Consider the following 112,773-nt stretch of genomic DNA (forward strand, 5'->3'; position numbering starts at 1 on the left):
GCGGACCGTCAGCTTTTAACGCTGCAGGAGCGACCTTGGGCGCGGACGCGTCATTCCTGGCGATACCGGCGCTGCGGCGGTACCGGCCCCTTCGCGAGCAAGCTCGCTCCTGCAGATGCCGCGGAACGTCAGCTTTTAACGCTGTAGGAGCGACCTTGGTCGCGAAGGCGTCATTCCTGCCGACACCTCCGCTGCGGCGGAACCGGCCCCTTCGCGAGCAAGCTCGGTCCTAAAGGTAAGCGTTGCGCAAACGCATGTGCTTGCAACCTTTGCTATCCTTCGCGCCCTGCGACCGCTGCCTGCGGCAACGCGCCTCTTGCCAAGCCAATATCCGGGTTCCTTATGACGGCCATCGTTCGACCACGACCCCAGCCTTTTTCCAGGGCGGACTACAAGACCCTGAGCCTTGCCGCTCTGGGCGGGGCGCTGGAAATCTATGACTTCATCATCTTCGTGTTTTTCGCGCTGACCTTGAGCCAGCTGTTCTTCCCGCCGGAAATGCCCGAGTGGCTGCGGCTGCTGCAAAGCTTCGGCATCTTCGTGACCGGCTACCTGGCGCGGCCGCTGGGCGGCATTCTCATGGCGCACTTTGCCGACCGTCTGGGACGCAAGCGGGTGTTCAGCCTGAGCATCCTGATGATGGCCCTGCCGTGCCTGCTGATCGGCGTGATGCCCACTTACGAGCAGATCGGCTACTGGGCACCGCTGGTGCTGCTGGCGCTGCGCATCCTGCAAGGCGCTGCAGTGGGCGGCGAAGTGCCCAGCGCCTGGGTGTTCGTCGCCGAGCACGCCCCGGCCGGCCATCGTGGCTATGCCCTGGGCGTGCTGCAGGCCGGCCTGACCTTTGGCTATCTGCTCGGTGCCCTGACCGCGACCTGGCTGGCCCGGGTGTTCAGCCCAGCGGAAATTCTCGATTACGCCTGGCGCATTCCGTTTCTGCTGGGCGGTGTGTTCGGCGTGGTCGGCGTCTGGCTGCGCCGCTGGCTGAGCGAAACGCCGGTGTTCATGGCCCTGCACGCACAGCGCGAAGGCATGCAGGGTCTGCCGCTGAGCCAGGTGCTGCGCGACCACCGTCAGTCGTTGCTGCCGGCCGCGTTACTGACCTTTGTCCTGACCTCGGCAGTGGTGGTGCTGGTGGTCATCACGCCGACGGTGATGCAACAGCGCTTCGGCATGTCCGCCAGCCACACCTTCGCCCTGAGTGCGCTGGGCATCGTGTTTCTCAACATCGGCTGTGTATTGGCCGGCATGCTGGTGGACCGCATCGGCGCCTGGCGCGGGGTGATGATCTACAGCCTGCTGTTGCCGCTGGGCATTGCGGTGCTCTACGCCAGCCTCATCGAACAATGGATGGCGCCGGGGATCGCCTACGCCGTCGCTGGCCTGGCCTGCGGCATCGTCGGCGTGGTGCCGTCGGTCATGGTCGGGCTGTTTCCCGCGACGATCCGCGTGTCCGGCATTTCGTTCACCTACAACATTGCCTACGCCGCCTGGGCCAGTTTCACGCCGCTGATGCTGATCGGCCTGATGCCGCTCAGCCCTTGGGTGTGCGTGATCTTCTGCGCCATCATGGGCACGGTCGGCATGCTGACGGCGATGGTGTTCGGCCTGCGGCGCGGTGTGGTAGTCGATGAGGCGGTGCTCAACAGCGCCGGCTGACCCACCGCAGGCTCATCGGGCGTCGAGAGACTAAGCTTGCTCGATCCCCCACGAGACGCGGGCATGAATGACCAGCCTGAAAGCCGTCCTCACTACGTGCCTTCGATCATTGCCGATATCGAAGGCATCTACCGCCAGCAGTCGCGCCGGGTGCTGGCTACCCTGATTCGCCTGCTGGGCAGCTTCGAGCTGGCCGAAGAGGCGCTGCAGGACGCGTTCATCGCCGCCGTCGAGCAGTGGCCGCAGGCCGGCATGCCGCACAACCCCCGCGCCTGGCTGATCTCCGCCGGTCGCTTCAAGGCCATCGACAGCCTGCGCCGGCGCGCACGCTTCGATGCCTCACTCAGCCGCCTGGCCGAGCAGTTGGAAGATCGTTTGCAGGCCGCCGAGCCGGACCCTGACAGCGTCGAGGATGACCGGCTGCGGCTGATCTTCACCTGCTGTCACCCGGCGCTGACCGACGATGCCCAGGTCGCACTGACCTTGCGCGAAGTCTGCGACCTGACCACCGAAGAGATCGCCCGCGCCTTTCTGATCAAGCCGTCCTCAGTGGCGCAACGCATCGTGCGCGCCAAGAGCAAGATCCGCGACGCGCACATTCCCTACGAAGTGCCGTCGCTGGCCGAACTGCCGCAGCGGCTGGAAAGCGTGTTGCGGGTGGTGTATCTGGTGTTCAACGAAGGCTACTTCGCTTCGTCGGGCGAGCATCTGACCCGCCAGGAGTTGTCCGGCGAAGCGATCCGGCTGGGTCGCCTGTTGCTCGACCTGCTGCCGGAACCGGAAGTGGCGGGCCTGCTGGCGCTGATGCTGCTTACCGAATCCCGGCGCCCGGCGCGATTGTCGGCCAGCGGCGAACCGATTCCTCTGGATTGTCAGGACCGCACGCTTTGGCAACCGGCGCTGATCCAGGAAGGTCAGCGGTTGGTGGAGTTCGCCCTGCGCTCCGGGCGATTCGCGGCGTACAGCGTGCAGGCGGCGATTGCCGCAGTGCACGCCGAGGCGACCAGCGCCGCGCAGACCGACTGGGCGCAGATCGTGGGCCTGTATGACGTGCTGCTGGAACTGGCCGATTCTGCCGTCGTCGAGCTCAATCGTGCGGTGGCGGTGGGCATGCACCAAGGCCCGGAAGCGGGGATTGCGCTGATCGACACGCTGCTGGAGGCCGGCGAGCTGACCGATTACCACCTGATCTGGACCGCCAGGGCCGACATGTGCCGCCGGGCAGGCCGGCTTGGCGATGCACGGCAAGCCTATTACCGCGCTATCGAGCGAACCAGTCAGGCTGCGGAACGGCGGTTTCTCCAGCGCTGCGTGGATGAACTGGACGCTCGGCTGTAGGAGCGCGGCCGTTCGTCGGCCCGTCCCAAGACTCATCGGACCCGGTCGATTTCCCGGCGCCCTGATCGACCAGTTCATGGGCAGGACTGCGCAAGGAGCATGACCATGAAGTATCTATGCCTGATCTATACCGACGAACAAACGCTGCATTCCCATCCGGACAGCCCCAGGGATGACGAGTGCTTCGACTACGCCCAATCGATCGAGACCAGCGGGCGCATGATGGCCGCCGAGCCGCTCGAATCGGTCCAGACAGCCACCACGGTACGCATGCGTAACGGCAAGGTGACCATCACCGATGGGCCTTTCGCCGAAACCAAGGAGCAACTGACGGGTTTTTACCTGATCAAGGCTCGCGACCTCAACGAAGCCCTACAGGTTGCCGCGCACATCCCGGTCGCGCGCATCGGCTGCGTGGAGGTGCGGCCGGTACGAACCCTCGATCTGCAAGACCAGGCTTGCCGATAACGCGAGCCGATCACGATCAGGAGAATGTTCATGAGCACCATTCGAAACGACGCCATCACCGCCAACCCTGACGCCGTGGCGCAGATTCACTCCGCGCTGGAGCGCTGGTCAGCCGCCGTACGCGACAAGGACCTGGCGGCGATCATGGCGTATTACCACCCTGATGTGGTGGCTTACGACGCTATCGTCCAGTTGCAGTTCAAGGGCCGCGATGCCTACCGCACGCATTGGGAATACTGCCTGAACATGTGCGAAGGGCCGATGCTGTTCCAGCAGCGCGAACTGGTGATTCACGCCGGTGACACGGTGGCGTTCGCCCACTGGCTCAACCACTGCGGTGCGGCGGATGAGTCCGGCGAAATGAAAGGATCGTGGATGCGCGGCAGCGCCGGTTATCTGCTGACCGCCGAAGGCTGGAAAGCCATCCACGAGCATTTTTCGGCGCCCTTTGACATGGAGAGCGGCAAGGCGCTGTTTGACCTCAACCCTTGAGCCGCGCAGGCTCGCTTCAGAGGAGAAAAATTCAATGACGGTTAAAGCCATTCCGGAGGGCTACCACAGCCTGACCGTCTACCTGGGCGTGGTCGGCGCCGCGCATGCCATCGACTTCTACCGCAAGGCTTTCGACGCCGTGGAGGAGTTCCGCCTCGATGCGCCCGACGGCAAGGTCGGGCATGCCGAGCTGCGTATCGGCGACACCCGGCTGATGATTTCCGAGCCCTGCCCGGACGGGCCGTTCAGCGGCCTGGATTCGTCCGGCAAGCCGCCGTTCGGGCTGCACCTGTACGTCGAAGATGTCGATGCCCGCTTCCAGCAAGCCATCGATGCCGGTGCCGAGGTCGTGCGGCCGGTGACTCACCAGTTCTACGGTGATCGTACCGGGACGCTGAAGGACCCTTTCGGGCATCTGTGGTTTGTTGCCACCCACGTCGAAGACCTGACTCCCGAACAGATCCGCAGCCGCGCGCAGGAAATGTTCCAGTCTCCCCAGGCCTGATTGCACGCCACCCGCCCGTTCCGGCGAGCGGGTGGCGTGCCGGTGCAGGCGGCGCGATGAATGTGTGGACGGCCCATTTGTAACAACTGATTGTAATTGTCAGATTGCAAGTTTATCTTTCGCCTGTCTAAACATATTGTCTAGCCTATATAAAATCGTTGCTGAAACGATGAAGTAACGGCTGTCTATGGATTAACAGCCAATCAACTTGGGAATGGTCTGTGGATGTTGTAGGAGTTTTCTTCAAAGCTGATTCCTGGCTATAGTTTTCTTTCTCCTTGTCGATGTTTAAAACAGGTCCGATGCTGACACTACGGCCGGTGACAAGAAATCGAATAACTTCGTGCCGGTGCCCTTGGCCACAAGGTTGGGTTGGCGGATGTAAGACGTGTCCTACACGTTCATTGGTGAGCAGAAGTGATGACGAGAGAAGACAATAAGTGGGCGACACTCAGGGAGCAGGAAGTGCTGGGTCTGTTGCTGCAGGGCTGTACAAACAAGGAAATCGCGCACCAGCTCCGCATCAGCGGCTATACGGTTCGGGACCACGTGTCTTCGCTGCTGCGCAAGCATCAGGTCAAGAATCGCGCCGAACTCATGGCGCGTTGCCTGACGCAGTTGATGGGGCGCAGATTGCTGTTACCCCCTACATCTGTCGGATTGTGTACGGATAACATTCGCACATAATGTGCTCCTGACGAAGTTCTTCGAGATCATTGAATGGCGTATATGTCACGCGCAACGGTGATGGCGCGTGCCTGTATAGCAGATTATAAAAATAAAGAGAGCGGTGAAGGGCGGGCGGGTGTCCTGATTTAACTTTCAGGTGGGCGCGAAAACATTAACGGTCGTTCGGTCCGGTAGTCGCCGTGCGGCATGCAACAGCGTGCCGGTTCGGCCGGCAAGTGCCTGGCTCGGTTGTTTATATCGTCGCCTTTCATTCCGCCCGGGTTGTCCGGATAACGAAAACCTTAACAACAACAAAGGAGCAACGCATGACTGCTTGTTTGAGTCGCAAGGATATGCAATGCGATCACCTCTTGTGCCATGTGCCGAGCCCGACCGAGGCCGACGTGCTGGCCAATTTCGGTCTGCTTTCGGCCCGTCAGGCAATGCTCACCATGGAGCAGCTTTGTGAAATGCAGTCGCGCTGGATGGGGCCGGTGGGAACATTTGCGAAGTTGACCCGTCAGGTTCGCGAGCAGGGGCGACAGGCGCCCATGCTGGCGGAAGTGACCGCCATCAAGGACAAACACCGCAAGGCCGTGGTGGAGCAGGCCGTGCAGTTTGTGCTGGGGATACTCTGGCGACGAGAACCTGCCAACAACCCGTTCAGCGGCAAGCAGCGCGAATACCTGTGCTGCGTGGTGTTCGACGAACTGGCGGACTACACCACCGTGGAACGCTATGCCGCAAGCGCCGCGTTGCGCCAGTGTGACGGGGATTATTTCAGCAAACTCATCGCCACCACGCGCAACACCGTGGAGCGGCGCATCGTCTTCCACGGCCTGCTCGAGCATTTCGACAGTCTGTTGCCTGTGGAGCGCAGCGTTTACCCGATCAACTACCGTGCCGCCCAACAACAGCACCTTGCCAACGAAGAATCCCTCTACGGCAAGTTGACGCTGGACCGCTCCGTGCGCGAACTGCTGGAGCATTTCGCGGCCGATCGGCTGCTGGCAAGGCTGGGCTGCGTGAAGGGACGAACCGTCTGAAGTCAGGGAGATACCGCCATGAGAGTACCCGGAAACAGCGTCATGCTTACCATCCGTGCTTTGCAGGCTGCCATGGATAAAACCGCCGCCCGCAAGGCGATGGCCTGCACCTCGCAGCAGAACGCGCCTGCGCAGCAGACCCGAGAGGTGCAGATCAGTGGTCAGGCGCTTCTGAAACAGCGACTGTTTGATTTCATCTGTCCCGAAACATCCGACGCTGCCGGCAACAAGCTACCTCCCGCGCTTCCCCTGACGCATCAGGACACGCAACTGCTGGGCGACATCTACGAGTGGGCGCGAGTGCAGGGCGCGGAACTGGGTTATGTGGATAGCCTGGGGCGCGAGCTGGCCGGTTACCGGAGCGGCGCAGCTGCCACGCCAACCGTTCAGTCCGGGGTCGCTGCCGGTGCGCCGGCTGATCCCAAGGCCACGTCACGCCTGACGTTCCGGGAAGACGCCGCAGTAAAAAGGATCCTGGCCGGCGAGGGACTGAAGAGCACCCGGCTGGACGCCGGATTCATCCGTCACGCGATCAAGCACCCCCCGGCCGGCCGCTCGCCGTACCAACTGGAGTTCATGGAGAGGGTCATCGACCGCTTCAGCGCCAAGGGCGACAAGGCGCCGCCGCTGGGCTCGATGTTTACCAGTGGCATGGGCAAGTCGCGTACGTCCTTGTCGCCGGGTGATGGCGGCGCGGCGTCACCCGTCGGCGAGACAGCCAGCCGGCCCAAGCCGCTGTCCCTGGAAAGCCTTCGGTTGGGGCGGCTTCAGGCCGCGATGAGGGCGTTGGGGGTGAGCGGCCTGTCGCAACTGTGGGACAACCCGCTGGGCGGCAGTCGCTTCAGGCGGTAGTCAGCTGGCTCGTCTGGTCCTGGGCCATGACCACCCGGTTGCGACCGTTGTGCTTGGCGATGTACAGCGCCTTGTCTGCTTCGTGCAGCCACATGTCGGCATCGGTAAGGTCGGCGGTGCGCGCGGCCAGGCCGATGCTGAGGCTGAGCTTCAAGCCCGGGTGATCGGGATGTTCAAGCCCGGCGACTGCGATGCGCAGGCGTTCGAGAATCTGCCCGGCCTGCACATGGCCGGTGTCGGGCAGGATCACGCAGAACTCGTCCCCGCCGTAACGCCCGGCCAGATCGCTGGAGCGCAGGTTGGCGACCAGGATCGTGCTGACTTCCCGGAGCACACCGTCGCCCACCATGTGCCCATAGGTGTCGTTGATGGTCTTGAAGTGGTCGATATCGATCAGCGCAATGGTGCTGGGGCGGCGCATGTTCTGGCTGATGATGAAGGTCATGGCGAGCTGGTCTTTCCAGGCGCCGTGGTTGGTCAGCCCGGTGAGGCTGTCGGTACGGCTCAGGGTGCTCAGGATATTGCGGTGTTCCCACAACTTGAGCGTGACCTGATGGCTCATCCAGCCGATGAAAATGGGGTAGATCACCAGCACCGGCAGGCAGGCGTAGGTCTGCGCCGCGCTGTTGTGGAAATCGATGACCGGCATCACCAGCAACGCCGCAATCGCCGCGCCCAGCGCCTGGGCGCCAAAGCCCTGGAACATCAGGCGCGGCCCGCCCGCTGCGATATTGTGCATGGCCATCATCGCCACCACCGTAATGCTCGGCATCGCACTGAAGCCCATTGCGCCAATCCAGAACCCGCCGGCCAGGGAGTCGACGAGCAGGTTGCGCCATTCGGCCTGGTAGGAATGCCGGGAACGCCTGGCCAGTTGATAGGCCAGATGCGGCCAGAAGAAGGCGTTGAATATCGCCACAGCCCACAGCCACATTGCCCCGTCGAGTTCATGCAGCGACACGGCGACCGTGATAAAACCCAGGCTTACGCCGACTGTGCGCGGCGCATAGATCCGCTTGGCGAATGACCGGCCTTTGCCGTGTGGTGAGTTCATAGCGATTACCGGGACTTGGGCTTTTACCGGTCACACATCCCCAGCTTGACCGAAAGGCGTGAGTTTTACGCTTCGGACACGATTATGGGAAGAGCATTTTGCCATGAACCCTCAATCGGGGCGCTTTACCACGCGGGTTCGCGCGTAAGACGCTCCCCCGCAGGAGCCGACTTGTCTGCGCAAATCCAAGGACAGACAAGGTAAAAATGGCGGCTGCGACGGCAAAGTGCCTGCCGCGCCGCGTGCCTCTGTGGGCGGCCGTTTGCTGGCGCCCACCTTCGACAAGTTTGCGTTTTACTCAGGGCGTGCCTTGCGGTTCTGAAGAATGGCCAGCCAGGCCACGGCAATCGACAGCACGGCGACGATGGCCGCGACATAACCTACGGCGCCGAGCCCCAGGTGTTCGATGGTCACGCCGCCGATGATCGAGCCCAGCCCGATCCCGGCGTTGGCAGCCGAGACGTTCAGCGTGCCGGCCAGCGCCTGGGCGTGCGGGGCGGCTTTCATCACGCGGATCTGACAGATCGGGAACAGCGCCGTATGGGCGATGCCCCAGACCGTCAGCACCGCCGCCAGCAGCGGCAACGAACCGGCCGCTGGGACACTGGCCGTCATACCCAAGGCCAGCAGCAACGCGAAGACGATGGTCGAGCCCAGCGGGCTGCGATCCACATAGCGGCCGCCGAGTGCATTACCGATCAGCCCGACCGCACCAAACCCCATCAGCCACCAGCCGACCTGGGCGGATTCGACTCCGGCGATGCGTTCCAAGGTATCGGCCAGGTAGGTGTAGGCGCCGAACATGGCGGTGAACAGCAATATCGACAGTAACAAATGGGTCAGGAAGAACGGATCGCGCAGGATTCGCGCCTGTTCGGCCAGGCCGACTTTGGCCGTAGGCTTCAAGTGCGGCATGAAGATCGCCAGCAGCAGCGCCATCAATGCACAGAGGGCGGTCAGCGCCCAGAATGCGCCGCGCCAGCCAACCGCATCGGCAAACACGGTGCCCAGCGGAATGCCGAACAGCATGGCCGCGGAAATCCCCAGGTAAACCTGGGCCACGGCCTTGCCGGACTGCTTGGGGCCGGCCAGCAGGCTGGCGGTTTCACTCGCGGTGCCCCAGAACACCGGCAGCGCCAGGGCCGGAATGAAGCGCGCGAACGCCAATACCCAGATATTGCTCGAGAGCGCAGCCAGGGCGTTGGAGGCCGCAAAAATCAGCAGAATGGCGATGAATGTGCGCTTGCGGTCCAGATGCGACAGCATGGCGGTCAACGGTGGCCCGAACAGCATGACGGTGAAGGCGAACAGGGTGACCAGCAAGCCGGCGGCAGAAATCGAGATGCCCAGGTCCCGCGCCATGCCCGGCAACAGGCCGATGATCAGAAACTCGGTGGTGACGATCACGAATCCGGCAATGGCCAGGATCGCAATCGCCAGGCTTGCGCCGGTCGAGCGTTCGCCGCCGACGGCGGTTGAAGCGGATGTTTCCAGAGACGACATGACACTGAACCCGATGAAAAAGAGTGCGCCACTTTATTGCAGAATTGATTTCTTATCCTTGGCGATTATTCCGGGCATTATGGAACTGAATTCACTTATCGAGTAACGCCAATGCAGTCGGCCGATCGCCTCAAAGGCATTGCCACGTTCGTGGCCGTGGCTAACGCAGGCAGCTTCACCGCCGCTGCTGAGCGCCTGAACCTGACCAACTCTGCCGTAAGCAAAAGCGTGGCCAGGCTGGAGAGCCGGTTGGGCATGCGCCTGTTCGAACGTACCACCCGCAGCCTGGCGCTGACCGAAGAGGGCAAGGCCTACCATTCGGTATGCCTGCGTATCCTCGCTGAACTGGAAGATGCCGAGACTGCGCTGGCCGCCCAGCGCGCCGAACCCGCCGGGCAGCTGCGCATCGATCTGCCGGCGACCTTCGGCCGTTTGCACGTACTGCCCTTGGTTCTGAAGTTCGCCGACCTGCATCCCAAGGTCCGGCCGCGCGTGACCTTCACCGACCGTTTCGTCGACATTCTGGAGGACGGCATCGACCTGGCTGTGCGGATCGGCGGCGCGCAGGTCTGGCCGGCTGGCGTGGCACATCGTTACCTGGGCACGGAACGGGTGGTGCTATGCGCCTCGCCCGGCTATCTGGCGCAGCATGGCACGCCGCAAAGTTTTGCCGATCTGGCCGGACACGCCTGCATTGTGTACGGGCGCGGCGATGGCAGCACCAGCCCTTGGCTGTTCGTCGATCAGCACGGCCAGCCGGAAACCCGCACCGTCGAGCCGCGCCTGGTGGTGGGCAGCGGCGAAGGCATGACCGCCGCCGCCACCCATGGCAGTGGGATTGCCCAACTCGCCACCTGGTTGATCAAGGACAAACTGGACAGCGGCGAGCTGGTCGAGATTCTGCCGCACCTCACCACTCAAGGCCTGGCGCTGCACCTGGCCTGGCCTCGCAGCCGGGAAGCGCTGCCCAAGGTGCACGGGCTTGTGGAATGGCTGTCCGCGGCGTTGCGCGTGGAATAGCCGGGCGTCGGCTACTGGCCGATGACCGTCTTGACCATGGCGGCGTGTTCGGCCGGGTTGGTTGCTCTGGACACCACATTGAGGATCGCCGAGCGCGTGCCGGAAGCAGCGACAATCGTGGTGCTCAGGACTTTGGTGCCGCTCATCTCCGCAGACGTGTCGAGCTGTCCGACGCCCAGGCCGTTTTTCTTGACGATCTTCTTCTCGCCCAGTTTTTTGAAGTTCTTGTAGCTGCCGCTCTGATGCGCCTGTTGCCCGACCAGCAAGCCGTCCAGCACCTGGGCATCGTTGTCTTTGGCCTCGACGCCCATCGGGATCGGCATTTCGGTGATGATCAGGACGCGCTTGTCGGCCTGATGGGTGTAGAGCGAGCCGGTCACGCCTTGGGCAGTGGCTTTTTCATCGATTTCAGGCATCTCGCCTTTTACGTAGCCGGCCGGCAGCGTGAACGCCAGCTTGCCGCCCAGCAATGAAGCCTTGGCCGGCGCCGCTGCCTGCCTGGCCGGCTGCGCTTTGGTCTGAGCTTGAGCCTCCACGGCCAGCACGCCCCCAAGCAGCACGACACACGCCAAGACGGCTTTGAGATTGAAGTTGGGCATTGGCTTTCCTCTGGCGGGGTAGTGAGTTAACGGGGGGTTTCACAAGAACCAGCGTACTGGCGAAGGGTGCAGCATCCAGGTCGCCTGACAACCGGTGTTCGCGAGCAAGCTCGCTCCTATGGTTTCTGCGCAGCGGACGGCCCTCGAAATATCGGCCGAATTCCGCGGCATTTCGGGTATTCGACGCAACCCCAGAAATCACCCGCGTTGCGGCCGGTGCGTGCGGTTTTGATCACCATGGGTGTGCGGCAATGCGGGCAATTCGGTGTTGCTGTTCCAGGCGGCAGCGGCGGTGGCGCCATCTTGGTTTTGCGCGCAGCGGCGTTGCGCTTGCGCACGTTCGCCGGCGTTTTCGCCTCGACCGCAGCGCTGGCTGCAGCGGGCGGCGGCAGGGCAGCCGGCTCGCGTTGGCGCAGCATGGTCTTGACGACGCCACGCAGCATGCGGGCCCAGCGGGCCACTGCGTTGGCGAATGAACGGGTGTTGCGAACCATGACCGAGCCTTTGGCAAAGAGTGCGCAATGGTGCCGAGGACCGCAGGGCAAAGTAAAGGCGATTAACACCTCATAGGCTCCCATCGGCCCACCCGGTTTCCCTCAGCCCGCAAGGCACGCGCATGACGACATTTAGTCGCACTGCATTCAAGGCTGGGACAACGGCGTCGATACAGCAGGCACCCGGGCAAGTGTTGTGTGTTGGCAATGGTGTGCTACACCTTCCGTGCGTGCCCGAGATATTTTGTGTTTATCAGGGAGAGGTCTTGTCAATGCGTGTGAATATGCCGGTAACCCAGACTGAAAGAACCTTCCCGGCTTCTGAACGTTTGATTTCCACCACCGACCTCAACAGTCACATCACCTACTGCAACGATGCCTTCGTCTCGCTCAGTGGTTTTACCCGCGAAGAGCTGATCGGCCAACCGCATAACCTCGTTCGCCACCCCGACATGCCGGCTTCGGTGTTCGCCCACATGTGGGAAACCATCAAGCAGGGCAAACCGTGGATGGGCGTGGTCAAGAACCGCTCCAAGCAGGGTGACTACTACTGGGTCAGCGCCTATGTGACCGCCGTGTACGAAAACGGCCGCATCATCGGCTATGAATCGGTCCGCTCGCTCCCGACCCGCGACCAGGTGCGCCGCGCCGAAGCGCTTTATGCCCGACTGCGCGCCGGCAAACCTGCGGTGTCGCCGGTCAGCACGGCTGCGTACCACTTGGTCCGCCAGTTGCCGATGATCCTCTGTGCGCTGATCCTGGCCGCCAGCAACTTCCTGCTCGATGACAACGCCTCGTTTGCCATCACCCTCGTGGTGTTGCTGGCGTTGGGTGCGTTTCTGGAAATGCGCCAGCGCAGCAACGTGCAGAAAACCCTCGACGAACACCCCAAAGCCTTCACCAGCGCGCTGGTTGCCCTGACCTACAGCGACAACCGCGGCCCGCAAGCGCAACTGGACCTGGCGATGCTCAGCGAAGAAGCGCGCCTGCAGACCGCGCTCACCCGTTTGGTCGACACCGGCGAAAGCGTTCGCCAGCACGCCGGGCAATCGGCGCAGCTGTCCCTTCGTCAGGCTCAGTCGCTTGATCAGCAACGTAGCGAAACCGACCAGTCGGCCACCGCCATCAACCAGATGGCCGCGACCATTCAGGAAGTGACCCACAACGTTCAGAGTACTGCCCACGCCGCTGAAGAAGCCGACAAGTTGGCGCAGCAAGGGCGTGGCCTGGCCGACGACAGCCTGTTGGCGATTCGGCACATGGCCAACTCGGTGACCGAAATCGGCCATGCCGTTGGCGAATTGGCGGGCGCCACCCAGTCCATCGGCAGCGTGGTGGACGTGATCACCTCCATCGCCCAGCAAACCAACCTGCTGGCTCTCAACGCCGCCATCGAAGCTGCCCGCGCAGGCGAGCAGGGCCGTGGGTTTGCGGTGGTGGCCGACGAAGTCCGCTCGCTGGCTTCACGCACCCAGGCTTCCACCGAGCAGATTCAGCAGATCATCACTTCGCTGCGTGACGGCGCCGACCGTGCCGTCGCCACGGCCAACAAGGGCGAAGAGATTTCCCAGGAAAGCGTGGCCAGCGTCGAAGCTGTACAAAAGGCCCTCGACGGCATCAGCCAGGCGGTGACCCGCATCACCGGCATGAGCCAGCAAATGGCCTCCGCATCGGAAGAGCAAACCCATGTGGCGGAAAACATCAGCCAGCAGATCACCCGCATCGCCCAACTCTGCGACCAGAGCGCCGATCAGGCGCAACAAGGCTCGACCATCAGCAAAGAGCTGGAAGAAATGGCCGAGTACCTGCATAGCCTGGCGGAACGGTTCAGCCGCTAGGCCTGCTAGCCCGGCAAACAAAAACACCACCGCGAAGGTGGTGTTTTTGTTGGTGAAGACAGGATGGACTCGCCCTGCACCAAGGCGTCAGAGCGCACACGTGGTATCAGAGATCCACAAAAGTGAGGGCGAGGCCAGGAACTAAAGGTAGCGCATCAATCTCGAGACGACGCACCGTTCATCGGCGGCGCAGGGCCGTAGGAGCGCGCTTGCCCGGGACGGTTTCGAATTGTCTGGAATATCCATGGGTGGACATGCAATTTAGAGCACTCCATCCTTCGAGACTCGTAGCTGTCTGACACTTTTATTTGTACTCACGAATTCTTGGGTCGAACTTGCGTCGGAGAAACCAGCGAGCGGGTTCCCAAGGTACAGAGAAGCAAAACGCGTGTGCATACATCATGGGTATCGAAAGCCATTTCAATGACGGACTTTCTACACTTCCGTAGAAGATTATCTCGTCCGTGACTAAGAAGTGCCGATAGAAAAAAACAAAACAAAGATTAAGGATGAAGGATGCCAGGGCCTTTAGCTCAGAATAATTTACGCCGGACGTTACGTAGCGGAACCAGCGTGCAAGCGAATAGACTGTTACTGCGAATATTATGAAAGCCAGGTACTCTAGAAAAGAAGTCATCTGAACCTCACTTAACGCACCCCCATTGGCCAGCCAAACTGACAGCGGTGAAAATGTCTGTCGGCCTATCCACAGTGTGAATCAGAGGATGCGTAGTCTTATAAGCCCTGACATAGTCATTAGGGAGGTATCTGAATAGCCGCCATGCATCAGGCTTTGTCACGAACTTCGTCAATCCATAAGCAGACATCCCCAAATCAACGCTGCCATACAGTATGTTGCCGACACACGTCTTTCTCCCGCTCAGTTCGGCCAAAGCTTGATACCCCCTTTCTTACGGGGCCTTCTACATCAGAACGGCCCTCATAAAGGTTCCGTCCGTTCTCATAAGCGTTATTGGCGCCGTGTCGATGATGCAATTGGCCAGCTTGATGCTGTATAGCTTTTCCTGAGTGCCCGTGTCAGATGTACGGTAATAAAAAATACTGCAGGTGAGGGGTTCCTGAACGTTCAACGCTTTAGCCAGCAATGGCGACGATTTATCCAGATATTTGGTAATGATGACCGGCCAGTGCGTGGCGCGTTTGCTGTTGCCGACATTGGCCATGTTATGGGTCAGGGAAAGCACCATAATTTCGTCGAGGTGATCTGTTGAGCATTTACCGCCAATCGAATCTTTTCCTGAACAAGCGGCAGAGATAAGCCCCATGGTATTACCGGTGATCGTCATGTAGCCGTATGTAGCCATCCGTTTTCATCCTGAAAAAAATCGATGACCAGTCTATTTTTAGAGTGATCAGGATGATGTAGGACAAGTCCGAAAATGCTCTAAGAACCGCCCATGCCCCCCCTACAAATTGATGTCAAAACGGCGGATACGCGCCGCTCTGCCTCAAAGAAGACGTCACTCAGGAAATGATCAGCGAATACCCCGCGCGATCGCCGGGCTGACAGCCGCGCTCCGAGGTCAAGCCGCGCTGGCTGTAGGGGTGCGCTTGCCCGCGAAAAGCCGGTACAGGCGCCTATCAGCATCGTGTCGCGCCCGCTTTCTGCCAGAAAATCCCTACAGGCGAGCCATAAATAGCCGACAGCAAAACGCGGCCGCCGGTGAATTCTTCACGCTACCCATCGTTCATATTGTTGCCCTGCACGCGCCACCGCGTTCCAACAATTCGAGAACTCTATGACCAACGAAGTCGAGACCTACCTGCAGATCACCGCCGATATCGAGCAGGCCTACAAAAGTGCGGTCGGAGCAAACCGCGCGCAGCGTCGAACAAGCAGAGCGTATCGAACTGACAAGCGCATTTTCTGGTTCGGTGTCGTCGGGCCTTCAATCCTGGCGGTTTTGCTGGCACCCGCCGGGATCATCGAATCCATGGAATGGGTGTTCACGATCTCTTGGGGATTGATCGCAATTTCCTACCTGACGTTATTGTTCTATCCGCTGGTAAGCCTTTGGTTGTACCGGCACGAAGTAAAAAGGCTTATGGCTGCGCCTTTCACTCGGCAAATGGAGGCCAACGTCAAAACGGTCATGCAGATCGACGCGCACTATTTGCCGCAACTTGTGGCGCTATCCACCGAGACATTGAAACTCGGCGTGCTTGAGTTAAAAAACGAACGCAGCGGCCTCGAAAAACGGACCCATCTGGTCACCGGTGCGCTGGAGAAGATCGGTGTTTTCCCAGGCATACTCGCGTTGTTTGCCGGGCTTACTGCCGTACACAAAACACTTACCGAAGCCGGTATAGCGACATCGCCTTGGCACTGGGCGTTCGCCGTAGCCGCCGCGAGCGTTTTCTACTTGATGTGCGGCTACGCGCAGATGCTGCTGGTGCGATACGACCGAATCGTCGCGCTTACTGAGCTGGCAATGGAGCGTAAAAAGGAACAACCCGAAACCGTCCCGACGCCCACTCCCTGAGCCCAATACCGGTGGCCGCCACCCAAGCGGCCACCCCAAACCATTCAACCCAACCGCAACCCTTCCCAAGCCGCCCGCCACCAAGGCCTGCCAACCCGCCGCGACCCCGACTCAACCTGCATCTGCGGATGCGGCAACATCATCGGCATATCCCGCAGCCGAATCCACGGCTCGCTCTGCCAATGCAACAGACTCACCGACAACCCCGGCCATTGCAGCAGGCTCAGGTTCGGCGCGTCGTCATTGAGCACCACACCATCACGCATGCAAGGCACTACCTCATTGGTGATCCAGCGCCGCAGATGGCGGTTCTCCGCGTGATAGTGATGAACCAGCATCTCATAGATACCCGACTCACTTACCATCAACGCCTCCTCAGGCCCGTCATGACTGCTGAGCCACACCACACGATGCTGATCCGCATCCAGCTTGCGCGTCGTGCGTTCGTTGAGCGGCCAGCCCATCAGACGACTGAAGTCACGGGCGCAGAACCAGACCTGGGATTCCAGAAGGAGGGTGCGGAGTTGGCGGTTGTGGCGGATGAAGGTGGTGGAATGGAGGGGTTGGGGTTGCCTTCGTGGGGCTTGCTCTTTGAATGACTGGTCAAAGTTACGCATTCGGATGTTCTCTGTTTAGCGCGCCTCTTGGAGCTAAGGCGCCGGGAGTTAAGAAACCTCAAACAGTAAAGGCCGGACGTATTTCCCTTGCGGGTCTTGTATTGGTCCACTCCCGACATAACAGAAATTTTTAGACGCACAGCCGAAGGCCGCAGGTACAAAAGCCGCATTTTATCGGGACGGTCAGGCCGCTGTTTGAGATGTTCTGGGTGCGTTTCTTAGGCGCGGCGCAAAGGGTAGAGATCGTTGCCAGGGTGAGCAAGGGGCATGTTTGTAGGGTATTTCTGAATTTTCTATAGGCCGGCCATTTGTGCGGCGCACAGATCCTTCAACGGGCTAACAGCGTGTCAAGGTGGGACTGAAGAGCTTTGGTGCTTGGTCTGTCGGATAGAGCGTTGGGCAGTAATAGAGGCCTTTGTTCCAGCGAACTGTATTCGCTTCGTTTGAGTGCTTCGGCCAGTTTTACGAGGAGACTGTTCGGATCAACCCACAGCAGGCCTAAGTCAAATAACGTATGAATGTCTGCGCGAAGCAGCAATCCGTTGGCGACCACGTTTGTATCTGCACCTAGATAAGGGACGATATGCGCAGCTTCTAGCAGAGCCTCAATATCGCATCCGGTGACTGCGCACTGCCCTGAGTACGCCTTAAGCAGTGTCTTACGAAAAGAGCCCTGGCCTTGGCGCCGGACGATACTTGCGAGAGTGCGTTTACGGGCGTCGGTTACGTCATCAGGATCAAACTCCCCCTGATTTTCAAGCTCGGCTTCAATGTCAGAAAGCTTTAGCGTGGTAGCGCGTTCTCGGAGCATTGTGAATTTGGTCGGCCCGGCTCCCTCATGATCTCGATAGAAAAATCTGCCCTCGTAGGTGAAGCCATAGCCAGCGTGCTGGTCTTTTTTCTTTCGGTAGAACAGCAGTAATTCCAGACCGTATTCGACATGTTTCTCAATTAAATGGTCGGTTCTGCCTTTGAGTTGGCCTTCCATGTAAAGGGCATCCTCAATGAGGATGTCCTTGTATTGGGTCCGGTCTGCGGTCTTGAGCTCGGTGACAAAAAGCCATACAGAATCGAGCGCAGCAGGTTTGAATATGCCGTTGTTCAGACTCGATGCATTGATATGGAAAAGCTTCCGCAGGTCATCGCGTGTGTAGACCTTGCCTACTTCCAATTGCTGTGAAGCCAAATATCCCGTAGATACAGGCTGTACGAAGTGCTTGACCACAAAGCAGTCCTTTTCCATCCGTCTTGTAGGAAATGGATATTGCAGCATAAGGCCCTCTTGTTACAAATGGAGTTCCATCAGAACGCCCAATTGCTTGAGCTGACTGAGTGCCTCAATGCCGATGCTTTAGTGCATGAGTTCTTCTCGCAGGATGCATTGGAATTGCGCCGCACTTCCAATCCCTATGACCCTGGCCGCATAGGTAGCTTCGGTTAACTGCGGGTACCTCCTCGTTCCGACATATGCACACGGCAAACACAGCTCTAGTCGATTGTCTTGGCTTGCTCAGCTCTATTTCCTAAAAAGCCTCTGGCTCAGTTCTCAGATGCTTCCTACTCAGTCCGTAGTCTCCATGGGCTTACCTTCACCATTCCTAAATGAAAACATTCACCCCGAATTTGACCCGCTAAGTCGCTGGACTATCGACAGGAATCGGATTTGAACAAGCGAAGTTTTCGTTATCAGGGGCATTTCGGCGTAGTTTCCAACGTCACTTCATTCACCGTGGCACCGTCGGATCGCCCCACGTTACGCCATATCTTCTTCTGCGAACTGGGGGCGCACTGCCACAAAGTCAGCGACCTCATCGTGGAAACCTACGAGCGGATGCTGGCTGATCAACGACCCTGCGAGATGGTAATCGCGATATCGAACCCGCTAACCCGAGAACAGGCTGATCTGTTTAATCAGCAGCGAATAACGATTGCCGCAGTTGCCGCTGGCGCCGTGGGCCTGGCCGCCAAGCCCCTTGGTTTGTATGGTGCTCCCGCTGGGCCTGCTGCTGCCTCGTTTGTTTATAACCATCTGGACACCCGCCATGCCGGCGATGTGATGGTGGCGGTCGATGCCAAGGTTCAGGGCGGCATTGGCCCCCAGCACACTTCAACGTCACTGCTGATCAAGGTTAAAGGCGGGAACCCATGAGTGGTTTGATCACTGTCGCTATCCCCGTGGCCGTAGGCCTGCTGATTTCGTACGGCGTACGACCTCGACGGTGGCGAACAGGGTTGGGTGCCTTGCTCATAGCGGCAAGTTTGGTCGCGACGTACTTGCTACCGCTGGGGCCTGAGGACTTTCAATTCATTTATGTCGCTGCGTGGGTTACCGGGCTTGATCTTGTTCTTAACCGCAATCGGTATGCAGCTGCTGACGGTTGAGCGGATGGTTGGAGCCGAGGATGTTCGCCGGTGTTTGGGCTGTGGATGGATGTTGGCTGATAGTCAGTCGTCGCGGACGAGCGCGCTCCTGCAAATACGGCGCGCACAAAAAAACCAGGCCGCTCTCGCGCCTGGCTTTCTTGTTACTGCCAGTTAACCGAGCCGATTAGTCCCAGCTCAACGCCCCGCCAGTCTGATACTCAATAACCCGCGTCTCGAAGAAGTTTTTCTCTTTCTTAAGGTCCATGATCTCGCTCATCCATGGGAACGGGTTGGTAGTACCTGGGTACTCTTCCTTCAAGCCGATCTGCGACAGGCGACGGTTGGCGATGAATTTGAGGTAGTCCTCCATCATCGCGGCGTTCATGCCCAGTACGCCGCGCGGCATGGTGTCGCGTGCGTATTCGATTTCCAGCTGGGTGCCTTGCAGGATCATCTGCGAGGCTTCTTCTTTCATTTCGGCATCCCACAGGTGTGGGTTTTCGATCTTGATCTGGTTGATCACGTCAATGCCGAAGTTCAGGTGCATGGATTCGTCGCGCAGGATGTACTGGAACTGCTCGGCAACGCCAGTCATCTTGTTGCGGCGACCCATGGACAGGATCTGGGTGAAGCCGCAGTAGAAGAAGATGCCTTCCAGCACGCAGTAGTAGGCGATCAGGTTGCGCAGCAGTTCCTTGTCGGTGTCGACCGTGCCGGTTTCGAACTTCGGATCGGAGATCGAACGGGTGTACTTCAGGCCCCAGGCTGCTTTTTTAGCGACCGATGGGATCTCGTGGTACATGTTGAAGATCTCGCCTTCATCCATGGCCAGCGATTCGATGCAGTACTGGTAGGCGTGGGTGTGGATCGCCTCTTCGAACGCCTGGCGCAGGATGTACTGGCGGCACTCGGGGTTGGTGATCAGGCGGTACACGGCCAGTACCAGGTTGTTGGCAACCAGGGAGTCGGCGGTGGAGAAGAAGCCCAGGTTGCGCATCACGATGCGGCGCTCGTCGTCGGTCAGGCCTTCCGGGTTTCTCCAGAGGGCGATGTCGGCGGTCATGTTGACTTCTTGCGGCATCCAGTGGTTTGCGCAGCCGTCCAGGTACTTCTGCCAGGCCCAATCGTATTTGAAAGGCACCAGCTGGTTGAGGTCGGCGCGGCAGTTGATCATGCGCTTTTCGTCGACCGCGACACGGGCCGAGGCGCCTTCCAGTTCAGCCAGACCTTCAGCGACGTCCAGAGCATCCAGCGCTTTCTTGGCGCGGATCAGGGCTGCGGAGTCGGCTGCGGTTACTGCGCGCGCTTCTTGAGCGGCGGCACCGCCAGCGCTGTCGAGGCGATCCATGGTCGCTTCGTGGGCTTGTGCTGCCTGATTGGGTTTGGCGGCGGTGACTTCGCCGTCTTCCTTCTCGAATTCGTCCCAGCTCAGCATGGTGTACGTCTCCTGCGTGAGGGTCAGTCATGTGGACTGACCTGTTGGATCTATGGGGTGTGTTGCTTGCGTAACGTTTGCTGCACGCAAAAAACATGAATGTGTGGGCTCTGTGGCCCTGTTGAATCTTGTCGGCGGGGCAGGGTGTTTAGGCCCTGCCTGCCTTGCGGACTTGTCCGCGAATCATGTTGTACAGACGCAGCATGTGTAGCGTTTGTACGTAAGTCTTCGCCAGCAAGCTGCTGCCTACAGTGAAGAGGGAACAGGCATAGCGTATGCATCGCCTGTTCCGGCCTCGTCGCCCCGCGTAGGCCTGCGTTGATGGCAGGCTTTGCGCAAGGCCTGTAGGAGCGGCTTTAGCCGCGAAGACATTCGTACAAACGCAGCATGTGCATTGTTTGTACGTAAGTCTTCGCGGTCAGCTTATTGGCAAGCCTCGCAATCCGGCTCGTCAATCGCGCAAGCCTTTGGCACTGGTGCCGGGCCGGCCGGGGCGGCTTCACTTGGGCGAGGGGTGGCGATGGCCGAGTCGTCCGGGCCGTGGCCGCCGCTCGATACAGCGTTGAGCTTGCCGGTGTTGACGGTCGACTTCTCGGTGCTGGTCGCGGCCAGGGCACGGAGGTAGTAAGTGGTTTTCAGGCCACGGAACCACGCCATGCGGTAGGTCACGTCCAGTTTCTTGCCCGATGCGCCGGCGATGTACAGGTTCAGCGACTGAGCCTGGTCGATCCACTTCTGACGGCGGCTGGCCGCGTCGACGATCCACTTGGTTTCCACTTCGAAGGCAGTCGCATACAGCTCTTTGAGCTCCTGCGGGATGCGTTCGATCTGCTGCACCGAACCGTCGTAGTACTTGAGGTCGTTGATCATGACCGAGTCCCACAGGTCGCGGGCCTTGAGGTCGCGAACCAGGTACGGGTTGATCACGGTGAATTCGCCCGAAAGGTTCGATTTCACGTACAGGTTCTGGTAGGTCGGTTCGATCGACTGCGACACGCCGGTGATGTTGGCGATGGTCGCGGTCGGTGCGATGGCCATGATGTTCGAGTTACGAATACCTTTCTGCACGCGGGCACGTACCGGCGCCCAGTCCAGGGTTTCGTTCAGGTCGACATCGATGTACTTCTGGCCGCGCTGCTCGATCAGGATCTGTTGCGAATCCAGCGGCAGGATGCCTTTGGACCACAGCGAACCCTGGAACGTCTCGTAGGCACCGCGCTCATCGGCCAGGTCGCAGGACGCCTGGATCGCGTAGTAGCTGACCGCTTCCATGGAAGCATCGGCGAACTGCACGGCAGCATCGGAACCGTAGGCGATGTGTTGCAGGTACAGCGCATCCTGGAAGCCCATGATGCCCAGGCCGACCGGACGGTGACGCAGGTTGGAATTCTTGGCCTGCGGCACGGAGTAGTAGTTGATGTCGATGACGTTATCGAGCATGCGAACGGCTACGTCGATGGTGCGCTTGAGCTTGGCGGTATCCAGCTTGCCGTTGACGATGTGGTTCGGCAGGTTGATCGAGCCCAGGTTGCAGACCGCGATCTCGTCCTTGTTGGTATTCAGGGTGATCTCGGTGCACAGGTTCGAGCTGTGGACCACGCCCACGTGCTGCTGCGGGCTGCGCAGGTTGCACGGGTCTTTGAAGGTCAGCCATGGGTGGCCGGTTTCGAACAGCATCGAGAGCATCTTGCGCCACAGATCCTTGGCCTGGATGGTCTTGAACAGCTTGATCTTGCCTGGGTATTCGGTCAGCGCTTCGTAATACTCGTAACGCTCTTCGAACGCCTTGCCGGTCAGGTCGTGCAGGTCCGGCACTTCGGATGGCGAGAACAGGGTCCACGGGCCGTCATCGAAGACGCGCTTCATGAACAGGTCAGGAATCCAGTTGGCGGTGTTCATGTCGTGGGTACGACGACGATCATCACCGGTGTTCTTGCGCAGCTCGATGAACTCTTCGATGTCCATGTGCCAGGTTTCCAGGTAGGCACACACAGCGCCTTTGCGCTTGCCGCCCTGGTTGACCGCAACGGCGGTGTCGTTGACCACTTTCAGGAACGGCACGACGCCTTGCGACTTGCCGTTGGTGCCCTTGATGTAAGAACCCAGTGCACGGACCGGCGTCCAGTCGTTGCCCAGGCCACCGGCGAATTTGGACAACATGGCGTTGTCGTGGATCGCGTGGTAGATGCCCGACAGGTCATCCGGGACGGTGGTCAGGTAGCAGCTCGACAGCTGTGGACGCAGGGTGCCGGCGTTGAACAGCGTAGGAGTCGACGCCATGTAGTCGAAGGACGACAACAGGTTGTAGAACTCGATGGCGCGGTCTTCACGGGCTTTCTCTTCGATTGCCAGGCCCATGGCCACACGCATGAAGAAGATCTGCGGCAGTTCGAAACGCACGCCGTCCTTGTGGATGAAGTAACGGTCGTACAGGGTTTGCAGGCCCAGGTAAGTGAACTGCTGGTCGCGCTCGTGGTTGATCGCCTTGCCGAGTTTTTCCAGGTCGAATTCAGCCAGAACCGGGTTCAGCAGCTCGTACTTGATACCGGTGGCGACGTAGGCAGGCAGGGCCTTGGCGTACAGATCGGCCATTTCGTGGTGAGTGGCGCTCTCGGCCACTTCCAGGAAACCCAGGCCTTCGGCACGCAGGGTGTCCATCAACAGGCGGGCAGTAACGAACGAGTAGTTCGGCTCACGCTCGACCAGGGTACGGGCGGTCATCACCAGGGCGGTGTTGACGTCCTTCATGGCTACGCCGTCGTACAGGTTCTTCAGGGTTTCGGTCTGGATCAGGTTGGCGTCGACTTCAGCCAGGCCTTCACACGCTTCGGTCACGATGGTGTTCAGACGACCCATGTCCAGCGGCGCGAAGCTGCCGTCAGCCAGGGTGATGCGGATCGAAGGGTGAGCCAGCACTTCCTGGCCTTCGGAGGCACGACCAGCGCGCTCACGGGCGCGGGAGTCACGGTAGATCACGTAGTCGCGAGCAACTTTCTGCTCGCCGGCACGCATCAGCGCCAGTTCGACCTGGTCCTGGATTTCTTCGATGTGGATGGTGCCGCCCGACGGCATGCGACGCTTGAACGTGGCAGTGACCTGCTCGGTCAGGCGCGCAACGGTGTCGTGGATGCGCGACGAAGCGGCAGCGGTGCCGCCTTCAACTGCGAGAAACGCCTTGGTGATAGCGACAGTGATCTTGTCATCGGTGTACGCCACGACGGTGCCGTTGCGTTTGATCACTCGCAATTGACCGGGTGCGGTCGCGGACAGGTCCTGTGAGGCCTGGCCCGCCTGTGGCGCAGCGGTCGGCGAATTCTCGCGAGTTGTGTCGGTTTGCATGGGTCTCTCCACGTCTATAAATGTGTTCGGGCATTGCTGCCCACCATTCCGTCTAAGGCAATCAGTCGCCAACGGAGCGACTGCAAAGGCCCCAAAACGGATTCAGGTCGTGGTGTTCATCACGGCCCGGCTTTGAAGCCAAAAAGGACCAGGTCATCGCCCGATCCTCTGAAAGCTGTCGAATTCTGTAGATTCAGCGCGTGCTGTTCACACGCCCTGGCCTGGAAGCCAGAAAACAGGTTTCGCTCGATCTGCGAAAACTGTCGAATTCTGTGTTACCGATGTTGCAAATCGTGTACCGCTCGGGTCGTTTCCGGATGTGAGCGGCTGGCCAGCAATCTGTCTGAATTTCAACCCCTTGCAAGCAAGAAAAAAGGCTTGAAATTGCCGATTGAGTTGTGCTGGCTTTCAGGTGGAAAACCCTACATGTAGGGTGTCCTCGCTGTCCGGGCTACAAGATAATGCGTTTTGGACACCAATTGCAACGCACTACCTGTGGATAACATTGTGTGTAGATTGTGTATGAAACGACCGTATCGCTTGTAGGCCGCATAACTACTGGACTGCGCCGTTTGTCATGGATTTTCGCAAGCGGGTTCGATCGCCCAGGTATTTTTGAGGGCGCGCACACTATCACAAAAAATGCCCCTCGCCAGCGCCGTCTGACGTGTCGTGCCCGACCGGGCCGTTGCTACAATCGTTCAGCGCCCGACACGTGTCTTTCGCCGCACAGCCCACCTTTTAATAAGAACAACGGAGGTCGCTATGGAACCGGACAACTGGCAGGTGCTGATCGTCGAAGACGACCAGCGGCTGGCCGAACTGACGGGCGAGTACCTGCAGGGCCACGGCCTGACGGTAGGCATCGAGGGCGACGGGGCGCGGGCGGCGGCGCGGATTATCGATGAGCAACCCGACCTGGTGATCCTCGACCTGATGCTGCCCGGCGAGGATGGCTTGAGCATTTGCCGCGCTGTGCGCAACCGCTATGACGGGCCGATCCTGATCCTCACCGCCCGCACCGATGACATCGACCAGATTCAGGGGCTGGACACCGGCGCCGACGATTTCGTCTGCAAACCCGTGCATCCGCGGGTGCTGTTGGCACGCATTCATGCGCTGTTACGTCGCAGTGAGGCGCCGCAGGAACAGGCCGCTCGCTTGCGACGCCTGGTGTTCGGGCCGCTGGTGGTGGACAGCGCGCTGCGCGAGGCGTGGCTGGGCGGGCAGGGCATCGAACTGACCGGTGCCGAATTCGACCTGCTGTGGCTGCTGGTCGCCAATGCCGGGCGTACCTTGTCGCGGGAAGAAATCTTTACCGCGCTGCGAGGCGTCGGCTACGACGGACAAGACCGCTCCATCGATGTGCGCATCTCGCGCATCCGCCCCAAGATCGGTGACGATCCCATCCACCCACGGCTGATCAAGACCGTGCGCAGCAAAGGCTATCTGTTCGTGCCCGAAGCCGCGCAGGCCATGACCGGCTCGGCTTTCGGCGGTTGAGCCATGAATTCCATCTTCCTGCGTATTTATGGCGGCATGCTCGGCGTACTGGTGGCGGTGGCGCTGCTCGGGGTACTGGCCCTGCACCTGCTCAATCAGGAGCGCGCCGAGCAATACCGCGAGCGCCTGGCCCACGGCACATTCACGGTGATGGCTGACAATCTGGTGCCGCTCAACGACATCGAGCGCAAGCGGGCGCTGGCGGTGTGGGAGCGGCTGCTGGGCATCCCGCTGACCCTGCAAAGCGTCGACCACGCGCAGCTCGACCATAGCGCCCGCAACCGCCTGCAACGCGGGCAAGTGGTGGTCGAACAGCTCGGCCCCCATGCGGCGCGGGTCTACCGGCAGCTCAGCGACACGGAGCCGCTGCTGTTGACCGGCGAGGTGCAGCAGATCACCGAGCAACTGGCGCGCGCCACCATTTATCTGTTGATTGACGAGCTGGTGCGCTTCCCGGTCGATGAGCAACCGGCGCGCTTGCAGGCACTGCGTGTCGACAAGGGCTTCGGCTTCGATCTGCAACTGCTCGCGCTGGCTCAGGCGGATCTGGACGACGACCAGCGCCGCCGTATCTATGAAGGCGATACGGTGATGGCGCTGGGCAAGGGCGGCGATTCGATCCGGGTGTTGTCCGGCATTGTCGATACCAACTGGGTGCTGGAAATCGGCCCGCTGTACCAGATGAATCCCTATCCGGTGCAGTGGCTGATTCTGATCGCGGTGCTGGGCTTGTCGCTGATCGGCCTGGTGGTCTATCTGCTGGTGCGCAGCCTGGAGCGGCGGCTTCAGGCACTGGAATCGGCCGCCACGCAAATTGCCCAGGGCAGCCTGCAAACCCGCGTGCCCACCGAAGGGCTGGATTCGGTGGGGCGCCTGGCGGCAACGTTCAACGGCATGGCCGAGCATTTACAGCGTTCGCTGATGATCCAGCGTGAACTGGTGCGCGCCGTGTCCCACGAGCTGCGCACCCCGGTGGCGCGCCTGCGCTTTGGGCTGGAGATGGTCAGCGATGCGGCCAGCTCTGATGCCCGGCGCAGATTTTTGTCGGGCATGGACCGCGACATCCAGGATCTCGACAAGCTGGTGGACGAAATGCTGACTTACGCACGCCTGGAGCAGGGCGCGCCGACCTTGAGTTTCCAGCGTGTGAATCTCGATACGCTCATCGATCAGGTGATCGCAGAACTGGCGCCGTTGCGTCCCCTGGTGCGGGTCGAGCGCGGCGAATGCCTCACGGCGGCCGAAGGCGAGGCGGCATGGGTAGAAGCCGAGCCGCGTTATCTGCATCGCGCGGTGCAGAACCTGGTCAGCAATGCGACGCGGCATGCCGAATCCCATGTGCGCATCAGTTATCGCATCGACGCCCAGCATTGCCGGTTATGGGTCGAAGACGACGGCCCCGGCGTACCGGAAAATGCCTGGGAGCAGATCTTCACGCCATTCATGCGCCTGGACGACAGCCGCACCCGTGCGTCTGGCGGGCATGGGTTGGGGCTGTCGATCGTGCGACGGATCATCAACTGGCATGAAGGCCGGGCGGTGATCGGCCGCAGTGACCTGCTGGGCGGTGCCAGTTTCAGCCTGACCTGGCCGCGCGTGCAGGTGCCGCGATGAACCTGTTGACTGAGGGTTTGCAGCGTTTCGGGCAAAGCGTGTTGGCGGACGATGACTTGCGGCCGGTGGTTGTCGTGGCTGAATTGCTGCAGCCCGGGTGCCTCGACGCGCTGTTGTTGCGCATCTATGGCCCGCAACTGATGCCGTCTCGACGGCCGGTGCTGGTGTCGCAATGGGCCAAGTATTACTTCATGCACGTCATCCCGCCGGTGCTGGTCGCCGCTCTTGCCAGCGGCTGGCATCGGCCGCTCAAGTTGCAGCAGGTGGCGCTGGCGCTGGACGAGCGCGGCGTGCCGGTGGCGGTGAAATGGCTGGGTGAAGGCGGTGCCTGTGATTCAGAGCCGTTCGCAGGGTTGCTGGATGACAACCTGTCGCCCTTTATTGACGCATTGAGCGAGTACGGCCATCTGCCGGCGGCGGTGTTGTGGAGCAGCGCGGGTGATGTGCTGGAAAGCTGTCTGACTCAATGCGCTGAAATGTCGGACTTGCCACTGGACGCGGGTTGGGCGTTGCTGAGCAGGCGCACGCGTTCTGATGGTCGGCGTAATCCGCTGTACCAGACCATCTCTTACAAAGCGCAGGAAGATGGCTCGCCGCCGCGTCGCCAGCGTCGCGCCTGTTGCCTGAGCCGTGAAGTGGAATGGGTCGGCCGCTGCGAGCATTGCCCTTTGCCTGCCTGATCAAGCCTTGATGGCGACCAGGCTCAGCAATTGCGAATCCTGCACGGCGAATTGCCCTTCCAGTTCCTGGCCGCGGTGCCATTCGCTGGACAGGTCGATCAGCAACCGCAACTGCACGCGGCCGTCTTCGCGCCATTCCAGTACCTGGGCGTCTTCGAAGTAGAAGCGTTTGTGCACGATGGGATAAAGCGCCTTGAACAGCGCCTCTTTGATCGAGAACGTCAGGGTAACGCGCAGTGCGATCTGATCTTCAGGACCGGCTGCCATGGCCGCCAGTTCGTCAGCGGTCAGAATCTCCCCGGCCAGCCGCGTGGCGCGCTCGTGGCTGAGCATGGTTTCAGTGTCCAGCCCCAGCCCGCGCCACTGCGCCGTGTGCCCGACGATAGCCGCTGCCCAGCCGGTGCTGTGGGTGATCGAACCGCAGATATCCGCAGGCCAGACCGGCGCACGGTCCTCGCCGATCACCGGCACGAACAACCGCCCGTCCAGCTGGCGCATGGCTTCCCGGGCACACAACCGCCCGGCCAGAAACTCGGTTTGCCGCTTGGCCACTGAACGGCCGATGCTGGCGGGTTGCTCGATGACACAGCGCTGGAAGTCGCCCTGGGCAAGCTTTTGCGAATCAAAATGCCCACTGACCAACACCGCGCCGTCTACCGGAAACGGCAAGGGCCAATGGCGGCGCAATACAGGGCAACAGGCGGGAAGAGGGATCGTCATCATGCGCGGCATTGTGCCTGGGGATGGGCGGGGAGGGAAGCAACCCCGCAATCCTGTAGGAGCGACCTTGGTCGCGATCTGGCGCGTAGAGGTCGCAGAATCGCACCACCTTCGCCAGCAAGCTGGCTCCTGCAAAGCCCCGAGGTACGCCGCGATTGTCGTAGGAGCGACCTTGGTCGCGATCTGGCGCGTAGCGGCAGCAAAATCGGCACGTTCACACAGATCTGTTGCCTGAAACGCCGCTTTCGCCACCAAGTCGGGTCACCGCCGCTGGCCCCTGCAGCGGCAGGGCCGTCTGTACAGCGGAAATATCCAGCCAACCATCAATGATTCTATTGGCATTCTCCAGGGGTACATTTGGTCGCTATCTACAACGATCCGAGGACAACGGAATGTCCAACCACAGCAATGCTCATCGGCTGCGCAAAGGTCGCTATTCCTGTGTAGGCCAGGCTTATCTGGTCACCGCTACCACTTTGGAGAGAGAGCCAATACTCGAAAACTGGATTCTGGGGCGCCTGCTGATTGGCGAAATGAGGCGCGCTCAAGAACAAGGCCTTATACATTCACTGGCCTTGGTGGTGATGCCGGACCATTTCCACTGGCTGTTCGAATTACGCGAAGGAACATTGTCAGCGCTGGTGCAGAGGGTCAAATCAAGAAGCGCTGTGGCGATCAACAAGGCAAGGGGCGGCGAAGGCCGGGTTTGGCAGCGCGGTTTTCACGACAGGGCTATCCGCAAAGAAGACGATTTGCTCGGCGTTGCTCGCTACATCGTTGCCAATCCATTGCGCGCGGGCCTGGCGAACAGCATCCGGCAATATTCGCTGTGGGACGCTATCTGGGTTTGAAGCGGCCCAGGGGTGCGCCTTCGCCAGCAAGCTGGCTCCTACAGGGGGCGTTTTGCAGGAGCCAGCGGCGGCGATTCGTCTTGCTGGCGAACAGCTCACCCAAATATCTTCTTGAAAAACGCCTGCATGTCCGCCCATGAACTCTGGTCGGCTGTCTTGCTGTAGCCAATGTCCGGCCCGCCGTGTTCGCCGTGGCTCAGGCGGTCGGCGTCGGGGTTGGTGAAGCCGTGTTTGGCGCCTTCCAGGCTGACGAATTTGTAATCGGCGCCGGCCTTGTCCATTTCGCTCTTGAAAGCAGTGACGTGTTCCGGGGTGACCATACTGTCCTGGGCGCCGTGTTCCACCAGCATCGGCACCTTGACGCCCGGTTGCGCCGGGGTGTTGGTGACCAGCGCGCCGTGGAAACTGACCACGCCGGCCAAAGGTTCGCCACGACGGGCGGCGTCGAGGACGATCTTGCCGCCGAAGCAGTAACCTACCGCGGCGATCTTGGCCGGGTTGGTCTGCGGTTGCTTCTTGAGTTGTTCCAGGCCGGCGTCAAAGCGCTTGTCAGCCGCGCCGCTGTCCTTGAGCGCAGCCTGCATGAACGCCATGGCGTCTTTCGGATGTTCGGTGTTCTTGCCTTGGCCGTACATGTCGATGGCCATGGCGCTATAGCCCAGTGCCGCCAGGTCGCGGGCGCGGCGTTTGGCGTAGTCGTTCAGCCCCCACCATTCATGAACCACCAGCACGCCGGGGCGCTGGCCTTTGATGGCGTCGTCGTAAGCGTAATAGCCCACCAGCTTCGTACCGTCGGCACTCTGGTAGTCGACTTGCTCGGTCTTGATCGCCGCCTGAGCGAGTCCAGTGAGGGCCATCATGATGACTGCGGTCCACAAACGCATGTTCGACTCCTTTCTATCGAATGACTGAGAAAGGCAGAGCCTAGCCGATTCCACCATGGGCTGCAGGTTCGGAGGATGTTCAGTCGCAGTTCAGCACGACGGGCTTACCGTTGAGCCGTACCTTCGTGATGTGCCGCGTGCGTAATCGAGCGCGCCGGACGTTATGATGTAAACCGGACTGGCAACGAACGCTGCATGGCTGACGACGCTGGTCCAAATCTGGAGACAAGGCTGATCGTGCCTGGGAGAGCTGCATGAAGTTGTTGGTGGTGGAGGACGAGGCGCTGTTGCGTCATCACTTGCGAACCCGTCTGACCGAGGCGGGCCACGTGGTGGAGTCCGTGGCCAACGCCGAAGAAGCGCTGTACCAGGTGGGCCAGTTCAATCACGATCTGGCGGTCATTGATCTCGGACTGCCCGGCATTGGCGGGCTGGACTTGATCCGCCAGCTGCGCGCGCAGGGCAAGGCGTTTCCGATTCTGATCCTCACCGCGCGCGGCAACTGGCAGGACAAGGTCGAAGGCCTGGCCGCCGGTGCCGACGATTATGTGGTCAAGCCTTTCCAGTTCGAAGAACTGGAAGCCCGGCTCAACGCCTTGCTGCGCCGTTCCAGCGGTTTCATCCAGTCGACCATCACCGCCGGCCCGCTGCTGCTGGACCTCAATCGCAAGCAGGCCACGCTCACCGAGCAGCCGCTGGCGCTGACCGCTTACGAATACCGCATTCTGGAATACCTGATGCTGCACCATCAGCAAGTGGTCCCCAAGGAGCGCCTGATGGAACAGCTGTACCCGGATGATGACGAGCGCGATCCGAACGTGATCGAAGTGCTGGTCGGTCGGCTGCGGCGCAAGCTTGAAGGCAGCGTGGCGTTCAAGCCCATCGACACCGTTCGTGGCATGGGCTACCTGTTCACCGAGCGCTGCACTTGATCCGTTCGCTGCGTCTGCGCCTGATGCTGGGCGCGGCGACCCTGGCGGTCATTTTCATGTTGCTGATGCTGCCGGCGCTGCAAGGCGCGTTCAGCCTGGCACTGCGCGGCGCCATCGAACAGCGCCTGGCTTCGGACGTGACCACCATGATTTCCGCCGCGCGGGTCGAGGATGGTCGGTTGCTGATGCCGTCGCTGTTGCCCGGTGAGCAGTTCAATCTGCCGGGCAGTCGTTTGCTGGGTTACGTCTATAACCGGCAAGGGCAATTGGTCTGGCGGTCCCTCGCCACTGAAGACCAGCATATTCAATACCACCCCCATTATGACGGCCAGGGCAGTCAGTTCGCCCGTGTCCGTGAAGCCAGCGGCGAGGAGTATTTCGTCTATGACGTGGAGGTCAAGCTGCTCGGCGGGCGCAACGCGGCGTTCAGTATCGTCGCCCTGCAACCCTTGCGCGGTTATCAGCAGACCATCGACGGCCTGCGGCAAAAGCTCTATCTGGGCTTTGGCGCCGCGTTGCTGGTGCTGCTTGGCTTGTTGTGGATGGGGCTGACCTGGGGCTTGCGTGCCTTGCGCGGTATCAGCCATGAGCTGGATCAGGTGGAGGCCGGCGCTCGAGACAGCCTCAGCGAGGAACATCCCAGTGAACTGCTGCGGCTCACCGACTCGCTCAACCGCCTGCTGCGCAGCGAGCGCGAGCAGCGTATTCGTTACCGCGATTCCCTGGACGATCTGGCCCACAGCCTCAAGACGCCGCTGGCGGTGTTGCAGGGCGTGAGTGAAAACATCGCCAAGCGTCCCGAAGACGTCGAACAGGCGCGGGTCCTGCAATCGCAGATCGAGCGCATGAGCCAGCAGATCGGCTACCAGTTGCAACGGGCCAGCCTGCGCAAGAGCGGTCTGGTGCGCCATTACGTCCCATTGCGTCCGGTGGTGCAGAGCCTGTGCAACACGCTGGACAAGGTCTACCGCGACAAGCAGGTCACGGTAACGCTGGATCTGCCTGAGCATTGCCAGGTGGCAATGGAAGAGGGCGCGTTACTGGAGATGCTCGGCAACCTGCTGGAAAACGCCTATCGGCTGTGCCTGGGTGAAGTGAAGGTCAGTTTCCTGGCGTCGCCGCTGGGCGATGAATTGTGCGTCGAAGATGACGGCCCCGGCGTGCCGCAGCACCAGCGGGCGCGGGTGCTGGAACGTGGCGAGCGGCTGGACCGGCAGAATCCGGGGCAGGGGATCGGCCTGGCGGTGGTCAAGGACATCATCGAAAGCTATTCGGCCCGCCTGACCCTCGACGACTCCCCGCTGGGCGGCGCGGCGTTCAGGATTCATTTTCCGGCGTATTGACCTGACGCATGCGATCGGTGGGAGCGAGCTTGCTCGCGGCTGAGGCATTCCAGATCACGCATATAGTGCTGATGTAGGGAAGTCGTCGCCAGCAAGCGGCCTTCCACAAATCGATCCACGCCCATTGGCAGGAGCGGCGGATACCCGCCAATGCATCCGGTTTTTTCTTTCTATTCGGCGGATTTCCGCCACCTTGGCCATCATCCGGTGTTTACTGTCGATACCCGCGTCCCGACAGGGCACGGCTTTGATGGTGCTGCGTAATGATGGCACGCCTATTGCTAAATGTCTGAGAGGCCTGCCTTGTGCAGCTCGACACAACAAATCCCTCCAGTGCAGGAGGGTTAGCGCTTTATAGGCTCGCGTGCATCAGGTGAGATGCCGACGAAGCCCTTGAGGATAACTGCAATGACGACTCGTCAGCCCTTCTACAAAACACTGTATTTCCAGGTCATCGTAGCGATTGTTATCGGTGTGCTGATCGGCCACTTCTATCCGGACACCGGCAAGGCCCTCAAGCCGCTGGGCGACGGGTTCATCAAGCTGATCAAAATGGTCATCGCTCCGATCATCTTCTGTACGGTGGTCAGCGGTATCGCCGGCATGCAGAACATGAAGTCGGTCGGCAAGACCGGCGGCTACGCGCTGCTCTACTTCGAGATCGTTTCGACCATCGCACTGCTGATCGGTCTGATCGTGGTCAACGTCGTTCAGCCGGGCGCCGGCATGAACATCGACGTCAGCACCCTCGATGCTTCCAAGATCGCAGCCTACGTGACGGCCAGTAAGGACCAGAGCATCGTCGGCTTTATCCTCAACGTGATTCCGAACACCATCGTCGGCGCCTTCGCCAACGGCGACATCCTGCAAGTGCTGATGTTCTCGGTGATTTTCGGCTTCGCCCTGCATCGCCTGGGTGCCTACGGTCGCCCGGTACTGGACTTCATCGATCGCTTCGCCCACGTGATGTTCAACATCATCAACATGATCATGAAGCTGGCGCCCATCGGTGCGTTCGGTGCCATGGCCTTCACCATCGGTGCCTACGGCGTAAGCTCGCTGGTGCAGTTGGGCCAGTTGATGATCTGCTTCTACATCACCTGCTTCCTGTTCGTGGTCCTGGTACTGGGCGCCATCTGCCGCGCGCACGGTTTCAGCGTCTTCAAACTGGTTCGCTACATCCGTGAAGAGCTGCTGATCGTGCTGGGTACTTCCTCGTCGGAGTCGGCACTGCCACGCATGCTGATCAAGATGGAACGCCTGGGTGCACAGAAGTCTGTGGTAGGCCTGGTTATTCCGACCGGTTACTCGTTCAACCTGGACGGTACCTCGATCTACCTGACCATGGCGGCCGTGTTCATCGCTCAGGCGACCAACACCCACATGGACATCACCCACCAGATTACGCTGCTGCTGGTACTGCTGCTGTCCTCCAAGGGCGCTGCGGGTGTGACCGGTTCGGGCTTCATCGTTCTGGCTGCAACCCTGTCGGCCGTAGGCCACCTGCCGGTTGCCGGTCTGGCGCTGATCCTGGGTATCGACCGCTTCATGTCCGAAGCCCGCGCACTGACCAACCTGGTGGGCAACGCTGTTGCAACCGTAGTGGTGGCCAAGTGGGTCGGCGAGCTGGATACCGACAAGCTGCAGTCGGAGCTGGCTTCCGGCGGTTCGGCCATCGTTGAAACCCGTCACGAAGACGACCTCGGCGTTGCCGAAGGCCCGGCGCCAGTGAGCACCGGCAAGTCCGTCTGACAGGCGACAGGTCATAAAAAACCCATCTTCGGATGGGTTTTTTTATGCCTGCCGGTTATTCCACCCGGGTCTCGCCGCTGAACACCAGGGTCTGGCGACAGCGCCGGCACAGATATCGACGGCCCTTGCCGACCATGCCGTGGCGCTGGGGCGAGAACGGAAAATCGCTGTCCGGGCACGGGCAGCGGTAGATGTAGCGCATTACGCTACGACGCTGCACAGCGTAGGTGTGGCAGCGGTTGGGCGGCAATTCGTACACGCCGCGCATGATCAACTGCCACTCTTCGCCATGGGGCTGGATGCCGCCGCCGAACAGTTGGTGGGCGATCAGGTGGGCGACTTCGTGGGGCACGGTCTGGCGCAGGAAGTCTTCGGAATTTTCCCGGTACAGCTGAGGGTTGAAGCGCAGCAGGTTTTCATGCAGATGCGCGACGCCGGCCTTCTGACCGCGCAGCTTGAGGCTGATGACCGGACGTTTGAAGGTGCGTTTGAAAAAGGCTTCGGCTTGTTGATAACAGGTTTCGACGCGGGTATTGAGTTGCTCGGGCATGCTTCGTGGCTCTCCAGATACGCCAAGTATGCCGTAATGCGCAGGCAGGCTGAAAACTTCAGCCGCCCGATGGTCATCCGCCAACGGGGCCGCGGCCTTCCGCGACCCCGTCCGCGCCTGCTCAGTTGGTGTATTCCGGACCGACACCGATACCCCACAGCACCACGGTGAACGCCATGATCGCGACCAGCACCACCAGGCCCACGGCGAGCACTGAGCTGGAGAACATGAACCCTTCTTCCGACGGGATATTCATGAAGGTCGGCAGCCCGACATACAGCAGGTAAACGGTGTAGCAAACGGCCGCGGTCCCCACCAGCATTCCCAGCCACAAGTGCGGATACAGCGCCGCCAGTCCGCCGATGAACAGCGGCGTGGCCGTGTAGGTGGCAAAGGCAATGCATTGCGCCAGGGTCGGATTGGCATCGTAGGTGCGGGCCATCCAGTGGATGAAGCTGCCCATTACCGCAACGCCTGCCAGCATCGATATGTACGACATGATCGTCATCCACAGCGCGCTGCCATGGGTGAGCATCACCGGCGCTCGGTCACCGATCACCCAGCCCACCTGCGTGGTGCCGATGTACGCCGATATCGCCGGTATGGCGGCCAGGATCAGGGTGTGGGTGAAGTACATGTGGCGGATGGTCTCTTCCTCGCCACGTATCTGCTTCCACTCCCGGTCGGGGTGGGTGAACAGTCCCCATACGTGATGGATCATGCCCGTTACTCCTTCAACTCATGGATGGCGGTGCGCCCGGAAACAACCGGGGCCAAAGGCCACAAGCCTGAATGCGTCTGACGGGTGCGACCTCAATGAAGCAGTATAGAAACCACGGCCCGGTGCAGAACCTGCGGCTTAGAGTGTTTGGCGATTTACCGCTGTCTGTTAATAGCCAGTGATGGAAGCGTCGGCGAGCGGGATGTTCAACCAGCGGCCGGTTATGGGTAAAATGGCCGCCTTTTTCATACAGTCACCGGATACCACCAGCATCATGGGCACCCTCTCAGTCAATCAGAACAAACTGCAAAAACGCCTGCGCCGCATGGCTGGCGAAGCAGTGGCCGACTTCAACATGATTGAAGACGGCGACAAGGTCATGGTGTGCCTCTCCGGTGGCAAGGACAGCTACACCCTGCTCGATGTGCTGATGCACTTGCAGAAGGTCGCACCGATCAAGTTCAGCATCGTGGCTGTGAACATGGATCAGAAGCAGCCCGGCTTCCCCGAGCACGTGCTGCCCGCGTACCTGGAAACCCTGGGCGTCGAGTACCACATCGTCGAGAAAGACACCTATTCGGTGGTCAAGGAGCTGGTTCCGGAAGGCAAGACCACCTGTTCGCTGTGCTCGCGCCTGCGCCGCGGCACCTTGTACACTTTTGCCGATGAGATCGGTGCCACCAAAATGGCCCTCGGTCACCACCGTGACGACATCGTCGAGACGTTCTTCCTCAACATGTTCTTCAACGGTTCGCTCAAGGCCATGCCACCCAAGCTGCGTGCCGACGACGGCCGCAACGTGGTAATCCGCCCGCTGGCGTACTGCCATGAGAAAGACATCCAGGCTTATTCGGATTTCAAGGGCTTCCCGATCATCCCGTGCAACCTGTGCGGCTCGCAGGAAAACCTGCAACGTCAGGTGGTCAAGGAGATGCTTCAGGACTGGGAGCGCAAGACGCCGGGCCGTACCGAAAGCATCTTCCGCGCCTTGCAGAACGTGCAGCCGTCACAACTGGCCGATCGCAACCTGTTCGACTTCACCAGCCTGCGCATCGACGAAACCGCCGCCTCGCGGTTCGTCAATGTGGTGAATATCTGATTCAGCTTTGCACGAAATGTATTCCAGCGATGGCCGGCCCGTTTTCAACACAGCCTGGGCGAGCTGGAATGCATTGGCTCAATGGTTGACCGTGAACGCCAGCATCGCTGACAGCTGACACATCGGCCGGCCACTTTCAGCCTGCCACTGATTGAATACGCTTTGCACGATGGCCTGATCGCGCTTGCTGGACGGCACTTTGTCGACGATGTTCTGGGCATTGAGCGCGGCCACCACGTCCCAGGTCGGAATAAAGGTGTCTTTGCCCACCATGCGCAGGAAGCGCGGCGCGGACAGGCCACCCATCTGGTTGCCGTGCTTGGCCAGGTACTGCCACAGCCCGGTGATGTCTTCCACCGGCCAGCTGGCGATGAAGTCACCAAAACTGCCATGCGTGTGCTCGATGTCCAGAATCAGCTGGGCATTGCGCGGCACGCTCTTGAGCTTGCCCAGATGGCGAATGATGCGTGCGTCCTGCATCAGGCGCTCCAGATGATCGGCGCCCATCAGCGTCACTTTTTCCGGATCGAAACGAAAGAACACCTCCTCGAACGCTGGCCACTTCGCATCCACGAGGCTGTGCTTCAAGCCTGCGCGAAACACCCGCAATGCCAGGGTCGACAGGTAGCGGTCGGCACTGATGGCGCGCAGCTGGTCAGGGGTTTTCGGCGTCGGAAGATGGGCTTCAAGGGCTTTGGCAGAGCCGAAACGATTCAGGCAGTACTCGTTCAGCCATTTGTAGTCGTGCATCGGGTCTCCACAGGTTGGGACGGTCTGAGTGCTTCAGACCTCGGCGGGCGCTTGTGGTTTATAAAGGCTGCGATCCAGTTGCGAACGCCAGCGCACGTACAGCAACGCGCTGATGAACACCGCGACGCTGGCGAGCATTTCCAGCACGCCGAACAGCCAGCGGTTCGGGTCGAAGGCCGCCAGTGCGCCCTTGATGAAATACAGGTTGATGACGAAACACAGCCAGGAATGACCGCGCGGGTTGCCACGAATCACGCCCGGTGCCAGCAACAGCAGCGGCAGCAGTTCGATGGCGAGGATCACGCCCGGGCGGGCGCCGTGCAGATTGGCGATGCCCAGGTAATACACCGACAGCAGCCCGATCATGCCAAAAAAGCAGATCAGGCTTGCGGCCCGGCTGATGCGCACCCGAGGTTCCAGCCATTCCCTTGGCGGCAACACTTTCGGCTGCTTAGCCACGACCGGACTCCAGTTGCAGCGCGGTCTTGGCCAGCCGTTGGCCCAGTGCCCGGCACAACTCGGTCTCATGGCGGTCCAGCGGACGCTTGCCATCGGCACCGGCGTGGTGGCTGGCGCCATAGGGGGTGCCGCCGCCGGCGGTTTCCAGCAGCGCGCCCTCGCTGTAGGGCAGGCCCATGATCAGCATGCCGTGGTGCAGCAGCGGCAGCAGCATCGACATCAGCGTGGTTTCCTGGCCGCCGTGCAGGCTGGCAGTGGACGTGAACACGCTGGCGGGTTTGCCCACCAGATCGCCGGTCAGCCACAGGTTGCTGGTCCCATCAAGGAAATACTTGAGCGGCGCGGCCATGTTACCGAAGCGGGTGGGGCTGCCCAATGCCAGGCCGGCGCAGTTTTTCAGGTCATCGAGGCTGGCGTACAGCGCGCCGTTTTCCGGAATGCTCGGCGCGGTGGCTTCGCAGTCGGCGGAGATCGCCGGCACGGTGCGCAACCGCGCTTCCATGCCACCCAGTTCGATGCCACGGGCGATCTGCCGGGCCATTTCGCTGGTGGACCCGTTACGGCTGTAATACAGAACCAGAATGTAAGGCGTGCTCATGGCAACAGCTCCAGGACGTTTTCCGGTGGGCGACCGATCACGGCCTTGTCGCCCGCGACAAGAATAGGGCGCTCGATGAGTTTGGGGTGGGCGGCCATGGCGGCGATCAGCTCGTCCTCGCCGAGGCTGGCGTCGGCCAGATTTAACTGTTTGTAGGCGTCTTCGCCGGTGCGCAGCAGTTGTCGGGCGTTGATGCCCAGCTTGTCCAGCAGTGCGCGCAGTTGCGCGGCATCGGGTGGGGTCTCCAGATACAGCACGACATCCGGGGTCAGGCCGCGAGCCTGGAGCAGTTCCAGCGCGCCGCGTGATTTGCTGCAGCGCGGGTTGTGATAAAGGGTCAGATCGGTCATTTGCTGGTCGCTCTTGCCTGGGGTGGCGCGTATTCTACCCGCCAGACGGCACCATTCGACATATAGGGTGGTCATTAGTCGCAGCACGGGTCATAAGTGGCCGCAACGACAAGGTTGAGGAAGCAAATACATGGTGAGGCGAATGGCAGCGGCAGCGGCGCTTATCGGCAGTCTGTTGCTCAGCGGATGTGGCGTGGACCTGGGCGTGGACCAGAACGGTCAGAAGGTCGCCAGCGAACGCGTCGATGGCCACTGGCTGGTGGTCAACTATTGGGCGGAATGGTGCGGCCCGTGCCGGGTCGAGATCCCGCAGTTCAACACCCTGGCCGAACAGCTCAAGGACAAGAAGGTCACCGTGCTGGGGGTCAATTTCGACAACCTGCAGGGCGATGAGCTGAAAAACGCCGCCAATGCCCTGGGTATCAAGTTCACCGTCCTGGCCCAGGACCCCGCCGAACACTACAACCTGCCACCGGCCGACGCCTTGCCGGTGACCTACATCATCGACGACAAAGGCAAGGTGCGTGAGCAATTGCTGGGTGAGCAGACTCTGGAAACCGTGACCGCCAAGCTTGAGGCGCTACGCGGGAAGGGTTGATCACCGCGATGCCTACAGGAGCACCGCGATCTTTTTGCTATCAGCTCTCTTCCGGCCAGAACCGCAGCGGCTTGCCTTCGGCCGGCCACAGGCGCAACTGTTCGATGGGGGAGATGTCCCAGCGTTGTACGCTCGGCAACGCCTGCAGGAAACGCTGTTCCTGCTCCATCAGCGCGGGGGCACACATTTTGCGCGTCTTGCCGACCGGACCGAAGCTGATGCTCTGATCTTGCAGGGTGTACGAAGCGAACCAGTGGTTGCAACCCGCATTGCCATAGGCGCGGCCGTCGGCACCCAGGGTCATGGTCAGATGGCTGCTGTCGATCAACGGACGTTCGCCGATCCATTCCAGCACATAGCTCTGATCCTTACGGATTGCCAGGGGTTCTGCTGCACAGCCGGCCAGCAGCGTGACTGCCAGCAGGCCGGGTAAAGCCAGGTATCTCATGCCGCTTGCCCCTGACATTTCTTGCACACGTGCTTCTCGCCTTCTGTTTTCCAGCCCAGCTCGGCGATGCGCGCGGTGGCAGCCGGTTTCTGTGCCTTCACGCCCAGCTTGCTCTCGACCATGAACTCGAAGTTCAGCTCGGCGCCGCAGCTGTCGCAGTTGACCTGCCACTGATGAATCGCCAGTTCGTCGAACACCGGGCCCTTGGCCACGGCAACCCATTGGCCCGGCGGGTTGATCAGGTGGCGGACCTTCTCGACGTGCAGGCGCATGTACAGGCTTTTGCTGCCCTTGATGGTGACCAGCAGTTGGTCATCGTTGTGGATCGAGCCGCCATTGCCGGTGACCTGGTAACGGCCAGGCCCCAGGGTGCGGCACTCGGTCAGGGTGTGCTGCGGGTTGAGCATGCTGTAGCGAAAATCGTGTTCCATGGGTCCTCCAGAATTGCGCGCATCCTATCACGCACCACTGGGGTCGTTGCAGCGTCCGTGACTCAACCGTCCACACGGTTCTGCGGCGTGCCTGCCGCCCAGGCGACGATATTGTCCAGCGTGGTCTGGGCAATCGCGCCCAGCGCCTCGCGGGTCAGGAAGGCCTGGTGCGCGGTGATCACCACGTTGGGGAACGTGAGCAGGCGCGCCAGCACGTCGTCCTGCAAGGGCAGGTCGGAACGGTCGGCGAAAAACAGTTCGGCTTCTTCTTCGTAGACATCGAGCCCCAGATAGCCCAGTTGCCCGCTTTTCAGCGCCTCGATCAGGGCCGGCGTTTCCACCAGCGCCCCGCGACCGGTGTTGATCAGCATGGCGCCGGGTTGCAGTGTCGCCAGCGATTGTCGGTTGATCATATGTCGGGTCTGCTCGGTGAGCGGGCAATGCAGGCTGATGATCTGCGCCTGGGCCAGCACGTCGGGCAGGCTCAGGTACTGGGCGCCCAGCGCCTGGACGTCGGGGTTGGGGAAGGGATCGTAGGCCAGCAGTTGGCAGCCGAAACCGGCCATGATTCTGGCGAAGGTCGCGCCGATCTGCCCGGTGCCGATAACCCCGACCGTCTTGCCCACCAGATCGAAACCGGTCAGGCCCTGCAAGCTGAAATTGCCGTCGCGGGTGCGGTTGTAGGCGCGGTGCAGATGCCGATTGAGGGACAGGATCAACGCCACGGCATGTTCGGCCACCGCATGGGGCGAGTACGCGGGGACGCGCACCACGCTCAGGCCCAGGCGCAGGGCGACCGGCAGGTCCACATGGTTGAAGCCTGCCGAACGCAGCGCGATCAGCTGGGTGCCGCTCGCAGCCAGCCGCTCCAGCACCGGCGCGCTGAGGTCATCGTTGATGAACGCGCAGATCACCGGAAAGCCCTCGGCCAGCGCCACCGTGTCCAGCCCCAGGCGAGCAGGCTGGAAATGCAGCTCAACGTCGTCCGGAATCCGCGCGGCGAGGAAGCTGTCGCGGTCATAGTTTTGACTGCTGAAGATAAGGATTCGCATGGTGGCTCCTATGGTGAGAGACCTGTGGAAGCCAGCTCTGCTGGCGATGGGGCCCCAACAGGCACAGCATCTGTATGCTCTGAAAAGCCGTCTTCGCCAGCAAGGCGGATTGCCGCCCGCTGGCTCCTACAGAACGCCTGCGTCAATCAGGCTGTCACCCGCGCCTCTGTCGCGAGGCGGTTGATGGCTTTTTCCAGGTCTTCCAGAGCGTCGTCGGTTTGTGGCGCATCTTGTTTGAGCAGGGTTTCGGCGCGCTGGCAGGCGGCTCGCAGCTGGGGAACGCCGCAATAGCGCGTGGCGCCGTGCAGGCGATGGACGCGTTCGATCAACCCTTGAATGTCCTGAGCGGCGCGGGCCGTGCGGATGGCTTCGCGATCGGCATCCAGCGACGCGAGCAGCATGGCCAGCATGTCGGTCGCCAGGTCCGCTTTGCCCGCGGCCAGACGCAGCCCTTCTTCATGGTCCAGGACCAGCGGGCCGACATGGCTGCCGTTGCCATCGCTGCTCCGTTCAGGCGCCGGGGCGCGCAGGGCCAGTCCGGTCCACTTGAGCACCACCTGGGCCAGTTGCCGTTCGCTGATGGGTTTGGTCAGGTAGTCATCCATGCCGCTTTGCAGCAGTGAGCGTTTTTCATTGGCCATGGCGTGGGCAGTGAGCGCGACGATGGGCAGCGGCGTGCTGTGGCGTTTGTCTTCCCAGATACGAATGGCTTCGGTGGCCTGGCGGCCGTCCATGTCCGGCATCTGCACGTCCATCAGCACCAGGTCGAAGACTTCCTGCTGCACGGCGCGCAGTGCCGCATGGCCGCCGTCCACCGCCACCACCTCGGCGCCCATGTCTTCGAGCAGGGTCTGGACCAGCAGCAGGTTGGCCGGGTTGTCGTCCACGCACAGCACCCGGGGTGGACGGCTCGACAGCGGCAGGCTGACGTCGTTGCGCACCGAGCGGGGAGCGATCAGTTCGGTGAGCGCGCGTTGCAGCTTGCGGGTGCAGGCCGGTTTGGACTGCAACTGGCTGTACACGTCGGGCACCGACAGCTGGAATAACGCCTGTTCGGTGGTCGGGCACAGCACCAATACCTTGCAGCCGAGGTTTTCCAGATCCCAGATGTGCTGGCGCAAGCGCTCCGGCGGAATTTCCACGGCGGTGACGCCCAGCACCGCCAGGTCGATGGCCGTCGGCGTCTGGTGCGCAGCGGTCACGCCGTTGAGCAGGTTTTCCAGGTTATTGAACACCAGGGTTTCCAGGCCGCAGTCTTCCAACTGGTGCTCCAGCGCCTGGCGCGCCAGGTCGTGGTGTTCCAGGACCGCTGCACGCAAGCCTTCGAGCGGCAGGCTCGGAGCGTCCTCGCTTTCGTCGTGGGCCTTGGGCAGGTTCAGGCTGATCCAGAATTCCGACCCCTGGCCCGGCGTGCTGTCCACGCCGATTTCGCCGCCCATCTGCTCGATGAGCCGCTTGGAAATCACCAGCCCCAGACCGGTGCCGCCGGGCTGGCGCGACAGGGAGTTGTCGGCCTGGCTGAAGGCCTGGAACAGCGCGCGCACGTCCTGGCTGGACAGGCCGATGCCGGTGTCCTGCACGCTGATGCGCAATTGGGCGTAGTCCTTGGTTTCGTCCTCCAGCATCGCCCGGGCCACGATGGTGCCTTCGCGGGTGAACTTGATGGCATTGCTGACCAGATTGGTCAGGATCTGCTTGAGGCGCAGCGGATCGCCGGTCAGCGCCAGCGGCGTGTCGCGGTACACCAGGCTGACCAGTTCCAGCTGCTTGGCGTGGGCGGCAGGCGCGAGGATGGTCAGGGTGTCCTGCAACAGATCCCGCAGGTTGAACGGGATGTTGTCGAGCACCAGCTTGCCGGCTTCGATCTTGGAGAAGTCGAGAATCTCGTTGATGATGCTCAGCAGGCTGTCGGCGGATTTCTCGATGGTGCCCAGGTAATCGAGCTGGCGCGGGGTAAGCTCGCTTTTCTGCAATAGGTGGGTGAAACCCAGGATGCCGTTCAACGGGGTGCGGATTTCATGGCTCATGTTGGCGAGAAATTCAGACTTGATGCGGCTGGCTTCCAGGGCTTCCTTGCGGGCCATGTCCAGCTCGATGTTCTGGATCTCAATGGTTTCCAGATTCTGCCGAACATCCTCAGTGGCCTGTTCGATGTTGTGCTGCAATTCCTCCTGGGCATTTTGCAGGCTGGCAGCCATGCGGTTGATGCCCGAGGCCAGCTCATCCAGCTCGCGGCTGCCCAACGGCGGCAATCGGGTCTCCAGATTGCCGTCCTTGAGTTGCGAGACCGCCTGCCGGATGCGGCTCAAGGGTTCGTTGATCGTCCGGCTCATGCGCACCGCCAGCACGGCGGTGAACGCCAGGCCCGCGGCGATCAGCAACAGGCTGGCAAACAGGCTTCGATAGCCGCGCAGCAAAGTGCCGTTGTGGGAGATTTCCAGATCCACCCAGCCCAACAGCGTGTTGGCCTCGTCGGCCATGATCGGGCCGGTCAGGTGCCGCTGATGCCCGAACACCGGCATCAGGTAGCGAGTCGCATCGTTGCCGGTACTGCTGAGCAGCTGCGAGCCGCTGCCAATCGGCGAAGGGCTGATCATGCTGGGGCCGGCGTGGGCCAGCAGGCTGCGGTCGATATCCAGGAACGACACGGCGCGCACATCGCCTTGTTCAAGGGTTTGCGAGGCGATGCGGCTGAGCAGGATCTTGTCCTTCTTGCCCAGAGCAGTGGCCGAAAGAGGCGCCAGCTCGGTGGCGATCATTTCGCCGCGCTGCAACAACTGGCCTTGCAGCTCGAACAACTGCATCCAGGTGAAATAGCTGCCCAGCACCAACGCCATGAGGCTGGCCGGAAGAATGGTCAGCAGCAGCACGCGGCCTTTGATACCCAGCTTGTTCAGCACGCTCTTTCTCCTGCGACGCGAAGCCCATCGGTCCGGCTCGGGCCGGGCTGCCCGACCGTTGGTGGGGGCAGCCCGCAGTTTAGCCATTCCTGACCGACAAATGGCGAATCGGCTGCTTATGCCATTTGGGAATAGAGAGCGCACTTTGCGTGATATGGCCTTGCGACGTTTGCCGGTATGATAGGCGCCCCCGCAGACTGGATCGCGAACACGCCATGACCCTGCAGTATCCGACTATTGCCGATTGCATCGGCAACACCCCGCTCGTGCGCCTGCAGCGCATGGGGGGAGACACCAGCAATACTCTCCTGCTCAAGCTCGAAGGTAACAACCCGGCCGGCTCGGTCAAAGACCGCCCGGCGCTGTCGATGATCGTGCGCGCCGAGCTGCGTGGCCAGATCCGCCCCGGCGATACCCTGATCGAGGCCACTTCCGGCAATACCGGCATCGCCCTGGCGATGGTCGCGGCGATCAAGGGCTACCGGATGATCCTGATCATGCCGGACAACTCCAGCGCCGAACGCAAAGCGGCGATGACCGCCTATGGTGCCGAGCTGATCCTGGTCAGCAAGGAAGAGGGCATGGAAGGCGCCCGTGACCTGGCCGAGCGCATGCAGGCCGAAGGCCGTGGCAAGGTGCTCGACCAGTTCGCCAACGGCGACAACCCCGAAGCGCACTACACCGCCACCGGCCCGGAAATCTGGCAGCAGACCGGCGGCAGCGTCACGCACTTCGTCAGTTCGATGGGCACCACCGGCACCATCATGGGCACCTCGCGCTACCTCAAGGAACAGAACCCGAACGTGCAGATCGTCGGCCTGCAACCGATGGAAGGCGCGTCGATCCCCGGTATCCGCCGCTGGCCCCACGAATACCTGCCGCGCATCTATCAGGAAGACCGCGTCGACCGCATTCTCGACATGGGCCAGACCGAAGCCGAAGACACCATGCGTCGCCTGGCCCGTGAAGAAGGCATTTTCTGCGGCGTGTCCTCCGGCGGATCGGTGGCCGGCATGCTGCGCCTGTCCCGTGAAGTGGAGAACGCCGTGATCGTCGCCATCATTTGTGACCGAGGCGACCGCTACCTGTCGACCGGCGTCTACGACGCGCCCAACTGATGGCCAAGCATGAAAGAGGGCTGCGCTTCCAGCCGACCGGTGGCGTCAAGGCCACTCAGATCCCGACCGGCAAGAAGCAGCGGCTGAGCATCGAGCGGCTGTCCAACGACGGTCGCGGCATCGCCTTCTTCGAGGGCAAGACCTGGTTCGTGACCGGCGCGCTGGCCGGCGAAGAGGTCGAGGCCCGCGTGCTCAACGCCCGTGGCAAGGTGGTCGAAGCGCGCACTGAGCGGGTGCTGACTACCAGCGCCATGCGTCGTCCCGCGGCCTGCATGCATTTCGGCCGCTGCGGCGGTTGCAGCGTGCAGCACATGCCCCACGACGAACAGCTTGCCCTGAAACAGCGCATGCTCGCGGAACAATTGTTGCGCGTGGCGAACGTCGAACCCGAGCAGTGGGCCGCGCCGTTGACCGGCCCGGAACTGGGCTATCGCCGACGCGCGCGGGTCGCGGTGCGCTGGGACGTCAAGGCCAAACGCCTGGACGTGGGTTTCCGCGCCATCGCCAGCCAGGACATCGTCGGCATCGAGCAATGCCCGGTGCTGGTACAGCCCTTGCAACCGGTCATGGCCGAGTTGCCCGCCCTGCTGAAAAAATTCAGCAAGCCTCAGGTGCTGGGGCATGTCGAGCTGTTCCGCGGCACGTCCACCGCTGTGCTGGTTCGCCATGTGGCACCCTTGGCCGACGCGGACCGGGCGCTGTTGCAGGCGTTCTGCGCCACCCATGACGCGCAATTGTGGCTGCATGGCGAAGGCGAGCCGCAACCGGCTGACCCGACTCAGACCCTGGGCTACCGGCTGGAACCCTGGAATCTGGAACTGGCCTGGCGGCCGGGCGATTTCATTCAGGTCAATGCGGCGGTGAACGACGCGATGATCGCCCAGGCGCTCGACTGGCTGGCACCTGCGGCCGGGGAGCGGGTCATGGACCTGTTCTGCGGGCTTGGCAATTTTGCCTTGCCGCTGGCACGCAAGGCCCGGGAGGTGGTGGCGGTCGAAGGGGTTGCGACCATGGTCGAGCGTGCAGCGGCCAACGCAATCGGCAATGATCTGCACAATGTGCAGTTCTTCCAGGCGGATCTTTCCCAACCGTTGATGCACGCGGATTGGGCAGTTGAAGGATTTTCTGCGGTACTCTTGGACCCGCCGCGTGACGGGGCGCTGGAGGTGGTGCGCCAGATCGGGAAATCAGGCGCCGGACGGCTGCTTTATGTTTCATGCAATCCGGCAACTTTGGCTCGTGACACGGTCGAATTGGTCAATCAGGGCTACCGATTAAAACGCGCCGGAATCCTCGACATGTTTCCTCAGACGGCGCATGTCGAGGCGATGGCTTTATTTGAAATGAGTAAGTGAGCAGCGGTTCATTGGATCGAATCTGCGGCTGACAGGGAGTCTCATTTAATCCGACTGGCCCGCGAATGCCGGTCCTTGCTGGCCCGGCAAGTGGCATTCGCAGAGAAGGCCGGCGACTGAAGGCGCTATTCATCGCGCCGTAGGGAAGGTAAGCAACATGGTACAGGTGAGAGCACACCAGCCGATAAATACAGACGGCAGTATCAATCTCGATGCCTGGCTTGATCATATCGTCAGCGTCGACCTGGTCCTGGACCGGGAAATAATGAAACAAGCCTGTGAATTCGCCCGGCAAGCCGAGCAGAAGGATCAGGACGGCAAGACCCCCGGCAAGAGCCATTGGATCGAGGGCTATTCCAGCTTCCAGGCGGGGCTGGAAATTGCCGAGATCCTTGCGGACCTCAAGCTGGATCAGGATTCCCTCGTCGCAGCGGTGATCTACCGTGGCGTGCGGGAAGGGCGCATTGCGCTGGCTGACGTCGAGCAGCGTTTCGGTGCCACCGTGGCCAAGCTGATCGATGGCGTGCTGCGCATGGCCGCGATCAGCGCCAGTCTCAGCCCGCGCCAGTCGCTGGTGCTGGGCAGTCAGGTGCAGGTCGAGAACCTGCGCAAGATGCTGGTGGCGATGGTCGACGACGTGCGCGTCGCGCTGATCAAGCTGGCCGAGCGGACCTGCGCGATTCGCGCGGTGAAGAACGCCGGCGACGAGAAGCGCAACCGCGTGGCACGGGAAGTCTTCGACATCTACGCGCCCCTGGCTCACCGCCTGGGCATCGGGCATATCAAATGGGAGCTGGAGGACCTGTCCTTTCGCTACCTGGAGCCCGATCAGTACAAGCAGATCGCCAAGCTGCTGCATGAGCGTCGCCTCGATCGCGAGCGCTTCATCACCGATGTCATGACCCAGCTCGACAACGAACTGCAGGCCACCGGCGTGAAAGCCGACATCAGCGGCCGTGCCAAACATATCTACTCCATCTGGCGCAAAATGCAGCGCAAGGGCCTGGCCTTCAGCCAGATCTACGACGTGCGTGCGGTGCGCGTGCTGGTCCCGGAAATGCGCGATTGCTACACCGCGCTGGGCATCGTGCACACCTTGTGGCGGCACATTCCCAAGGAATTCGACGACTACATCGCCAACCCCAAGGAAAACGGCTATCGCTCGCTGCACACCGCGGTGATCGGCCCGGAAGGCAAGGTGCTGGAAGTGCAGATCCGCACCCACGCCATGCACGAAGAAGCCGAATTGGGGGTGTGCGCGCACTGGCGCTACAAGGGCACCGACGTCAAATCCAGCTCCAACCACTACGAAGAGAAAATCTCGTGGCTGCGTCAGGTACTGGAATGGCACGAAGAACTGGGCGATATCGGCGGGCTGGCGGAACAGCTGCGCGTCGATATCGAACCGGATCGGGTCTACGTCTTCACGCCCGACGGCCATGCCATCGACTTGCCCAAGGGCGCTACGCCGCTGGACTTCGCCTATCGGGTGCACACCGAAATCGGCCACAACTGCCGGGGCGCGAAGATCAACGGGCGGATCGTACCGCTCAACTACAGCCTGCAGACCGGTGAACAGGTCGAGATCATCACCAGCAAGCAGGGCACGCCCAGCCGCGACTGGCTGAACTCCAACCTGGGTTACATCACCACGTCCAGGGCGCGGGCCAAGATCGTCCACTGGTTCAAGTTGCAGGCGCGCGACCAGAACGTCGCCGCAGGCAAGAGCCTGCTGGAGCGCGAGCTGGCGCGGGTGGCCCTGCCGCAGGTCGATTTCGACAAGCTGGCCGACAAGGCCAACTACAAGACCGCCGAAGACCTGTTCGCCGCACTGGGCGCCGGGGATTTGCGCCTGACCCAACTGGTCAACCTCGCCCAGCAGCAGGTCGAGCCGGATCGCCTCAACGAAGTCGAGCTGATCCCGCGCAAGGCCACCGGCTACAAGCCAGGCAAGCGGGGCGACATCCAGATCCAGGGCGTGGGCAACCTCATGACCCAGATCGCCGGTTGCTGCCAGCCGCTGCCGGGTGATGCGATCGTCGGTTACATCACCCAGGGGCGTGGCGTGACCATTCACCGCCAGGACTGCGCCTCGGTGCTGCAACTGGGCGGGCGCGAGCCGGAGCGGATCATTCAGGTCAGCTGGGGGCCGGTGCCGGTGCTCACCTATCCGGTGGACATCATCATTCGCGCCTACGACCGTTCCGGGCTGCTGCGTGACGTTACCCAGGTCCTGCTCAACGAGCGGATCAACGTGCTGGCGGTCAATACCCGTTCGAACAAGGAAGACAACACTGCGCTCATGTCGCTGACCATCGAGATCCCGGGCCTCGAAGCCCTGGGTCGGTTGCTGGGGCGTATTTCCCAGCTGCCGAACATCATCGAGACGCGGCGTAATAGAACGCCTTGAGCACTCACGCGCTCCTACAGCGAATCTGTAGGAGCGAGCTTGCTCGCGAAGAGGCCGGAACAGACACATAAATGTGTTGTTCGTGGCGAGCAAGCTCCCTCCCACAGAGCAAGAGGCATCAATGTATACACTCGACGACCTGCTGCATCTCATGGCCCGGCTGCGTGATCCGCAATTCGGTTGCCCTTGGGATTTGAAGCAGACCTACGCGAGCATCGTGCCGCACACGCTGGAAGAAGCCTATGAAGTGGCTGATGCCATCGAGCGCGGTGATTTCGATCATCTTCAGGGCGAGCTGGGCGATCTGCTGTTTCAGGTGGTGTTCTACGCCCAGTTGGCCAAGGAAGAAGGACGCTTCGAGTTTGACGGCGTGATCGACGGCATCACCCGCAAGCTGCTGCGTCGTCATCCGCATGTGTTTCCCACCGGTGAGCTGCACGCGCCGAAAGAAATCCCGCGCCTGACCGACAACGAGGTCAACCGGCGCTGGGACGAAATCAAGGCTCAAGAGCGTGCCGAGAAAACCAATGCGCCGCAGCAGCTGTCATTGCTCGATGATGTGCCCGTTGCACTGCCGGCGTTGAGCCGCGCGGCCAAGTTGCAAAAGCGAGCGGCGCAGGTCGGTTTCGACTGGCCCGAGGCGTTGCCGGTGGTCGACAAGGTGCGCGAAGAGCTTGATGAAGTGCTTGAAGCCATGGCCGAGAACGATGCTGCGGCGGTGGCCGACGAGATCGGTGATCTGCTGTTTGTGGTGGTGAATCTGGCGCGGCATCTTAAAGTCGACCCGGAAACTGCGTTACGCTCGGCCAACAGCAAGTTCGACAGACGCTTCCGATATATTGAACAGGCATTGCGCCACACCCAGCGTCCCATCGAAGATTGCACCCTCGAGGAAATGGACGCTCTGTGGGGCGAGGCCAAACGTCAGGAAAAGAACGCGCCCGGCTGTGGCTGAGCGCGCGGCAACTGCATAAGTGAGTAGACAGATGAGCATTTCTCTTCGTGACCAGTTGCTCAAGGCAGGACTGGTCAACCAGAAGCAGGCCAAACAGGTCAGCAAAGAAAAGCAGAAAGAACAGCGTCTGGTGCACAAGGGCCAGGCCCAGGCCGACGATTCACAAAAGCGCGCCGCCCAGGAAGCCATGGCGGAAAAGGCCAGGCGTGACCAGGAGCTGAATCGCCAGCAGCAGGAGAAGGTCGAGCAGAAAGCCCGCGCCGCGCAGATCAAGCAATTGATCGAAGTATCGCGCCTGCCCAAGCTGACCACCGAGGATTACTACAACTTCGTTGACGACAAAAAGGTCAAGCGCATCTCGGTCAACGCTCTGGTGCGCAACAAGCTGAGCAGTGGCTCGCTGGCCATCGTGCATCACGGCGGCGGTTACGAGATCATTCCTCGCGAGGCTGCACTGAAGATCCAGGAACGCGATCCACGTCGCATCGTGCTGCTCAACACTCCGACCGAAGCGCCGGATGCGGATGACCCGTATGCCGCGTATCAGGTGCCTGACGACCTGATGTGGTAAGACGCCCAAGCCCGCCCCTACGAAGCCTGGACATTTCGTAGGAGCGAGCTGGCTCGCGGTGGGCTGCAAAAGCAGCCCCCATTCCAACTACAAGCCTCCAATTACTGATCCCGCCGACTCTCCAAAGCTTCGAGTTCTTCCTTGTACCGATTCGCATCGGACTCGTCATGGAACATCCCTACCAACTGGTCCTGCTGATGCACATCCCAGATATGAATACCGTGGCCAACGGTTTCGTGGGAAAGATGAGCGTCGTCTCGTTCAGTCACTTTTACAGTCATATCGATAGGCTCCTGACTCTGGAAACTGCGGCGATGTGTCGCAGGCCTCTTTTATAGGTTTTGTTAGCTTCCTAAGTAAATAGTCTGAAGGTCCGGTTGGGGCGTCAGGAATCGTTAATTCGTTCGCAGGCCTTATGTTCTGTGGCTTGTAGCGGGGGTGGTCGAAGATGAAGGTTTGTTCATGTGCGCCGCGGTCCCATGGGAGGGAGCTTGCTCGCGATCTGGTGCGCAGCGGCAGCAAATGGATCTTCGACCAGTCCGGGTATCTGCGCCATCGTTCGTCGCCAGCAAGCTGCCTCCCACATGAGGCGATTCGCCATTGGACACCCAACAAAAAGCCCCGCTAAAAAGCGGGGCTCGGCGATGCAGGACGTTGGGATCAGCTGCCTTTGACAGCCTTGCCGTTGACCGTGCCGTCCAGCAGCATGATGTTGTATTCCTTGCCGTCGGTTTCGACCTGTTGCAGGCGCACCAGCAGGTAGTCCCAGTCCTTGGCGAACCACAGCACGGTGATGCGCTTGCTTTGCGTCGGGTCGCGGACGCGTTCCACCTTGATGGCGTCAACCTGGCCGGCCTTGGTGTCAACCTTCTCCGAACCCAGCACGCGGAAGTCATAGGTGTCTACTTCGTCGCCGTCGACGACCTGGTAGCTCATGCTCTTCTTGCCGGCGGCCACGTCATGCTGCAACGCCAGCTGGTAGGTGGATTTGTCGAGGATGCCACGGTTGAGCGGCAGCTTCACCGCGTCGCCACGGTCGGTGCCGGTGACGAACTTGTTGGCCCAGTCGAAGGACAGGTCGATTTTCTTGGACTTGCCCAGGCCGCTGCGCTCAAAGCTGTAGGTCTGCGGCAGCATGGTGTCCTTGTCGACCTTCAGCGTGCTGACTTCGGTCAGGCTGGCGATCATCATGGAGGCCTTGAAGTTGAGCGTCCAGGTGCCGTCGGCGCCCGCTTCGAGGCTGCGCTCGGCGGTGCCGCTCATGGGCAGCTGTTTCCAGTCGGCGGTGTAGCTGGCGGAGAAGGGTTGAAGGTCTGCCGCTTGTACAGCCGGCAAAGCGAACAGAGCGAAAGCGAAGAGCAAGGCGCGTCGCATGGTATCTCCTAGTTTCGAATCAAGTGGCCGCTGGCCGGAAGTAACTGGCCGTCGAGCAAGGCGCCTTGTTCGCCAAGGCTTAACCGGCCTTCGGCGAACCAGCGGATCGCCAGCGGATAAATGCGGTGCTCCTGAGTATGAACCCGCTGCGCGAGTGTCGCGGGCGAGTCCTGCAACTGTACCGAAATAACTGCCTGTACGACCAGAGGGCCGCCATCGAGTTCCTCGGTGACAAAATGCACGCTGCATCCGTGTTGCGCATCGCCGGCGTCCAGCACGCGCTGATGCGTATGCAGGCCTTTATAGAGCGGCAGCAGGGAAGGGTGGATGTTGAGCAGGCGGCCGTGATAGTGGCGCACGAAGTTCGCGCTGAGGATTCGCATGAACCCCGCCAGTACCACCAGCTGCGGATTGAAGGTATCGATCAGTTCGATCAGCGCGGCATCGAAGGCTTCGCGACCTTCGTATGCCTTGTGATCCAGAACGCAGGCTTCGATGCCTGCGTCCCTGGCCCGCTGCAGGCCGAACGCGTCTTCCTTGTTGGAAATGACCGCGCGGATCCGGACGGGGGTGGCCCCGTCCTTGAAGCTGTCGATCATTGCCTGAAGGTTGCCACCGGTGCCGGAGAGCAGCACCACGACGTTGCAGGTGGCTGACATCAATGGGCCTTGACGTTCTTCAGCTCGACTTGTGCGGCACCTTGCGGCGCGGTGGCGATCTGGCCGATCACCCAAGGCTGTTCGCCGGTTTCACGCAGAACGTTCAGGGCTGCCTCGACATGCTCCTGCGCCACGCAGATGACCATGCCGACGCCGCAGTTCAATACGCGGTGCATCTCGTGCTCGTCGACGTTGCCCTGCTGCTGCAACCAGTCGAACACGGCCGGACGCTGCCAGCTGGCGACGTCGACCACGGCCTGTGCGCCTTCCGGCAGAACGCGCGGGATATTGTCCAGCAGGCCGCCGCCGGTGATGTGCGCCATGGCCTTGACCGCGCCGGTGTCCTTGATCAGCTTGAGCAGCTGCTTGACGTAGATGCGGGTCGGCGCCATCAGCAGTTCGGTCAGCGGCTTGCCGTCGAGCTGGATGTTTTCGATATCGGCACCTGCCACTTCGATGATCTTGCGGATCAGCGAGTAGCCGTTGGAATGCGGGCCGGAAGACGGCAGGGCGATCAGTGCATCGCCAGCGGCAACCTTGGAACCGTCGATGATTTCAGCCTTTTCCACGACGCCTACGCAGAAGCCGGCCAGGTCGTAGTCTTCGCCTTCGTACATGCCGGGCATTTCAGCGGTTTCGCCGCCGACCAGCGAGCAGCCGGCCAGTTCGCAGCCCGCGCCGATGCCGGTGACGACCTGAGCGGCGGTGTCGACATTGAGCTTGCCGGTGGCGTAGTAGTCGAGGAAGAACAGCGGCTCGGCACCGCATACCACCAGGTCGTTGACGCACATGGCCACCAGATCGATGCCGATGCTGTCGTGCTTGTTCAGGTTCAAGGCCAGACGCAGCTTGGTGCCGACGCCGTCGGTACCCGAGACCAGCACCGGCTGCTTGTAACCGGCCGGGATTTCGCAGAGGGCGCCGAAACCTCCCAGGCCGCCCATGACTTCCGGACGCTTGGTGCGCTTGGCGACGCTCTTGATGCGTTCGACCAATGCTTCACCGGCGTCGATGTCTACACCGGCGTCTTTGTAGCTCAGGGAGGGTTGCTTGCTCATAAAAATCCAGGCCTTTAGGGGGGATTCGGGGGTATCGACCGCAGCGGCGGGGCCGGAGGCAGCGCTTGCGCGCAATGCCTTGTTGGGCCGCCACCATCGCCAGTCTGCGAAGGCGCGCGATTTTATCAGGCTTGCACCGCAGGGGCCATCCTTGGGCCGACAGTAGGGGAGGTGTCAGGCAAAATAAACCGCTGTCGTGCGCCTCGCGACGTTCGACTGTGGCCTTTTAAGGTGTACTTTAAGGTGAATGAATCGAGCCTGCCTGCTGTCCTAGGCTCGTTACTCCTCCTGAAGCCGCACTTTCACGGCGTTTTTCTTTCCGTTCGGGATCTGTCCATGCGTTTTTCCAACATTCTTTTCGCCGGCTGCCTGTCGCTGTTCAGCCTGCCCGGCCTTGCCGAAACCGTCAGCAATCTTTATCAGGTGCGCGAGCCGGTCAGCGGTCAGTCTCCCGATGAGCGCAATCGCGCCACTCAGGCGGCGCTCGAAACCCTGGTGCTGCGCCTGACCGGCGACGCCAAGGCGGCGCAAGGCTCGGCGCTGGCCGAGCTGCGTAAAGACCCGCAACAAGTGATCAGCCAGTACGGCTACGAAGCCGGTCCGCCGGAAACCTTGCTGGTGGATTTCGATCCGGCGACCACCGACCGCGCCTTGCGCCAGGCCGGCCTGCCGATCTGGGGCAGCAATCGCCCGTCGATCCTGGGCTGGTGGCTCAACGACTCGGTCGAAGGCTCCAACCTGGTCGGCGATGGTCAGGGTTCCGCCGAGCCGCTGCGCCGCGCTGCCCAGCACCGTGGCTTGCCGTTGCGCCTGCCACTGGCCGATCTCAGCGAACAGAGCATGGGCACTGCGCAGGCGCTGGAAAGCAAAGACGCCGCCGCGCTCAAGGAAGCCTCCGAGCGTTACGGTGCCGACGCGATTCTTGCCGTACATGCCAAGGAAGACGCAGGCCAGTGGCAGGGCAAATGGCAGCTGTGGCTGGGTGATCAGCGCGAACAAGGCACCGCGACCGCTGCCGACTCCAGGGCGCTGGCCGATGCCGTGCTGCTGGCGGTGAGTCAGCGCCTGGCGCCGCGCTTCGTCGCCCGGCCCGGCGCCTCCAGCGGCGTGGTCCTGCAAGTACAGGGCATGACGCTGGAGCGCTATGCCGAAATGTTGCGTCTGCTGGAGCCTTTCGGCGGGCGTCTCAAGGCGGTCGAGGGTGACCGGCTGGACTTTGAAGTTGCCGGCAATCCGGAGCAGGTCCGCGCGCAATTGGCCTTGGGCAAGTTGCAGGAGATCCCTGCCGCCGAAGCCGCCGCAGCGCAAACCGCGCCTGTTCAGGTTCCGGTCGATGCCGCCGCGCAGCCTTCGGCGCCAGTCGCTGCACCGGCGCCGACCATCGTTCCGGCTGCGGCGCCGCAACTGTATTTCCGCTGGTGACCCGCGACGGGTCGCAAGCGAGCTGTTCCATCTGGATTGAGAGACATTGATGACTGATACACGGCGCTGGTTCTGGCTTGGCGGGATTGTCCTGCTGGTGGCCTTCATATTCCTGCTGCACCCGATCCTGATGCCGTTTCTGGTCGCGTTGCTGCTGGCCTACATGGGCGACCCGCTGGTGGACCGCCTGGAAAAACTCGGCCTGTCCCGGACCCTGAGCGTGGTCGCGGTGTTCGGCCTGTTCACCTTGATCCTGATGGCTTTGCTGTTGGTGCTGGTGCCGATGCTCGCCAAGCAGTTGATGCGCCTCTATGAGCTGGCGCCGCAGATCCTCGATTGGCTGCAGCACACGGCAATGCCGTGGGTGCAGGCCAAGTTCGGGCTGTCGGACGGCTTCTGGCGTTTCGATCGGGTCAAGGCCGCCATCTCCGAACACATGGGCCAGGCGGGCGATATCGTCGGCATCGTGCTGTCCCGTGCCACGGCATCGAGCCTGGCGCTGATCGGCTGGCTGACCAATCTGGTGCTGATCCCGGTGGTGTGCTTCTACCTGCTGCGCGACTGGGACCTGATGATGGGCAAGATTCGCAGCCTGCTGCCGCGTCAGCGCGAGGCGCAGGTGGTCAAGCTGGCCGGGGAATGCCATGAAGTGCTGGGCGCGTTCATTCGCGGCCAGTTGCTGGTGATGGTCGGCCTGGGCGTGATCTACGCCGCCGGCCTGATGCTGGTGGGCCTGGAGCTGGGGCTGTTGATCGGCGTGATCGCAGGCCTGGCGGCCATCGTGCCTTATATGGGCTTTGTGATCGGCATTGGTGCGGCGTTGGTGGCCGGACTGTTCCAGTTTGGCGGCGACCTGTATCCGATGCTGGGCATCGTGGCGGTATTCATGATCGGTCAGGCGCTGGAAGGCATGGTGCTGACGCCGTTGCTGGTCGGCGACCGCATCGGCCTGCACCCGGTGGCGGTGATCTTCGCGATCCTGGCCGGCGGCGAGCTGTTCGGTTTCACCGGTATCCTGCTGGCGCTGCCGGTGGCGGCGGTGATCATGGTGCTGGTGCGCCACGCCCACGACCTGTACAAAGACTCGGAGATCTACGGCGGCGCCGAAGACCCGGACCTCTGAGCCTGCTTGACCTTATGTAAATGACCCGGTCGGCCGCGCACGCGTGTGTCGGTCGACCGGTTTGTCCATTTGAAGTACGCAAACCTTTGATTTTGCAGGCGCATTGTGCGACCTGCCCCCGCGGGTATAAACTTTGCGCACTTTACACAGAGGCCCTTGGCGGTTCGCTTGAACCGTTCAGTCAGCATGAAACCGATTCAGCTGCCCTTGAGTGTGCGTCTGCGTGATGACGCTACATTCGTCAATTACTATCCAGGCGCCAATGCCGCTGCACTCGGCTATGTCGAGCGGCTGTGCGAAGCCGACGCCGGATGGACCGAAAGCCTCATCTATCTGTGGGGCAAGGACGGAGTAGGGCGCACCCACCTGTTGCAGGCCGCGTGTCTGCGCTTCGAGCAGATGGGCGAACCGGCGGTGTACCTGCCGCTGGCCGAGGTCATCGATGAAGGTATCGAGCTGTTCGACCACCTGGAGCAGTACGAGCTGGTCTGCCTGGATGATCTACAGGCGGTAGTTGGCAAGCCGGAGTGGGAAGAAGCCCTGTTTCATCTGTTCAATCGGCTGCGCGACAGCGGCCGTCGCCTGCTGATCGCCGCATCCAAGTCGCCTCGGGAGCTGCCGGTCAAGCTGCCTGACCTCAAGTCCCGCCTGACCATGGCGCTGGTATTCCAGATGCGCGGTCTGTCCGACGAAGACAAACTGCGCGCCTTGCAGCTGCGTGCCTCGCGACGCGGCCTGCACCTGACCGATGACGTCGGGCATTTCATCCTCACCCGTGGCACCCGCAGCATGAGCGCGCTGTTCGAGCTGCTGGAACGTCTGGACCAGGCCTCGTTGCAGGAAAAGCGCAAGCTGACCATTCCATTCCTCAAAGAAACCCTCGGATGGTAGATCAGGCCTTGCTGATGCAAACGGCGGCTGCACTGCGCCATGCACAGCGAATCCTGATCATTACCGGCGCCGGGCTGTCGGCCGATTCCGGTCTGCCGACCTATCGCGGCGTGGGTGGCCTGTACAACGGCATGACCGATGACGGCCTGCCCATCGAAATGGCGCTATCCGGCCCGATGCTGCGCCGCGACCCGGCGCTGTGCTGGAAGTACGTCGCACAACTGGCCACGGCGTGCCTGGGTGGTCAACCCAATGAAGCGCATTACGCCATCGCGCAACTGCAACGCTTGAAACCCGAATGCTGGGTGCTGACCCAGAACGTCGACGGCTATCACCGCGCCGCCGGCAGCCCGCCGGAACGGCTGATCGAGATCCATGGCCGGATCGCACCGTTGTTCTGCCAGTCGTGCGCTGCGCAAGATCCGGAGTTGAGCGTGCATCTCCAGCGCCCATTACCGCCGTTATGTCGGACGTGTGGTGGCATATTGCGACCGTCCGTCGTGCTGTTCGAGGAAATGCTGCCGGAACTCGCCTTGCAAACGCTGCATGACGAGATGGCAAAAGGCTTTGATGCGGTGCTGAGTATCGGCACCACCGCCAGCTTCCCATACATCCATGAACCGGTGCTGCGCACCCGTATTTGCGGGGGATTCACCGCCGAGATCAATCCTGTGGCAACCGATCACAGTGCGCAGATGGACGCCTTTTTCAGGGCGCGAGCGGTACATGTCATGTCTCAACTCGTAAGTCACATTTAGTTCGATTGAATTTGCAAATCGACCTGAGAGAAGGCATAGTCTCGCCTTCTTTACAGTTCAGCCACGGTCGTGCCCATGCAAGTTGTTCGCTTCGCACCCCTCGTGCCTCTCGCACTTGTCACTTTGCTGTTCGGTTGCTCGGCCAATATGCCGGTTTCTCAACAAGAGCCCGTACCGCATAAAGCGCAATATCAGACTTCGAATACCGCTCCGTCCGCCGCCAGCCGTGCCGACGTCGCAGACCTTCAGGAAGAGCTGGCCACTGAAGCTGAGCTGGCCCGTTTTGCCGACAACAAGCCTTATCAGCTGCCGGTCCTGGCCGACAGCATCCTGGAACGCGGCAAGTCGCTGATCGGCACTCGCTACCGTTTCGGGGGTTCCTCGACCACGTCCGGGTTCGATTGCAGCGGCTTCATCGGTTACCTGTTTCGCGAAGAAGCGGGCATGACCTTGCCCCGCTCGACCCGTGACATGATCAATGTGGACGCTCCTCTGGTGGCCCGCAGCAACCTCAAGCCCGGCGACCTGCTGTTCTTCAGCACCCGTGGCCGCGGTCGCGTCAGTCACGCCGCGATCTACCTGGGCGACGATCAGTTCATCCACTCCAGCAGCCGCCGCAGCGGTGGCGTGCGCATCGACAGCCTCGATGACGCGTACTGGAGCAAGACGTTCATCGAAGCCAAGCGCGCTCTGGCCATGGCGCCCGGCACCGGCGTGGCGAAAGCCAAGCCTGCCGCGCAGACGACTGCCATGACATCGACTAAAGTCAAGACCGCAGTAAAACGCCGTAAATAATGCGATGCGCAGGCAGCCCGAAGGGTTGTCTGCGTTTTCGGGCTTCTCGGCAGCGTAAGCCGCATCCGGATCAGGACGTTGTGGGTTATGTCGATTAAGTTGCGCCTGACTGTTATCTCCCTCGCTGCACTGCTGGGCGCCTGCGCCAGCGCTCCTGCTCCCAAGGCTCCGGTGGTGTACCGGCCGGTGGTTACCGCTCCCCCGCAAATCATGCCTCAGGCTGCCGAAGACGTGCTGTTTCGCGCGCTCGGACTGGTCGGCACGCCGTATCGCTGGGGCGGCAACACGCCGGACTCGGGTTTCGATTGCAGTGGTTTGATTGGCTACGTCTATCGTGATGCGGCCGGTATCTCCTTGCCGCGCTCGACCCGCGACATGATCGTGATCCGCGCGCCGGATGTGAAAATCGACCAGTTGCAATCGGGTGACCTGGTGTTCTTCGCCACATCGGGCGGTTCGCAGGTATCCCATGCCGGGATCTACGTCGGGGAAGGGCGCTTCGTCCATGCACCGGCCAGCGGCGGGACGGTCAAGCTGGACAGCCTGAACAAGCCGTATTGGCAGAAAGCCTACCTCAACGCCAAGCGCGTGATCCAGGCGTCAAACCTGGCCCAGAACGCGCACTGATCGTGTGAGCGGACCGGTCCGCTCTCACCGTTTTGATGCGGTCCATGTGGGAGCGGACCGGGCGGCGCTCCCACAGGCTTACTGCCGGGCCGACGTCACCCGCCAGATCGTGTTCCCCACGTCATCCGCCACCAGCAATCCGCCGCGCTGATCGTTGACCACGCCGACCGGCCGGCCCATGGCCTTTTCGTCCTTGTTCAGAAACCCGCTCAACACATCGATCGGCGCGCCGACGGGTTTGCCGCCGCTGAACGGGATGAAGACTACCTTGTATCCGCTAAACGGCTTGCGGTTCCACGAGCCGTGCTGGCCGATGAACAGGCCTTCGTTGAACGGCGCCTTCAGGGTCTTGCCATCGGCAAACACCAGGCCCAGCGAGGCGGTGTGCGGGCCGACCGCATAGTCGGGCACGATGGCCTTGGCCACCAGATCCGGATTCTGCGGTTTCACGCGCTCATCCACATGCTGACCGTAATAGCTGTAAGGCCAGCCATAGAAACCGCCGTCCTGTACCGAGGTCACGTAATCGGGCACCAGATCGCTGCCGATTTCGTCACGCTCGTTGACCGCCGTCCACAATTTTCCGGTGGCCGGTTCCCAGTCCATGCCGTTGGGGTTGCGCAGGCCGGAGGCGAAGATGCGGTGCTGGCCGCTGGCGGCGTCGACTTCCCAGATCGCGGCTCGGCCTTGCTCCTGATCCATGCCGTTCTCGGCCACGTTGCTGTTGGAGCCGACCGTCACGTACAACTTGCTGCCGTCCTTGCTGGCAATCACATTCTTGGTCCAATGGTGATTGAGCGTGCCACCGGGAAGGTCGACGACCTTGGTCGGCTGCGCGCTGATCGAGGTCTGACCGACTTCATACGGGAAGCTGATCAGGCGGTCGGTATCGGCGACATACAGTTTGTTGCCCACCAGCGTCATGCCGAACGGTGAGTTGAGGTCTTTGAGCAAGACGGTGCGGGTTTCCGCCACGCCGTCCTGGTTGGTGTCGCGCAGCAGCGTGATGCGGTTGGCGCTCGGCACGCCGGCTCCCGCACGGCCCATGACTTTCTTCATGACCCAGCCACGGATTCCCTTTTCGTCGTCCGGCTTGGGCGGCGCATTGGTTTCGGCCACCAGCACATCGCCGTTGGGCAGCACGTACAGCCAACGCGGATGATCCAGCCCTTCGGCGAACGCGGCGACCTGGGTGCCGGGTGCGGCCACCGGCTTGGCGTCTTTCTCCCAGCCGATCGCCGGCGCGATGTTGACGGTGGGGATCAGCGTCTTGTTCGGCGGCGGCAGTGTGGGCGCGGGGCCGGTGCCGTCCGAGACTTGCAGTGTCGAGGACTCGCCGCAGCCGGCAAGGCCGCCTGCGATCAGAAGCAGAACCGCCAGTTGGGGTCTGAGCTTGAACATGTGCACTCTCCATAAGGGCCTGATCCGGTAGACGGCCCGTCAAGCAGATAGAGAAGGTCCGGCCCGCGAGGTTCCATCGGCCTTCCATATAGGCGCCATGTCGATTGACGCTCCCAGTCCAACCCTCTACCCTTCGCGGTTTGTTTCAGGTGCTCCGCAATCGCCGATTGGCGGAGTGAAACAGGGAAGCCGGTAAGTATCGACAGATCCGATCCCGGCGCTGCCCCCGCAACGGTGGATGAGTCAAGGCTGCGCAACAGGCCACTGTGCTTAGGTACGGGAAGGCGCGTAGTCGGGGAAACCCGCTCATGAGCCCGGAGACCGGCCTGATTCACTCAATGGCATCACGGAGGGTGATGCTCTGCGCAGGGCGTTGCCGTGCTGTCCAGTGCTGTCCTTCCGTCTGCCTTTCGCGTGCCCTCGAGCGGAGAGCTGAGATGAACGAATCCCCCGAACGTGACGAACGCCATCTGGCGCGCATGCAGCGCAAGAAAGCCGTGATGGACGAACGTATCGCCAATGCCCCCGACGAATGCGGCCTGTTGCTGATCCTGACCGGTAACGGCAAGGGCAAGAGCAGCTCGGCGTTCGGCATGCTCGCCCGCGCCATGGGCCACGATATGCAGTGCGGCGTGGTGCAGTTCATCAAGGGCCGCAACAGCACCGGTGAAGAACTCTTTTTCCGGCGTTTTCCCGAGCAGGTGCGTTACCACGTGATGGGCGAAGGTTTCACCTGGGAAACCCAGGACCGCCAGCGTGACATCGCCGCAGCCGAAGCCGCCTGGGCGGTGTCCTGCGAGATGCTGCGCGATCCGACTATCGGCCTGGTCATTCTCGATGAGCTGAACATCGCCCTCAAGCACGGCTACCTCGACCTCGATCAGGTCATGAGCGACCTGCAGGCGCGTCCGCCCATGCAACACGTGGTGGTCACCGGCCGTGGCGCCAAACCCGAATTGATCGAGCTGGCCGACACGGTTTCCGAGATCGGCGTGGTCAAGCATGCATTCCAGTCCGGCATTCGTGCCCAGAAGGGCATCGAGCTGTGAGTAACCGTTCATGAGAGCACCGCGTCAATGTCCGGCGGTCTTGATCGCTGCGCCCGCATCCGGGCAGGGCAAGACCACCGTCACCGCGGCGCTGGCCCGGCTGCATCGCAACCAGGGCCGCAAGGTCCGGGTGTTCAAGTGCGGGCCGGATTTTCTCGACCCCATGATTCTCGAACGGGCCAGCGGTGCGGCGGTTTATCAGCTGGATCTGTGGATGGTCGGTGCCGACGAATCCCGCCGCCTGCTCTGGGAAGCGGCCGAAGAGGCTGACCTGATCCTGATCGAAGGCGTGATGGGGCTGTTCGACGGCACGCCGTCCAGCGCCGATCTGGCGCGGCATTTCGGCGTGCCGGTGCTGGGCGTGATCGACGGCACCGCCATGGCCCAGACGTTCGGGGCGCTGGCGCTGGGGCTGGCGCGTTATCAGCCGGATCTGCCGTTTGCCGGGGTGCTCGCCAATCGCGTGGGCACCGTGCGCCATGCGCAATTGCTCGAAGGCAGCCTGACCGAGGGCCTGCGCTGGTACGGCGCGTTGTCCCGCGAGACCGGTATCGAGCTGCCGAGCCGTCATCTGGGGCTGGTGCAGGCCAGCGAGTTGAACGACCTCGACCTGCGCCTGGATGCCGCCGCCGAAGCGCTGGCCAGCACCTGCGAAGTCGCGTTGCCGCCTGCCGTCACGTTTACCGCCCCCGATCCGCTGCCGGCCGAGCCATTGCTGCGCGGCGTGCGGATTGCCGTGGCCCGCGACGAAGCGTTCGCTTTCACCTACGGCGCCAGCCTCGACCTGTTACGGGCGATGGGCGCCGAGCTGGCGTTCTTCTCGCCGATCCGCGACAGCGCGTTGCCGGACGCCGACAGCCTGTACCTGCCCGGTGGTTACCCTGAGCTGCACCACTGCGCGCTGGCGGACAACGTCGCGATGCTGACCGCGATTCGCGCACACCATAGCGCCGGCAAACCGATCCTCGCCGAGTGCGGCGGCATGCTTTATCTGCTCGATGCCTTGACCGACGTCGAGGGCCAGCGCGCCGAACTGGTCGGCCTGTTGAGCGGCGAAGCGGTGATGCAGAAACGTCTGGCGGCCTTGGCCCTGCAATCGGTGGAATTGCCCGAAGGCGTGCTGCGTGGCCACACCTATCACCACTCGCTGACCAGCACTGAATGGCAGCCGATTGCCCGTGGCGTGAGCCCCAATGGCGGGCGCGGCGCGGAAGCGGTCTATCGCGACGGACGCCTGACCGCGTCCTACGTGCATTTCTACTTTCCCTCCAACCCTCAGGCGATGGCGGCGCTGTTGCGACCATGAGCGATCAAGCGTTCAGCCCCGACGAGCGGGCTGCGGTGTACCGCGCGATTGCCGAGCGGCGCGACATGCGCCACTTCAGCGGCGGCAGCGTTGCGCCCGAGCTGCTGGCGCGGCTGCTGGAAGCTGCGCATCAGGCGCCGAGCGTCGGCCTGATGCAGCCCTGGCGTTTCGTGCGGGTCAGCGACCCGACGCTGCGTGTGCAGATTCAGGCGCAGGTCGAGCAGGAGCGGGTGCGCACCGCCGAGGCGCTGGGCGAGCGCTCCGATCAGTTCATGAAACTCAAGGTCGAAGGCATCAGCGACTGCGCCGAAGTGCTGGTCGCCGCGCTGATGGAAGACCGCGAGCAACACATCTTCGGCCGTCGCACGTTGCCGGAGATGGACATGGCCTCGGTGTCCTGTGCCATCCAGAACCTGTGGCTGGCCGCACGTGCAGAAGGGTTGGGCATGGGCTGGGTGTCGCTGTTCGAACCGCAGGCCCTGGCCGGCTTGCTGGGCATGCCGGACGGTGCCAAGCCGGTGGCGATCCTGTGCCTGGGACCGGTGAAGGATTTCTACCCGGCACCGATGCTGGTGCTGGAAGGCTGGGCGCAGGCGCGTCCGCTTCATGAATTATTGTACGAGAATCAATGGGGAGTGAGTCAATGAGTGTGGCGCTGCTGAGCGTTGCCGGGGTTGCGCTGGATGCGCTGCTCGGCGAGCCGAAACGTCGTCATCCGCTGGTGGCATTCGGGCGGCTGGCGAATCGGATCGAGCAGCGCTTCAATTCCGAAGGCCGAGGCTGGCGAAGCCACGGCGTCACCGCCTGGGTGCTGGCAGTGGTGCCGCTGACCCTGCTGGCGACGGCCCTGAGCTGGTTGCCCTACATCGGCTGGGTGGTGGAAATCCTCGCGCTGTACTGTGCGCTGGGTTTGCGCAGTCTGGGCGAGCACGTCGAACCGGTGGCCCAGGCCTTGCGCAGCGACGATCTGGACGAGGCGCGGCGGCGGGTGGGTTATCTGGTCAGCCGGCAGACGTCCGAACTGGACGCCACCGAAGTCGCGCGTGCCGCCACCGAGTCGGTGCTGGAGAATGGCAGCGATGCGGTGTTCGCCGCGCTGTTCTGGTTTATCGTGGCCGGTGCGCCGGGCGTGGTGCTGTATCGCCTGAGCAATACGCTGGACGCCATGTGGGGTTATCGCAACCCGCGTTTCGAGCGGTTCGGCTGGGCAGCGGCGAAAATCGACGATCTGCTCAACTATATTCCTGCGCGTCTGGTGGCGTTGACCTACGCGCTACTTGGCAAAACCCGATTGGCGCTGCGTTGCTGGCGCACCCAGGGCCCAACCTGGGACAGCCCCAACGCCGGCCCGGTGATGGCGGCTGGTGCCGGTGCGCTGGGGGTCGAACTGGGCGGCGCGGCGATCTACCATGGCGAGCTGCACCAGCGACCGCCGCTGGGCGAGGGTCTGCCGGCCGATGCCGGGTCCATCGACCGAGGCTGGCAATTGGTGCAGCGTGGCGTCTGGCTGTGGCTGCTGGTGGTCTGTGCGGGAGCTGAATTCTATGCTTGAGCACGGCGGACGCCTGCGCGCAGCGGCGCAGCATTACGGTATCGAGCGGGCCGAATGGCTCGACCTGTCTACCGGTATCGCACCCTGGTCTTGGCCGATCCCGGACATTCCCACGCAGGCCTGGGCGCGCTTGCCGGAAACCGAAGACGGCCTGGAGGCCGCAGCCCGCGCTTACTACAACGCGCCGCAATTGTTGCCGGTGCCCGGTTCCCAGGCCGCCATCCAGGCGCTGCCTCGTGTGCGCCGAGGCGGGAAGGTCGGCGTGCTGTCGCCATGCTATGCCGAACACGCCCATGCCTGGCGCAAGAGCGGCTTTCGGGTGCGGGAAGTGCAGGAACATGAGGTCGAGTATTTTCTCGACAGCCTCGACGTGCTGGTGGTGGTCAACCCGAACAACCCCACCGGGCTGCATCTGTCCCGCGAACGGTTGCTGGAGTGGCATGCCCGGCTGGCCGAGCGCGGGGGCTGGCTGGTGGTCGACGAAGCCTTCATGGACGACACGCCCGAACTGAGTCTGGCGGCGGAAACCTCGCGCACCGGGCTGGTGGTCCTGCGTTCGTTCGGCAAGTTCTTCGGCCTGGCCGGCGTGCGCCTGGGCTTTGTGCTGGCCGAGCCCGCGTTGCTCAAATCCCTGGCCCGGGATATCGGGCCTTGGGCGGTCAGCGGCCCGACGCGGATCATTGGTCAGGCGTGTCTGGCCGATACGGCGGGCCATGCGCAGCAACGCCAGCGCAGCGCGCAGGCCCGGGATCGGCTGGTGGCTTTGCTGACCGAATACGGCTTCAAGCCACAAGGCGGCTGCGCGCTGTTTCAATGGCTGGTAACCCCGCACGCCGAGCCGCTGTATGAATTCTGCGCCCGGCGCGGTGTGCTGTTGCGGCTGTTTGTGGGCGACAGCCCGCAGACCGGCAGCCTGCGATTTGGTTTGCCTAGTGACGAGGCCGACTGGGTGCGGCTTGAGCACGTGTTGGCCGATTATGCGAAGGAGCGTTCATGACGACCTTGATGGTGCAAGGCACCACGTCCGATGCCGGTAAAAGCACGCTGGTGACCGCGCTGTGCCGCTGGCTGACCCGCCAGGGCGTCGGTGTGGTGCCGTTCAAGCCGCAGAACATGGCGCTCAACAGCGCGGTAACCGCCGACGGTGGCGAGATTGGCCGCGCCCAGGCGGTTCAGGCCCAGGCTTGCGGCCTGGAACCGCACACCGACATGAACCCGGTGCTGCTCAAGCCCAACAGCGACACCGGCGCTCAGGTCATCATCCATGGCCGCGCCGTCACCACCATGAATGCCGTGGCGTATCACGGCTACAAGGAAATCGCGATGCAGGCGGTGCTGGCCTCGCACAAGCGGCTTGGTGAGCAGTATCCGGTGATCGTGGTCGAGGGCGCGGGTTCGCCTGCCGAGATCAACCTGCGCGCCAACGATATCGCCAACATGGGCTTTGCCGAAGCGGTGGATTGCCCGGTACTGCTGATTGCCGATATCAACCGCGGTGGGGTGTTCGCCCATCTGGTAGGCACCCTGGAATTGCTGGCACCCACCGAACAGGCGCGGGTCAAAGGCTTCATCATCAACCGTTTTCGCGGTGATATCGCCTTGCTGCAACCGGGGCTGGACTGGCTCGAAGCACGCACCGGCAAGCCGGTGGTGGGCGTGCTGCCGTATGTGATGGACCTGCATCTGGAAGCCGAAGATGGCCTGGATCAGCGCCAGACCGACAAGGTCGAGCAGGTGCTCAACGTGGTGGTGCCGATCCTGCCGCGCATCAGCAACCACACCGACTTCGACCCGCTGCGCTTGCATCCGCAGGTCAATCTGCAATTCATCGGGCCGGGCCAGGCGATTCCTGCGGCCGACCTGATCATCCTGCCGGGCTCCAAGAGCGTGCGCGGTGACCTGGCGCATCTGCGCGCCAACGGCTGGGACAAGGCCATCGAACGGCATCTGCGCTACGGCGGCAAGGTGCTCGGCATTTGCGGCGGCTTGCAGATGCTCGGCGAGCAGTTGCACGATCCGCTGGGCCTGGAGGGCGCGGCCGGTTCCAGTCCAGGACTGGGCTGGCTGGAAATGAGCACCGTACTGGAAAACGAAAAACAGCTGCGTAACGTGCGTGGACGCCTGACGCTGGAAGATGCGCCAGTGGCCGGCTATGAAATCCACGCCGGCGTTACCACTGGCGCAGCCCTGGAGCGCGCTGCAGTGCGCCTGGACGACGGTCGCTGCGACGGCGCGCAAAGTGCCGACGGGAAGATTCTCGGTACGTACCTGCACGGCCTGTTCGAATCGCCCCAGGCCTGTAGCGCGTTGTTGCGTTGGGCAGGCCTGGAGAATGTCGAGCAGGTCGATTACCACGCCCTGCGCGAGCGGGATATCGAACGCCTGGCCGATCTGGTGGAAAACCACCTGGATGGCAAACTGTTGCGCGAACTGTGCGGCCTGGAGGCCGGTTGACATGCTGCAATTGATCCTCGGCGGTGCGCGCTCCGGCAAGAGTCGTCTAGCTGAAAAGCTGGCGGCGGATTCGGGGCTGCACGTCATCTATATCGCCACCAGCCAGCCGCTGGACGGAGAAATGAACCAGCGTGTTGCCAGCCATCGCCAGCGGCGCCCGGACAGTTGGGGGCTGGTGGAAGAACCGGTCGAGCTGGCCCGCGTGCTGCGCGAACACGCCGCCCCCGACCGCTGCCTGCTGGTGGACTGCCTGACCCTGTGGCTGACCAATTTATTGATGCTCGACGACCCTGAACGCTTGGCGCGGGAACGAGACGCGCTGCTGGATGCCATCACCGACCTGCCCGGCGAACTTCTGTTCGTCAGCAACGAAACCGGCCTGGGCGTGATTCCCATGGGCGAACTGACACGTCGTTACGTTGACGAGGCCGGCCTGGTGCATCAGGCCGTGGCCGAACGGTGCGAGCGGGTGGTGCTCACCGTCGCCGGCTTGCCCTTGACCTTGAAAGGAACTGCACTATGAACGACTCCTGGTGGCTCAAGCCCGCGCAGGCGATGAATGTCCCGATGCGCGAAGCGGCTCTGGCCCGCCAGCAGCAGTTGACCAAGCCGGCCGGTTCGCTGGCTCAGCTGGAGCGCCTGGCGGTTCAGCTTGCCGGCCTGCAAGGTCGTGACAAACCCAGCGCCGATCAACTGTGGATCGCCATCTTTGCCGGCGATCACGGGGTGGTGGCGGAAGGGGTGTCGGCCTATCCCCAGGAAGTGACCGGGCAGATGCTGCACAACTTCGTCAACGGCGGCGCGGCGATCAGCGTGCTGGCCCGGCAGTTGAACGCGAAGCTGGATGTGGTGGATCTGGGCACGGTGTCGCCGGTGGATTTCCCCGGCGTGCGCCATTTGCGTATCGGCGCGGGCACCGCCAACTTTGTGCAAGGCCCGGCGATGAGTGTCGAGGAGGGCATGGCCGCTTTGCAGGCCGGGCGCGACAGCGTGTTGCGCGCCAGGGCGGCGGGCGCCGAACTGTTCATTGGTGGTGAAATGGGCATCGGCAATACCACGGCCGCCAGCGCGGTGGCGTGTTCGCTGCTGGAGTGTGCAGCGCAGTTGCTGGTCGGGCCGGGTACTGGCCTGAACGCGGCCGGTATTGCCCACAAGACTCACGTGATCAAGCGCGGTCTGGCGCTGCACGCCGAACATACCGGCGATCCGCTGCACAGCCTGTTCTGCCTGGGTGGATTCGAGATTGCTGCGTTGGTGGGTGCTTACCTGGCTTGTGCCCAGGAAGGCATCGCAGTGCTGGTCGATGGCTTCATCTGTAGCGTGGCGGCGTTGGTTGCGGTTCGACTGAATCCGTCGTGTCGTGAATGGCTGCTGTTCGGCCATCGCGGTGCCGAGCCTGGTCATCGCCATCTTCTGGAAACCCTGCACGCCGAACCTCTGCTGGATCTGGGTCTGCGCCTGGGCGAAGGCAGTGGCGCGGCGTTGGCGGTGCCGCTGGTGCGTCTGGCCTGTGAACTGCACAACGGCATGGCGACCTTTGCCGAAGCTGCCGTGGCGGATCGGCCGGCATGACCCTGCACCTGGACCTGCTGCGCCACGGCGAAACCGAGCAAGGCGGCGGCCTGCGCGGCAGCCTCGACGACGCGTTGACGGCCCAAGGCTGGGAACAGATGCGTGCGGCGGTGGCCGAAACCGGGCCCTGGCAGCGGATCGTCAGTTCGCCATTGCAACGTTGCGCGCGCTTCTCCGAAGCGCTGGCGGCGCAGCTTGACCTGCCGATGCAGCTTGAGCCGGACCTGCAGGAACTGCATTTCGGCGACTGGGAAGGGCGCAGCGCCGCGCAGGTCATGGAAACCGATGCCCAAGGGCTCGGCGCTTTCTGGAACGATCCGTATACTTTTACGCCACCCAATGGCGAAGCGGTGGCTGACTTTTCTAAGCGGGTGCTGAGTGCCGTGCACAGACTTCGGCAGTCCTTCGCCGGGCAGCGTGTTCTGTTGGTCAGCCACGGCGGCGTGATGCGCCTGCTGCTGGCCCAGGCCCGCGGTCTGCCACGCGAGCAATTGTTGCAGGTGGTGGTCGGGCATGGCGCGCTGCTGTCCATTCAGGTCGCCGCCGATGGCGTACTGACGGAGACTTGACGTGCTGCCATTCTGGATTGCCCTGCAGTTTCTCAGCAGCTTGCCCATACGCCTGCCCGGCATGCCGCAGCCGCAGGAGCTGGGTCGTTCATTGCTGTTCTATCCGTTGGTAGGTGCGTTGTTCGGCCTGTTGCTGCTGGCATTGAACAGCCTGCTCGATGGCGCGCCGCTCTTGCTGCATGCAGCACTGTTGCTGGCGGCGTGGGTGTTGCTCAGCGGCGGGCTGCATCTGGATGGCCTGGCCGACAGCGCCGACGCCTGGCTGGGCGGTTTTGGCGACCGCGAGCGCACTCTGCTGATCATGAAAGACCCGCGCAGTGGCCCTATTGCGGTGGTCACGCTGGTACTGGTGCTGTTGCTCAAGTTCGCGGCGATTCTGGCCGTGCTGGAAAACCATGCGCTGATCGGTCTGTTGCTGGCGCCGGTCCTGGCGCGAGCGGCGATGCTTGGGTTGTTTCTCGGCACGCCTTACGTGCGCGCCGGCGGGCTGGGCCAGGCGTTGGCTGACCATTTGCCGCGGCGGCGCGCCTGGCAGGTTTTGCTGTTCAGTGCCGGTGCCTGCGCGCTGTTGGCTGGCGCGGCTGGAGTCTGGGCTGTATTGATTAGCGTGGGCTGCTTCTTCTGGCTGCGTCAGCTGATGCTGCGCCGGCTGGGCGGCACCACCGGCGATACCGCAGGCGCCCTGCTTGAACTGCTTGAACTCGCGGTACTGCTGACCCTGGCATTGCGCTGAACGCCCAATTGACACTCGCGCCTGGCCGCGAGTAGTTTCGCGCAAATAACCGGCAACTGTGGGACTGGACCGGGCGGCGTCCCACTGGTCCTTCGCCGGCAAGCAAATTCGATTCCCACATACCGGAGCACAACAACAATGACATCGGTCTGGCGTACCAGCGGCTGGATACTTTTGGGCAGCGCTTTGATTCTGGCGTTGTCGCTGGGCACTCGGCATGGCTTTGGCTTGTTCCTGGCGCCGATGAGCGCCGAGTTCGGCTGGGGTCGCGAGGTGTTTGCCTTCGCCATCGCTTTGCAGAACCTGATGTGGGGTCTGGCGCAGCCGTTTGCCGGTGCGCTGGCCGACCGTTTTGGCGCCGCGAAAGTGGTGTTCGTGGGCGGCGTGCTCTACGCCGTCGGACTCGCCTTCATGAGCCTGGCCGATTCTCCCGTGAGCCTGTCGCTCAGCGCTGGCCTGCTGATCGGTATCGGCCTGTCCGGTACTTCGTTTTCAGTGATTCTCGGCGTGGTCGGCAGAGCGTTGCCCGCCGAGAAACGCAGCATGGGCATGGGGATCGCCAGCGCCGCCGGTTCCTTCGGCCAGTTCGCCATGCTGCCCGGCACGTTGGGCCTGATCAGCTGGCTGGGCTGGTCGGGGGCCTTGCTGGTTCTGGGCGTGCTGGTGGCGCTGATCCTGCCGCTGGTCGGCATGCTCAAGGATGCACCCGCGCCCAGTACCGGGCCGGAACTGACCCTGCGCGAGGCCTTGCATGAAGCCTGTACCCATTCAGGTTTCTGGCTACTGGCGCTGGGATTTTTCGTCTGCGGCTTTCAGGTGGTGTTCATCGGCGTGCATCTGCCGGCCTATCTGGTGGATCAGCACCTGCCTGCCAAGGTAGGCACGACGGTGCTGGCGCTGATCGGCCTGTTCAATATCTTCGGCACCTACACCGCCGGCTGGCTGGGCGGCCGCATGTCCAAGCCGCGCCTGCTCAGCGCGCTGTATTTGCTGCGAGCGCTGGCGATCGTGTTGTTCCTGTGGGCGCCCTTGAGCCAGACCACGGCTTATCTGTTTGGCGTGGCGATGGGCTTGCTCTGGCTGTCCACCGTGCCGCTGACCAACGGTACCGTGGCGACGCTGTTCGGCGTGCGTAACCTGTCGATGCTCGGTGGTATCGTGTTTCTGTTTCACCAGTTGGGCGCCTTTCTTGGCGGCTGGCTGGGCGGTCTTGTGTATGACCACACCGGGAGCTACGACCTGATATGGCAAGTGTCCGTTCTGCTGAGCCTGCTGGCGGCCGCGCTGAACTGGCCGGTTCGCGAGCGCCCGGTGGCCAGGCTGCAAGCGCAGGCCGGTGTCGCGTGACCAGGGTCTGGCCTTGGCTGGCGGCGCTCTCTGTCGGGGCTTTGGTGTTGGCGCTGGTCTGGATGGCATGGCAGCACGTTGGCCTGGCCGCGCTGCAGTTGGGCATGGGAGCCTGCTAGGAATAATTCGCCGGGTAGGCTAGCGTGTGTTCAATCAACAATCGCCGGGTATGCCTCGATGAAAATCCGCTTGATCCTGACTTCGCTCCTGCTGCTGGGCATTGGCAACGCTGCGCTGGCCGCCGACTGCCCAGCGCTGCTGGAAGGTGAATTGCCCAAATTGCGCAGCAAGGAAACCATTGACCTGTGCAAGCGCTACGCCGGCAAGCCGCTGGTGGTGGTCAATACTGCGAGCTTCTGTGGCTTTGCACCGCAGTTCAAAGGTCTTGAAGCGCTGAACAAGCGCTATAAGGATGAAGGGCTGGAAGTGCTCGGCGTGCCGTCCAACGATTTCAAGCAGGAGTCTGCAGACGGCGAGGAGACCGCCAAGGTCTGCTACGTCAATTACGGCGTTACCTTCACCATGACCGAGCCGCAAGCCGTTCGTGGCGACTATGCCACCCACCTGTTCAAAGAGCTGGCCGAGCAGAGCAGCCCGCCGCGCTGGAATTTCTACAAGTATGTCGTCGACCGCAAGGGCAAGGTCATCGCCAACTTCTCCAGCATGACCAAACCAGACGATCCCGAGTTTATTGCCGCCGTCGAAAGAGCGATCGCCTCGCAGACGCCGGAAGAGGAAGCTGAAACGCAAAAAGCCCGCTTCCATTGACGGTCGCGGGCTTTCGGATGCCAGACGGGCCTTGCGGCCAGTCTGGTTTCAGGCGTCAGAAGCGATAGGTAACCGAGGTGCCCAGGCCGTGCGCCGTGTTGCGGTAATCGGCGCTGTAGGAGCCTTTGCGCGGGTTGGAGTTGCGGATCTTGGCTTCGTCTTCACGCAGGTACGAATACGCCACGTCGATGGTCAGGTCGTCGCTCGGGCTCCAGCCGGCACCGAAGCTGATGATCTTGCGGTCGCCGGTCGGAATGCGCGGTGAACGGTCGACGTTGTTGGCTGGCGACTGGTCGACGGTAAAACCGGTACGCAGCGTCCATTCCTTGTTGACCTTGTACGATGCGCCGATGGCATGTGCCCAGGTGTCGTGCCAGTTCTGTTCTTCGGCAACGGTACCGATCGGGCCGGTAGAGCCACCCAGTGCAGGTGGAACGCCGTCGTTGTGAACGGTGATGTCTTCCAGGCGGCTCCAGCGAGTCCAGGTGCTGCCGGCGTAGACGGTCCAGTTCTCATCGATCTGCTGGGTGATGGAGAAGTCCACCGACTCAGGCGTGGAAATATCCAGGGAGGCGTCGTACTTGCTCCCGCTGGCAGCGCCGAAACCCACGCCTTCGATCTTGGTCTTGCCCTCGAGTTTGTAGTCGACCTTGGAGTGGTAGGTCAGGCCCAGACGGGTGGTATCGGTCGCCTGTACCAGAATGCCCGCATTGAAGCCTATGGCGGTGTCGTCGCCTTCGATCTTCACCTTGCCGTCGTTGCGGCCCGGCGTTGCCGCCAGCGGCGTGGCGGAAGTCAGTTCGCCCTCGATGCGGTTGATCGTCGGGCCGAAACCGATGGAAACCTTGTCGTTGAATGCGTAGCTGATGGTCGGCTGGAAGGTGATGACCTGAACGTGGCTCTTGTCGGCAAAGTAACGGCCGGCAAAGCCTTTTTCATAGTCGGTGCTCAGACCGAAAGGAACGTAGACACCCAGGCCGAAAGCCCAGTGGTCGTCGATAGGCTTGACGTAGTAGCCCATCGGTACGCCGACGGCCGGTACCATGTCGCCATCATTGCTGCCGCCGAAAGTGCCGCGACCGTTGTCGATGTCGGTCTTGGCGATCACCGCTGCGGCGCCGAGACTGACTTCTTCACGCTTGATGCGGGACATGCCGGCGGGGTTGCCGAATACTGTGCTGGCATCATCGGCAGAAGAAGAGCGACCGGCAAAACCGAGGCCCATGCCGCTGATGCTCTGTTCATTGAGTGCGAAGCCGGAAGCCATGAGTTGGGTGGAAGCCAATCCAATCGCCAGGCCAAGGGTCGTCCTGTTCATTACTTTTGTCATTATTCTCATAATTGGAACTCCTTTTGGTCACGGGCGGAAATTACCAACATTTTCGACCGCGCGCTATAGGCTGAATGGCCCGAGCTAGAGCTATTCTTGTAGGACAATCCGGTTATTTTTGCAGGAAGTTTCTGGCCCGGAAGCGAGGCGTGCTGTTAAACGGGCGAATAATGCGGTGCAACGCTGGCGTTCCAGGCGTTGATGAAGTCCTTGAGGCGGCCGTGGGGGTGGAAAACGTTCTTCCAGATTCGTGCCATGGCCAGCGGGTCGTCCTCGGTCGGCAGGCACGGATGGTGAGCTTCGATCATCAGCCAGGCGATGGCGGTGGAGTACCGCAGGTTGACGGTGAGTTCCAGGTGCGGAGAACTGAGGAACGCATGCTGGCTGGCCAGGCCCCGTACCAGGCTGGCCAGGTCAGGGTCCAGCGCCAGGTAGTGATCCCAGATGAAGCGGTGGCTCGGCTCTGCAATGCTATAAAGGCCGTGGCCGCGCCTGCTGTCCAGTTCGGCGCCCAGTGACGACTGGCTGGCGGCGATGCCCAGCAGCAGCCATTCGGCGCAGGAACTCTGGCGGTCCAGGTAGACCAGGGTGGGGCGGATGACATGACGGCACAGTTCGATGGCGGCGATGCCCATGATGACGGCCTGCTCGTAAAGAGTGACCAGCGAGCCCCTGGCGTGCGGCAGCGGTAAGTCGGGAAGGGCTCGCCGGAAGCGACTGCGGGTCGCTCGAGTTGAAGTGTAGTCTCATATATAGAGTGTAAAGGGCTGTTATTACATCGATTTCGGTTATGCAGTCTTTTGCATAGATCGGTTGGTGCTTAGCTTGGGTCGGCGACCTGTAAAAGGCGCGCACAAAAAAGCCCCGCTCGGCGGCGGGGCTTTGGACCTGCTTACAATCGACTCAGGCGGTCAGCGCCTGGCGAGTACGCTCGATCACGGCCTGCAGCGGTTCGGCGCTGGCGTACTGATCGGGGTACAGGCGTTCGCTGTGGCGGGCGATGCCGTGCTCGTTGACGATGGTAAAGCTGAAACAGCCTTTGCGTGCTGCCATGATCAGGCAGTTCATTGGGGCAAAAGCGTTCGTGAGGGTGCGGATGGCATCCTGGGTCTGGATAGGTGCGTTCATAATGGTGTTTCCTGAAACGACACGGAACAATACCGTGCATCAATAGTGGTTCCAGTAAACGCGGGCCGACATCGAATCTCGAGGCCTGGCGGGGCGAAGAACCTGACTGGAACAAGGCAGTCAGCAGTAGCGCGCTTTATCGTATGGCGCCGGACTGACAGGTAGGTACTTAGGAGGGCAGGCAACACAACAGGAGCAAAGGTTCGACGCTCGGGGTGCAGATCCTGATCAATTGCAGGCTGGTTGAAGCAGATCATGAGAGCCGTCCTGCACCATCGCCAAGTGTGGCGCATCAATGCGAGGGGGTCATGCCTGGGAACCATCGAGGTGGTCGATCCCTTGTTGCCAACATCGCTCACTCATGGAAAGCGTTTGCCGGGGGACTTTACGACCGGAATTGATTTTCAGCTTGGTACTAACGCCGAAGATCCTATAGGGGTTCGCAAAAGATTGCAATAGCCTGGGTAAAAGAAATTACAGCTCACTGACCGCACGGTAGATCAGCACGGTCGTGCAGGCCGCCATCGACCAGCCCAGAACATACGCCGCCAGGGTCAGGCGTAAAGGGTGCCGGGCCCCGATGCAGTGCATCACATCCCGCGCCGAGTTGATCCGGCCTTCGCTCAGGCCGCTGCAGATGAACAGCGCAAGCGCAATGGCCGATAGCAAGATGGTGTAGGCAAAGATACCGCCGTCAGGGGGCGGCAGCATGATGCTGGCCACGACCGCCACGCAACCGATTCCGATCAGCAGTGCCAGAAACTTCAAAATGTCGTTCATTTACCGCCTGGTCGATGGGGTGGCAAGAAAGGGCGCCTGCAAAGGGAGGGTATGATCGCACAAGTGGCGAGAATTGATGAGATCCAGGCCCGCCGTTGCCATTCCTGGATTCCCTGGCGCCCCCTCGTTGCCAGCAGGGTGTAACAGCGTTGATACAGGGCTTCGGAGGCGCGAAATGGGGTTTTGCACATTAGCGACACAAGCTGCCACATCACTGTCATATACCCACGTAAGGGTTTGATTTACTGCGCTGAATTATTAAGTCAATGAAAAACATCATCTTTTTTGGCTGGTGAAAAAATCGTCAGTTTGAACGCAGGCCCCATTCTGTCTACGTTTGCGGAGGTAAAAGGGGGGTTGTCCACTGAGTTATCCACAGCTTCTGTGGATTGTCCCGATAAATTTCAGAGGCGTTTTTGAGATGATCCTGACGGTGAAAGGGAGTAAAGTGATGACCCCCCGATTTTTCCTCCCCTCATTCGTCATGCCTTGCCAGAGTCACGCTTGTGGTACTGACGTTTTTGATCATGCTGTCGCGCACGATGTCGCCGGCATTCAACCGGTTCGCATGGAGTCGTTATGGCATTTGAGCTGAACAGCCTGCTGATGGGGCTTGCGATCGCGGCGTTGCCGTTGCTGGGCCTGGCCTGGCACCTGCAGCGTCGGCTTGCGAAGGTCCGGGCCGATGCAGCGCTGCTCGACGAGCGCTTGAGCATGGCGCAAATGGCCCAGGACGGCCTCAACGCACAGCTCGACGCGAGCCGGGACGAGATCAGCGACTTGAGCCAGGCCAACTCGGCGCGCCTGGCCGAATTGGCGGCCGTGCGCCGCGAGGTCGAGCTGTTGCGCCAGGAATGCGACAACGGTCGTGATGCGGCATTGGGCTGGAGCCATGAACGGGCTGCCAAGGAAGCGGAACTGCGACGCCTCGACGCCCAGTGCGCTTCCCTGGGCGCCGAGCTGCGAGAACAGCAGGAAAGTCATCAACAGCGCCTGGCCGATCTGCAGGGTTCGCGGGACGAGCTACGAGCGCAGTTCGCCGAGTTGGCGGGCAAGATCTTCGACGAACGTGAGCAGCGGTTTGCCGAAACCAGTCAGCAGCAGTTGGGACAGTTGCTCAACCCGCTCAAGGAACGCATCCAGTCGTTCGAAAAGCGCGTGGAAGAAAGCTATCAGAATGAAGCCCGGGAGCGGTTCTCCCTCGCCAAGGAACTGGAGCGTTTGCAGGCGCTGAACCTGCGTTTGAGCGACGAAGCGACCAACCTGACTCGCGCACTCAAGGGCCAGAAAACCCAAGGCAACTGGGGCGAGCTGATTCTTGAGCGAGTGCTGGAGCACGCCGGGCTGGAGAAAGGCCGCGAGTACCAGACGCAAGTGAGCCTCAAGGGGCCGGACGGTGAGCGCTTTCAGCCTGACGTGCTGATCATGTTGCCGGGCGACAAACAGGTGGTGGTCGATGCCAAGGTCAGCCTGACGGCCTATCAGCAATATGTGTCGGCTGAGGACGACATGATCGGTCAGGTAGCGCTCAAACAGCATGTGCTGTCGCTGCGCAACCATGTCAAAGGGCTCTCGGGCAAGGATTACAAGCGCCTGGAGGGTTTGCACAGCCTGGACTTCGTGCTGCTTTTCGTGCCGATCGAAGCCGCGTTTTCCGCCGCATTGCAGGCGGAGCCGAACCTGTTCCAGGAAGCGTTCGACCGCAATATCGTGATCGTCAGCCCCACCACGTTACTGGCGACCCTGCGCGTGATCGACAGCCTGTGGAAGCAGGAACGGCAGAGCCAGAACGCCCGGGAAATCGCCGAGCGCGCAGGCTGGCTGTACGACAAGTTCGTGCTGTTCATTCAGGATCTGGACGAAGTGGGCAGCCGTTTGCAGCAACTGGATAAAGCCTACGCCGCTGCGCGCAACAAGCTGACCGATGGCCGCGGCAACCTGGTCAGCCGTAGCGAACAGCTCAAGCTGTTGGGCGCGCGTGCCAGCAAGCAGCTGCCTGCCGATCTGCTGGAGCGGGCCATGACCGACGAAGACGGCCTCATGCGATTACCGGAATAGCCGATATCCTGACTGAACGGCCAGTAATCCGGCCGTTTGTCGTAAAGACTAGTAGGATGTTTCGCGAGCTGTCACATTGCCCGCAGCAGGAAAATGTTTTCCGTGACACTCGGCTAACCTGCAACTTGGTTCTATGATTCTCTATGAGTGATCAGCACCAGTTGGTCGCCGTGTTTTTCCCTCAAGGGGGCTTTTATGAACAGCAAACTGCAAGAATGGCTCCACGATGTCGGCGTTGCTCTGGGTCTGATCGAACCACCCAAACCGCTGCCGATTCCTGTGCGCACCAATGACGATCGTCGTCGCCCGCGTCGGTAAAGCCGGATCGAAGGTTAACTCGGCCACCCTGCAGTCGTTGGGTGCACCACTCCCGGGACGCACGCCAGCGTCCCGTTTCATGCGTCAGGCAATCACATCCTGTGCTTGCCTTGTGGATGTGATGTCCGTGAATCGTCCTCGTCATGACCCATTTCCTGCTGCATCAACAGCACCAGGTCCACGACCATGGGCAAGGAAAGATGCTCGGGCTTGTGAATGGCGCGCTGCCTGATGGACTCGGGGAACTCGAAACCGAATTCGTTTCCCAGTGAATTGAAGAGTTCGTCCACGTCCTCATCGTCCAGGACCAGATCCTGAAACGTGGCATCTTCCCGAATGGCGTCCTTGTCTACAAGAATGATGCCTAGAACATCGAGTACCCTCTGTTTGATCCCTTCGCGATTCATGGTGAACCCCTGATGTAGATCCGTGAAGATTCAGCAGGGGGTCTAGATGGCGCCAGCCCTGTCCATTGAGGCTAGCTCAAAATGGCCGCTTACTCGGGAAAGCAGCTCGGCGGAGCCGCGCGACTGCTCGTGGGCATTGCGTCCACCAGGCAGGTTCAGTCCACGACAGCAGTCGGCTAGAATGCGCGACCCTGTTCAAGCCGAGAATGAACGATGTCCCGCCCAAGCTGCGAACGCTGTCTGCGCCCGACCGCGCATTGTCTGTGCGCGTTGATCCCGCGGCTGGGCAGCCGCACCCGCGTGTTGCTGCTCCAGCACCCGAGCGAGGTCAGCCATGCATTGAATACGGCGCGTCTGGCGGCATTGGGGTTGGTAAATGCGCAGTTGCGGGTCGGCGAAGTATTCGAGCATCTGCACGAGTGGCTCGATCAGCCTGGGTATCAGGCGCGCTTGCTGTTTCCGGGGGAAGATGCGCAGCCTCTGGTGGCGCAAGGCGTCGATACGCTGCCGACGCTGCTGGTCGTTCCGGATGGAACCTGGCGCAAGGCGCGCAAGTTGCTGCATCTCAATCCGCTGCTGGCGGCGCTGCCTCGGGTGACCTTGGGGGAAACGCCGCCTTCGCGCTATCGATTGCGCAAGGCGCCGGCCGCCCAGGCGTTGTCGACCCTGGAAGCGGTGGTTCATGCTCTGGAAGCGCTGGAAACCCCGACTTCCTTCGCCCAATTGCTACGGCCATTCGACGCGTTGATCGAAGGTCAGATCCAGGCGATGGGCAACGAGACATATCAGCGTAACCACGGCACCGCCCGTTCATAGGATCGACCCAGGCAGAGGTTAGCCATGCGTCGGTCGCAACACCGCCTGCGCGCTTAAGAGCCAGACTGCTGGCGAACGGATAGGTGCCGGCGATATCCATGTGGCGAGCAGGCTCGTTCCTGCGGTCAGCGGCTGCCGAGCTTCTGAGCCTGATGCAGCCATTGCTGGCGCTGTTCTTCGGTAGATGTCTGTACCGGGGTGAATTCGGTCAGGCGTTTGACCTTGATGCCGCAGAACCCCAACACCGTGCGGATCATCTGCCGATGCGCAGGCGCGCCGTAGACCCAGCGAAAATACAGGCGTGGGGTGTCCAGCGTGGCGATCAGCTCGGCGGTTCGGCCGCGCAGCAGTTCGTTGGCGCGCTGTCGGCGCCCGTGACTCTTGAACGCAAAACCGGGCATCAGCACCCGGTCGAAGAACCCGCTCAACAGCGCCGGAACGCCACCCCACCACACCGGATAGACCAGCACCAGGTGCTCGGCCCAGTGAATCTGGCGCTGAGCTTCAAGCAGGTCGTGCTCCAGCACCTGACTTTGCTGGTAGCCATGATGCAGCACCGGATCGAACGTCAGTTCGCCCAGTTTCAGGGTGCGCACCACATGACCTTCGCTGCGTGCGCCCAAGGCGTAGGCGTCAGCCAGGGCGTGGCAGAAACTGATGGTTTTGGGCGTGCCGTAGATCATCAGAATCCGTTTGCCGCTGCCTTCCAGTGGCGTGGCGCCACTTTTGCCGTCAGCCATTGCTGCCTGCCTCGAGCATTTTTTCCGGGCGTACCCAGGCATCGAACTGTTCGTCGGTCAGGTAGCCCAGCTCCAGTGCCGCTTCGCGTAGCGTCTTGCCTTCGGTGTAGGCTTTCTTGGCGATGTGTGCAGCCTTGTCGTAACCGATGTGCGGGTTGAGCGCGGTGACCAGCATCAGACCGCGCTCCAGGTGTTCGGCCATCTTCCCGGCGTCCGGCTCCATGCCGGCGATGCAGTGCTCGTTGAAGTTGCGGCACCCGTCGCCCAGCAGCCGAATCGATTCCAGCAGGTTGTGGATGATCACCGGCTTGTACACATTGAGCTGCAAATGACCCTGGCTGGCCGCAAAGCCGATTGTTACGTCGTTGCCCATTACCTGGCAGGCGAGCATCGACAGTGCCTCGCATTGGGTCGGGTTGACCTTGCCCGGCATGATCGAGCTGCCCGGTTCGTTGGCCGGCAGCCGCACTTCGGCAAGCCCGGCACGCGGACCGGAACCCAGCAGGCGCAGATCGTTGGCGATCTTCATCAAGGCGACGGCCAGCGTCTTCAGGGCACCGGACAGCACGGTCAAGGGTTCATGGCCGGCCAGCGCAGCGAATTTGTTGGGTGCGGTGACGAACGGCAGGCCGGAAAGTGCCGCCAACTCGGCGGCGACCGCTTCGGCAAAACCGTTCGGCGAATTGAGGCCGGTGCCGACCGCCGTGCCACCTTGCGCCAGCTCATAGACGGCCGGTAGCGCTGAGCGAATCGCCTTGTCGGCGTATTCAAGTTGCGCGACGAAGCCCGACAGCTCCTGGCCGAAGGTGATCGGCGTGGCGTCCATCATGTGGGTGCGGCCGGTCTTGACCAGCTTCATGTGCCGCGCGGATTGCTCCGCCAGCCCGTTGGACAGCTCGGCAATGGCCGGTAACAGCTGTTCCTTGACCGCCTGGGCGGTGGCGATGTGCATGGCCGTCGGGAAGCAGTCATTGGAGCTCTGCGAGCGGTTGACGTGATCGTTGGGATGCACCGGCGACTTGCCGCCGCGACCCTGGCCGGCCAGTTCGTTGGCGCGACCGGCGATCACTTCATTGACGTTCATGTTGCTCTGCGTGCCACTGCCGGTCTGCCACACCACCAGCGGGAATTGGGTATCGAGCTGGCCGTCCAGCACTTCGTCGGCGGCCTGTTCGATCAGTCGGGCGATGTCTGCCGGCAGGTCGCCGTTGCGGTTATTGACGCGGGCTGCGGCTTTCTTGATCAGGGTCAGGGCGTGCAGGACCGGCAGCGGCATGTGCTGGTCGCCGATTGCAAAATTGATCAGTGAGCGTTGGGTCTGAGCGCCCCAATAGGCGTCTTCCGGGACTTCGATCGGGCCAATGCTGTCGGTTTCTGTGCGGCTCACTGTACTTACTCCTTCAAGGACGTTACTTGCGGGCAGAGCAAGTTTAGGTGTCCTTATCGGGGCAGGGTTCCCGGTGATTGGTTTTTAACCGCTCGGCGAACCGGGGGTTGAGCCAGAAGCGATCATGAGCGCAGAATGGTCGGCCCAGAGGTAATGCCTCGCCAGCTAGATAAGGAAACTCGATGACCCGTCTTCGTGCCATCTGTACAGCGGTAGCACTGGTTTGCGCCAGTGGTCAGGTTCTTGCCGACACCGCCAGTCACAACGCGAGTGCCGAAACCTTCCTCAAGCTTGCCAACGCCGACCGCTTGGGCGCGCCCGTCTACGCGCAGGTTCAGCAGATGTTTGCCCAGCGTTTCGCCGAAACCAAGGCGCCGGCTTCCAAGAAAGCCCTGCTGGAAACCTACCAGGCCAAGGCCAACACTGCTCTGGACCAGGCCATCGGCTGGAACAAGCTCAAGCCGGACATGGTCAAGCTCTACACCACCAATTTCACCGAAGGCGAGCTCAAGGAGCTGGTCGTGTTCTACCAGTCGCCGCTGGGCAAGAAAGTCATGACCAAGATGCCGGAGCTGGCCCAACAGTCCGCTCAGCTGACTCAGGGCAAGCTGGAAAGCGCGGTGCCTGTGGTCAACAAGCTGCTGGCCGACATGACCGCCGAGCTGGAACCTGGCAAGCCGGCCGCTGCTGCGCCGGCCAAAAAGCCCTGATCGGCATCGCTTTTCAGACAGGCGTATTCAGTCATGAGCATGCAACAACGTATCGAGTCGGCGCTTGCGCTGCTTCAGCCAGAACACTTGCAGGTGCTCGACGAGAGCCACATGCACAGCCGCGGCGAGCAGACGCACTACAAGGCCATTCTCGTCAGTGAGCAGTTCCAGGGTTTGAACTCGGTCAAGCGGCACCAGAAGGTCTACGGCATTCTCGGTGGCCTGATGGGCGAGTTCCACGCGCTGGCGCTGCACACCTACACCCCCGAAGAGTGGGCCAGGACCGGCGCGGCGCCTGCTTCGCCGACCTGCGCGGGCGGTCACTGACAGCAGGCCCCAGGCCCGGCGCCCGCTTTCGAGCGAGTGCGCGCCGGGTTGCATCGCCTCGCCCATTGACCCGGATCAGTATCCCGCTATCCCTGCACGACCCAGGTTTTTGCTAGAATCCGCACCGCGCCGCTGGCCGGTGCGTTTTTTCGTTCGGATTTTTAGTCCGGTAGGCCCTTTGCGAGGGTCGCCACCTGGAGAGCTACATGACTCAAACGTCGATGACCCAGCCGATCGTCGTGGCTGCGCTATACAAATTCGTCACCCTCAGCGACTACGTCGAGCTGCGTGAACCCCTGTTGCAAGCCATGATCGCCAATGGCATCAAAGGCACCTTGCTGATTGCCGACGAAGGCATCAACGGCACCGTTTCCGGCAGCCGCGAAGGCATCGACGGCCTGCTGGCCTGGCTGCGCAACGATCCGCGCATGGTCGATATCGATCACAAGGAATCGTACTGCGACGAGCAGCCGTTCTACCGCACCAAGGTCAAGCTCAAGAAAGAGATCGTGACCCTGGGCGTCGAAGGCGTGGACCCGAACAAGCGCGTCGGCACCTACGTCGAGCCCAAGGACTGGAACGACCTGATCGCCGATCCGGAAGTGCTGCTGATCGACACGCGCAACGACTACGAGGTGTCCATCGGCACCTTCCAGGGCGCAATCGATCCGAAAACCACCAGCTTTCGCGAGTTTCCCGATTACATCAAAGAACACTTTGACCCTGCCGTGCATAAGAAAGTCGCGATGTTCTGCACCGGTGGCATTCGTTGTGAAAAGGCGTCGAGCTATATGCTGGGCGAAGGCTTCGATGAGGTCTATCACCTCAAGGGCGGCATTCTCAAGTACCTCGAAGAAGTGCCTCAGCAGGAAAGCCGCTGGGAAGGCGAGTGCTTCGTGTTCGACAATCGCGTCACGGTGCGCCACGACCTGACCGAAGGCGACTACGATCAATGCCATGCCTGCCGCACTCCGATCAGTGCCGAGGACCGCGCGAGCGAGCATTACTCGGCCGGGATCAGCTGTCCGCATTGCTGGGATTCGTTGAGCGAGAAGACTCGCCGCAGCGCCATCGACCGGCAGAAGCAGATCGAACTGGCCAAGGCACGCAATCAGCCGCATCCCATTGGTCGCAACTATCGCCTGCCATCCGAGGCCTGAGCCATGTCCTCCCGCCTGATCTATGTCATGGACCCGATGTGCTCATGGTGCTGGGGCTTTGCACCGGTCGCCGACGCGCTGGTTCAACAGGCTCGGGCGTACGACGTACCGCTGCATCTGGTGGTAGGCGGGCTGCGTTCCGGCAGTGCCGCACTTGAACCGGCCACGCGCAGCTACATCATCGAGCACTGGCAGGCGGTCGAGGCGGCAACCGGCCAGCCGTTCCGCTTTGACGGCGCGCTGCCGGACGGATTCATCTACGACACCACGCCGGCCTGCCTGGCGGTGGCCTGCGCTCGCAGCCTGGACCCGGACCGGGCCTGGGCGCTGGTCAAGCTGATTCAACGGGCCTTCTATTGCGAGGGCGCGGATGTCACCCGTCCCTCACTGCTGGCTGAACTGGCCGAGCAGGCCGGTCTGAGCCGCGCCAGATTTGCCAAGGCGTTCGACAGCGCCGAGCAACAGGCGGCAACCGCAGCCGATTTCGCCTGGGCACAGGGCCTGGGCATTGCCGGGTTCCCGACCCTGCTGGCCGAACGTAATGGTCAGCTGGCGTTACTCACCAACGGCTATCAGCCCCTGAGCGTGCTGTCGCCGTTGCTGGGTCGCTGGCTGGAGCGTGCGGCCAGTGCGTGACGAGGTGACCGATGTTGCGCCACAACTCCCGCAAGCGCGTGCCGACACCCTGAGCTGGGCGGCGATTCGCCGCCTGGCGCTGCGCCACAGAAAGGCGCTGTGGATTGCCAACGCGGTGGCCGTGCTGGCCACGCTGTGCAGCGTGCCGATTCCGCTGCTGTTGCCGTTGCTGGTCGACGAAGTGCTGTTGGGGCATGGCGATGCCGCGCTGAAGGTCATGAATCACCTGCTGCCCGCCGGGCTGCAACAGGCTGCGGGCTATATCGGCCTGATGCTGTTCCTGACCTTGCTGCTGCGGGCCGGCGCGTTGCTGTTCAATGTGCTGCAGGCGCGCCTGTTCGCCCGTTTGGCCAAGGACATCGTCTATCGCATCCGCCTGCGCCTGATCGAACGCCTCAAGCGTATTTCCCTGGGCGAGTATGAAAGCCTGGGCAGCGGCATGGTCACCACGCATCTGGTGACCGATCTGGAAACACTGGACAAGTTCGTCGGCGAAACCCTCAGCCGCTTCCTGGTCGCCAGCCTGACCCTGGCCGGCACCGCCGGTGTGCTGATGTGGATGCACTGGAAGCTGGCGCTGCTGATCATGCTGTTCAACCCTTTGGTGATCTTCGCCACGGTGAAGCTGGGCAAACGGGTCAAACACCTCAAGAAACTCGAAAACGACAGCACCTCGCGCTTTACCCAGGCGTTGAGCGAAACCCTGGATGCGATCCAGGAAATTCGCGCCGGCAATCGCCAGGGCTTTTTCCTTGGGCGCCTTGGCACGCGAGCCAAAGAAGTGCGCGATTATTCGGTTACTTCGCAGTGGAAAAGCGATGCATCGGGGCGGGCCAGCGGCCTGCTGTTTCAGTTCGGCATCGATATCTTTCGTGCGGCGGCGATGCTCACCGTGCTGTTTTCGGATCTGAGTATCGGCCAGATGCTGGCGGTGTTCAGCTACCTGTGGTTCATGATGGCGCCGGTGGAAACCCTGCTCAATCTGCAATACGCCTACTATGCCGCGGGCGGGGCGCTGACCCGTATCAACGAGTTGCTGGCCCGGAAAGACGAACCGCAGTATCCGGGCACCGTCGATCCGTTCCACGGCCGCGACACCGTGGGCATCGAGGTGCGCGGGCTGACGTTCGGCTATGGCGAGGACCCGGTGCTGGATCAGCTCAATCTGTCCATCGCGCCGGGCGAGAAGGTCGCCATCGTCGGAGCCAGCGGCGGCGGCAAGAGCACTCTGGTGCAGCTGCTGCTGGGCTTGTACACCGCACGCACTGGCGTCATTCGCTATGGCGGCGCAAGCCTGCAGGACATCGGGCTTGAGCGGGTGCGCGAGCACGTGGCGGTGGTGTTGCAGCATCCGGCGCTGTTCAATGACAGCGTGCGCGCCAATCTGACCATGGGCCGCGAATGCAGCGATGAGGCCTGTTGGCGGGCACTGGAAGTGGCCCAGCTGGATTCGGCCATTCGCGAATTGCCCGACGGCCTGGACAGCATCGTCGGCCGCTCCGGCGTGCGCCTGTCCGGCGGTCAGCGCCAGCGAGTAGCCATTGCGCGCATGGTCCTGGCCGACCCTCGGGTCGTGATCCTCGACGAGGCGACTTCGGCCCTGGACGCGGCCACCGAATACAACCTGCATCAGGCGCTGGCCGGTTTTCTGCAAAGCCGGACCACGCTGATCATCGCCCATCGGCTCTCGGCCGTGAAACAGGCAGATCGGGTGCTGGTCTTCGACGGTGGACGCATTGCCGAGGATGGCGACCATCATCAATTGATCGCCGAAGGCGGTCTCTACGCCAAACTGTACGGGCACTTGCAGCAAATCTGAACGCCGCGCAGCGGCCTTATCGCAGGGGTTTGTATCAGATTGGAGAAAATCACCCGTCCTTTTCGATGGATATAGCCTAGTCTCTGCTCAGGACGATCTGTAAGGCTGTGTGATTGGAATCCATGAAACAACCCCGGACTCTCCCCAAGCGCCGCCTTTTGGGCATCGTGTGGCCTTTCATTGCCGTCGCACTGTTCCAGGCCTTGCTGGGATGTATCAGTTTGTACACGCTGTCGGTCGTGCGCAGTTACGTGGCCGGCGAAAGTCTGTGGTCGAAAGGGCAGAAGGATGCGCTGCATTACCTGAATCGCTATGCGAGCAGCCACGACCAGCTCGACTACCTGAAGTACCAGCAGGCCATTGCGGTTCCCCAGGCCGGACGTGCCCTGCGCGAAGCACTGGATCGACCCGAGCCGGCGCTGGATGAGGCGCGCCGGGCAATCCTCCAGGGCGGCAATCACCCGGACGATGTGTCCGGGATCATCTGGATGTATCGCAATTTCCGCGAATTCGGTTACATGCAGGACACCGTTCACTGGTGGTCGGTGGGCGACCATTATCTGGATCAGCTGGACCGCCTCGCCCAGGACATTCATACGCAGATCACCGACGGCAAACCCAGCCCGGCCCAGGTCGAGCGATGGCGCGGCCAGATCAATATCATCAACGAGGAAGTGACACCGGCGGCCCGTGCGTTCAGCGAAGCGTTGGGTGAAGGCTCCCGGTTGATCCTGCGCCTGTTGATCATCATCAATTTGCTGACGGTATTCGTGCTGATCCTGCTGGCCCTGCTGCGGGTGCATATGCTGCTGGCCCAGCGTCGCGCCTATGCCCATGCCTTGCAGGTGGAGCGCAAGCGCGCGCAGATTACCCTGGAATCGATCGGCGACGGGGTGATCACCACCGACGTGGAAGGCACCATCGTCTATATGAACCCGGCAGCCGAAGGGCTGACCCACTGGAAATCCGGGCAGGCCAGTGGTTTGCCACTGGCTGCTCTGTTCAATCTGCTCGACGAGGATGACCGGCGCGACAGTTCGGCCCTGATCGAGCACATTCTCAGCGGCAGGCTTCGCGGCGGCGCTGCCAGCAGCAAACTGATCCAGCGCCTGGACGGCAGCACGGTGTCGGTCAATCTGGTAGGCACGCCGATCCATTCCGACGGCGCGATCAGCGGGGCGGTCCTGGTGCTTCACGACATGACCCAGGAACGCCAGTACCTGGCCAATCTGTCCTGGCAGGCTGCCCATGATCCGCTGACCGGGCTGGTCAATCGCAGCGAGTTCGAGTTGCGCCTGGGCCAGGTGCTCAACAGCGCCGCCGCCGATGCCGGCCACCATTGCCTGATGTTTCTCGATATCGACCAGTTCAAGCTGGTCAACGACACCAGCGGGCATTCCGCCGGCGACGATCTGCTGCGCCACCTCTGCCAGGTTCTGCCCCACGGGCTGCGCGAAGGTGACACCCTGGCCCGGCTTGGGGGTGATGAGTTCGGTGTGCTATTGGTCGATTGCCCGGCCACTGAGGCGCACGAAGTGGCCGAGCAATTGCGGCAGCTGGTCCAGGACCTGCATTTCGTGTGGAAAGGCCGGCCGTTCGTGACTACCGTGAGTATTGGTCTGGTCCACCTCGGCGCGGCGCCACTCACATTGGAGGCATCGCTGAGGGCGGCGGACATGGCTTGCTACATGGCCAAGGAGAAGGGGCGCAACCGGATTCAGGTGTACCACCCCGACGACTCCGAGTTGTCCACGCGCTCGGGGGAAATGGCCTGGATCCAGCGCCTGCATGTGGCGCTGGATGAAAACCGCTTCTGTCTGTACGCACAGGAAATTGCAGCACTGAATCAGGACGAAGACGACGGAATGCGCCATATCGAGATTCTTCTGCGCTTGCGCGATGAGTCCGGACGAATGATTTCGCCCGACAGCTTTATCCCGGCAGCGGAACGCTATGGGCTGATGACGACGCTGGACCGCTGGGTGGTCAGGAACGTTTTCAAGCTCATCGGCCAATGCGCGATCGACGGTCACCCTGAACGGCCCCAGGCGCTTTGTGCCATTAACCTGTCCGGTTCCAGTATCGGCGACGATGCGTTTCTCGAATACCTGAAGCTGCAGTTCAGGACGTTCGACGTTGCCCCTTCCATGATCTGTTTCGAGATCACCGAAACCAGCGCCATCGCCGATCTGGGCAGCGCGATCCGCTTCATCAATGAACTCAAGGCGCTGGGGTGCTGGTTTTCGCTGGACGACTTCTGCTCGGGCATGTCCTCGTTCGCCTACCTCAAGCATCTGCCGGTCGACTATCTGAAAATCGATGGCAGTTTTGTCAAGGACATGCTCGATAACCCCGTCAATCGCGCCATGGTCCAGGTCATCCACAACATCGGGCATGTCATGGGCAAGCGCACCATCGCCGAGTTCGTGGAAACCGAGGAGATCGAGGCCGAGCTGCGGGACATGGGTGTGGATTACGCGCAGGGCTATCTGATCGGGCGTCCCCAGTTACTGACCTGCGAAACACTGCACACGGCGCCGGCCCGTAAATACGCACTCTTGGGCAGTGCGCCAGGGACGCTGATGTAAATACCGAAACCCGTTACAACTCACGCAAGGAGCCGCACAGTGATCGACACTTTCCAGAGGACCGGTCCGCTCATGGAGGCCAACAGTTACCCGGCCTGGGCACAACAATTGATCAAGGATTGCAGCGCCGCCAAGGCAAGGGTCGTCGAGCACGAACTCTATCGCACTATGCGGGATGGGTGCCTGAGTCCGCGAATCATGCGCCAGTACCTGATCGGCGGCTGGCCGGTCGTGGAGCAGTTTGCCGTGTACATGGCCAGGAACCTGACCAAGACGCGCTTTGGTCGCCATCCGGGGGAAGACATGGCCCGGCGCTGGCTGATGCGCAATATCCGCGTTGAACTCAACCACGCCGATTACTGGCTCAACTGGTGTGAAGCCCACGGAGTGACGCTTGAGGATCTGCAGGCCCAGCGCGTGGCGTCGGAGCTGCACGCCTTGAGCCACTGGTGCTGGCAGACCAGCTCCTGCGATTCGCTGGCAGTGGCGATGGCGGCGACCAACTACGCCATCGAGGGGGCGACAGGGGAGTGGGCAGCCGTGGTCTGTTCAACGGACGTGTATGCCCAGGGATTCCCGGAGCAGGGGCGCAAGCGGGCGATGAAGTGGTTGAAGATGCACGCCCAGTACGATGATGCCCATCCCTGGGAAGCGCTGGAAATCATTTGTACCTTGGTCGGCAATGATCCTGCTCCTGCGGTGCAGGCCGAACTGCGCCAGGCTGTCATCAAGAGCTATGACTACATGTACCTGTTCCTGGAGCGCTGCATGCAGCAGGAAAAGACCAGGCCGGTTCGTGAACGCGCCGTCGAGGCTCAGGCCGTTTCGTAACCCGCCTAGACGGCCATGGCCAGCCGGTTGCGGCCGTCACGTTTGGCCACGTACAGCGCGCTGTCCGCGCGCCGCACCAGGCTGTCGGCGTTCTCCGCCGGCAGCAGGGTCGAACAGCCCAGGCTGATGGATACCGTCAGCATCGGCGCCAAAAGGGGAAAGGATAACTCGGTGACCGCGGCACGCAGGCGCTCGCCGATCTGCATGGCCGCGTCGCCATCGGTATCGGCCAGCAGCACCACGAATTCCTCGCCGCCGTAACGAAACACCCGATCGATGTTGCGCAACTGACCCTTCACGGCCTGGGCAATGGCCTGGAGTACTTCGTCTCCGGTGTAATGGCCGTACTCGTCGTTGACGCGCTTGAAGTGGTCGGCATCGAGCATCAGTACCGACAGCGCTCGCTGGGTCCGGCGAGAGACTTCGATTTCCCGCGCCAGGCTCTGGTCCATCGCGATCCGGTTACCGGCACCGGTCAGCGGGTCGCGCAGTGCGCTTTGGGTCGCAATGCGATACAGCAAGGCGTTGCGCAGCGGGTACAGCAGGCAGGACAACAACGACTCAAGCATGTCCAGTTCCGGAGCATCGAACGGCAGTTCGCGTTCGAACCCCAGCTCGCCAATGCTCTCGCCCTCGTGGCGCAACTGAAAGCTGACGCTGTGCGAAGCGCCCTGGCCCAGGCGCAGCAGCAGGTCGCTGTCCAGGTGCTGGAACACCAGTCCTTTCAAGGGCAGCAGCCGTCGGACACCCTGAAAGAAAATATCCAGGATGCGGTCGGTTTCCAGGCTGGTCTGCAATTGCAGGCCAAGCTGTTGGGTCAGCTGTGGCAAATCCATAGGCGGCAGCACGACGTCGGGCCGATTCTGGAAACCGAGGCGTTGCAACTTCGCGGCGTCGAAATCTACAGCCTGGGTTTGGGTCGGACAACTCATCACTCACTCCTCTGCAGATCAGCGCTGTACTAGGCAGGGTTAGAGCGAGTGATGGCCATTCGGTTCATTTTCGGGGAAATGTGTTTTGCGGCCGGCATGAAGAGGGCCGCAAACAGGAGGCGAAACCCTACTGCGCGTTCAGCGCCTGGCCATTCACGCCTCTGCTGTCCGGCCCCATCAGGTACAGATACACCGGCATGATTTCTTCAGGCGTCGGGTTGTCCAGCGGGTTCTCGGCCGGATAGGCCTGGGCGCGCATGCTCGTGCGGGTGCCGCCGGGGTTGATGCTGTTGGAGCGCACTGGCGAAACTTCGTCCAGCTCGTCGGCAAGGGTCTGCATCAAGCCTTCGGTGGCGAACTTGGAGATGCCGTAAGCGCCCCAATACGCACGGCCCTTGCGCCCGACGCTGCTGGAGGTGAACACCACCGAGGCGTCGCTGGACAGCTTGAGCAGCGGCAGCAAGGTCTGGGTGAGCATGAACATCGCGTTGACGTTGACGTGCATGACCCGCATGAAATTCTCGCCGCTCAGTTGCTCCAGCGGTGTGCGCGGGCCGATGATCGAGGCGTTGTGCAGCAGGCCGTCGAGGCGACCGAATTCTTTCTCGATCATGGCCGCCAGTTCGTCGTACTGGTGGGGCAGGGCGGTTTCCAGGTCGAACGGAATGACCGCCGGCTGTGGATGGCCGGCCGCCTCGATCTGGTCATACACCTGCGCCAGATTGGCTTCGGTCTTGCCCAGCAACAGCACCGTGGCGCCGTGGGCCGTGTAGGTCCTGGCGGCCGCGGCACCGATGCCGCGACCGGCGCCGGTGACCAGGATGATCCGGCCGTCGAGCAGGCCGGGACGAGCGGAATAATCGAACATCGGGCACCTCTATTTCAGAAAACTCAGCAACTGCACAACGCGCTGTCCAGCACCTTGCGCAGATCCAGTGGGTGATCCACCACCACGTCCGCACCCCAGTGATCCGGGTTGTCGTTGGGGTGGATATAGCCGTAGCGCACCGCGGCAGTCCTGGTGCCTGCATCGCGGCCCGACTCGATATCGCGCAGGTCGTCGCCCACGAACAATACGCTGGCCGGGTCCAGATCCAGCTTGCTGCACGCCAGAATCAGCGGCTCCGGGTCCGGCTTGCTGCGGGTTACGTGGTCGGGGCAGATCAGCAACGCCGAACGCTCGGCCAGCCCCAGTTGCTGCATGATCGGCTCGGCGAAGCGTACCGGCTTGTTGGTGACCACGCCCCAGATCAGGCCTGCCTTCTCAATGTCCGCCAGCAGGGTTTCCATGCCGTCGAACAGCCGGCTGTGAACCGCGCAGCCTTGCTGGTAGCGGTCGAGAAACTCCAGGCGCAAGGCCTCGAATTCAGGCTCGTTGGGCGACATGGCGAAAGTCGCCGCGACCATGGCCTTGGCGCCGCCGGAGATTTCATCGCGGATCAGCTTGTCGTCGACCGCTGGAAAGCCGCGATCGGCCAGCATCGCCTGGGCAATGGCGATGAAGTCCGGCGCGGTGTCGAGCAGGGTGCCGTCCATGTCGAATAAAACCGCTCTCAAACGCATGGATCACGCCTCCCGCAGGGTCTGGATCATGTAGTTGACGTCGACGTCCGAGGACAGCTTGTAGTGCTTGGTCAGCGGGTTGTAGGTCAGGCCGATGATGTCCTTGACCTGCAGGCCGGCGTCGCGGCTCCAGGCGCCCAGCTCGGAAGGTCGGATGAATTTCTTGAAGTCGTGGGTGCCGCGCGGCAACAGGCCCAGGATGTACTCGGCGCCGACGATGGCGAACAGGTAGGCCTTGGGGTTGCGGTTGATGGTGGAGAAGAACACCTGGCCGCCGGGCTTGACCATGCGATAGCAGGCGCGGATCACCGAAGACGGATCGGGGACGTGCTCAAGCATTTCCAGGCAGGTCACCACGTCGAATTGTCCGGGCATTTCCTCGGCCATGTCTTCGGCGGTGATCTGCCGGTACTCGACGCTTACCCCCGATTCGAGCTGATGCAGCTGGGCCACGGCCAGCGGGGCTTCGCCCATGTCGATGCCGGTGACGGTCGCCCCACGCAGGGCCATCGCTTCGCTGAGAATGCCGCCGCCGCAACCGACGTCGAGCACTTTCTTGCCGGCCAGGTTGACGCGCTCGTCGATCCAGTTGACGCGCAGCGGGTTGATGTCGTGCAGAGGCTTGAATTCGCTTTCCCGGTCCCACCAACGGTGAGCCAAAGCCTCGAATTTGGCGATTTCTGCGCGGTCGACGTTGCTCATGGGGTGTCCCTCTTAACTCAAAATTCGATGTGGTCGGCCTGGCTATCGACATGCCAGGCCGTCAAGTATTCGGTTTATTGCGTGCTGCGGGCCTCGCCGGCGATCTTGCGCCCCCAGGCAATGGCGGTGTCGCACAAGGCCTGTTCATCCATGCGCGTCAGGCGGCGGTCGTCAAGCAGCTGTTTGCCGGCGACCCAGACATGGCTCACGCAGTCGCGGCCGGTTGCATAAATAAGCTGCGACACCGGATCGTAGATCGGTTGTTGAGCCAGTCCGGACAGGTCGAAGGCGACCATGTCGGCGGCCTTGCCGATTTCAAGCGATCCGGTACAAGCCTGGATTCCCAGGGCGCGAGCGCCGTTGAGGGTCGCCATGCGCAAGGCCCGGTGTGCATCCAGCGCCGAGGCCGACCCTGCGACCGCCTTGGCCAGCAGTGCGGCGGTACGGGTCTCGCCGAGCAGGTCCAGGTCGTTATTGCTGGCCGCGCCATCGGTGCCGACCGCGACATTCACGCCGGCCTGCCACAGCCGCTCGACCGGGCAGAAGCCGCTGGCCAGTTTCAGATTGGACTCGGGACAGTGGATCACGCTGGAGTTGCTCTCGACCAGCAAAGCCAGGTCTTCATCGCTGATTTGCGTCATGTGCACCGCCTGAAAGCGTGGGCCGAGCAGGCCAAGGCGGCCGAGGCGTGCCAGCGGCCGCTCCTTGAACACTTCCAGGGACTGCTCGACCTCCAGCGCCGTCTCGTGCACGTGCATCTGGATCATGGCGTCCAGTTCATCGGCGATCACCCGCACCCGTTCCAGATTCTCGTCGCTGACGGTATAGGGCGCATGAGGCCCGAGCGCCACGGTAATGCGCGGATGATGGGCCAGGTCGTTGAACAGTTCGACGCCGTTGTGCAGCGCCTCGTCAGTGTTGCGTGCGCCGGGAATCGCGAAATCCAGCACCGGCACGGTGATCTGCGCGCGCATGCCGCTGTTGTGGACGCGATCCGCCGCCACCTTGGGATAGAAGTACATGTCGGCGAAGCAGGTGATGCCGCCCTTGATCTGTTCGGCGATGGCCAGGTCCGTGCCGTCGCCCACGAAGTCCTCGCTGACCCACTGGCCTTCGGCGGGCCAGATGTGGTCCTGCAGCCAGGTCATCAGTGGCAGGTCGTCCGCCAGGCCGCGGAACAGGGTCATCGCGGCGTGCCCATGGGCATTGATCAGCCCCGGGCTGAGCAGCATGCCCGGCAGTTCGCGCACCTGGAGTGCCTGCTGTCGCAGCGCCTCGGCCCGCGGGCCGATGTACACGATCAGGCCGTCACGTATGCCCAGGCCGTGCTCCTTGAGCACGACGCCCGCAGGCTCGACCGGCACCAGCCAGGTGGGCAGGAGCAACAGGTCGAGCGGAGCGGCATTAGGCATGGAAGAGTATCCAGGGCTTGATTCAGTGATGGCGAAGTATACCCGAGCGTCCGGGCGGTAGGCTCGCTATAATCAGCCGCTTTTGAAGCCGGGCATTGGATTTTTGAGTATGGAGTGGGCGATGCGCGATCGACTGTTGGCTGCGGAAAAAGTAAAGGCCATCGATTGGCGGGATGACGCTCTTTATCTACTGGACCAACGGGTCCTGCCGTTCGAGGAAACCTGGCTGGCCTATACCAGTGCGGCGGCGGTGGCCGAGGCCATTCGCAGCATGGTGGTGCGCGGTGCGCCGGCCATCGGCATCAGCGCCGCATACGGTCTGGTACTGGCCGCCCGTGCACGCATCGCGGCCGGTGGCGACTGGCGTGCGGCACTCGAAGAGGACTTTGCCCTGCTCGCTGACTCGCGCCCCACGGCGGTGAACCTGTCCTGGGCGCTCAATCGCCTGCGAGAACGCCTGCAACGCCTCAAGCCTGGCGAAGACCCGCTGGCAGCGCTGGAAGCCGAAGCGGCGGCGATCCATCTCAGCGACCGGGAAGCCAACCTGACCATGGCGCAGCTGGGGGTCGACCTGATCCGCAGGCATCAGGGCAACCTGCAGGCGGTCCTGACCCACGGTAACGCCGGCGCCCTGGGCACCGGCGGCTTCGGCACGGCGCTTGGGGTGATCCGCGCCGCCCATATGGAAGGCATGATCGAGCGGGTCTACGCCGATGAAACCCGGCCGTGGCTGCAAGGCTCGCGCCTGACCGCCTGGGAACTGGCCTGCGAAGGCGTGCCGGTGACGGTCAACGCCGATTCCGCCGCTGCCCACCTGATGCGCACCAAAGGCATCACCTGGATCATCGTCGGTGCCGACCGCATCACCGCCAATGGCGATGTGGCCAACAAGATCGGCACCTATCAGCTGGCCGTGGCTGCCATGCATCACGGCGTGCGCTTCATGGTCGTGGCGCCGAGTTCGAGCATCGATATGGAAACCGCCAGCGGCGAGGACATCGTTATCGAAGCGCGCGACGGGGGCGAACTGCTTGACGTGGGTGGCCAGCGGGTCGGAGCCCAGGTCGATGCGTTCAATCCGGTGTTCGATGTCACGCCGGCCGACCTGATCGACCTGATCGTGACCGAAAAGGGCGTCGTCGAGCGTCCCGACACCGCCAAGATGGCGCAACTGATGAGTCGCAAACATCTTCATTGAATCACCCTGCGAGCATCCGGGTCTCGCGAGGTCGTGCAGCTGCGCGGCCCTGTGAGGCCCTCTCAGGCGACTTGTGCGCACATGGCTCATTTTCAGCGCTCGCAAAGGATGTGAGCGTGTCGGCGATTGTGGTAACATCCGGCGGTTTCCAGGGACGCTATTTGTAGCCGCCCTTACTGCGCAGATCCATGTCATAACTCGTTGATTTGTCGTAAGTCCTTGCCCGGCAGATGCCGGCATCGACGAGCCTCGCCCATCCCGAATGGATGCACGAGGTTTCACCAGAAAAAGGAATCAGGCTTCTCATGGGCGAACTGGCCAAAGAAATCCTCCCGGTCAATATCGAAGACGAGCTGAAACAGTCCTATCTCGACTACGCGATGAGCGTGATCGTCGGGCGGGCGTTGCCGGATGCGCGCGATGGCTTGAAGCCCGTGCACCGGCGCGTGTTGTATGCGATGAGCGAACTGGGCAACGACTGGAACAAGCCGTACAAGAAATCCGCCCGTGTGGTTGGTGACGTGATCGGTAAGTATCACCCCCACGGCGACACCGCGGTGTACGACACCATCGTTCGTATGGCCCAGCCTTTCTCGCTGCGTTACCTGCTGGTCGACGGCCAGGGCAACTTCGGTTCGGTGGACGGCGACAACGCCGCGGCCATGCGATACACCGAAGTGCGCATGACCAAGCTGGCCCACGAGCTGCTGGCCGACCTGCACAAGGAAACCGTGGACTGGGTGCCGAACTACGACGGCACCGAAATGATCCCTGCGGTCATGCCAACCCGTATTCCCAACCTGCTGGTCAACGGTTCCAGCGGTATCGCCGTGGGCATGGCGACCAACATTCCGCCGCACAACCTGGGTGAAGTCATCGACGGCTGTCTGGCGCTGATCGACAACCCCGAGTTGACGGTCGACGAGTTGATGCAATACATCCCCGGCCCGGATTTCCCGACGGCCGCGATCATCAACGGTCGCGCCGGCATCATCGAAGCCTACCGGACCGGTCGCGGCCGCATCTACATGCGTGCCCGCTCCATCGTCGAAGACATCGACAAGGTCGGTGGCCGCCAGCAGATCGTGATCACCGAGCTGCCTTACCAGCTGAACAAGGCGCGCTTGATCGAGAAGATCGCCGAGCTGGTGAAAGAGAAGAAGCTCGAAGGCATCACCGAACTGCGCGACGAGTCCGACAAGGACGGCATGCGTGTCGTGATCGAGCTGCGTCGCGGCGAAGTGCCTGAGGTCATCCTCAACAACCTCTACGCCCAGACCCAGCTGCAAAGCGTGTTCGGCATCAACATCGTTGCGCTGATCGACGGCCGTCCGCGGATCCTGAACCTCAAGGACCTGCTGGAAGCCTTCGTTCGCCACCGCCGCGAAGTCGTTACCCGACGTACCGTCTTCGAGCTGCGCAAGGCGCGTGAACGTGGCCACATCCTTGAAGGGCAGGCGGTTGCACTGTCCAACATCGACCCGGTCATCGCGCTGATCAAGGCTTCGCCGACACCTGCCGAAGCGAAGGAAGGCCTGATCAGCACGCCGTGGGAATCCAGCGCCGTGGTCGAGATGGTCGAGCGCGCCGGTGCCGACTCCTGCCGTCCGGAGAACCTCGATCCGCAGTACGGTCTGCGCGACGGCAAGTATTACCTGTCGCCGGAACAGGCCCAGGCCATTCTCGAACTGCGCCTGCACCGCTTGACCGGTCTTGAGCACGAGAAGCTGCTGGGCGAATACCAGGAAATCCTCACCCAGATCGGCGAGCTGATCCGCATCCTCAACAGCGCTACGCGTCTGATGGAAGTGATCCGCGAAGAACTGGAGCTGATCCGTTCCGAATACGGCGATGCACGCCGCACCGAGATCCTCGATGCGCGTCTGGACCTGACCCTCGGCGACCTGATTACCGAAGAAGAGCGTGTCGTGACCATTTCCCACGGCGGCTATGCCAAGACCCAGCCTCTGGCGGTCTATCAGGCACAGCGCCGCGGCGGTAAAGGCAAGTCGGCCACCGGCATCAAGGATGAGGACTACATCGCTCACCTGCTGGTCGCCAACAGCCACACCACGCTGCTGATGTTCTCCAGCAAGGGCAAGGTGTACTGGCTCAAGACCTACGAGATTCCGGAAGCGTCCCGCGCTGCCCGTGGTCGTCCGCTGGTCAACCTGCTGCCGTTGAGCGAAGGCGAATACATCACCACCATGTTGCCGGTCGACCTCGAGGCCATGAAGCGTCAGGCCGAGGAAGAAGATGTCGATGCCATCGAAGGCGAAATCGATGACGTCAACGGCGACGAGAGTGAAGAAGACCGCAAGGCCCGTATCAAGGCTGCCGACAAGAAGAAGGCGCCGTTCATCTTCATGTCCACCGCCAACGGTACGGTCAAGAAAACGCCGCTGGTGGCGTTCAGCCGTCAGCGCAGCGTTGGTCTGATCGCGCTCGAACTGGACGAAGGCGACATCCTGATTTCTGCGGCTATTACCGATGGCGAGCAGGAAATCATGCTGTTCTCCGACGGCGGCAAGGTCACCCGCTTCAAGGAATCCGACGTTCGCGCCATGGGCCGCACCGCCCGCGGTGTTCGCGGCATGCGTCTGCCGGAAGGTCAGAAACTGATCTCCATGCTGATTCCGGAAGAGGGCAGCCAGATCCTCACCGCTTCCGAGCGTGGCTATGGCAAGCGTACCGCGATCTCCGAGTTCCCAGAGTACAAGCGGGGCGGTCAGGGCGTGATCGCCATGGTCAGCAACGAGCGTAACGGCCGTCTGGTCGGTGCGGTTCAGGTGCTCGATGGCGAGGAAATCATGCTGATCTCTGACCAGGGCACACTGGTTCGTACCCGTGTCGGCGAAGTGTCGAGCCTGGGCCGTAACACCCAGGGCGTTACACTGATCAAGCTGGCTTCCGACGAGAAGCTGGTGGGCCTGGAACGTGTTCAGGAGCCCTCCGAAGTCGAAGGCGAAGAGCTGGAAGGCGACGCGGTCGTGGGCGAAGAAGCGCTCGATGACGCCGTTTCCGCCGATGACGCCGGCAGCGACGAGCTGCAGGCTGATGCGCCGAACGAAGACGAATCGCAGGACTGAGCGATCTTGTAAACCCGGTGAGGGCTGGCTCGTCTGACAGTGCATAACGGCACTTCAGGCGCTTCAGCCCTTGCGACATTCGGCCTGATCCACTGCCGAATCCCGATTGACGAGGACGATCAAGGCTGCGTCCCACGCACGCCTTATAGCTATCGGCCTCAATTGAGCAGCGCGTACAGACCCAACGCATTTGAAGAGAGTGGATATGAGCAAGCGAGCCTTTAACTTCTGCGCAGGTCCTGCTGCGCTTCCTGAAGCTGTTCTGTTGCGTGCCCAGGCGGAGCTGCTGGACTGGCATGGCAAAGGCCTGTCGGTCATGGAAATGAGCCATCGCAGTGATGAGTTCGTGTCGATTGCCACCAAGGCCGAGCAGGATTTTCGCGACCTGCTGTCCATTCCCTCGAACTATAAAGTGCTGTTCCTGCAAGGCGGCGCCAGCCAGCAGTTTGCGCAGATCCCCTTGAACCTGCTGCCCGAGACCGGCAAGGCCGATTACATCGACACCGGCATCTGGTCGCAGAAGGCAATCGAAGAAGCTTCCCGCTACGGCACGGTCAATGTGGCGGCCAGCGCCAAGCCTTACGATTACTTTGCGATTCCCGGCCAGAACGAGTGGAAGCTGAGCCCGGACGCGGCCTACGTTCACTACGCGCCGAACGAGACCATCGGCGGCCTGGAGTTCAACTGGATTCCGGAAACCGGCGACGTGCCATTGGTAGCAGATATGTCTTCCGACATCCTGTCGCGTCCGGTGGACATCTCGCGCTTCGGCATGATCTACGCCGGCGCGCAGAAGAACATCGGCCCCAGCGGCGTGGTAGTGGTCATCATCCGTGAAGATCTGCTGGGTCGTGCCCGTTCGCTGTGCCCGACCATGCTCAACTACAAGGTCGCGGCCGACAACGGCTCGATGTACAACACCCCGCCGACCCTGGCCTGGTACCTGTCCGGCCTGGTCTTCGAATGGCTCAAGGAGCAGGGCGGCGTCGAGGCGGTCGGCAAGCGCAACGAGGTCAAGCAGCGCACCCTGTATGACTACATCGACGCCAGCGGCCTGTACAGCAACCCGATCAACAAGTCTGACCGTTCATGGATGAACGTGCCGTTCCGTCTGGCCGATGATCGTCTGGACAAGCCGTTCCTGGCCGGTGCCGAGGCCAATGGCTTGCTCAACCTCAAGGGTCACCGTTCGGTCGGTGGCATGCGCGCTTCCATCTACAATGCCGTTGATCTGGGCGCCGTCAATGCGCTGGTCACCTACATGAAAGACTTCGAGAAGGAGCACGGTTGATGTCCGAGCAGGAACTCAAGGCGCTACGCGTCCGTATCGACAGCCTGGACGAAAAGGTCCTGGAACTGATCAGTGAGCGCGCCCGCTGCGCCCAGGAAGTGGCGCGAGTGAAGATGGCGTCCCTGGCGGAAGGCGAAGTGCCTGTGTTCTATCGCCCGGAGCGTGAAGCCCAGGTTCTCAAGCGAGTGATGGAGCGCAATCGCGGTCCGTTGAGCAATGAGGAAATGGCCCGGCTGTTCCGGGAAATCATGTCCTCGTGCCTGGCGCTCGAACAGCCGCTGAAAGTGGCCTATCTCGGCCCTGAAGGTACCTTCACCCAGGCGGCGGCCATGAAGCATTTCGGCCACGCGGTGATCAGCCTGCCGATGGCCGCCATCGACGAAGTGTTCCGCGAAGTGGTTGCCGGTGCAGTGAACTTCGGCGTGGTGCCGGTGGAAAACTCCACCGAAGGCGCTGTGAACCACACGCTGGACAGTTTTCTCGAACATGACATGGTGATCTGCGGCGAAGTCGAGCTGCGCATTCACCACCACCTGCTGGTCGGTGAAAACACCAAGACTGAAAGCATCAGCCGTATCTACTCCCATGCTCAGTCGCTGGCGCAGTGCCGCAAGTGGCTGGACGCCCATTACCCGAATGTCGAGCGCGTGGCGGTTGCCAGCAACGCCGAGGCGGCCAAGCGGGTCAAGGGCGAGTGGAATTCCGCAGCCATCGCCGGTGACATGGCGGCAGGCCTGTATGGCCTGACGCGCCTGGCGGAAAAGATCGAGGACCGTCCGGACAACTCCACGCGGTTCCTGATCATCGGCAACCAGGAAGTGCCGCCGACCGGCGATGACAAGACCTCGATCATCGTCTCGATGAGCAACAAACCGGGTGCGTTGCACGAATTGCTGGTGCCGTTCCACGAAAACGGCCTGGACCTCACCCGTATCGAGACGCGTCCTTCGCGCAGCGGCAAGTGGACTTACGTTTTCTTCATCGATTTTGTGGGGCATCACCAGGACCCGCTGGTCAAGGCGGTACTGGAGAAAATCAGCCACGAAGCGGTCGCGCTCAAGGTGCTGGGTTCCTACCCCAAAGCGGTTCTTTGAAGGGACGAAACATGAGCAACGATTTCCTCGCCCTGGCCGTGCCGGGCGTGCAGAAACTCTCGCCTTACGTTCCGGGCAAACCCGTGGACGAGCTGGCGCGGGAGTTCGATCTGGACCCGGCAAGCATCATCAAGCTGGCCAGCAACGAAAACCCGCTTGGCGCCAGCCCCAAGGCGCTGGCCGCCATCCGCGGCGAGCTGGCCGAGCTGACGCGCTATCCCGACGGCAATGGCTTTGCGCTCAAGCAGCGTCTGGCCCAGCGGTGTGGTGTACAGATCGAACAGGTAACGCTGGGCAATGGCTCCAACGATATCCTCGAACTGGTGGCGCGGGCCTGGCTGGCGCCGGGTTTGAACGCGGTGTTCAGCGAGTTCGCCTTCGCCATTTATCCGATCGTCACCCAGGCTGTCGGTGCCGAGGCACGGGTCACGCCCGCGCATGAGTGGGGCCACGATTTGCCCGCGATGCTGGCCGCGATCGACAGCCAGACCCGCGTAGTCTTCATCGCCAACCCGAATAATCCGACCGGCACCTGGTTCGGTCCGCAGGCGCTGGCAGCGTTTCTCGCCGCCGTGCCCCCGCACGTGCTGGTCGTGCTGGACGAAGCCTACATCGAGTACGCCGAAGGCGAGCAACTGCCTGATGGCCTGGATTACCTGGCGGCGTATCCGAACCTGCTGGTGTCGCGCACCTTTTCCAAGGCTTATGGCCTGGCGTCGCTGCGCGTGGGCTATGGCCTGTCTTCGCCTGCGGTGGCTGACGTGCTCAATCGCGTTCGTCAGCCGTTCAACGTCAACAGCCTTGCGCTGGCGGCTGCATGCGCCGCGCTGGACGACGTGGAATACGTTGAGCAGAGTCGCCGACTGAATGAAGCCGGGATGCGTCAGTTGGAGGACGGACTGCGCGCCCTGGGCCTGGGCTGGATTCCGTCGCGGGCCAATTTCATCGCTGTCGATCTGAATCGTCCGGCGGCGCCGGTCTATGAAGGCCTGCTGCGCGAGGGCGTGATCGTGCGTCCGGTCGGCGGCTACGGCATGCCCGATCACTTGCGGGTCAGCATCGGTCTGGCCCACGAGAATGAGCGTTTTCTGGACGCACTGAGCCGGGTGCTCGCCCGTGGCTGATGTCACGGCAATGCAATCAGTCGAACCTATCATGGGTCGCCTTGTGGTGGTCGGCCTTGGGCTGATCGGCGGCTCGTTCGCTAAAGGGGTGCGCCAGAGCGGATTGTGTCGCGAGGTGGTCGGTGTCGATCTGAACGCGCAGTCGCGTCGCCTGGCCGTCGAGCTGGGCGTGGTGGACCGTTGCGAGGAAGATCTGGTCGTTGCCTGTCAGGGTGCGGATGTGATCCAGCTGGCGGTCCCGATCCTGGCGATGGAGCGCATGCTGGCCTTGCTTGCTCCGCTGGATCTGGGTGACGCCGTGCTGACGGACGTCGGCAGTGCCAAGGGCAATGTGGTCCGCGCGGCTCGTCAGGCCTTTGGTCGTATGCCGCCGCGCTTCGTGCCGGGGCACCCGATTGCAGGCTCGGAGCAAAGCGGCGTCGAAGCGGCGAATGCCGAACTGTTTCGTCGTCACAAAGTGATTCTGACGCCAGTGGAAGAGACCGATCCGGCGGCGCTGGCGCTGGTCAATCGGCTGTGGACGGCCTTGGGTGCGGATGTCGAGCACATGCAGGTCGAACGCCATGATGAAGTGCTGGCGGCGACCAGTCACCTGCCGCACCTGCTGGCGTTCGGTCTGGTGGATTCGCTGGCCAAGCGCAACGAGAACCTGGAGATCTTCCGGTATGCCGCCGGCGGCTTTCGTGATTTCACCCGAATCGCCGGTAGCGATCCGGTCATGTGGCACGACATCTTCCTCGCCAACCGCGAGGCCGTTCTGCGCACGCTCGATACGTTTCGCAGCGACCTGGACGCGCTGCGCGATGCGGTGGATGCCGGTGACGGTCATCAGATGCTGGGTGTTTTCACCCGTGCGCGAGTGGCGCGCGAGCATTTCGGCAAGATCCTGGCGCGTCGTGCCTATGTGGAAACCAAGGATGTCGAGCACGTGATCTTTCAGGCGCAACCCGGTGGCAGCGTCAGCGGCAGCATTCGTGTGCCCGGTGACAAATCCATTTCGCACCGCTCGATCATGCTCGGCTCCCTGGCTAAGGGTATCACCGAGATCGAAGGCTTTCTGGAAGGCGAGGACGCCCTGGCGACCCTGCAGGCATTTCGCGACATGGGTGTGGTAATCGAAGGGCCGCATCAGGGGCGGGTGACTATTCATGGTGTCGGCCTGCACGGCCTGAAGTCCGCGCCGGGCCCGATCTATCTGGGTAATTCCGGCACTTCCATGCGCCTGCTGGCCGGCTTGCTGGCCGGACAGGACTTCGACAGTACCCTGATCGGCAGTGCATCGCTGTCGCGGCGCTCGATGGAGCGGGTGGTCGAACCGTTGCGCACCTTGGGCGCGGTGATCGAAACCGGTGCCGAGGGACGTCCGCCGCTGGTGGTCCGTGGCGGCAAACGGCTGACCGGCCAGGTATGCATCACCCCCATCGCCAGCGCGCAGGTCAAATCATCGCTGCTGCTCGCCGGGTTGTATGCCGGCGGCCGGACGGCAGTGGTCGAGCCCGCGCCGACCCGTGATCACACCGAGCGCATGCTCAATGGCTTTGGTTATCCGGTCAGTGTCCAGGGCCACCAGGTTTCGGTGGAAGGCGGGCATGCGTTGGTAGCGACACGCATTCAGGTGCCTGCCGACATTTCCTCTGCCGCCTTCTTTCTGGTCGCGGCCGCCATTACCGAGGGTTCCGACCTGCGTCTGGAACATGTGGGCGTCAATCCCACGCGTACCGGCATCATCGAGATCCTGCGGCTGATGGGCGCTGATATCAGTCTGGTCAATGAGCGCGAAGTGGGGGGTGAGCCGGTTGCTGATCTTCATATTCGCCATGCGCCGCTGCGCGGAGTCGAGATTCCCGAAGTGCTGGCCCGGCCGGCGTTCGATGAATTCCCTGCATTGTTTATTGCGGCAGCCTGTGCCCAGGGGCGTACCATTATACGAGGCGTCCACGAACTGCGAGTCAAGGAGTCGGATCGCGTCCAGGCCATGGCGGACGGGCTTGCAAGCCTGGGCGTCAAGGTCGAGTCCGCGACCGACGGTATTTTCATCGAGGGTGGTGTAATAGGTGGCGGCGAAATAGACGCGCGCGGCGACCATCGGGTCGCGATGGCTTTTGGCGTTGCGTCCTTGCGGGCGTGCGCGCCGATTCGTATCCACGATTGCGCGAACGTCGCCACATCGTTTCCTAATTTCCTGGCGCTGTGCGCTCAAGTCGGCATGCGTATAGCGCAAGAGGTTCAAAAGTGAAGATCAAAGCACCCGTTATTACCATCGATGGACCAAGCGGTTCGGGCAAAGGCACCGTTGCCGGTCTGTTGGCGCGCCAGCTGGGCTGGTGTCTGCTCGATTCGGGCGCGCTGTATCGCCTGCTGGCGTTCGCCGCGCGCAATCACGGCGTGGACCTGACCAACGAGGAAGCGCTCAAATTGCTGGCTGCGCATCTCGACGTTCAGTTCGAAGCCGCTTCGGCAGGTCATGGGCAGCGCATCATTCTGGAAGGCGAAGAAGTCACCAACGCGATCCGCAACGAGCAGATCGGCAGCGGTGCATCACAGGTCGCGTCGTTGCCGGCGGTGCGCGATGCATTGCTGCAGAGGCAGCGGGCATTTCAGGAAGAACCGGGCCTGGTGGCCGACGGTCGCGACATGGGCACGGTGGTGTTTCCGGATGCGCCATTGAAGATTTTCCTGACTGCCAGTGCCGAGGAACGAGCGCGCCGACGTTACTTGCAGTTGAAGGCCAAGGGTGATGATGTTAGTCTGTCGAGTCTGCTAGATGAGATAAGTGCGCGCGACGAGCGTGACACCCAGCGAGCGGTAGCCCCGCTCAAGCCGGCGCATGACGCCATACAGCTGGATTCTACCGAGTTGTCCATCGAGCAGGTGCTGGAGCGCATCCTGAGTGAAGTCGCACTACGCGATATCGCCGGATGATCAAGGAGCCTCGCGAGAGACCAGACATAGTCTCGCAGGCGTCCTTTAATATGAACGAAACCCACGTTGTCTGGAGCGTGGCAGATGGGCGTATCCTTCGCCCTTGATCAACAGGAATTAAAATGAGCGAAAGCTTTGCAGAACTTTTTGAAGAAAGCCTAAAAACCCTGAACCTTCAGCCGGGCGCAATCATTACCGGTATCGTTGTCGACATCGACGGTGATTGGGTAACTGTTCACGCCGGCCTGAAGTCCGAGGGCGTCATCCCGCTCGAGCAGTTCTACAACGACGCTGGCGAGCTGACCATCAAGGTCGGTGATGAAGTGCACGTTGCGCTGGACGCGGTCGAAGACGGCTTTGGCGAAACCAAGCTGTCCCGCGAAAAAGCCAAGCGCGCCGAGTGCTGGATTGTTCTGGAAGCGGCTTTCGCAGCTGAAGAAGTGGTCAAGGGCGTTATCAACGGTAAGGTTAAAGGCGGCTTCACAGTCGACGTTAACGGCATCCGTGCGTTCCTGCCTGGTTCTCTGGTTGATGTCCGCCCAGTGCGTGACACGACTCACCTGGAAGGCAAAGAGCTCGAGTTCAAGGTCATCAAGCTGGACCAGAAGCGCAACAACGTTGTCGTTTCCCGTCGCAGTGTCCTGGAAGCCGAGAACAGCGCCGAGCGCGAAGCTCTGCTCGAGTCCCTGCAGGAAGGCCAGCAAGTCAAAGGTATCGTCAAGAACCTCACCGATTACGGCGCATTCGTCGATCTGGGTGGCGTCGATGGCCTGCTGCACATCACCGACATGGCCTGGAAGCGTATCAAGCATCCATCGGAAATCGTCAATGTTGGCGATGAGATCGATGTGAAGGTCCTGAAGTACGATCGCGAGCGCAATCGTGTTTCCCTGGGTCTGAAGCAACTGGGCGAAGACCCATGGGTTGCTATCAAGGCTCGTTACCCGGAAGGCACCCGCGTCACCGCGCGCGTTACCAACCTGACCGACTACGGCTGCTTCGCAGAGCTGGAAGAAGGCGTGGAAGGCCTGGTACACGTTTCCGAAATGGACTGGACCAACAAGAACATCCACCCTTCGAAAGTCGTTCAGGTTGGCGATGAAGTGGAAGTCATGGTTCTGGACATCGACGAAGAGCGTCGTCGTATTTCCCTTGGCATCAAGCAGTGCAAGTCGAACCCGTGGGAAGACTTCTCCGGCCAGTTCAACAAGGGCGACAAGATCTCCGGCACCATCAAGTCGATCACCGATTTCGGTATCTTCATTGGTCTGGACGGCGGCATCGACGGCCTGGTTCACCTGTCCGACATCTCCTGGAACGAAGTGGGCGAAGAAGCCGTACGTCGCTTCAAGAAAGGCGACGAGCTTGACACCGTGATCCTGTCGGTTGATCCAGAGCGTGAGCGCATCTCGCTGGGTATCAAGCAGCTGGAAAGCGATCCGTTCTCCGAGTACGTCACTGTCAATGACAAAGGCGCAATCGTTCGCGGTATCGTTAAAGAAGTTGACGCCAAAGGCGCCATCATCACTCTGGCCGACGACATCGAAGCGACCCTCAAGGCTTCCGAAATCAGCCGTGACCGCGTCGAAGACGCGCGTAACGTTCTGAAGGAAGGCGAAGAGATCGAAGCCAAGATCATCAGCGTTGACCGCAAGAGCCGCGTAATCAGCTTGTCCATCAAGTCGAAAGACGTTGAAGACGAGAAAGAAGCTATCCAGAGCCTGCGTAGCAAGCCTGAAGCTGCTGAAAGCACTGGTCCTACCACTATCGGTGACCTGCTGCGTGCGCAAATGGAAAAACAGAACTAAGTTCTGCTTTCCAGTGAAAAAGGGCGACTTCGGTCGCCCTTTTTTGTGTCCGCGATTCAGACATCGCTCAGGCGGGCGCGGGGTCTATCATCATGCGACCTGTGCCTTTGGACGCGTCGAGGAAGCTGCAAGCCGCAGGTTATCGGCCTGTGACAGGACTCCAGCGCTTGAAAAGCACGCCACGCTTGTGACTGTCATGAATCAGGGGGCGGATGACATGAGTTCACATAAGTCAATACATGGGCTGTTCAAAATCTTCCGACCATGCTACAACCTTCGGAGCGCTGACCTAGCTGCTTGAAAAAGAAGGGAAAAATATGACGAAGTCGGAGTTGATCGAACGAATTGTCACCCATCAAGGGCTGCTCTCATCCAAGGATGTCGAGCTGGCCATCAAGACCATGCTTGAACAAATGTCTCAGTGTCTGGCGACAGGCGACCGTATCGAAATACGGGGCTTTGGCAGCTTCTCTTTGCACTATCGTGCTCCGCGAGTCGGTCGCAACCCTAAAACGGGCCAGTCGGTCAGTCTCGACGGCAAGTTCGTTCCTCACTTCAAGCCGGGCAAGGAGCTCCGTGACCGGGTCAATGAAGAGGAAGAAGGCTTTCAAGCCGAGTAACCAAGGATTTGCAGATGCGCATTTTTAAACGAATTCTTCTCATTGTCGTGGCGTTGATCGTCGTGGCGGTCACCATGGTGTTCATGCTGGAAAACCGTCAGACCGTGGCCCTGACCTTTATGGGCTGGTCTGCTCCCGACATCTCGGTCGCCGTTGCGATTGTGCTTGCCTTGCTGGTAGGGATGTTGATTGGTCCGGTGTTCGCCTGGATCGCCAGCCTGCGCAGGAAACGTGTCCACTCCGCACGCTCGATCTGAGCCTGCAATAGCGGCATGCCGGGTGCAAATCCGGCGGCAAGCTCCAGGCGCGATGTCTGGAAATTTCGTGTCTCCCAATACTTTGAACGCCAATACAGACTCGAAAAAAGCGACGGCAAACCTGTCGGATCGTGCTGCTGATTAATGAATACGGCTCTGATAGTTTTGTAGGAAGTTTCTGTTAGTTTCGATTGAATTCGAGTTTATATTTGTACGGCTTTTAGACCGCTTCGCCCGATTTCCAGCAAACACGGCATCTGATCGAGCATTCCGCGCATTTTGATGTTCGCTCAACAGGTTAATGCACGTTTTATCCCGGCTTGAAAGTTATGTCTGGCTATGCAGAATGCACGCGCTCGTCTGAACCCATGGGCGTATCAGGCGCGTTCATCTGTTTATCAGTCGTTGCTCGAGGAATGAATCGGATGTCATACCCTGAAATTATCCACCATGGTGCAGTTGCCGGTGTTACAGGCTCCTGTCATCAGCTATGCATGGATGGACTGAACAGCCTGTTGATCGATTGCGGCGCGATTCAGGGCGGTGGATTGCCGGGCGACTCCACGGGGTTGGGGTTCGATCCCGCCGGGATCAAGGCGGTCATTGTCAGCCATGTGCACAATGACCATGCCGGGCGCTTGCCGGAGCTGCTGGCCGCAGGCTTCAAGGGGCCGATACTTTGCAGTGAGCCTTCGGCCCATCTGCTGCCGGTAGTGATCGACGACATCCTGAGGCTGCAACATGGCCGCGACTCCAAACACGCCGCCGAGCAACTCAATGCGATCCAGAGGCGGGTGATCGGGTTGCCGTTCGGTCACTGGTTCACGCTGAGCGACAGCGACACGCTGAAGTGCAGGGTGCGTCTGCAGCGGGCAGGACATATCCTGGGTTCTGCCTACGTGGAATGCGATGTGCAATACCCACAACAGGGACGTGCAGAGCGCGTGGTGTTTTCCGGCGACCTTGGGGCGGGTCATACGCCCATGCTGCCGAGCCCTCGGTCGCCCGAGTGCGCGGACATTCTGGTGCTGGAAAGCACCTACGGCGATCGTCTCCATCAGGATCGCAGCACTCGCCAGCTACGGCTGGAGCAGATTATCGACAAGGCGCTGGAGGACCGGGGCACGGTATTGATTCCCGCCTTCAGCATCGGTCGAACTCAAGAACTGCTCTACGAGCTGGAGGATATCCTGCAGCGCAAGGCGCTCTTGAGCCGCACGTCCGCTTCAGCGGACGCCCTTGCGGCCGACCAGCTGGCGACGCTCGACTGGCCGCAGCTGCCGATCATTCTCGACTCGCCGCTGGCCAGCCGGTTTACTCAGGTTTACCAGTCCTTCCAGGACTACTGGGACGCCGAAGCGCAGGCGCGAGTGCAGGTCGGGCGCGCGCCGCTGGGCTTTGACCAGTTGATCACCATCGACAGTCACGACCAGCACTTGCAGACGGTCAACTACCTGGCCAGCACCCTGCGTCCGGCCATTGTCATCGCCGGAAACGGCATGTGCGCCGGCGGCCGTATCGTCAACTATCTCAAGGCGATGCTGGGTGATCCACGCCATAACGTGATTTTCGTCGGCTATCAGGCCAAGGGCACGCCCGGCGCCGCCATCCAGGCCCACGGTCCTGTCGGCGGTTACGTGGAACTCGATCGTCAGCGCTACGACATTCGTGCGGGTATCGAAACAGCTTCGGGTTATTCGGCGCACGCCGATCAGGAAGGTCTGGTCGGGTTCGTGACAGGCATGGAGCAGTGGCCGCGCCAGATCCGGCTGGTCCACGGCGAAGCCCGCGCCAAGAAAGCACTGGGTCAGGTATTGCAGCGCAAGTATGCGATGGCGCGACGTAATCTGGAGTTGGTTATTCCCTGACAACGCGCGGTGAGTGTTCGTTTAAATGGTTTAAAGCGTTCTTCGATGTTTAAACGCCGTCATCGGAATGCTGCAGATTATTACTTGACGGTATTGCCAAGTGTCCTGTAGATGAAGAATTCAGTTGATTAAAAATGTTGCTTAAGTAGTATCTTCGCTCTTTTCAAGCGGGACGTCCGGACGTGAGCAAGCAGCTTGCCGTAATCGGCATAACGGGTGCGACAGGCTTTGTTGGGCGCGCGCTGGTCGAGCATCTGCTCGCCAATTCGGCCCATCCGTTGCGCGTTGCGGTGCGTGACGCTCGCCTGAGTTCGAGCGCGCGGGTCGAGGTGGTAAACGTGCCGTCACTGGCTCCCGACAATCGCTGGGAAGGCCTGGTGGTCGGCACTGATGTGGTGATCCACTGCGCCGCTCGCGTCCATGTGCTCAGCGACTCGGCGGGTGATCCCCAGCACGAATACCATCAGGCCAACGTGCTTGGCACCCTGAACCTCGCCGAGCAGGCTGCTGCCGCTGGTGTCAGGCGCTTCATCTTCATCAGCTCGATCAAGGTCAACGGCGAATCCACCGAGCCCGGCACCGCGTTTCACGCTGATGCCCCGGCTCAGCCTCAGGACCCTTACGGCAGGTCGAAAATGCAGGCGGAAGAGGCGTTGCGCCAACTGGCGAGCCGTACCGCAATGGAAGTGGTGATCATTCGCCCGGTGCTGGTGTATGGCCCAGGGGTCAAGGCCAACTTCCGGAACATGATGCGCTGGCTGGACAAAGGGTTGCCGCTGCCGTTGGGGGCTATCGATAACCGTCGCAGCCTGGTGGCGCTGGATAATCTGGTGGATCTGATCGCGACCTGCATCGACCATCCGGCTGCCGCCAACCAGACCTTTCTGGTCAGCGACGGCCGCGACCTCTCGACCACCGAGTTGTTACGTCGGATGGGCACGGCGCTGGGCAAGGCACCCCGGCTGCTTCCGGTTCCGACCTGGTTGCTCAGAGGTGCAGCGGCAGCGCTGGGGAAAGCAGCTTTTTCGCAACGGCTGTGCGGCTCGCTGCAGGTCGACATCAGCAAAACCCGTGACATGCTCGGCTGGACACCGCCGGTGACCCTCGAGGATGCAATGGACACCACCGCGCAGGATTTTCTGGAACATAAACACCATGCTTGAGTGGTTGTCGATTTTCGTCATCGCTGTTCTTTCGCTGGGCCTGACAGCCTGGATTCGCAAATATGCGCTTGCCAGGAGCCTGATGGACATTCCCAACGCACGCAGCTCGCACTCGGTGCCGACGCCGCGTGGCGGCGGTGTTTCCATCGTGGTGGCCTTCGTCCTGGCGCTGTTCGTTCTCTGGAGCCAGGGGCACGTGGCCACCAGCGCGTTGGTGGCGCTGGTCGGCGCCGGCGGGCTGGTGGCCTTGATCGGCTTCATGGATGACCACGGCCACATCGCGGCCCGATGGCGTCTGCTGGGACACTTCGCGGCGGCAGGCTGGGCGCTGGGCTGGCTGGGCGGGCTGGCACCTCTGGTGCTGTTCGGTGTCAGTATCGACATGGGCGTCGTCGGGCACGTCCTGGCGGCTTTCTATCTGGTGTGGATGCTCAATCTGTACAACTTCATGGACGGCATCGACGGCATCGCCAGTGTGCAAGCCGTGACGGTCTGCAGTGGCATCAGTCTGATTTACTGGCTGGGCGGCTATCAGGAGCTACTCTGGAGTCCGTTGCTGCTGACTGCGGCGACGCTGGGATTCCTGTTCTGGAATTTTCCGCCCGCACGGATTTTCATGGGCGATGCCGGCAGTGGTTTTCTGGGAATCGTGCTTGGCGTGCTGTCGGTTCAAGCCGCCTGGGTAGCGCCGCCATTGTTCTGGGCCTGGCTGATTCTGCTGGGCGTGTTCGTGGTGGATGCGACGCTGACCCTGATTCGTCGGCTGGTGCGTGGCGACAAGATCTATGAAGCGCATCGCAGTCACGCCTACCAGTTCGCGTCACGTCGGTTCGGCAGGCATCTGCCGGTCACACTGGCGGTGGGTGCGATTAACGTGCTGTGGTTGTTGCCGGTCGCGATGTGGGTAGTGCTGCTGGACGGCGACGGATTGACCGGGGTTTTGCTCGCCTGGCTGCCGCTGGTTTTCCTGGCGGTGAAGTTCGACGCAGGTCAGTTGGAGCGCAATTGAATGCGCGGGTCCAGCAGTTTTCATATAGATTGAGACATTGTTTGTCTTTTGCGCATAGAAGCAGATCGGACGCAACCGAGAGACCGCGGGCCGGTGGAGGAGTGTTTACCGAGTGATGAGCAAGTTGAGAGCCGTTCTGCTGGCATTGCCACGCCGGCAGAAGCGAATACTCCAGGTCGCCGCAGACGTGGTGCTGGTCTGGATCGCATTGTGGATGGCGTTCATCGTCCGCCTTGGCATCGAAGACATGATCAATCCGATGGAAAAGCACACCTGGCTGTTCATATGCGCCCCGGTGGCCGCGATCCCGCTGTTCATCCGTTTCGGCATGTACCGCGCGGTGATGCGTTATTTCGGCAACGACGCCCTTATCGCGATCATCAAGGCGGTGACGATCTCCGCGCTGATCCTGGGCTGCATGGTCTATGCCTACAGCAACCATCAGCAGATCATTCCCCGCTCGATCATGTTCAATTACTGGTGGCTCAGCCTGGTCATGATCGGCGGCTTGCGCCTGGCGATGCGGCAGTATTTCCTTGGTGACTGGTTCACCGCTGCCCGGCACGTGCCGTTTGCCAGTCGTGACGACGGTTTGCCCAAAGTGGCGATCTATGGCGCCGGCGCGGCCGGCAATCAGCTGGTGGCTGCCTTGCGCATGGGACGTCTGATGCGCCCGGTGGCTTTCATCGACGACGATGAATCGATATCCAACAGGGTCATCTCCGGGTTGCAGGTCTACAAGCCCAAGCATATCCAGCAGATGATCGACGTCACCGGCGCCCAGGAAATTCTGCTGGCCATCCCGTCGTCATCACGCGGGCGCCGCCGGGAAATCCTCGGTTTCCTGGAAGGATTTCCGCTGCACGTACGAAGCGTGCCCGGTTTCATGGATCTGGCAGCCGGCCGGGTCAAGGTCGACGACCTGCAGGAAGTCGATATCGCCGACCTGTTGGGTCGCGACTCCGTTCCTGCCCGTGAAAACCTGCTGGAACACTGCATCAAAGGGCTGACGGTCATGGTGACGGGTGCCGGCGGTTCGATCGGGTCGGAGCTGTGTCGGCAGATTCTGTTGCTCAAGCCGACTCAGTTGTTGCTGCTGGATCACAGCGAATTCAATCTTTACAGCATATTGTCCGAACTCGAACAGCGTGCCGCTCGTGAGGCGCTGCCGGTCAAGCTGCTGCCCATCCTGGGATCGGTGCGTAACCATCCCAAGCTGCTGGCAATCATGAAAACCTGGAAGGTCGACACGGTCTATCACGCGGCTGCCTATAAACATGTGCCCATGGTCGAGCACAACATCGCCGAAGGCGTGATCAATAACGTCGTCGGCACGCTGAATACCGCCCAGGCGGCACTGCAGGCCGGTGTTTCCAACTTCGTGCTGATCTCCACCGACAAGGCAGTACGGCCGACCAACGTGATGGGCAGTACCAAGCGCCTGGCGGAGTTGATCCTGCAGGCATTGAGCCGCGAAGCCGCGCCGGTGATATTCGGTGACAAAGCCAATGTCTATCAGGTCAACAAGACCCGCTTCATCATGGTCCGCTTCGGCAACGTGCTCGGCTCATCCGGCTCGGTCATTCCACTGTTCCACAAGCAGATCCAGACCGGCGGCCCGCTGACGGTCACTCATCCCAAGATCACGCGCTACTTCATGACCATCCCTGAAGCTGCGCAATTGGTGATTCAGGCCGGCTCCATGGGGCAGGGCGGCGATGTCTTCGTGCTGGACATGGGCGAGCCGGTGAAGATCATCGAGCTGGCCGAGAAAATGATTCACCTGTC

Annotated in this window: 107 protein-coding genes and 1 riboswitch (1 of these 108 running past the window's edge); of the genes, 68 read left to right on the forward strand and 39 right to left on the reverse strand. The window is 61.6% G+C overall.

Going from position 1 to position 112,773, the window contains the following annotated elements; translation table 11 throughout:
* The first annotated feature begins 342 nt into the window (after window positions 1-342).
* The 8 genes from EGJ27_RS14110 to EGJ27_RS14145 all read left to right on the forward strand — a co-directional run bounded on the left by EGJ27_RS14110 (window position 343) and on the right by EGJ27_RS14145 (window position 7,029).
* Entirely contained in the window at window positions 343-1,659 is a 1,317-nt protein-coding gene (locus tag EGJ27_RS14110; RefSeq protein ID WP_125831365.1) for an MFS transporter, read from the forward strand.
* Window positions 1,660-1,764: 105 nt separating this feature from the next.
* On the forward strand, window positions 1,765-2,997 hold the full coding sequence (locus EGJ27_RS14115) for an RNA polymerase sigma factor (protein ID WP_256672853.1): 1,233 nt from the start codon (window positions 1,765-1,767) through the stop codon (window positions 2,995-2,997).
* 105 nt (window positions 2,998-3,102) lie between these two features.
* The gene (locus tag EGJ27_RS14120) at window positions 3,103-3,465 is read left to right on the forward strand and encodes a YciI family protein (RefSeq protein WP_125831367.1); all 363 of its coding nucleotides are present in this window, start codon (window positions 3,103-3,105) and stop codon (window positions 3,463-3,465) included.
* 30 nt (window positions 3,466-3,495) lie between these two features.
* Window positions 3,496-3,957 (forward strand): nuclear transport factor 2 family protein, encoded by a 462-nt coding sequence (locus EGJ27_RS14125; protein ID WP_125831368.1) that lies wholly within the window; start codon window positions 3,496-3,498, stop codon window positions 3,955-3,957.
* A 34-nt stretch (window positions 3,958-3,991) separates the two neighbouring features.
* On the forward strand, window positions 3,992-4,462 hold the full coding sequence (locus EGJ27_RS14130; RefSeq protein ID WP_125831369.1) for a VOC family protein: 471 nt from the start codon (window positions 3,992-3,994) through the stop codon (window positions 4,460-4,462).
* Window positions 4,463-4,882: 420 nt separating this feature from the next.
* Entirely contained in the window at window positions 4,883-5,149 is a 267-nt protein-coding gene (locus tag EGJ27_RS14135; protein WP_125831370.1) for a LuxR C-terminal-related transcriptional regulator, read from the forward strand.
* A gap of 308 nt (window positions 5,150-5,457) precedes the next feature.
* Complete coding sequence (locus EGJ27_RS14140) at window positions 5,458-6,177, forward strand: hypothetical protein (protein ID WP_256672831.1); 720 nt, start codon at window positions 5,458-5,460, stop codon at window positions 6,175-6,177.
* Between the two features lie 42 nt (window positions 6,178-6,219).
* A complete protein-coding gene (locus EGJ27_RS14145) occupies window positions 6,220-7,029 on the forward strand; it encodes a hypothetical protein (protein WP_125831371.1) in 810 nt (269 codons plus the stop codon).
* Here the strand turns inward: EGJ27_RS14145 and EGJ27_RS14150 are convergent.
* Complete coding sequence (locus EGJ27_RS14150; RefSeq protein WP_125831372.1) at window positions 7,019-8,083, reverse strand: diguanylate cyclase; 1,065 nt, start codon at window positions 8,081-8,083, stop codon at window positions 7,019-7,021. The two genes, EGJ27_RS14145 and EGJ27_RS14150, sit on opposite strands and share 11 nt — an antisense overlap.
* A gap of 294 nt (window positions 8,084-8,377) precedes the next feature.
* On the reverse strand, window positions 8,378-9,586 hold the full coding sequence (locus tag EGJ27_RS14155) for an MFS transporter (RefSeq protein WP_125831373.1): 1,209 nt from the start codon (window positions 9,584-9,586) through the stop codon (window positions 8,378-8,380).
* Window positions 9,587-9,697: 111 nt separating this feature from the next.
* On the opposite strand from EGJ27_RS14155, the gene EGJ27_RS14160 reads away from it, so the two are divergent.
* On the forward strand, window positions 9,698-10,606 hold the full coding sequence (locus EGJ27_RS14160; RefSeq protein ID WP_125831374.1) for a LysR family transcriptional regulator: 909 nt from the start codon (window positions 9,698-9,700) through the stop codon (window positions 10,604-10,606).
* An 11-nt stretch (window positions 10,607-10,617) separates the two neighbouring features.
* Here the strand turns inward: EGJ27_RS14160 and EGJ27_RS14165 are convergent, their stop codons facing one another.
* Together EGJ27_RS14165 and EGJ27_RS25200 are read right to left on the reverse strand one after the other, a co-directional pair.
* Complete coding sequence (locus tag EGJ27_RS14165; protein WP_125831375.1) at window positions 10,618-11,205, reverse strand: polyribonucleotide nucleotidyltransferase; 588 nt, start codon at window positions 11,203-11,205, stop codon at window positions 10,618-10,620.
* Window positions 11,206-11,321: 116 nt separating this feature from the next.
* A complete protein-coding gene (locus tag EGJ27_RS25200; RefSeq protein WP_125831376.1) occupies window positions 11,322-11,699 on the reverse strand; it encodes a topoisomerase DNA-binding C4 zinc finger domain-containing protein in 378 nt (125 codons plus the stop codon).
* A 272-nt stretch (window positions 11,700-11,971) separates the two neighbouring features.
* Between EGJ27_RS25200 and EGJ27_RS14175 the strand changes: the two genes are divergently transcribed.
* On the forward strand, window positions 11,972-13,537 hold the full coding sequence (locus EGJ27_RS14175) for a PAS domain-containing methyl-accepting chemotaxis protein (RefSeq protein WP_125831377.1): 1,566 nt from the start codon (window positions 11,972-11,974) through the stop codon (window positions 13,535-13,537).
* A 644-nt stretch (window positions 13,538-14,181) separates the two neighbouring features.
* Here the strand turns inward: EGJ27_RS14175 and EGJ27_RS14180 are convergent.
* Both EGJ27_RS14180 and tssD read right to left on the reverse strand, forming a co-directional pair.
* Window positions 14,182-14,430, reverse strand: coding sequence for a DUF4225 domain-containing protein (locus EGJ27_RS14180; protein WP_256672834.1), 249 nt, complete (start codon window positions 14,428-14,430; stop codon window positions 14,182-14,184).
* A gap of 30 nt (window positions 14,431-14,460) precedes the next feature.
* Entirely contained in the window at window positions 14,461-14,862 is a 402-nt protein-coding gene (tssD, locus tag EGJ27_RS14185) for a type VI secretion system tube protein TssD (protein ID WP_125831378.1), read from the reverse strand.
* A 435-nt stretch (window positions 14,863-15,297) separates the two neighbouring features.
* On the opposite strand from tssD, the gene EGJ27_RS14190 reads away from it, so the two are divergent.
* Window positions 15,298-16,041 (forward strand): hypothetical protein, encoded by a 744-nt coding sequence (locus EGJ27_RS14190; RefSeq protein ID WP_125831379.1) that lies wholly within the window; start codon window positions 15,298-15,300, stop codon window positions 16,039-16,041.
* Window positions 16,042-16,085: 44 nt separating this feature from the next.
* On the opposite strand, the gene EGJ27_RS14195 is transcribed toward EGJ27_RS14190, so the two are convergent.
* Window positions 16,086-16,658: a Bro-N domain-containing protein gene (locus tag EGJ27_RS14195; protein WP_125831380.1), complete on the reverse strand. Its 573-nt coding sequence runs from the start codon at window positions 16,656-16,658 to the stop codon at window positions 16,086-16,088.
* A gap of 328 nt (window positions 16,659-16,986) precedes the next feature.
* Window positions 16,987-17,931 carry an HNH endonuclease gene (locus EGJ27_RS14200; protein WP_256672835.1) on the reverse strand — a complete coding sequence of 315 codons (945 nt, stop codon included), beginning with the start codon at window positions 17,929-17,931 and terminating at the stop codon, window positions 16,987-16,989.
* Window positions 17,932-18,321: 390 nt separating this feature from the next.
* On the opposite strand from EGJ27_RS14200, the gene EGJ27_RS14205 reads away from it, so the two are divergent.
* Window positions 18,322-18,807, forward strand: coding sequence for a hypothetical protein (locus EGJ27_RS14205; protein ID WP_125831381.1), 486 nt, complete (start codon window positions 18,322-18,324; stop codon window positions 18,805-18,807).
* 399 nt (window positions 18,808-19,206) lie between these two features.
* Here the strand turns inward: EGJ27_RS14205 and EGJ27_RS14210 are convergent, their stop codons facing one another.
* Complete coding sequence (locus tag EGJ27_RS14210) at window positions 19,207-20,457, reverse strand: ribonucleotide-diphosphate reductase subunit beta (protein WP_125831382.1); 1,251 nt, start codon at window positions 20,455-20,457, stop codon at window positions 19,207-19,209.
* A gap of 423 nt (window positions 20,458-20,880) precedes the next feature.
* Window positions 20,881-23,796, reverse strand: coding sequence for a ribonucleoside-diphosphate reductase subunit alpha (locus EGJ27_RS14215; RefSeq protein ID WP_125831383.1), 2,916 nt, complete (start codon window positions 23,794-23,796; stop codon window positions 20,881-20,883).
* 765 nt (window positions 23,797-24,561) lie between these two features.
* Here EGJ27_RS14215 and EGJ27_RS14220 point away from each other — a divergent pair.
* Genes EGJ27_RS14220 through fhuF form a run of 3 tightly spaced genes read left to right on the forward strand, consistent with a single transcriptional unit; the run spans window position 24,562 to window position 27,593 of the window.
* Window positions 24,562-25,299: a response regulator gene (locus EGJ27_RS14220; RefSeq protein ID WP_125831384.1), complete on the forward strand. Its 738-nt coding sequence runs from the start codon at window positions 24,562-24,564 to the stop codon at window positions 25,297-25,299.
* 3 nt (window positions 25,300-25,302) lie between these two features.
* Window positions 25,303-26,913 carry an ATP-binding protein gene (locus tag EGJ27_RS14225; protein ID WP_125831385.1) on the forward strand — a complete coding sequence of 537 codons (1,611 nt, stop codon included), beginning with the start codon at window positions 25,303-25,305 and terminating at the stop codon, window positions 26,911-26,913.
* A complete protein-coding gene (gene fhuF, locus EGJ27_RS14230) occupies window positions 26,910-27,593 on the forward strand; it encodes a siderophore-iron reductase FhuF (protein WP_125831386.1) in 684 nt (227 codons plus the stop codon). Before EGJ27_RS14225 ends, fhuF begins: the two co-directional genes overlap by 4 nt.
* On the opposite strand, the gene EGJ27_RS14235 is transcribed toward fhuF, so the two are convergent.
* Complete coding sequence (locus tag EGJ27_RS14235) at window positions 27,594-28,316, reverse strand: 4'-phosphopantetheinyl transferase (RefSeq protein WP_218568057.1); 723 nt, start codon at window positions 28,314-28,316, stop codon at window positions 27,594-27,596.
* Between the two features lie 389 nt (window positions 28,317-28,705).
* Here EGJ27_RS14235 and EGJ27_RS14240 point away from each other — a divergent pair, with 389 nt between their 5' ends.
* Window positions 28,706-29,164 (forward strand): transposase, encoded by a 459-nt coding sequence (locus tag EGJ27_RS14240; protein WP_125831388.1) that lies wholly within the window; start codon window positions 28,706-28,708, stop codon window positions 29,162-29,164.
* Between the two features lie 95 nt (window positions 29,165-29,259).
* Here the strand turns inward: EGJ27_RS14240 and EGJ27_RS14245 are convergent, their stop codons facing one another.
* A complete protein-coding gene (locus tag EGJ27_RS14245; RefSeq protein WP_125831389.1) occupies window positions 29,260-30,048 on the reverse strand; it encodes a dienelactone hydrolase family protein in 789 nt (262 codons plus the stop codon).
* A gap of 254 nt (window positions 30,049-30,302) precedes the next feature.
* Between EGJ27_RS14245 and EGJ27_RS14250 the strand changes: the two genes are divergently transcribed.
* The 3 genes from EGJ27_RS14250 (at window position 30,303) to EGJ27_RS14260 (ending at window position 34,075) form a co-directional block, all read left to right on the forward strand.
* Complete coding sequence (locus EGJ27_RS14250; protein WP_125831390.1) at window positions 30,303-30,980, forward strand: response regulator; 678 nt, start codon at window positions 30,303-30,305, stop codon at window positions 30,978-30,980.
* On the forward strand, window positions 30,977-32,323 hold the full coding sequence (locus EGJ27_RS14255; RefSeq protein ID WP_125831391.1) for an ATP-binding protein: 1,347 nt from the start codon (window positions 30,977-30,979) through the stop codon (window positions 32,321-32,323). Before EGJ27_RS14250 ends, EGJ27_RS14255 begins: the two co-directional genes overlap by 4 nt.
* A gap of 408 nt (window positions 32,324-32,731) precedes the next feature.
* A complete protein-coding gene (locus tag EGJ27_RS14260; RefSeq protein WP_125831392.1) occupies window positions 32,732-34,075 on the forward strand; it encodes a dicarboxylate/amino acid:cation symporter in 1,344 nt (447 codons plus the stop codon).
* Window positions 34,076-34,130: 55 nt separating this feature from the next.
* On the opposite strand, the gene EGJ27_RS14265 is transcribed toward EGJ27_RS14260, so the two are convergent.
* Complete coding sequence (locus tag EGJ27_RS14265) at window positions 34,131-34,625, reverse strand: SprT family zinc-dependent metalloprotease (RefSeq protein ID WP_125831393.1); 495 nt, start codon at window positions 34,623-34,625, stop codon at window positions 34,131-34,133.
* Window positions 34,626-34,746: 121 nt separating this feature from the next.
* Window positions 34,747-35,346 (reverse strand): Yip1 family protein, encoded by a 600-nt coding sequence (locus tag EGJ27_RS14270; protein ID WP_125831394.1) that lies wholly within the window; start codon window positions 35,344-35,346, stop codon window positions 34,747-34,749.
* 274 nt (window positions 35,347-35,620) lie between these two features.
* Between EGJ27_RS14270 and ttcA the strand changes: the two genes are divergently transcribed.
* On the forward strand, window positions 35,621-36,445 hold the full coding sequence (ttcA, locus tag EGJ27_RS14275) for a tRNA 2-thiocytidine(32) synthetase TtcA (protein WP_125831395.1): 825 nt from the start codon (window positions 35,621-35,623) through the stop codon (window positions 36,443-36,445).
* A gap of 78 nt (window positions 36,446-36,523) precedes the next feature.
* On the opposite strand, the gene EGJ27_RS14280 is transcribed toward ttcA, so the two are convergent.
* Genes EGJ27_RS14280 through arsC form a run of 4 tightly spaced genes read right to left on the reverse strand, consistent with a single transcriptional unit; the run spans window position 36,524 to window position 38,602 of the window.
* Window positions 36,524-37,195 (reverse strand): DNA-3-methyladenine glycosylase I, encoded by a 672-nt coding sequence (locus EGJ27_RS14280; protein WP_125831396.1) that lies wholly within the window; start codon window positions 37,193-37,195, stop codon window positions 36,524-36,526.
* A gap of 33 nt (window positions 37,196-37,228) precedes the next feature.
* Window positions 37,229-37,654, reverse strand: coding sequence for a DUF2069 domain-containing protein (locus tag EGJ27_RS14285; RefSeq protein ID WP_125831397.1), 426 nt, complete (start codon window positions 37,652-37,654; stop codon window positions 37,229-37,231).
* Window positions 37,647-38,252, reverse strand: coding sequence for an NAD(P)H:quinone oxidoreductase (gene wrbA / locus EGJ27_RS14290; RefSeq protein ID WP_125831398.1), 606 nt, complete (start codon window positions 38,250-38,252; stop codon window positions 37,647-37,649). The genes EGJ27_RS14285 and wrbA overlap by 8 nt, the downstream gene beginning before the upstream one ends.
* Complete coding sequence (gene arsC, locus EGJ27_RS14295) at window positions 38,249-38,602, reverse strand: arsenate reductase (glutaredoxin) (protein WP_125831399.1); 354 nt, start codon at window positions 38,600-38,602, stop codon at window positions 38,249-38,251. The genes wrbA and arsC overlap by 4 nt, the downstream gene beginning before the upstream one ends.
* A 130-nt stretch (window positions 38,603-38,732) precedes the next feature.
* On the opposite strand from arsC, the gene EGJ27_RS14300 reads away from it, so the two are divergent.
* On the forward strand, window positions 38,733-39,200 hold the full coding sequence (locus tag EGJ27_RS14300; protein ID WP_125831400.1) for a TlpA disulfide reductase family protein: 468 nt from the start codon (window positions 38,733-38,735) through the stop codon (window positions 39,198-39,200).
* 40 nt (window positions 39,201-39,240) lie between these two features.
* Here the strand turns inward: EGJ27_RS14300 and EGJ27_RS14305 are convergent, their stop codons facing one another.
* From EGJ27_RS14305 to EGJ27_RS14320, 4 genes are all read right to left on the reverse strand, one after another.
* Window positions 39,241-39,648, reverse strand: a complete 408-nt coding sequence (locus EGJ27_RS14305) for an META domain-containing protein (protein ID WP_125831401.1) — start codon at window positions 39,646-39,648, stop codon at window positions 39,241-39,243.
* Window positions 39,645-40,079: a hypothetical protein gene (locus EGJ27_RS14310; RefSeq protein ID WP_125831402.1), complete on the reverse strand. Its 435-nt coding sequence runs from the start codon at window positions 40,077-40,079 to the stop codon at window positions 39,645-39,647. Before EGJ27_RS14310 ends, EGJ27_RS14305 begins: the two co-directional genes overlap by 4 nt.
* 62 nt (window positions 40,080-40,141) lie before the next feature.
* On the reverse strand, window positions 40,142-41,131 hold the full coding sequence (locus tag EGJ27_RS14315) for a 2-hydroxyacid dehydrogenase (RefSeq protein ID WP_125831403.1): 990 nt from the start codon (window positions 41,129-41,131) through the stop codon (window positions 40,142-40,144).
* A 146-nt stretch (window positions 41,132-41,277) separates the two neighbouring features.
* The gene (locus EGJ27_RS14320) at window positions 41,278-44,031 is read right to left on the reverse strand and encodes a response regulator (protein ID WP_125831404.1); all 2,754 of its coding nucleotides are present in this window, start codon (window positions 44,029-44,031) and stop codon (window positions 41,278-41,280) included.
* 215 nt (window positions 44,032-44,246) lie between these two features.
* Between EGJ27_RS14320 and cysM the strand changes: the two genes are divergently transcribed.
* From cysM to EGJ27_RS14345, 5 genes are all read left to right on the forward strand, one after another.
* Complete coding sequence (gene cysM, locus EGJ27_RS14325; protein WP_125831405.1) at window positions 44,247-45,149, forward strand: cysteine synthase CysM; 903 nt, start codon at window positions 44,247-44,249, stop codon at window positions 45,147-45,149.
* Window positions 45,149-46,504 (forward strand): 23S rRNA (uracil(1939)-C(5))-methyltransferase RlmD, encoded by a 1,356-nt coding sequence (gene rlmD, locus EGJ27_RS14330; RefSeq protein WP_125831406.1) that lies wholly within the window; start codon window positions 45,149-45,151, stop codon window positions 46,502-46,504. Before cysM ends, rlmD begins: the two co-directional genes overlap by 1 nt.
* A 157-nt stretch (window positions 46,505-46,661) precedes the next feature.
* Complete coding sequence (gene relA / locus EGJ27_RS14335) at window positions 46,662-48,914, forward strand: GTP diphosphokinase (RefSeq protein WP_125831407.1); 2,253 nt, start codon at window positions 46,662-46,664, stop codon at window positions 48,912-48,914.
* Window positions 48,915-49,035: 121 nt separating this feature from the next.
* On the forward strand, window positions 49,036-49,869 hold the full coding sequence (gene mazG / locus EGJ27_RS14340) for a nucleoside triphosphate pyrophosphohydrolase (RefSeq protein WP_125831408.1): 834 nt from the start codon (window positions 49,036-49,038) through the stop codon (window positions 49,867-49,869).
* 31 nt (window positions 49,870-49,900) lie between these two features.
* A complete protein-coding gene (locus EGJ27_RS14345; RefSeq protein ID WP_125831409.1) occupies window positions 49,901-50,440 on the forward strand; it encodes a DUF2058 domain-containing protein in 540 nt (179 codons plus the stop codon).
* Window positions 50,441-50,541: 101 nt separating this feature from the next.
* On the opposite strand, the gene EGJ27_RS14350 is transcribed toward EGJ27_RS14345, so the two are convergent.
* The 4 genes from EGJ27_RS14350 to purM all read right to left on the reverse strand — a co-directional run bounded on the left by EGJ27_RS14350 (window position 50,542) and on the right by purM (window position 53,531).
* Window positions 50,542-50,721 (reverse strand): hypothetical protein, encoded by a 180-nt coding sequence (locus tag EGJ27_RS14350; RefSeq protein WP_125831410.1) that lies wholly within the window; start codon window positions 50,719-50,721, stop codon window positions 50,542-50,544.
* A gap of 379 nt (window positions 50,722-51,100) precedes the next feature.
* The gene (locus tag EGJ27_RS14355) at window positions 51,101-51,814 is read right to left on the reverse strand and encodes a DUF3108 domain-containing protein (protein ID WP_125831411.1); all 714 of its coding nucleotides are present in this window, start codon (window positions 51,812-51,814) and stop codon (window positions 51,101-51,103) included.
* Between the two features lie 8 nt (window positions 51,815-51,822).
* Window positions 51,823-52,473, reverse strand: a complete 651-nt coding sequence (gene purN / locus EGJ27_RS14360) for a phosphoribosylglycinamide formyltransferase (protein WP_125831412.1) — start codon at window positions 52,471-52,473, stop codon at window positions 51,823-51,825.
* The gene (purM, locus tag EGJ27_RS14365) at window positions 52,473-53,531 is read right to left on the reverse strand and encodes a phosphoribosylformylglycinamidine cyclo-ligase (RefSeq protein ID WP_125831413.1); all 1,059 of its coding nucleotides are present in this window, start codon (window positions 53,529-53,531) and stop codon (window positions 52,473-52,475) included. The genes purN and purM overlap by 1 nt, the downstream gene beginning before the upstream one ends.
* Before the next feature lie 336 nt (window positions 53,532-53,867).
* On the opposite strand from purM, the gene EGJ27_RS14375 reads away from it, so the two are divergent.
* The 6 genes from EGJ27_RS14375 (at window position 53,868) to EGJ27_RS14400 (ending at window position 59,147) form a co-directional block, all read left to right on the forward strand.
* Entirely contained in the window at window positions 53,868-54,953 is a 1,086-nt protein-coding gene (locus EGJ27_RS14375) for a DUF2066 domain-containing protein (protein WP_125831414.1), read from the forward strand.
* A gap of 49 nt (window positions 54,954-55,002) precedes the next feature.
* The gene (locus tag EGJ27_RS14380; protein WP_125831415.1) at window positions 55,003-56,076 is read left to right on the forward strand and encodes an AI-2E family transporter; all 1,074 of its coding nucleotides are present in this window, start codon (window positions 55,003-55,005) and stop codon (window positions 56,074-56,076) included.
* Window positions 56,077-56,262: 186 nt separating this feature from the next.
* On the forward strand, window positions 56,263-56,967 hold the full coding sequence (gene hda, locus EGJ27_RS14385; RefSeq protein WP_057407945.1) for a DnaA regulatory inactivator Hda: 705 nt from the start codon (window positions 56,263-56,265) through the stop codon (window positions 56,965-56,967).
* Complete coding sequence (locus EGJ27_RS14390) at window positions 56,961-57,725, forward strand: NAD-dependent deacylase (protein ID WP_177523025.1); 765 nt, start codon at window positions 56,961-56,963, stop codon at window positions 57,723-57,725. The genes hda and EGJ27_RS14390 overlap by 7 nt, the downstream gene beginning before the upstream one ends.
* Before the next feature lie 75 nt (window positions 57,726-57,800).
* Window positions 57,801-58,520: a C40 family peptidase gene (locus EGJ27_RS14395; RefSeq protein WP_125831416.1), complete on the forward strand. Its 720-nt coding sequence runs from the start codon at window positions 57,801-57,803 to the stop codon at window positions 58,518-58,520.
* Window positions 58,521-58,607: 87 nt separating this feature from the next.
* A complete protein-coding gene (locus tag EGJ27_RS14400; RefSeq protein WP_125831417.1) occupies window positions 58,608-59,147 on the forward strand; it encodes a C40 family peptidase in 540 nt (179 codons plus the stop codon).
* 78 nt (window positions 59,148-59,225) lie between these two features.
* On the opposite strand, the gene EGJ27_RS14405 is transcribed toward EGJ27_RS14400, so the two are convergent.
* A complete protein-coding gene (locus EGJ27_RS14405; protein WP_125831418.1) occupies window positions 59,226-60,548 on the reverse strand; it encodes a sorbosone dehydrogenase family protein in 1,323 nt (440 codons plus the stop codon).
* Between the two features lie 130 nt (window positions 60,549-60,678).
* Window positions 60,679-60,893, forward strand: a riboswitch (cobalamin riboswitch).
* Window positions 60,894-60,985: 92 nt separating this feature from the next.
* On the opposite strand from EGJ27_RS14405, the gene cobO reads away from it, so the two are divergent.
* From cobO to EGJ27_RS14465, 12 genes are all read left to right on the forward strand, one after another.
* A complete protein-coding gene (gene cobO / locus EGJ27_RS14410) occupies window positions 60,986-61,597 on the forward strand; it encodes a cob(I)yrinic acid a,c-diamide adenosyltransferase (RefSeq protein WP_125831419.1) in 612 nt (203 codons plus the stop codon).
* 10 nt (window positions 61,598-61,607) lie between these two features.
* Window positions 61,608-62,903 (forward strand): cobyrinate a,c-diamide synthase, encoded by a 1,296-nt coding sequence (locus tag EGJ27_RS14415; RefSeq protein WP_125831420.1) that lies wholly within the window; start codon window positions 61,608-61,610, stop codon window positions 62,901-62,903.
* The gene (gene bluB, locus EGJ27_RS14420; RefSeq protein WP_125831421.1) at window positions 62,900-63,550 is read left to right on the forward strand and encodes a 5,6-dimethylbenzimidazole synthase; all 651 of its coding nucleotides are present in this window, start codon (window positions 62,900-62,902) and stop codon (window positions 63,548-63,550) included. Before EGJ27_RS14415 ends, bluB begins: the two co-directional genes overlap by 4 nt.
* Window positions 63,547-64,455, forward strand: coding sequence for an adenosylcobinamide-phosphate synthase CbiB (gene cbiB, locus EGJ27_RS14425; RefSeq protein ID WP_125831422.1), 909 nt, complete (start codon window positions 63,547-63,549; stop codon window positions 64,453-64,455). The genes bluB and cbiB overlap by 4 nt, the downstream gene beginning before the upstream one ends.
* Window positions 64,448-65,452, forward strand: coding sequence for a threonine-phosphate decarboxylase CobD (gene cobD / locus EGJ27_RS14430; RefSeq protein WP_125831423.1), 1,005 nt, complete (start codon window positions 64,448-64,450; stop codon window positions 65,450-65,452). Before cbiB ends, cobD begins: the two co-directional genes overlap by 8 nt.
* Complete coding sequence (locus EGJ27_RS14435) at window positions 65,449-66,909, forward strand: cobyric acid synthase (RefSeq protein ID WP_125831424.1); 1,461 nt, start codon at window positions 65,449-65,451, stop codon at window positions 66,907-66,909. Before cobD ends, EGJ27_RS14435 begins: the two co-directional genes overlap by 4 nt.
* A gap of 1 nt (window position 66,910) precedes the next feature.
* The gene (gene cobU / locus EGJ27_RS14440; RefSeq protein WP_125831425.1) at window positions 66,911-67,432 is read left to right on the forward strand and encodes a bifunctional adenosylcobinamide kinase/adenosylcobinamide-phosphate guanylyltransferase; all 522 of its coding nucleotides are present in this window, start codon (window positions 66,911-66,913) and stop codon (window positions 67,430-67,432) included.
* A complete protein-coding gene (gene cobT, locus EGJ27_RS14445) occupies window positions 67,429-68,481 on the forward strand; it encodes a nicotinate-nucleotide--dimethylbenzimidazole phosphoribosyltransferase (protein WP_125831426.1) in 1,053 nt (350 codons plus the stop codon). The genes cobU and cobT overlap by 4 nt, the downstream gene beginning before the upstream one ends.
* Window positions 68,478-69,050, forward strand: a complete 573-nt coding sequence (cobC, locus tag EGJ27_RS14450) for an alpha-ribazole phosphatase (RefSeq protein ID WP_125831427.1) — start codon at window positions 68,478-68,480, stop codon at window positions 69,048-69,050. The genes cobT and cobC overlap by 4 nt, the downstream gene beginning before the upstream one ends.
* 1 nt (window position 69,051) lies before the next feature.
* Window positions 69,052-69,783, forward strand: a complete 732-nt coding sequence (locus tag EGJ27_RS14455) for an adenosylcobinamide-GDP ribazoletransferase (RefSeq protein WP_125831428.1) — start codon at window positions 69,052-69,054, stop codon at window positions 69,781-69,783.
* A 138-nt stretch (window positions 69,784-69,921) separates the two neighbouring features.
* Complete coding sequence (locus EGJ27_RS14460; RefSeq protein WP_125831429.1) at window positions 69,922-71,130, forward strand: MFS transporter; 1,209 nt, start codon at window positions 69,922-69,924, stop codon at window positions 71,128-71,130.
* 177 nt (window positions 71,131-71,307) lie between these two features.
* Window positions 71,308-71,898, forward strand: a complete 591-nt coding sequence (locus tag EGJ27_RS14465) for a glutathione peroxidase (RefSeq protein ID WP_125831430.1) — start codon at window positions 71,308-71,310, stop codon at window positions 71,896-71,898.
* 55 nt (window positions 71,899-71,953) lie between these two features.
* Here EGJ27_RS14465 and EGJ27_RS14470 read toward each other — a convergent pair whose 3' ends face one another.
* The 4 genes from EGJ27_RS14470 to EGJ27_RS14485 all read right to left on the reverse strand — a co-directional run bounded on the left by EGJ27_RS14470 (window position 71,954) and on the right by EGJ27_RS14485 (window position 75,136).
* Window positions 71,954-73,228, reverse strand: coding sequence for an OmpP1/FadL family transporter (locus EGJ27_RS14470; RefSeq protein ID WP_177523035.1), 1,275 nt, complete (start codon window positions 73,226-73,228; stop codon window positions 71,954-71,956).
* A 155-nt stretch (window positions 73,229-73,383) separates the two neighbouring features.
* Entirely contained in the window at window positions 73,384-73,863 is a 480-nt protein-coding gene (locus tag EGJ27_RS14475; protein WP_125831432.1) for a hypothetical protein, read from the reverse strand.
* A 268-nt stretch (window positions 73,864-74,131) separates the two neighbouring features.
* Window positions 74,132-74,356 carry a hypothetical protein gene (locus EGJ27_RS14480; RefSeq protein ID WP_125831433.1) on the reverse strand — a complete coding sequence of 75 codons (225 nt, stop codon included), beginning with the start codon at window positions 74,354-74,356 and terminating at the stop codon, window positions 74,132-74,134.
* Window positions 74,357-74,830: 474 nt separating this feature from the next.
* Window positions 74,831-75,136 carry a hypothetical protein gene (locus EGJ27_RS14485; protein ID WP_125831434.1) on the reverse strand — a complete coding sequence of 102 codons (306 nt, stop codon included), beginning with the start codon at window positions 75,134-75,136 and terminating at the stop codon, window positions 74,831-74,833.
* Between the two features lie 693 nt (window positions 75,137-75,829).
* Here EGJ27_RS14485 and rmuC point away from each other — a divergent pair.
* Together rmuC and EGJ27_RS25085 are read left to right on the forward strand one after the other, a co-directional pair.
* Complete coding sequence (gene rmuC, locus EGJ27_RS14490) at window positions 75,830-77,194, forward strand: DNA recombination protein RmuC (protein WP_177523036.1); 1,365 nt, start codon at window positions 75,830-75,832, stop codon at window positions 77,192-77,194.
* 195 nt (window positions 77,195-77,389) lie between these two features.
* On the forward strand, window positions 77,390-77,512 hold the full coding sequence (locus tag EGJ27_RS25085) for a PA1414 family protein (RefSeq protein ID WP_256672839.1): 123 nt from the start codon (window positions 77,390-77,392) through the stop codon (window positions 77,510-77,512).
* Between the two features lie 92 nt (window positions 77,513-77,604).
* Here EGJ27_RS25085 and EGJ27_RS14495 read toward each other — a convergent pair whose 3' ends face one another.
* A complete protein-coding gene (locus tag EGJ27_RS14495; protein ID WP_125831436.1) occupies window positions 77,605-77,919 on the reverse strand; it encodes a hypothetical protein in 315 nt (104 codons plus the stop codon).
* 213 nt (window positions 77,920-78,132) lie between these two features.
* Between EGJ27_RS14495 and EGJ27_RS14500 the strand changes: the two genes are divergently transcribed.
* Window positions 78,133-78,735, forward strand: coding sequence for a tRNA-uridine aminocarboxypropyltransferase (locus tag EGJ27_RS14500; protein WP_125831437.1), 603 nt, complete (start codon window positions 78,133-78,135; stop codon window positions 78,733-78,735).
* Window positions 78,736-78,860: 125 nt separating this feature from the next.
* Here EGJ27_RS14500 and EGJ27_RS14505 read toward each other — a convergent pair whose 3' ends face one another.
* A complete protein-coding gene (locus EGJ27_RS14505; protein WP_125831438.1) occupies window positions 78,861-79,475 on the reverse strand; it encodes an NAD(P)H-dependent oxidoreductase in 615 nt (204 codons plus the stop codon).
* Complete coding sequence (locus EGJ27_RS14510) at window positions 79,468-80,862, reverse strand: class II fumarate hydratase (protein WP_125831439.1); 1,395 nt, start codon at window positions 80,860-80,862, stop codon at window positions 79,468-79,470. The genes EGJ27_RS14505 and EGJ27_RS14510 overlap by 8 nt, the downstream gene beginning before the upstream one ends.
* A gap of 182 nt (window positions 80,863-81,044) precedes the next feature.
* Here EGJ27_RS14510 and EGJ27_RS14515 point away from each other — a divergent pair, with 182 nt between their 5' ends.
* From EGJ27_RS14515 to EGJ27_RS14545, 7 genes are all read left to right on the forward strand, one after another.
* On the forward strand, window positions 81,045-81,572 hold the full coding sequence (locus tag EGJ27_RS14515; protein ID WP_125831440.1) for a DUF2059 domain-containing protein: 528 nt from the start codon (window positions 81,045-81,047) through the stop codon (window positions 81,570-81,572).
* 33 nt (window positions 81,573-81,605) lie between these two features.
* The gene (locus EGJ27_RS14520; RefSeq protein ID WP_125831441.1) at window positions 81,606-81,899 is read left to right on the forward strand and encodes a BolA family transcriptional regulator; all 294 of its coding nucleotides are present in this window, start codon (window positions 81,606-81,608) and stop codon (window positions 81,897-81,899) included.
* Window positions 81,900-82,120: 221 nt separating this feature from the next.
* A complete protein-coding gene (locus tag EGJ27_RS14525; RefSeq protein ID WP_177523037.1) occupies window positions 82,121-83,059 on the forward strand; it encodes a rhodanese-related sulfurtransferase in 939 nt (312 codons plus the stop codon).
* Window positions 83,060-83,062: 3 nt separating this feature from the next.
* Window positions 83,063-83,695, forward strand: coding sequence for a DsbA family protein (locus EGJ27_RS14530; RefSeq protein WP_125831443.1), 633 nt, complete (start codon window positions 83,063-83,065; stop codon window positions 83,693-83,695).
* Window positions 83,688-85,514 (forward strand): ABC transporter ATP-binding protein, encoded by a 1,827-nt coding sequence (locus tag EGJ27_RS14535; protein WP_125831444.1) that lies wholly within the window; start codon window positions 83,688-83,690, stop codon window positions 85,512-85,514. Before EGJ27_RS14530 ends, EGJ27_RS14535 begins: the two co-directional genes overlap by 8 nt.
* Before the next feature lie 122 nt (window positions 85,515-85,636).
* On the forward strand, window positions 85,637-88,102 hold the full coding sequence (locus EGJ27_RS14540) for an EAL domain-containing protein (protein WP_125831445.1): 2,466 nt from the start codon (window positions 85,637-85,639) through the stop codon (window positions 88,100-88,102).
* 39 nt (window positions 88,103-88,141) lie between these two features.
* Window positions 88,142-88,933 (forward strand): TenA family transcriptional regulator, encoded by a 792-nt coding sequence (locus EGJ27_RS14545; RefSeq protein WP_125831446.1) that lies wholly within the window; start codon window positions 88,142-88,144, stop codon window positions 88,931-88,933.
* A gap of 5 nt (window positions 88,934-88,938) precedes the next feature.
* Here EGJ27_RS14545 and EGJ27_RS14550 read toward each other — a convergent pair whose 3' ends face one another.
* The 5 genes from EGJ27_RS14550 to EGJ27_RS14570 all read right to left on the reverse strand — a co-directional run bounded on the left by EGJ27_RS14550 (window position 88,939) and on the right by EGJ27_RS14570 (window position 93,542).
* Window positions 88,939-89,865: a GGDEF domain-containing protein gene (locus EGJ27_RS14550; protein ID WP_125831447.1), complete on the reverse strand. Its 927-nt coding sequence runs from the start codon at window positions 89,863-89,865 to the stop codon at window positions 88,939-88,941.
* A gap of 127 nt (window positions 89,866-89,992) precedes the next feature.
* Window positions 89,993-90,733, reverse strand: a complete 741-nt coding sequence (locus EGJ27_RS14555) for a YciK family oxidoreductase (RefSeq protein ID WP_125831448.1) — start codon at window positions 90,731-90,733, stop codon at window positions 89,993-89,995.
* A 23-nt stretch (window positions 90,734-90,756) separates the two neighbouring features.
* Window positions 90,757-91,428 (reverse strand): N-acetylmuramic acid 6-phosphate phosphatase MupP, encoded by a 672-nt coding sequence (mupP, locus tag EGJ27_RS14560; RefSeq protein ID WP_125831449.1) that lies wholly within the window; start codon window positions 91,426-91,428, stop codon window positions 90,757-90,759.
* A 3-nt stretch (window positions 91,429-91,431) separates the two neighbouring features.
* Window positions 91,432-92,130: a bifunctional 2-polyprenyl-6-hydroxyphenol methylase/3-demethylubiquinol 3-O-methyltransferase UbiG gene (ubiG, locus tag EGJ27_RS14565; protein WP_125831450.1), complete on the reverse strand. Its 699-nt coding sequence runs from the start codon at window positions 92,128-92,130 to the stop codon at window positions 91,432-91,434.
* A gap of 74 nt (window positions 92,131-92,204) precedes the next feature.
* A complete protein-coding gene (locus EGJ27_RS14570; protein WP_125831451.1) occupies window positions 92,205-93,542 on the reverse strand; it encodes a TRZ/ATZ family hydrolase in 1,338 nt (445 codons plus the stop codon).
* Between the two features lie 121 nt (window positions 93,543-93,663).
* Here EGJ27_RS14570 and mtnA point away from each other — a divergent pair, with 121 nt between their 5' ends.
* From mtnA to EGJ27_RS14640, 14 genes are all read left to right on the forward strand, one after another.
* On the forward strand, window positions 93,664-94,740 hold the full coding sequence (gene mtnA, locus EGJ27_RS14575) for an S-methyl-5-thioribose-1-phosphate isomerase (RefSeq protein ID WP_125831452.1): 1,077 nt from the start codon (window positions 93,664-93,666) through the stop codon (window positions 94,738-94,740).
* Between the two features lie 305 nt (window positions 94,741-95,045).
* A complete protein-coding gene (gene gyrA / locus EGJ27_RS14580) occupies window positions 95,046-97,829 on the forward strand; it encodes a DNA gyrase subunit A (RefSeq protein WP_125831453.1) in 2,784 nt (927 codons plus the stop codon).
* Between the two features lie 205 nt (window positions 97,830-98,034).
* Entirely contained in the window at window positions 98,035-99,120 is a 1,086-nt protein-coding gene (gene serC / locus EGJ27_RS14585) for a 3-phosphoserine/phosphohydroxythreonine transaminase (protein ID WP_125831454.1), read from the forward strand.
* Window positions 99,120-100,214 (forward strand): prephenate dehydratase, encoded by a 1,095-nt coding sequence (pheA, locus tag EGJ27_RS14590; RefSeq protein WP_125831455.1) that lies wholly within the window; start codon window positions 99,120-99,122, stop codon window positions 100,212-100,214. Before serC ends, pheA begins: the two co-directional genes overlap by 1 nt.
* 11 nt (window positions 100,215-100,225) lie before the next feature.
* On the forward strand, window positions 100,226-101,338 hold the full coding sequence (hisC, locus tag EGJ27_RS14595; protein WP_125831456.1) for a histidinol-phosphate transaminase: 1,113 nt from the start codon (window positions 100,226-100,228) through the stop codon (window positions 101,336-101,338).
* Between the two features lie 28 nt (window positions 101,339-101,366).
* Window positions 101,367-103,574, forward strand: coding sequence for a bifunctional prephenate dehydrogenase/3-phosphoshikimate 1-carboxyvinyltransferase (locus tag EGJ27_RS14600; RefSeq protein ID WP_256672854.1), 2,208 nt, complete (start codon window positions 101,367-101,369; stop codon window positions 103,572-103,574).
* Window positions 103,571-104,260, forward strand: coding sequence for a (d)CMP kinase (cmk, locus tag EGJ27_RS14605; RefSeq protein WP_125831458.1), 690 nt, complete (start codon window positions 103,571-103,573; stop codon window positions 104,258-104,260). The genes EGJ27_RS14600 and cmk overlap by 4 nt, the downstream gene beginning before the upstream one ends.
* A gap of 122 nt (window positions 104,261-104,382) precedes the next feature.
* Window positions 104,383-106,068 carry a 30S ribosomal protein S1 gene (gene rpsA, locus EGJ27_RS14610; RefSeq protein WP_125831459.1) on the forward strand — a complete coding sequence of 562 codons (1,686 nt, stop codon included), beginning with the start codon at window positions 104,383-104,385 and terminating at the stop codon, window positions 106,066-106,068.
* A gap of 317 nt (window positions 106,069-106,385) precedes the next feature.
* Window positions 106,386-106,688: an integration host factor subunit beta gene (gene ihfB, locus EGJ27_RS14615; RefSeq protein ID WP_125831460.1), complete on the forward strand. Its 303-nt coding sequence runs from the start codon at window positions 106,386-106,388 to the stop codon at window positions 106,686-106,688.
* A 14-nt stretch (window positions 106,689-106,702) separates the two neighbouring features.
* Window positions 106,703-106,945, forward strand: coding sequence for a LapA family protein (locus EGJ27_RS14620; protein WP_125831461.1), 243 nt, complete (start codon window positions 106,703-106,705; stop codon window positions 106,943-106,945).
* 425 nt (window positions 106,946-107,370) lie between these two features.
* Entirely contained in the window at window positions 107,371-108,813 is a 1,443-nt protein-coding gene (locus EGJ27_RS14625) for an MBL fold metallo-hydrolase RNA specificity domain-containing protein (RefSeq protein WP_125831462.1), read from the forward strand.
* 182 nt (window positions 108,814-108,995) lie between these two features.
* Window positions 108,996-109,976, forward strand: a complete 981-nt coding sequence (locus EGJ27_RS14630; RefSeq protein ID WP_125831463.1) for an SDR family oxidoreductase — start codon at window positions 108,996-108,998, stop codon at window positions 109,974-109,976.
* A complete protein-coding gene (locus EGJ27_RS14635; protein ID WP_125831464.1) occupies window positions 109,969-110,985 on the forward strand; it encodes a glycosyltransferase family 4 protein in 1,017 nt (338 codons plus the stop codon). Before EGJ27_RS14630 ends, EGJ27_RS14635 begins: the two co-directional genes overlap by 8 nt.
* 115 nt (window positions 110,986-111,100) lie before the next feature.
* Window positions 111,101-112,773 carry the 5' portion of a nucleoside-diphosphate sugar epimerase/dehydratase gene (locus EGJ27_RS14640; RefSeq protein WP_125831465.1) on the forward strand. The gene runs 322 nt beyond the window's last position, so the window shows 1,673 of its 1,995 coding nt (coding positions 1-1,673); the start codon lies at window positions 111,101-111,103; the stop codon falls past the right edge of the window.

The sequence above is a fragment of the Pseudomonas sp. v388 genome (assembly GCF_003935425.1).
GTDB lineage: Bacteria > Pseudomonadota > Gammaproteobacteria > Pseudomonadales > Pseudomonadaceae > Aquipseudomonas.

What these genes read in the sequence shown, in the direction of transcription:
- EGJ27_RS14225 (WP_125831385.1), top strand. Translation starts at nt 25,303, where the DNA reads ATGAATTCCATCTTCCTGCGTATTTATGGCGGCATGCTCGGCGTACTG.
- EGJ27_RS14390 (WP_177523025.1), top strand. Translation starts at nt 56,961, where the DNA reads ATGGTAGATCAGGCCTTGCTGATGCAAACGGCGGCTGCACTGCGCCAT.
- EGJ27_RS14140 (WP_256672831.1), top strand. Translation starts at nt 5,458, where the DNA reads ATGACTGCTTGTTTGAGTCGCAAGGATATGCAATGCGATCACCTCTTG.
- EGJ27_RS14525 (WP_177523037.1), top strand. Translation starts at nt 82,121, where the DNA reads ATGACCCAGCCGATCGTCGTGGCTGCGCTATACAAATTCGTCACCCTC.
- EGJ27_RS14355 (WP_125831411.1), bottom strand. Translation starts at nt 51,814, where the DNA reads ATGCGACGCGCCTTGCTCTTCGCTTTCGCTCTGTTCGCTTTGCCGGCT.
- fhuF (WP_125831386.1), top strand. Translation starts at nt 26,910, where the DNA reads ATGAACCTGTTGACTGAGGGTTTGCAGCGTTTCGGGCAAAGCGTGTTG.
- cobT (WP_125831426.1), top strand. Translation starts at nt 67,429, where the DNA reads ATGAACGACTCCTGGTGGCTCAAGCCCGCGCAGGCGATGAATGTCCCG.
- EGJ27_RS14620 (WP_125831461.1), top strand. Translation starts at nt 106,703, where the DNA reads ATGCGCATTTTTAAACGAATTCTTCTCATTGTCGTGGCGTTGATCGTC.
- rpsA (WP_125831459.1), top strand. Translation starts at nt 104,383, where the DNA reads ATGAGCGAAAGCTTTGCAGAACTTTTTGAAGAAAGCCTAAAAACCCTG.
- EGJ27_RS14145 (WP_125831371.1), top strand. Translation starts at nt 6,220, where the DNA reads ATGCTTACCATCCGTGCTTTGCAGGCTGCCATGGATAAAACCGCCGCC.
- EGJ27_RS14300 (WP_125831400.1), top strand. Translation starts at nt 38,733, where the DNA reads ATGGTGAGGCGAATGGCAGCGGCAGCGGCGCTTATCGGCAGTCTGTTG.
- EGJ27_RS14315 (WP_125831403.1), bottom strand. Translation starts at nt 41,131, where the DNA reads ATGCGAATCCTTATCTTCAGCAGTCAAAACTATGACCGCGACAGCTTC.
- EGJ27_RS14175 (WP_125831377.1), top strand. Translation starts at nt 11,972, where the DNA reads ATGCGTGTGAATATGCCGGTAACCCAGACTGAAAGAACCTTCCCGGCT.
- EGJ27_RS14500 (WP_125831437.1), top strand. Translation starts at nt 78,133, where the DNA reads ATGTCCCGCCCAAGCTGCGAACGCTGTCTGCGCCCGACCGCGCATTGT.
- gyrA (WP_125831453.1), top strand. Translation starts at nt 95,046, where the DNA reads ATGGGCGAACTGGCCAAAGAAATCCTCCCGGTCAATATCGAAGACGAG.
- arsC (WP_125831399.1), bottom strand. Translation starts at nt 38,602, where the DNA reads ATGACCGATCTGACCCTTTATCACAACCCGCGCTGCAGCAAATCACGC.
- rlmD (WP_125831406.1), top strand. Translation starts at nt 45,149, where the DNA reads ATGGCCAAGCATGAAAGAGGGCTGCGCTTCCAGCCGACCGGTGGCGTC.
- ubiG (WP_125831450.1), bottom strand. Translation starts at nt 92,130, where the DNA reads ATGAGCAACGTCGACCGCGCAGAAATCGCCAAATTCGAGGCTTTGGCT.
- EGJ27_RS14520 (WP_125831441.1), top strand. Translation starts at nt 81,606, where the DNA reads ATGAGCATGCAACAACGTATCGAGTCGGCGCTTGCGCTGCTTCAGCCA.
- EGJ27_RS14130 (WP_125831369.1), top strand. Translation starts at nt 3,992, where the DNA reads ATGACGGTTAAAGCCATTCCGGAGGGCTACCACAGCCTGACCGTCTAC.
- EGJ27_RS14125 (WP_125831368.1), top strand. Translation starts at nt 3,496, where the DNA reads ATGAGCACCATTCGAAACGACGCCATCACCGCCAACCCTGACGCCGTG.
- EGJ27_RS14165 (WP_125831375.1), bottom strand. Translation starts at nt 11,205, where the DNA reads ATGCCCAACTTCAATCTCAAAGCCGTCTTGGCGTGTGTCGTGCTGCTT.
- EGJ27_RS14280 (WP_125831396.1), bottom strand. Translation starts at nt 37,195, where the DNA reads ATGCACGACTACAAATGGCTGAACGAGTACTGCCTGAATCGTTTCGGC.
- EGJ27_RS14215 (WP_125831383.1), bottom strand. Translation starts at nt 23,796, where the DNA reads ATGCAAACCGACACAACTCGCGAGAATTCGCCGACCGCTGCGCCACAG.
- EGJ27_RS14475 (WP_125831432.1), bottom strand. Translation starts at nt 73,863, where the DNA reads ATGGGCATCGCCGCCATCGAACTGTGCCGTCATGTCATCCGCCCCACC.
- EGJ27_RS14375 (WP_125831414.1), top strand. Translation starts at nt 53,868, where the DNA reads ATGCGTTTTTCCAACATTCTTTTCGCCGGCTGCCTGTCGCTGTTCAGC.
- EGJ27_RS14400 (WP_125831417.1), top strand. Translation starts at nt 58,608, where the DNA reads ATGTCGATTAAGTTGCGCCTGACTGTTATCTCCCTCGCTGCACTGCTG.
- EGJ27_RS14120 (WP_125831367.1), top strand. Translation starts at nt 3,103, where the DNA reads ATGAAGTATCTATGCCTGATCTATACCGACGAACAAACGCTGCATTCC.
- EGJ27_RS14515 (WP_125831440.1), top strand. Translation starts at nt 81,045, where the DNA reads ATGACCCGTCTTCGTGCCATCTGTACAGCGGTAGCACTGGTTTGCGCC.
- EGJ27_RS14265 (WP_125831393.1), bottom strand. Translation starts at nt 34,625, where the DNA reads ATGCCCGAGCAACTCAATACCCGCGTCGAAACCTGTTATCAACAAGCC.
- tssD (WP_125831378.1), bottom strand. Translation starts at nt 14,862, where the DNA reads ATGGCTACATACGGCTACATGACGATCACCGGTAATACCATGGGGCTT.
- EGJ27_RS14260 (WP_125831392.1), top strand. Translation starts at nt 32,732, where the DNA reads ATGACGACTCGTCAGCCCTTCTACAAAACACTGTATTTCCAGGTCATC.
- EGJ27_RS14550 (WP_125831447.1), bottom strand. Translation starts at nt 89,865, where the DNA reads ATGAGTTGTCCGACCCAAACCCAGGCTGTAGATTTCGACGCCGCGAAG.
- purM (WP_125831413.1), bottom strand. Translation starts at nt 53,531, where the DNA reads ATGAGCAAGCAACCCTCCCTGAGCTACAAAGACGCCGGTGTAGACATC.
- hisC (WP_125831456.1), top strand. Translation starts at nt 100,226, where the DNA reads ATGAGCAACGATTTCCTCGCCCTGGCCGTGCCGGGCGTGCAGAAACTC.
- EGJ27_RS14395 (WP_125831416.1), top strand. Translation starts at nt 57,801, where the DNA reads ATGCAAGTTGTTCGCTTCGCACCCCTCGTGCCTCTCGCACTTGTCACT.
- EGJ27_RS14415 (WP_125831420.1), top strand. Translation starts at nt 61,608, where the DNA reads ATGAGAGCACCGCGTCAATGTCCGGCGGTCTTGATCGCTGCGCCCGCA.
- cobD (WP_125831423.1), top strand. Translation starts at nt 64,448, where the DNA reads ATGCTTGAGCACGGCGGACGCCTGCGCGCAGCGGCGCAGCATTACGGT.
- EGJ27_RS25200 (WP_125831376.1), bottom strand. Translation starts at nt 11,699, where the DNA reads ATGGTTCGCAACACCCGTTCATTCGCCAACGCAGTGGCCCGCTGGGCC.
- cobO (WP_125831419.1), top strand. Translation starts at nt 60,986, where the DNA reads ATGAACGAATCCCCCGAACGTGACGAACGCCATCTGGCGCGCATGCAG.
- EGJ27_RS14465 (WP_125831430.1), top strand. Translation starts at nt 71,308, where the DNA reads ATGAAAATCCGCTTGATCCTGACTTCGCTCCTGCTGCTGGGCATTGGC.
- EGJ27_RS14240 (WP_125831388.1), top strand. Translation starts at nt 28,706, where the DNA reads ATGTCCAACCACAGCAATGCTCATCGGCTGCGCAAAGGTCGCTATTCC.
- EGJ27_RS14135 (WP_125831370.1), top strand. Translation starts at nt 4,883, where the DNA reads ATGACGAGAGAAGACAATAAGTGGGCGACACTCAGGGAGCAGGAAGTG.
- EGJ27_RS14270 (WP_125831394.1), bottom strand. Translation starts at nt 35,346, where the DNA reads ATGATCCATCACGTATGGGGACTGTTCACCCACCCCGACCGGGAGTGG.
- EGJ27_RS14155 (WP_125831373.1), bottom strand. Translation starts at nt 9,586, where the DNA reads ATGTCGTCTCTGGAAACATCCGCTTCAACCGCCGTCGGCGGCGAACGC.
- mupP (WP_125831449.1), bottom strand. Translation starts at nt 91,428, where the DNA reads ATGCGTTTGAGAGCGGTTTTATTCGACATGGACGGCACCCTGCTCGAC.
- cbiB (WP_125831422.1), top strand. Translation starts at nt 63,547, where the DNA reads ATGAGTGTGGCGCTGCTGAGCGTTGCCGGGGTTGCGCTGGATGCGCTG.
- EGJ27_RS14160 (WP_125831374.1), top strand. Translation starts at nt 9,698, where the DNA reads ATGCAGTCGGCCGATCGCCTCAAAGGCATTGCCACGTTCGTGGCCGTG.
- EGJ27_RS14405 (WP_125831418.1), bottom strand. Translation starts at nt 60,548, where the DNA reads ATGTTCAAGCTCAGACCCCAACTGGCGGTTCTGCTTCTGATCGCAGGC.
- EGJ27_RS14250 (WP_125831390.1), top strand. Translation starts at nt 30,303, where the DNA reads ATGAAGTTGTTGGTGGTGGAGGACGAGGCGCTGTTGCGTCATCACTTG.
- serC (WP_125831454.1), top strand. Translation starts at nt 98,035, where the DNA reads ATGAGCAAGCGAGCCTTTAACTTCTGCGCAGGTCCTGCTGCGCTTCCT.
- EGJ27_RS14220 (WP_125831384.1), top strand. Translation starts at nt 24,562, where the DNA reads ATGGAACCGGACAACTGGCAGGTGCTGATCGTCGAAGACGACCAGCGG.
- mtnA (WP_125831452.1), top strand. Translation starts at nt 93,664, where the DNA reads ATGCGCGATCGACTGTTGGCTGCGGAAAAAGTAAAGGCCATCGATTGG.
- EGJ27_RS14235 (WP_218568057.1), bottom strand. Translation starts at nt 28,316, where the DNA reads ATGATGACGATCCCTCTTCCCGCCTGTTGCCCTGTATTGCGCCGCCAT.
- EGJ27_RS14210 (WP_125831382.1), bottom strand. Translation starts at nt 20,457, where the DNA reads ATGCTGAGCTGGGACGAATTCGAGAAGGAAGACGGCGAAGTCACCGCC.
- EGJ27_RS14195 (WP_125831380.1), bottom strand. Translation starts at nt 16,658, where the DNA reads ATGCGTAACTTTGACCAGTCATTCAAAGAGCAAGCCCCACGAAGGCAA.
- EGJ27_RS14150 (WP_125831372.1), bottom strand. Translation starts at nt 8,083, where the DNA reads ATGAACTCACCACACGGCAAAGGCCGGTCATTCGCCAAGCGGATCTAT.
- EGJ27_RS14485 (WP_125831434.1), bottom strand. Translation starts at nt 75,136, where the DNA reads ATGAACGACATTTTGAAGTTTCTGGCACTGCTGATCGGAATCGGTTGC.
- ttcA (WP_125831395.1), top strand. Translation starts at nt 35,621, where the DNA reads ATGGGCACCCTCTCAGTCAATCAGAACAAACTGCAAAAACGCCTGCGC.
- EGJ27_RS14540 (WP_125831445.1), top strand. Translation starts at nt 85,637, where the DNA reads ATGAAACAACCCCGGACTCTCCCCAAGCGCCGCCTTTTGGGCATCGTG.
- EGJ27_RS14435 (WP_125831424.1), top strand. Translation starts at nt 65,449, where the DNA reads ATGACGACCTTGATGGTGCAAGGCACCACGTCCGATGCCGGTAAAAGC.
- EGJ27_RS14505 (WP_125831438.1), bottom strand. Translation starts at nt 79,475, where the DNA reads ATGGCTGACGGCAAAAGTGGCGCCACGCCACTGGAAGGCAGCGGCAAA.
- cobU (WP_125831425.1), top strand. Translation starts at nt 66,911, where the DNA reads ATGCTGCAATTGATCCTCGGCGGTGCGCGCTCCGGCAAGAGTCGTCTA.
- EGJ27_RS14200 (WP_256672835.1), bottom strand. Translation starts at nt 17,931, where the DNA reads ATGCTGCAATATCCATTTCCTACAAGACGGATGGAAAAGGACTGCTTT.
- EGJ27_RS14480 (WP_125831433.1), bottom strand. Translation starts at nt 74,356, where the DNA reads ATGAACGCACCTATCCAGACCCAGGATGCCATCCGCACCCTCACGAAC.
- EGJ27_RS14350 (WP_125831410.1), bottom strand. Translation starts at nt 50,721, where the DNA reads ATGACTGTAAAAGTGACTGAACGAGACGACGCTCATCTTTCCCACGAA.
- relA (WP_125831407.1), top strand. Translation starts at nt 46,662, where the DNA reads ATGGTACAGGTGAGAGCACACCAGCCGATAAATACAGACGGCAGTATC.
- cobC (WP_125831427.1), top strand. Translation starts at nt 68,478, where the DNA reads ATGACCCTGCACCTGGACCTGCTGCGCCACGGCGAAACCGAGCAAGGC.
- purN (WP_125831412.1), bottom strand. Translation starts at nt 52,473, where the DNA reads ATGTCAGCCACCTGCAACGTCGTGGTGCTGCTCTCCGGCACCGGTGGC.
- EGJ27_RS14495 (WP_125831436.1), bottom strand. Translation starts at nt 77,919, where the DNA reads ATGAATCGCGAAGGGATCAAACAGAGGGTACTCGATGTTCTAGGCATC.
- EGJ27_RS14305 (WP_125831401.1), bottom strand. Translation starts at nt 39,648, where the DNA reads ATGAGATACCTGGCTTTACCCGGCCTGCTGGCAGTCACGCTGCTGGCC.
- EGJ27_RS14635 (WP_125831464.1), top strand. Translation starts at nt 109,969, where the DNA reads ATGCTTGAGTGGTTGTCGATTTTCGTCATCGCTGTTCTTTCGCTGGGC.
- EGJ27_RS14570 (WP_125831451.1), bottom strand. Translation starts at nt 93,542, where the DNA reads ATGCCTAATGCCGCTCCGCTCGACCTGTTGCTCCTGCCCACCTGGCTG.
- mazG (WP_125831408.1), top strand. Translation starts at nt 49,036, where the DNA reads ATGTATACACTCGACGACCTGCTGCATCTCATGGCCCGGCTGCGTGAT.
- cysM (WP_125831405.1), top strand. Translation starts at nt 44,247, where the DNA reads ATGACCCTGCAGTATCCGACTATTGCCGATTGCATCGGCAACACCCCG.
- EGJ27_RS14245 (WP_125831389.1), bottom strand. Translation starts at nt 30,048, where the DNA reads ATGCGTTTGTGGACCGCAGTCATCATGATGGCCCTCACTGGACTCGCT.
- bluB (WP_125831421.1), top strand. Translation starts at nt 62,900, where the DNA reads ATGAGCGATCAAGCGTTCAGCCCCGACGAGCGGGCTGCGGTGTACCGC.
- pheA (WP_125831455.1), top strand. Translation starts at nt 99,120, where the DNA reads ATGTCCGAGCAGGAACTCAAGGCGCTACGCGTCCGTATCGACAGCCTG.
- EGJ27_RS25085 (WP_256672839.1), top strand. Translation starts at nt 77,390, where the DNA reads ATGAACAGCAAACTGCAAGAATGGCTCCACGATGTCGGCGTTGCTCTG.
- EGJ27_RS14110 (WP_125831365.1), top strand. Translation starts at nt 343, where the DNA reads ATGACGGCCATCGTTCGACCACGACCCCAGCCTTTTTCCAGGGCGGAC.
- EGJ27_RS14380 (WP_125831415.1), top strand. Translation starts at nt 55,003, where the DNA reads ATGACTGATACACGGCGCTGGTTCTGGCTTGGCGGGATTGTCCTGCTG.
- hda (WP_057407945.1), top strand. Translation starts at nt 56,263, where the DNA reads ATGAAACCGATTCAGCTGCCCTTGAGTGTGCGTCTGCGTGATGACGCT.
- EGJ27_RS14625 (WP_125831462.1), top strand. Translation starts at nt 107,371, where the DNA reads ATGTCATACCCTGAAATTATCCACCATGGTGCAGTTGCCGGTGTTACA.
- EGJ27_RS14530 (WP_125831443.1), top strand. Translation starts at nt 83,063, where the DNA reads ATGTCCTCCCGCCTGATCTATGTCATGGACCCGATGTGCTCATGGTGC.
- wrbA (WP_125831398.1), bottom strand. Translation starts at nt 38,252, where the DNA reads ATGAGCACGCCTTACATTCTGGTTCTGTATTACAGCCGTAACGGGTCC.
- EGJ27_RS14345 (WP_125831409.1), top strand. Translation starts at nt 49,901, where the DNA reads ATGAGCATTTCTCTTCGTGACCAGTTGCTCAAGGCAGGACTGGTCAAC.
- EGJ27_RS14470 (WP_177523035.1), bottom strand. Translation starts at nt 73,228, where the DNA reads ATGACAAAAGTAATGAACAGGACGACCCTTGGCCTGGCGATTGGATTG.
- EGJ27_RS14190 (WP_125831379.1), top strand. Translation starts at nt 15,298, where the DNA reads ATGACCAACGAAGTCGAGACCTACCTGCAGATCACCGCCGATATCGAG.
- ihfB (WP_125831460.1), top strand. Translation starts at nt 106,386, where the DNA reads ATGACGAAGTCGGAGTTGATCGAACGAATTGTCACCCATCAAGGGCTG.
- EGJ27_RS14460 (WP_125831429.1), top strand. Translation starts at nt 69,922, where the DNA reads ATGACATCGGTCTGGCGTACCAGCGGCTGGATACTTTTGGGCAGCGCT.
- EGJ27_RS14555 (WP_125831448.1), bottom strand. Translation starts at nt 90,733, where the DNA reads ATGTTCGATTATTCCGCTCGTCCCGGCCTGCTCGACGGCCGGATCATC.
- EGJ27_RS14310 (WP_125831402.1), bottom strand. Translation starts at nt 40,079, where the DNA reads ATGGAACACGATTTTCGCTACAGCATGCTCAACCCGCAGCACACCCTG.